The organism is Pseudomonas putida W15Oct28, assembly GCF_000708715.2.
In the GTDB taxonomy this organism is placed as follows: Bacteria; Pseudomonadota; Gammaproteobacteria; order Pseudomonadales; family Pseudomonadaceae; genus Aquipseudomonas; species Aquipseudomonas putida_R.
This window is the reverse complement of the sequence record NZ_JENB01000014.1, coordinates 1-114,543: the sequence shown is the minus strand read 5'-3', so window position 1 is coordinate 114,543 and position 114,543 is coordinate 1. Positions and strand designations below refer to the sequence as shown.

Here is a 114,543-nt window from a genome sequence, read left to right as displayed (position 1 = left end):
TCTCATGGCCAGCTTCGTCGCATTGCCCCTGGCCTTCGTCGACCGTGGGGGGCTGCCAAAGGAGCAACACTGGTGGGTGTACCTGACCGCGTTGTTCATCTCATTTTTTGCAATGGTCCCGTTCATCATCTATGGCGAGAAAAAGCGCAAGATGAAACGTGTGCTGGCCGGAGCGGTCAGTGTGTTGTTGCTGGTCGAGGTGTTCTTCTGGCAGTGGGCTGACGGTTTGCGCGGACTGGTGATCGGCACCGTGGTATTCTTTACCGCATTCAACCTGCTGGAGGCTTCGCTGCCTTCGCTGGTCAGCAAGGTGTCGCCTGCCGGTGGCAAGGGGACGGCAATGGGGGTTTATTCCACCAGCCAGTTCCTTGGCGCTGCTCTGGGAGGAATCCTTGGTGGCTGGTTGTTCCAGCACGGCGGGCTGAACATGGTGTTCCTCGGTTGCGCGGTACTGTGTGCCATCTGGCTGGTCGTCGCGTTGCGCATGAACGAGCCGCCCTATGTGACCAGCCTGCGCATGCCGCTGACGCCAGAGGCAGTCCGGGAAGCCGGCCTGACCGAGCGCCTGATGGCCGTGCCGGGTGTGACCGACGCGGTTGTGGTAGCTGAAGAAGCCGCCATCTATATCAAACTGGATACGAAAATTTTGGACCGTACGACCCTCGAGCGCCTGGTGAACCCGGCCTCTTCGGCGTGCGAAGCCTAGGAGAACGTTATGGCCCGTGGGGTTAACAAAGTCATTCTGGTCGGCACCTGTGGCCAGGATCCCGAAGTCCGCTACCTGCCCAACGGTAACGCCGTGACCAACCTGAGCCTGGCCACCAGCGAGCAGTGGACCGACAAGCAGTCGGGCCAGAAGGTCGAGCGTACCGAGTGGCACCGTGTGTCGCTGTTCGGCAAGGTTGCCGAAATTGCCGGCGAGTACCTGCGCAAGGGTTCGCAGGTGTACATCGAAGGCAAGCTGCAGACCCGCGAGTGGGAAAAAGACGGCATCAAGCGCTACACCACCGAGATCATCGTCGACATCAACGGCACCATGCAGCTGCTCGGCGGCCGTCCTCAGGGCCAGCAGCAAGGCGGTGACCCGTACAACCAGGCTGGCGGCAACTTCAACCAAGGTGGCGGCCAGCAGCAACAGTACAACCAGGCCCCGCCTCGTCAGCAGGCCCAGCGCCCGCAACAGGCCCCTCAGCGCCCAGCGCCGCAGCAGCCTGCGCCGCAGCCGGCCGCTGACTTTGACAGCTTCGATGACGATATTCCGTTCTGATCAGAGCGGGTAAGCGTCTAGCTGGACAAGAAACCCAGGGCAGTTGCCCTGGGTTTTTTTTGCGCGATTTCAGGCATCTCCATCCAGCGCCGCCTGGGCAAATTGCGCATCCAGTTCTGGCGTAGCGCCGCTGATACCAATACCGCCGATATGCTCACCGTTCGCATCCCTGATCGGCAGGCCACCACCCAGCAGCGTGAACCCGGGCAGGGATGCGTACGGGTTTGCCGGGAGCGAGGCACTTCGTTCTGCGAGAGAACTGGACGCTAGCGGGAAGCGGGCGGAGGTCGAGGCTTTGAGCTGCGCCACCTTGATGCTGCCGCTGCTGGTGCCGTCCATGCGGTGGAAGTGTTTCAGGTTGCCATGGTTGTCGACGATGCTGATGACGATGGCATGCCCCTGGGCGCGGGCTGCGCGCTCGGCGGCGGCGGCCATTGTGCGAGCGGCTTCGGCGGTGATAGGGGTGGGAGCGTCTGCTGCCAGTGAGTTTGCGGCGAAAAACACAGAGCACAAGAAAAGGCTGACACGGCCGGCGGTCGAATTCATGCGAGCTTTACCCCTGAGGACTGTTCGGCCGGGCAACCTAGCAAGAGGTTGTCGCTCATGGATGTAGTCCATTTCCGAAACTGATGTCGGATGAGGGTGGGGCGCTGCTGGCTCCGTCTCCGCCAACCCTGACCCAAGTCATCGCACCTTCCTGATTCTTGACTAGTCTTATCCATTGGCGGCCGTCAAAACCGTCACCGTGACTACCAAGAGGCGCCGGCCATGTTCCGTGCGTCCACCACCTGATCAGGAGTGCACGATGGACCTCAACCGTCGGCAATTCTTCAAGGTCGCCGCCGTCGGCCTTGGAGGCTCGAGCCTGGCGGCGTTGGGCATGGCCCCGACGCCGGCATTCGCCGAGCAGGTGCGTCACTTCAAGCTGGCGCATACCAAAGAAGCGCGTAACACCTGCCCGTACTGCTCGGTCGGCTGCGGCCTGATCCTGTACAGCCAGGGCGATGCGGGCAAAAACGTCAAACAGAACATCATCCACATCGAAGGTGACGCCGACCACCCGGTCAACCGCGGCACCCTCTGCCCCAAAGGTGCCGGCCTGCTGGACTTTATCCACAGCCCGAGCCGCCTGCAGTACCCCGAGGTACGCAAGCCGGGCAGCAAGGAGTGGGTGCGGGTCAGCTGGGACGAGGCGCTCGACCGCGTTGCCGGCCTGATGAAGCAGGACCGCGACGCCAACTTCATCGAGAAGAACGCCCAGGGGCAAACCGTCAACCGCTGGCTCACCACCGGTTTTCTTGCTGCCTCCGCCGCCTCCAGCGAGGCTGGCTACCTGACCCACAAGGTCGTCCGCGCAACAGGCATGCTGGGGTTCGATAACCAGGCACGTGTCTGACATGGCCCGACGGTGGCAAGTCTTGCCCCGACGTACGGCCGTGGCGCCATGACCAACCACTGGTCCGATATCGCCAACGCGAATCTGGTCCTGGTGATGGGTGGCAACGCAGCTGAAGCGCACCCGTGCGGCTTCAAGTGGGTGACCGAGGCCAAGGCGCACAACAAGGCGCGGCTGATCGTGGTCGACCCGCGGTTTACCCGTACCGCTTCGGTGGCGGATTACTACGCGCCGATCCGTACCGGTACCGACATCGCCTTCATGGGCGGGCTGATCAATTACCTGCTGAGCACCGACAAGATCCAGCACGAATACGTGCGCAACTACACCGACGTGTCGTTCATCGTCAAAGAGAGCTATGGCTTCGAGGACGGGCTGTTCAGCGGCTACGACGAGGCCAAGCGCGTGTATGCCGACAAATCCGGCTGGGGTTACGAGCTGGGTGAGGATGGTTTTGCCAAGGTCGACCCGACACTGCAGCACCCACGTTGCGTGTTCCAGCTGATGAAGCAGCATTACAGCCGCTATACCCCGGAACTGGCCAGCTTGATCTGTGGCATGCCGCAGGATGCCATGATGAAGGTCTGGGAAGAGGTCGCCACTTGCTCGGTACCGGGCAAGACCATGACGATTCTGTATGCACTGGGCTGGACCCAACACTCGATCGGCGCGCAGATCATCCGCAGCGCGGCCATGGTCCAGCTGCTGCTGGGCAACGTCGGCATGCCGGGTGGCGGGGTCAACGCCTTGCGCGGGCACTCAAACATCCAGGGCCTGACCGACCTCGGCCTGCTGTCCAACTCGCTGCCGGGTTACCTGACCCTGGCTGGCGATGCCGAGCAGGACTATGCCACCTACATCGACAAACGCGCTTCCAAGCCGCTGCGCCCAGGGCAGCTGTCGTACTGGCAGAACTACGGCAAGTTCCACGTCAGCCTGATGAAGGCCTGGTACGGCGCCAACGCCACGGCAGAAAACAACTGGGGTTATGACTGGCTGCCCAAGCTCGACGTACCGGCTTACGACGTGTTGCGCATGTTCGAGATGATGGGCCAGGGCAAGGTCAACGGCTACCTGTGCCAGGGCTTCAACCCGATTGCCGCGCTGCCGGACAAGAACCGCGTCACTGCGGCACTGGGCAAGCTCAAGTGGCTGGTGATCATGGACCCGCTGGCCACCGAGACTTCGGAGTTCTGGCGCAACGCCGGGCCGTTCAACGACGTCGACACGGCCAATATCCAGACCGAAGTGATCCGCCTGCCCACCACCTGCTTTGCCGAAGAAGACGGCTCGCTGGTCAACAGCAGCCGCTGGCTGCAGTGGCACTGGAAGGGCGCCGACGGCCCTGGCGAGACCCGGACCGACGTGCAGATCATGAGCGAGCTGTTCCTGCGCTTGCGCCAACGTTACCAGACCGAGGGCGGCGCCTACCCTGACGCGATGATGAACATCAGCTGGCCGTACAAGATTCCTGACGAGCCATCCCCGGAGGAGCTGGCCAAGGAAATGAACGGTTGGGCCGTCACCGACCTTACCGATGCTACCGGCGCCACGCTCAAGGCCGGCCAGCAGCTGTCTGGCTTCGGGCAGATGAAGGACGACGGCAGCACGGCATCCGGTTGCTGGATCTTTGCCGGCAGCTGGACCGAGCAGGGCAACCAGATGGCTCGCCGCGACAACAGCGACCCGTATGGCATGCACCAGGTGCAGAACTGGGCCTGGGCCTGGCCGGCCAACCGCCGCATCCTCTACAACCGTGCCTCCAGCGACCCGCAAGGCAAGCCGTGGGACCCGGAGAAAAAGCGCCTGGTGTGGTGGAACGGCAAGGCCTGGACCGGCACCGACGTGCCGGACTTCAAGGTCGACTCGCCGCCAGAAGCGGGGATGAACCCGTTCATCATGAACCCCGAAGGCGTGGCGCGCTTCTTCGCCATCGACAAGATGGCCGAAGGCCCGTTCCCCGAGCACTACGAGCCGTTCGAAACGCCGATCGGCATCAACCCGCTGCACCCGCAGAACAAGAAGGTGGTCAGCAACCCGGCCGGGCGCATCTTCGACTCGGTGTGGGACACCCTCGGCACGCACGACGAGTTCCCTTATGCGGCGACCACCTACCGGCTGACCGAGCACTTCCACTTCTGGAGCAAGCATTGCCGGCTCAACGCCATTGCCCAGCCCGAGCAGTTTGTCGAGATCGGCGAGGTGCTGGCCAATGAGAAAGGCATCAAGGCTGGCGACCGGGTGCGGGTGTCGAGCAAGCGCGGGCATATCGATGCGGTGGCGGTGGTGACCAAGCGGATTCGCCCGCTGCAGGTCAACAACCAGACCGTGCACCAGATCGGCATCCCGTTGCACTGGGGCTTCACCGGCGCAACCCGGCATGGCTACCTGACCAACACGCTGGTGCCATTCCTGGGTGACGGCAACACGCAGACGCCAGAGTCCAAGTCGTTCCTCGTCAAAGTGGAGAAACTCTGATGGCCAGCCAAGACATCATCGCCCGCTCGGCCACCACGACCGTACCGCCTTCGGTACGCCAGCAGCAGGAAGTCGCCAAGCTGATCGACACCACCAAGTGCATCGGCTGCAAGGCCTGCCAGGTGGCGTGCTCGGAGTGGAACGAACTGCGTGACGAGGTCGGCCACAACCACGGCACCTACGACAACCCCCAGGACCTCACGGCCGAGACCTGGACCCTGATGCGCTTCACCGAGCACGAGCGCGACGACGGCAACCTGGAGTGGCTGATCCGCAAGGATGGCTGCATGCACTGCGCCGACCCCGGTTGCCTGAAGGCCTGCCCGAGCCCGGGGGCGATCATCAAGCACGCCAACGGCATCGTCGACTTCAACCAGGACCACTGCATCGGTTGCGGCTACTGCATCACCGGCTGCCCGTTCAACATCCCGCGCATCTCGCAGAAGGACCACAAGGCGTACAAGTGCACGCTGTGTTCCGACCGCGTGACCGTGGGCCTGGAGCCGGCCTGCGTGAAAACCTGCCCCACCGGGGCAATCGTGTTCGGCAGCAAGGACGAGATGAAGGTGCATGCCGCCGAGCGCATCGTCGACCTGAAGTCGCGCGGCTACGACAAGGCCGGGTTGTACGACCCGGATGGCGTGGGTGGCACCCACGTGATGTACGTGCTGCACCATGCCGACACGCCGAGGCTGTACGCCGGCCTGCCGGACCAGCCGGTGATCAGCCCGCTGGTGGGGCTGTGGAAGGGCTTCACCAAACCGCTGGCGCTGCTGGCCATGGGCGCGGCGGTGCTGGCCGGCTTCTTCCACTACGTGCGGGTTGGCCCGCAGCGCGTAGAGGAGGACGAGCACCCGGCGCCGCCCGATGACAGCGTGCACCAGGTGGACCCGACGGTGCATGTCTACGATCCGAAGCAGCCCGGTGGGCAAGGGGAGCAGCGGCCATGAACGACAACAAACCCATCCTGCGCTACAACGCCAACGAGCGGACCAACCACTGGATCGTCGCCATCCTGTTCTTCATGGCCGGGCTTTCCGGGCTGGCGCTGTTTCACCCGGCGCTGTTCTGGATAAGCCACCTGTTTGGCGGCGGCCCGTGGACGCGCATCCTGCACCCGTTCATGGGCGTGGCGATGTTCGTGTTTTTCCTCGGCCTGGTGTTCCGCTTCTGGCGTGCCAACTTCATCACCGCCAACGACCGCCTGTGGTTGCGTCGCATTGATCGGGTGATGGTCAACCGCGAAGACGGCGTGCCGCCCGTCGGCAAGTACAACGCCGGGCAGAAGCTGCTGTTCTGGACGCTATTGCTGTGCATGCTGGTGTTGTTGCTCAGCGGCGTGGTGATCTGGCGGGCCTATTTCAGTCATTTCTTCGACATAGGCTCGATTCGCCTGGCATCGCTTGCCCACGCATTGGCGGGCTTCGTGCTGATCCTCAGCATCATCGTGCACATCTACGCCGGTATCTGGATCAAGGGCTCGATCGGCGCCATGCTGCATGGCTGGGTCAGCCGTGCCTGGGCGCGCAAGCACCATGCGTTGTGGTACCGCGAAGTGACCGGCGACAAGACGCCGGGCAATCACGGACGAAAAGAAGGATGAACGCTTGAGCACGATACTTGAACCCGGGCAGATCGAAGCGTCGGCGGTGATGCCGCCGTTTCTGCACCTGCCGCCCAAGGACCTGTTCGCCCTGCGTGCCGAGCGGTTGGAGCAGTTGGCCGAAGGCAACGCCCTTGGCGATTACTTGCGGTTTATCGCGTGGCTGTGCCGCTTCCAGCAGCAGCTTGTGGATAACCCGCCGGGTGGTTTGCCGGTGGCCGAAGAGCGTCAGCGCCTGTGTATAAGTCATGGTTTGCCGCCCCTTGCGGCCGATAGCCTGGTGCGCGAAGGGCCGTGGCTGGTCTGGATGCAGGCGTTGATCGATCATTTTGATGAAGAGGCAAGCGGCCCGCTTGCTGCGGCGTTGCATGCCCTGCGCGCAAGTGATGACAGCCAGCGAAAGGCGTGGGGTATCGCATTGCTTGCAGGGCAGTTCGACGCCGTGCCTGCGGCGTTGGTCCCGTTCCTCGGTGCCGCGCTGCAGGCTGCCTGGTTAAGCTGGCTGCTGGCGCTGCCGTCACCCGAACTCAAGCCTTCCGGCAGCCTGGCCCAGTGCCCGGCTTGCGGTTCGCCGGCGATGGCAGGGGTGGTGCGCAACCGTGGCAAGCACAACGGTTTGCGTTACCTGGCCTGTTCGTTGTGTGCCTGTGAATGGCATGTGGTGCGGGTAAAGTGCGTGTACTGCGAGTCGAGCAAGGACTTGCGCTACACCAGCCTTGAAGATGACCGTCATGCGCCGGGCAAGGCGCCGCTGCGTGCGGAGTGCTGCCCCGGGTGCAATACGTACCTGAAGCAGAATTATCTGGAAAACGACGCTACGGCCGAGCCGCTGGCCGACGACCTGGCCAGCCTGGCGCTGGATATGCGCCTGGACGAGGAGGGCTTCCATCGCCTGGCACCCAACCTGATGCTCGCGCCAGGGTAGTGGGTGAGTGTCTACACTGAAACACCGAGTCGCCCTTTTCGCGGGCACGCCCGCTCCCACAGGTGCAGCACCCCCTTCAAAGCCGGTGCAGTACCTGTGGGAGCGGGTATGCCCGCGAATAGGCCAGTACAGACAACGGACCAGTCCAAGGTAGTACCGCATGTCCAACAGCCTCGCCAGCGACACCCCACGCCTGCCTTCCATCGATACTCTCCTGCGCCACCCGGCCTGCCTCCCGCTGATCGACCGCCACGGCCGCGACACGGTCCTGGCCACCCTGCGCCAGCTGCTCGACGACCTGCGCACCCCCGCCCGCAACGGTGAACTCACCCCCGCCGAACTGGCCCCCGAAGTCCTCCTGGGCCGTACTGGCGAACGCCTGGCCGCTCAGCAGCGCAGCCAGGTACGCCGCGTGTTCAACCTCACCGGCACCGTGCTGCACACCAACCTCGGCCGCGCCCTGTTGCCCGAAGAAGCCATCGAGGCCATGCAGACCGCCGCCCGTTACCCGCTCAACCTGGAATTCGACCTGGCTACCGGTAAGCGCGGCGACCGTGACGATTTGATCGAAGGCCTGATCCGCGAGCTGACCGGCGCCGAAGCCGTCACCGTGGTCAACAACAATGCCGCCGCCGTGCTGCTGGCGCTCAACAGCCTGGGCGCGCGCAAGGAGGGCATCATCTCTCGCGGCGAGCTGATCGAGATCGGCGGCGCCTTCCGCATCCCCGACATCATGGCCCGTGCCGGTGTGAAGCTGCACGAGATCGGCACCACCAACCGCACCCACGCCCGCGACTACGAAGCTGCCATCGGCCCACGTACCGGCCTGTTGATGCGCGTGCATTGCAGCAATTACAGCATTCAGGGCTTCACCACCCAGGTGCCCACGGCCGAGCTGGCGCGCATCGCCCATCAACATGAGCTGCCACTGCTAGAAGACCTCGGCAGCGGCAGCCTGCTGGACCTTACCCGCTGGGGCTTGCCCGCCGAGCCGACGGTGCGCCAGGCGTTGGCCGACGGCGCCGATATCGTCACCTTCAGCGGCGACAAACTGCTGGGCGGGCCGCAAGCCGGGATCATCGTCGGCCGCAAGGACTTGATCGCCAGGATCAAGAAAAACCCGCTCAAGCGCGCGCTGCGGGTCGACAAGATCACCCTCGCTGCACTCGAAGCGGTGCTGGCGCTGTACCGCAACCCCGACCGCCTGGCCGAACGCCTGCCCAGCCTGCGCCTGCTGACCCGCAGGCAGGCCGAGATCCAGGCCCAGGCCGAGCGCCTTGCCCCTGGGCTAAAGGCCCACCTCGGTGAACAATGGTCGGTCAGCGTGGAGCCCGCGCTGGGCATGATCGGCAGTGGCAGCCAGCCGGTGGCGCGCCTGCCCAGTGCAGCCCTGTGCCTGCGCCCGCAGGTGTCGAAGAAGTTGCGCGGGCGCAGCCTGCATGTGCTGGAACGGGCACTGCGTGACCTGCCGGTGCCGGTGCTTGGCCGCATCGATGACGACGCCCTGTGGCTGGACCTGCGCCAGCTGGATGACGAAGCCCAGTGGCTGGCGCAGTTGCCCGCCCTGCAACTGGGGCCGGTGCAGTGATCGTCGGTACCGCCGGCCATATCGACCATGGCAAGACCGCACTGCTGCAGGCGCTGACCGGGCAGGCCGGCGACCAGCGCCAGGAGGAGCGTGCCCGCGGCATGACCATCGACTTGGGCTATCGCTACGCGGCGCTGGCCGAAGGTGCACCGCTGACTGGCTTCATCGACGTGCCGGGCCACGAGCGTTTTATCCACAACATGCTGGCCGGTGCCCACGGCATCGACCTGGTGTTGCTGGTGGTGGCCGCCGACGACGGGGTCATGCCGCAGACCCGCGAGCACCTGGCGATCATCGAGCTGCTGGGCATTCCTCAAGCGTTGGTGGCGATCAGCAAGTGTGACCGGGTCGAGCCGGCGCGCCTGGCCGAAGTGCGGGCGCAAGTCAGTGAACTGCTGGCGCCCGGGCCGTATGCCGGGGCGCAGCAGTTTCCGTTGTCGAGCATCAGCGGGGAAGGCATAGCCGCGCTGCGTCAGGCCTTGCTGGAGGCCGAAGCATCTGTGCGGCAACGCAGCGGTGGCGGCGGTTTTCGCCTGGCTGTCGACCGCGCTTTCGCGGTTACCGGTGCCGGCGTGGTGGTCACGGGCACGGCGCTGGCCGGGCGGGTCAGTGCCGGCGATACCTTGTTGCTGGGCAAGGCCGGCAAACCGGTGCGGGTGCGAGGCCTGCATGCGCAGAACCAGGCCGCGCTGGTGGCCGAGGCGGGCCAGCGGGTGGCACTGAATATCACGGCCGAACGCCTGACGTTGGAGCAGGTGCATCGGGGGGACTGGCTGGTACCCGAGTGGCTGCACGCGCCCAGCGTACGGGTAGATATCGAGTTGAACCTGCTGCCGGGCGAGCCCCGCACGTTTGAACATTTCAGCGCTGTGCACGTGCACCTCGGCACCCAGGATGTAACGGCCCGGGTGGCCTTGCTCGAAGGCGAGTCTTTGGCGGCGGGCCAGCGCATGTTCGCCCAGTTGCTGCTCAATGCGCCGTTGCAGGCCGTGCACGGCGATCGCCTGGTGCTGCGTGACCAGCGTGCCCAGTGCACCTTGGGGGGCGGCAAGGTACTTGACCCGTTCGCGCCAAGCCGCCAGCGCCGCAGCGATGAGCGCCTGCGCCAGTTGCAGGTGCTGCGGGATGCCGAGGACCTGGAGCAGGCCCTGCCGGCACTGCTCGCCAGCGCTCCCGGTGGCCTCGACCCCCAGCGGCTTGAGCGGCAGTTCAATCGACCGCGCGCGAGCTGGCAGTTGCCAGAAGGGGTATTGGTGGTGGCCACGCGGCAGGGCCAGTTGCTGTTCGCCAACGCCCAGTGGCAAGCGTTGAAGCAACTGGTGCTGGAGCACTTGGCGCGGTTTCATGAGCAAGAGCCTGACCAGTTGGGCCCGGACCGTGACCGCCTGCGCCGCTTTGCGGCCTTGGCGCTGGAGCGGCCGGCATTCGTCAGCCTGCTGGATGAACTGCTCGATGACGGCGCCATCGCCAGCAGCGGGCCTTGGCTGCATTTGCCCGATCACAAGGTGCAGTTGAGCGAAGCCGACAGTGCGTTGTGGGCGCGCTTGCAGCCGAAGTTGCTGGAGGGCCAATACGATCCGCCCTGGGTCAGGACGCTGGCAAGTGAGGAGAGCTGTGCCGAAGCCGAAGTGCGCCTGCTGCTGCGCAAGCTGGCCCGGCTTGGTGTGGTGCACCAGGTGGTGCGTGACCTGTTCTACCCAGCGGCGACGCTACAGCGCATGGCAGAGCTGTTGCTGGGGCAGGCCGGCGAAACGCCGATAGTGCAGGTGGCCGCGTTTCGCGATATGTTGGGCATCGGTCGCAAGCGCAGTGTGCAGATTCTGGAGTATTTCGACCGCATCGGCCTGACCCGGAGGGTGGCCGACCAGCGTCACATCCGCGCCGACAGCGCCCTGGCCCAGCAACAGGCCAGGCACTGAGTTCAAGGAAGGCAATCGCGCCCGGTGGCGCGGCCGGGCTTCAAACCCGGTTGGGGACGGCAGCCGTTCCCGGGCAGGTTCGACTCCCGCTGCCTTCCGCCATTCATGTGTACTGGGGCTGCCCCGCAGCCCATCGCGACACAGGGCTGCGCTGTACCTGTAGGAGCGGCCTTGTGTCGCGATGGGGCGCGAAGCGGCCCCCGTCAATCAGGCCCGCTCCCCACACAGATCCAGGGCAAACCACTGTTCTGCAGTATCCACATCCAGCCCAGCCCCCAGCAGCGCAACCATCTTGCCCAGCGCCGCCTCACGGGTCATGCCACCGCCACTGACCAGCCCGGCCCCACGCAGGCGGTTACCCGCCGCATAGGTATCGAACATCACCGAACCCTCAGGGCACTGGCTGATAGCTGCCAACATCACGCCACGCTGGCGTGCTGCGCTCAGCACATTCAGCAGCGCCTGGTCATCCGACGGCCCGGTACCGCTGCCGTAGCACTCCAGCAGCAAACCCTGCACACCACTGTCGATCAACGCCTGCAAGTGCCCGGCCTGCAGCCCCGGGAACACCGGCACTATCGCCAGGTTGACCGGCTGGCGCGGGTGCTTGTAGTCAAGCTCGGCGGGAATCGCCCCGGCCCGCTCGCCGTCGCGATGGCGCGGCAACGCAGCAAAGGCATCGAACGCTTCACTGCGCAGCTTCGACACCCGGCAGCCATGCAGCAGCTGGCCGTGGAAGTACAGCTGCACGCCATCCTCCAGCCCTTGTTCGAACTGGCGCAACGCGCCGCACAGGTTGGCCCAGGCATCGCTGTCTGCGGCACCTGCCGGCAGCATCGAGCCGGTCAGCAGCACCGGTACGGGCAGGCCCAGCAGCAAAAACGACAACGCCGCGGCGCTGTAAGCCATGCTGTCGGTGCCATGCAGCACCAGCACGCCATCATGGCCTGCCACATCCACTGCTTCGACGATGGCATCGCGCATCGCCAGCCAGTTGTGCTGCTGCATGTTGGCGCTGTCGAGCAGCGGGTTCAGTTCCTGCAGGGTCCATTGCAGCTGGGGGGCATCGGCCATGTGGGCGAAGTGTTCGCGCATCCGCGCTTCGAAGCCACCAGCCGGCGCCAGGCCTTCCGGGGTTTCGAGCATGCCGATGGTGCCACCGGTATAGAGAACGAGAAGATTCTTTACTGCACGCATGGAAAACATCCGTAGCGGTGAGCGGAGAAAGAAAAGCCGCCCGCGGAAGGGGCGGCTGGGCAGGGGAGGATATCAGCGCTGCGGCTGAGCTTGGCCGGCTGCTTTGTCAGCGGCTGTTTCCACCTGCGGATTGGCAGGCCAGGCATTGCGGTCCAGGTCCAGGTCGGCGAACTTGGTCGAGTCGAACACAGGCTGGCCGATACCGGCTTTGCGCTGGTCGTCGTAGTCGCGCATCACGCGCAGGCCTACCTTGAACAGCATGGCCAGGGCCACCAGGTTGACGAACGCCAGGCAGGTCATGGTGATGTCGGCGAAGGCGAACACGGTCGACAGGTCTTGCATCGAGCCCCACACCACCAGTGCCAGCACCAGGCCACGGAACACCATCAGCACCACGCGGTTGCGGGTGAGGAACTGCAGGCTGTTCTCGCCCAGGTAGTAGTTGTAGAGGATGCAGGTGAACACGAACAGCGACAGTGCCACGCTGACGAACACACGGCCCCAGTCACCGACCACGGCAGCCAGTGAGTTCTGGGTCAGGACAATGCCGTCACCTTCGAAGCCCGGGGTGTAGAAGCCCGACAGCAGGATCAGCAGCGCGGTGCAGGTGCAGATCACGAAGGTATCGAGGAACACACTGAAGGCCTGGACCACGCCCTGGGCGCCCGGGTGTTTCACGGCAGCCACGGCAGCGACGTTCGGCGCACTGCCCAGGCCCGCTTCGTTGGCGAACACACCACGCTTCACGCCCATGACGATGGCGCTGCCGAGCAGGCCGCCAAACGCCGGGTCGAGGCCGAAGGCGCTCTTGAAGATGGTTTCCAGCATGGCTGGCACGTGTTCGATCTGGGTGCCGATCACGTACAGGGTCACGCCGATGTAGGCCAGGGTCTTGACCGGTACCAGCAGGTCCGACACCGCAGCGATGCGCTTGATGCCGCCGATGAAGGTGATGGCCAGCAGCACGGCCAGAACGATACCGGTCTGGCTTGGCGCGAAGTTGAAGGCGTTCTGCAGCGAATGGGTCACGGTGTAAGACTGCAGGCCAATGAAGGCGAAGCCGTAGGTGACCAGCAGCAGGACCGAGAACACGATGGCCATGCCTTTACGCTTCAGGCCGTGCTGGATGTAGTAGGCCGGGCCGCCACGGTACAGGCCGTCGCCGTCGGCGCGCTTGTAGACCTGGGCCAGGGTGCATTCGAAGAAGCTGCTGGACATGCCCACCAGTGCGGTGACCCACATCCAGAACACGGCGCCCGGGCCACCCAGGGTCACGGCGATACCGACACCGGCAATGTTACCGGCGCCAACGCGGCCGGCCAGGCTCAGCATCAGGGCCTGGAAGGAGCTCAGCTGGCCTGCCTGGCCACGCAGCGATTCCTTGAACACGGTGAACATGTGGCCGAAATGGCGGAACTGAACGAAACGCGAACGGATCGTGAAGTAGCTACCCAGCCCTACGATCAGCACGATGAGGAGTTTCCCCGAAAGGAAATCGTTGAGTACTTCGAGCATTGGAAAATGACCTCGATTCTTATTCTTCGTGTGGAATGACCAGCGGACGGCAGGCGCACCGCTATTCGTTGGGGCGAATGGTTGGCCATGACAAGAGTCGTTACAATTTCGCGGGTTGCTCTGACTTGATGCGACTTGATGCTACAATGGCGTCATTCGCGTCACCTGGATTCCGCACATGAGCGATCATTTCGCCACCAACCTCAAACTGGCCTGCAGCCACTACCGCTCTATCTCGGAAGTTTGCCGGCAGCTCTCGATCAACCGCGCGCAGTTCAACAAGTACCTGAGCGGGCAGAGCCGTCCGACGGCGTTCAACCTCAAGCGCATTGGCGATTTCTTCGGGGTCGAGGATTACGAGCTGAACCTGCCGGCCGAGCAGTTCGCCCGGCTGATCGGCGCACGGGTGTCCACCCTGGCCGAGCAGCCCAGCGACCCGATCAGCGAACTGTTCCGCCCGCTGCACGACCATGCTGGTAACCTGTCGCGCTATTGCGGTTACTACTTCGAGTATTCCAACTGCATGTCGGTGCCGGGCACGATCCTGGTGTCGCTGGTGCACCTGTGGGAAGAGCGCGGCCGCTTCCTGTTCGAGCGCCAGGAGCGCCAGGAACGTTCCAGTGCCAACGACCAGCATGCCGAGGTACGTTGCCGCTACCTGGGCGCGGCGTTCCAGCTGCAGGACCGGGTGTTCCTCATCGACTACGAGTCGCTTACCTTCAATGAAATGAGCCAGACCATCCTCATCCCCAGCTTCAAAAGCCGCATCACCCGCCTGAACGGGCTCAAGGCCGGGGTTTCCAGCGGCGACCGACGCAACCCGGCCTGCACCCGGGTGGTGTGGGAATACTTGGGTGAGGAGATCAATCGCATCAATGCTTATCGGCAGGTGAAACTGTACCGGCCGGATGATCCGCGAATAGATGATGATGTGCGCGAGCGTTTGAGCGTGGGGCCGTTACGTAACAGTCTGTTCGAGATCGAGTAATGCTCAAACTGTCAGGCGTCTTCGAGGATGAAAGCCTCCACGGCGCTGGCAACCTGATCCGCAATCGCTGGCGTACTGCGTAAGTGGGCGGCGATGCCATGGTCGCAGTCGGTCAGAAACAGGCATTGCAAACGCGCTGCCGGAACTGATTGCATCAGGGCCTGGGTAACTTCTTCAGGAATCGGGCTGTAGCGCTCGGCGCCGGCCAGCCACAGGCTACCTGCACTGGTGCCCGGACCTTTGCCGAATCGTTGTGAGCTGAGCCCGTCATACTCGCCAATCACCATCAGCACTTTGCCTTGGAATTGCTTGAGGAAGGCGTAGCTGTCGCTGTCCAGAAAGCCGTAGGGTTTGCTGATGGCTGCGGTGAACGCCGGGCCAAACGGCGCCCGGTGGGCATCATCTGGATAAACTGCCGGGCAGATCAACACGATGTTGTCCACTTGCGGCAACCGTGCTGCAAGTTTCAGCGTGATTGCCGCGCCCAGGCTGTGGCCGATCAGTGTTCGGCATCGAGGTGCGATATGCGTATGAAAGCGCTGTGCCTCTTCGAGGTTGGTCGCCAGTGACGGTGCCACTGCACCTGGCTCGCTGGCAAGGCTGTGACCGGAAAGATTGCCAGTGAGCGACCCGATGCCAGCGGCTTGCAAGCGATAGAGCAGTGGGTTGAGCCGGGTAAAGTCCGAGCGCGCGCCACCCAGGACGAATGCCGGCGCTGCGCGCTCGGTATCAGGTACCAGCAACCGGGCCTGTTGCTGGTAGCTCCCAAACGCTTCGTTGATAAACAGTTCTATGCCCGGGGCGGGTTCGTCAAATTGCCATTTCAGACGCTGAGAAGATCCCTTTTGCAAGTGCATGCCGCCCTCTAGAAAAACTGATCGAGCCATTCGCCGAATGGATTGCCCGTGTCGAGCAGTAGTTTGAATGCCATGATGATGCAGACGCTGACCAGCAGCGGCTTTATGAGGCGAGAGCCGAAACGAACTGCGCAGCGCGCACCTAATTGTGCGCCCAGAAAGGCGGCAATCGCCATTGCCAGCGCCAGCGGCCAGATGATCGCTCCGCTGACTAAAAAGACTGACAACGCGCCCAGGTTGCAGGCTGCGTTCAAAAGCTTGCTGGTGCAGACGGCTTGTATCAGCTGTTGGCCTAGTAGAACTACGCAGGCCAGCATGAAGAATGAGCCGACGCCAGGGCCGAAGATACCATCATAAAACCCAATGATTGGCGCAACCGTTACGCAGAACAGGCTAGACGATAACTTCGCCTTGCGGGCTTGCTCATTCGGCTTTGGACTAAAGGCAAAGTAAATGGCTATCAGGATCAGCAAAGGTGGGACACATGCCTGCAAAAGGCTTTTGGGCACGTAGGTTATAGACAAGGCCCCTAGAGCCCCTCCGATAAACGACATGACCGCCATCGGGCTGCCTCGCCTCCAGTCGATCATGCCTTTTCGGGCGAAAGCGCATGTAGCTGAAACGGTAGCCGAAGCAGCTTGGAATTTATTGGTGGCAATAGCTGCCAAGGGCTCTATACCGGCGATAAAAAGCACTGGGAGCGTGATCAAGCCTCCGCCTCCGGCGATCGCATCGAAAAAGCCGGCCATGAGTGCGACCAGCGCGAGTATCAGAACAAGCGTCAAATCGAATTCGATCATCGTTTTTCTCAGTGATTAACCACGAACCAGAAGCGGGTCTTCAACGAGAACCAGCGGTTCCGCGAAGGGGGAGTATCCGAATTGACGGATGAGCAGGCGCCGGTTGTCCTGAACCCTGTCGCGACCGTGCAAGGCTCGGCTGTTGTTGATCAACAATGCGCTATCGGGCTGGAGGACGAACGAAACCACCATTGGGCTCGAACTGAAGTATTGAAACTTCTTTACCCGCATTGCCCTTGCCTTTAGCGAAACAGTCACTGCGCGTGAAGTCGAAAGACCTTGAAGTCAGCGCAAGTGTATCCAGGCTGCTCAAGCATTCGATGATTTCCCGGAGCGGGAAAACATGCGTAGGCTCATTGGCGGGATTCCAGCGCGCACTGAGGATTAGCGCGGAGGGGGCCGGGGAGTGACCGTTGCTGGAGATTGTTGAGCAGTTGTACGGGGCTTCAGTGTGCGGTCCCAAGTACAAGCCGGCATGTGAGCTGGTTTCCACTGCCAGGCAGGGTGCTTCGTTGGGGCGTGGGATACGGCCACCTCCCTTGAAGTTACCAACCAGGCGGACCTGTTTGCCTTCATTGTCGATATCAAAAGCGAAACTGCGATGACGCGCGAGTTCCAGCAGCAGTTGATTTCGTGAAGCGAGGTATAGGCAGCGGGGGCTTTGCGCCAGGTCGTAGATATCGGGTAGGTGTTCAGGTATCGGCTCGTCGGCACAAGGCATTTGCCTGAACATCAAGGTTGACACGTTGCCTTCGTTGAAGCGCTGCAGCAGCGAACGTTGTTTTTCACCCAAGCCTTTTTCGAGCTGATCGGCGAAGGCGCGAGCTTGAAATGCTGCCCCTTTGGCTTCCGGTCCGCCCAAGTCCGCAATGGTTTGACTTGCAAGGGCTATGGACCGACTTTGTTCCGGGCAAAAATCCAGGTAAGCGGCTTCGGGATGAGACATTGAACGTTCCTTGTACTTATTGTGAGGAAGCTCCCCGGCTGGCAAGCAAGAGAGTCAACTATTCAATGCAGTTACGTCTCTGCGGGGAAGTCAGCTCTTTCCTGGTGCGTCGTAGGATATTTCTCTGCGGGGCTATGTCGTGCAGTGAACCTTCAGATCCACGCCCCCCTGAGGCCTTGACGAGGCTCGATGTTGGACTTCCCGGGCAGGAAACCGCAAAATGGCCCCTTTCCTTCATCAACCTCTCCGGATCTGCTGACTCTATGCGTATGCGCCTAATGCTGTTGGGTGGTGGCAATGCCCTCGGGCAAGCGCTGATTCGTCTTGGGGCCGAGGAGGACATTGCTTTCCTGGCACCGCGCCCGCCCGAGAACGGCTGGACGCCGGCCAACCTCACTCAGTTGCTCGACGATCACCGCCCCGACGCTTTGGTCAACCTGGCCTATTACTTCGACTGGTTCCAGGCCGAGTCGGTCAGCGAGCAACGCCTGGCTCAACAGGAGCGGGCAGTGGAGCGGTTGGCAGAACTGTGCCAGCACCACCAGATCACCCTGGTGCAGCCATCCAGCTACCGGGTATTCGATGGTTCGCGGGCCACCGCCTACAGCGAAAAGGACGAGCCTGTGCCGCTGGGCCTGCGTGGCCAGGCCTTGTGGCGCATCGAACAGAGTGTGCGCGCAACCTGCCCGCAGCATGTGCTGCTGCGCTTCGGCTGGTTGCTCGACGAGAGCATCGATGGGTCGCTGGGCCGCTTCCTGACCCGTGCCGAGCAACCGCAAGAGCTGCTGCTGGCCGATGACCGGCGTGGCAACCCGACACCGGTCGACGATGCCGCCCGGGTGATCCTGTCGGTGCTCAAGCAACTCGATTGCAGTGCGCCGCTGTGGGGCACATACCATTACGCCGGCAACGAGGCGACCACGCCGCTGGCGCTGGGCCAGGCGATCCTTACCGAAGCAGGCCAGTACCGCCAGCTGGCCGTGCAAGCGCCGACGCCGCAGGCCCATGCCGCACGGCCGGATGCCAGCGAAGAGCCGCAGCATGCGGTACTGGCCTGCAAGAAAATCCTTCATACCTTCGGCATCAAGCCGCGCGCCTGGCGCGCCGGCCTGCCGCCTCTACTGGACCGGTTCTACCGCCATGGCTGACGCCCCCATCCTGATCACCGGCGGTGCCGGCTTCATTGGCTCCCACCTGTGCGATGCGTTGTTGGACAAAGGCTACGCCGTACGCATTCTCGACGACTTCTCCACCGGCCGGCGCAGCAACCTGCAGGTTGACCACCCACGGCTGGAACTGATCGAAGGCGATGTCGCCGACGCCGGGCTGGTTACCCAGGCTGCGGCAGGCTGCAGTGCCGTGGTGCACCTGGCGGCGGTGGCCTCGGTGCAGGCCTCGGTCGAAGACCCGGTGCGTACCCATCAAAGCAACTTCATTGGCACCCTCAACGTGTGCGAAGCCATGCGTGTGCATGGCCTGCGCCGGGTGCTGTTCGCCTCCAGTGCGGCCGTGTACGGCAATAATGGCGAGGGTGAGTCGATTGCCGAAGACACGCCCAAGGCGCCGCTGACGCCCTATGCCGTGGACAAGCTGGCCAGTGAGCAGTACCTGGACTTCTACCGTCGTCAGCATGGCCTGGAGCCGGTGGTGTTCCGCTTCTTCAATATCTTCGGGCCACGCCAGGACCCGTCCTCGCCGTATTCCGGGGTCATCAGCATCTTCTGCGAGCGGGCAGTGCAGGGCTTGCCGATCACCATTTTCGGCGATGGCGAGCAGACCCGCGACTTCCTTTACGTGGGCGACCTGGTGCAGGTGATGGTGCAGGCGCTGGAGCAGCCGCAGGTCGAGGAGGGGGCGGTGAATATCGGCTTGAACCAGGCCACTTCGTTGAACCAGTTGCTGGTGGCGCTGGAGAAGGTGGTGGGCAGCTTGCCGGCGATCAGCCATGTGGCGGCACGTTCGGGTGATATTCGCCATTCGCGGGCGGACAACCAGCGGTTGCTGGCGCGGTTCGAGTTTCCGCAGGCGACGCCGATGGTCGAGGGCCTGGCCAAGCTTCTCGGTAAAGGCTGAACCCCTGGGGGCGCGTTGCGCCCCTTTCGCGACGCAAGGCCGCTCCCACATAGGCCTTGCGCGGTCCTTGTAGGAGCGGCCTTGTGTCGCGATGGGCTGCGCAGCAGCCCTAAAAATCACCCATGCCGCACAACTCTGCGCAGGCAATCTTCGGCCCCGAGTACCCGCCCATCCACAGCCCGCACCTGCAATGTCTCAAGCGCCTGCCCCGTAGCACCCTCCACCAACTCCGAATGCGCCTCACCCGCTTCAAACAGATACCGCTCCCCCCACTGCCTCAAGCCAACCACCACCGGAAACACCGACCGCCCTTTCTCGGTCAGCACATATTCCTTGTAGGCACTGCCATCCGAAGCCGGCTGTGTCATCAGCAACCCGCTTTCCACCAACAGCTTGAGCCGTGAGGCGAGGATGTTCTTCGCCAGCCCCAGGTTCTTCTGAAATTCACTGAAGCGCCGCAGGCCGTCAAAGGCATCGCGCAGGATCATCAGCGCCCAGCGATCACCCAATACCTCCAAGGCTCGGGCCACGGGGCATTGCGCATTGTTTTCATCGAGCATGGTGTAGGCCTGTCCTGAATGTCTGGTTGCAGATTAAAACCACATTTGCCAAATAGCCAGAAGTGGTTTCAAATCGAAACCAACTTCACGAGGCCTAGAGATGACATCTGCGCTGACCCGCGGCATAACCCTGCTGCTTGCCATCACCAGCGCCATGGCGGTGGCGACGGTGTACTTCGCTCAACCTTTGCTTGAATCGATGGCCGCCGACCTGGGTGTGGCGCAGCAGCAGATTGGCTGGGTAGTCGGCGCGACCCAGGCAGGTTATGCCCTGGGGCTGCTGCTGATCGTGCCACTGGGGGACCTGATCGATCGCAAACGCCTGTTGCTGGTCCAGTTGCTGTTCTCGGCCCTGGCGCTGGTCGGTGTCGGCATGGCGCCCAACTGGGCGATGTTGCTGTTGGCCTTGGCCACCACCGGGTTGATGGCCGTCATGGTGCAGATAATGGTGGCGCATGCGGCCAGCCTGGCCTCGCCCGGTCAGCAAGGGCAGGCCGTGGGCACCGTCACCAGTGGCGTGGTGCTGGGGATTCTATTGGCGCGCCTGGTGGCCGGCGGGCTTGCTGACCTGGCCGGTTGGCGCAGTGTGTATCTGGTTGCCGCAGGGCTGCTTATGTTGCTAGCCCTTGTGCTGTGGCGCAGCCTGCCCGGCGGGCAGCCGCTAGCACACCGGCCTGGCTACCGGGCGCTGATCGTGTCCCAGTTCCGTTTGTTCCGGGAAGACAGGCTGTTGCGCCAGCGCGGCGTGTTTGGCGTCTTGATCTTCGCCGCATTCAGTGTGCTGTGGAGCACCATGGTCATGCCCCTCAGCGCTGCGCCATTGGCGTTGAGCCATACCGAGATTGGCCTGTTCGGCCTGGCAGGGGTTGCGGGGACTTTGGCAGCAGCGCGCGCCGGTCGCTTGGCCGACCTGGGGCTGGGAGAGCGCACCACCGGGCTGGCGCTGGCGCTGCTGACGCTGTCGTGGTTGCCCACGGCCTTTGTCGGGCAGTCGCTGATAGCCTTTGTGCTAGGTGTGCTGATGCTGGACTTTGCCGTGCAGGCGGTGCATGTCACCAACCAGACGCTGTTGCTGGCAGGGCGTGGCGCCATGGCCAGCCGCTTGATCGGTGCCTACATGTGCTGCTATTCGCTTGGCAGCGGGCTGGGGGCGGTGCTTGCGAGTTGGGTGCATGCCCATTGGGGCTGGGCTGCGGTGTGTGGGCTTGGCATGCTCATCAGCGCGGCAGCGCTGGGCTACTGGCTATGGCTGCAACGCGCGAGGGCGGCCGAAGCCGCCCTGCAGTGTTCAGGTCAGAACTTGTAGCCAAGGCCGACCATGTATACCCACGGGTCGACTTCGACGTCGACCTTGGTCTTGCTGTAGCCCAGCGCGGTCGGGCCGTTGACGCTGGCTTTGGTGTCGATGTCGACGTACCACACCGAGGCGTTGACCAGCAGGTTGTCGGTCAGCATGTAGTCCATGCCCAGTTGGCCGGCAATACCTACCGAATCCTGCAGCTTGAGGTTGCTGAAGCCTTGTTGCTTGCGTGCGCTGCTCAGGTCTTCGTCAAAGAACAGGGTGTAGTTGATACCCACGCCGGCATACGGCTGGAAGCGTGAATTCGGCTCCATCGGGTAGTACTGCAGCGACAGGGTCGGTGGCAGTTGCTTGATGTCTGCCAGTTTGCCGTCCAGCCCGCCGCCCAGGCCTTTTACGCCGACGGTGTGCTTGAACGGGGTGGCTGCCAGCAGCTCCAGGCCGATGTGGTCGGTGAGCATGTAGGCAAAGGTCAGGCCCAGCTGGGTGTCGCTGTCCAGGGTCGCCTTGGTGCCCGCCACCTTGTTGCCGTCGAACTTCAGGTCGCCGCTGCTTTCGTTCGGGGCGGTGGTGATGGCGCCTGCGCGCAGGATCATGTCCCCCGCCTGATAGGCGTGGGCGGCAGGGGCGGCGAGCGCAAGGGCCACAAGCGAGGCGCCGAGCAAGGACTTGTTCATGGAAGCTCCCAAAGGACGTTATTAATTGAGTAGTCCAATGGTACGGAGCTGTTTAAACAGAAAGTTTGACCCAGCTCAAAGAAGCGTCTTCACGAATTCGAAACAGTTCTCATCTCAGCTCATAAACGTATATTTTCTCGGCTTCCATCTGGTAGCCGGCGTCGGCCAGTTCGCTGCTGGAGGCTCTAACCTGCATCTTTCCCTCGATCCAGTAGGGCTGGTACAGGTCTTCGACGCGCACGCCCATCTCGCTGAAAATATGCACGATCTGGTTCGACGGCGGGGGCGGCACGTGGATGCACGCACCGTAGTAAGGGACCAGCAGGAATTCGGTGGTGCGGCCTTCTTCGCTCACCTCCAGCGGCACGATGTAGCCAGGCAGCTTGACCTGCTGGCCGTCGAGGCTTTTCACCACCGGGGCGTCGGGGGCTTGCTGGCGCGCGGCTGGGGCGGACTCGGCAGACAGGGCGTTGCTGAGCTGCGACATGTCGTGCAGCGGCGCCAGCTGCGGCGGAATGACCGGGGCGCCCTCAGGGATCAGGGCGGGCCAGTCCAGCTCCTTGGGTTCGGCGGCCCATAGAGGCATTGCTATCAGCAACAGCAGGGCCAGCAGCATGTGCATTGCCGGCCTCTTCATAGGTCCTCTAAAAAGCCTGAGGCTTGTGGATAACCCTGTGGGAGCGGGCGTGCCCGCGAAGCAGGCGGTGAGGTTTCTGATCATTACGGGGTCTCAGAGGTGGATCGACAAACCATCGGCCAGCGACTGCCGATAGGCCCGCCACGCCGGCACGCTGCCCATCAGCAACGCCGCCCCCAGGATGATAGCCAGCAAGGTCCATTCATGAGCACTGGGCAGTGCCAATGGCAGATACAAGCCATAGCTGGCCTGCACGTACCCCTGCGCCAGGGCAATCCCCGCATACAGCAAGCCAAGCCCGGCCACGATCCCGACCGCTGCCAGTGACAGCGCTTCCAGCACCAGCAGCCCCGCAATATGCCAGGGCCTGGCCCCGACCGAACGCAAGATCGCCATCTCCCGTCGGCGCTCGTTGAGGCTGGTAAGAATCGCCGTGAGCATGCCTATCAGGCCGGTCAGCACCACGAACAACGACACCACGAACAACGCTTGTTCCGCCGTGCCCATCAGGCTCCACAGCTCTTGCAGGGCTACCCCAGGCAAGATTGCCAGCAACGGCTCGCTGCGGTACTCGTTGATCTCCCGCTGCAGGCTGAACGTCGCGATCTTGTTGTTCAGGCCCAGCATGAACGCGGTGATGGCGGCAGGTTGCAGGTCCATCGTGCGTGCCTGGTCGGCGCTGATGCGCCCGGCCCCTCGGGCCGGTACGCCGTTGTGCCAGTCGATATGGATGGCCTCCATACCGCCCAGGCCGATATGCAGGGTGCGGTCGACCGGTGTGCCGGTGCGCTTGAGCACACCTACCACGGTGAACGGCTTGTCGTCATGCTTGACCAGGCTGATGGCTGCCACGCCGTGGGCCAGCACCAGCTTGTCACCCAGCTTGTAGTGCAACGCCTCGGCCACTTCAGCGCCGAGCACCACCTCGAACGGGTCGCTGGCAAACTCACGCCCCTGGCTCAGTTCCAGATGCTGGCGGCGGCCGTACTGGTAATGGCTGAAGTAATCCGTCGTGGTGCCCATCACCCTGTAGCCGCGGTGCGAGTCGCCCAGCGAGATAGGGATCGCCCACTTCACTCGCGGGTCCTGTGCATAGTGCTGGAAGCTGTCCCAGCGGATGTTGTTGGTCGCGTTGCCAATGCGGAACACCGAATACAGCAGCAGGTTCACCGAGCCGGAGCGGGCGCCGACGATGAGGTCGGTGCCGCTGATGGTGCTGGCGAAGCTGGCGCGTGCTTCGGTGCGAACGCGTTCCACCGCCAGCAGCAGGCACACTGACAGGGCGATGGCAAAGGCGGTGAGAAAGGCGGTGAAGCGGCGGTTGGCCAGGCTGGCCAGGGCAAGGCGGAGCAGGTACATCAGGCCTCCCGGGGCTTGGCGGCGCGGTTGAGGTCGGCCAGGGAAAGGTGACGGTCGAACAGTGGCGCCAGGCTCTGGTCGTGGCTGACGAACAGCAGACTGGCACCGGCTGCGCGGCATTCATCGAACAGCAGGCGGATGAACGCTTCGCGTGTGTCAGCATCCAGCGCCGAGGTCGGTTCGTCGGCAATCACCAGTTCTGGCTGGCCGATCAGGGCGCGTGCGGCGGCGACCCGCTGCTGCTGGCCGATCGACAGGCTGTCGGCGCGGCGGGCGAGCAGGGCGGGGTCGTCCAGGCCCAGGTGGGCCAGCAGTGTGCTGGCCGCCTGGTCAACGCTGCCATGGCGCTGCTCGGCGCGGGCCTTGCGGCTTTGCGAGAAGCGGCAGGGCAGCTCGACGTTTTCACGTACCGAGAGGAATGGCAGCAGGTTGAACTGCTGGAAGATGTAACCCGTGTGATCGACCCGAAATCGGTCGCGGGCGCCCTGGCCCAGCTTGCCGAGATTCTGCCCTAGCAACTGGATGCGGCCCTGGGCCGGTACGTTCACCCCGCCCAACAAGCCGAGCAAGGTGGTCTTGCCGCTGCCACTGGGGCCCTTCAGGAACAGAGCCTCACCAGCGCCCAGGCGAAATGCCGGGATATCCAGCAGCGGCGGCTGACCTGGCCAGGCGAACACCAGGTCATGCAGTTCGATCAACGGCTGGCTCATTCAGAAGGCGACCGCTGCCTTGGCCGGCGTGGTTTCCACGCCTTTCTGGCCGTTGGGGCCGATCAGTTGCACGTTGATTTTCTGGGTGGCCGGGAAGGCCTTGAACAGCGGAGCCAAGTCCACCTGTGCCAGTTTGTCGGGGTTGGCGCAGGTCAGTTGGTAATGGGCGCCGATGTCGCTGTGCTGGTGGCCATGCGCGTGCTCGTCACCCTCGTCGTCGGCTTTGGCGGCGTCACCAAACAGTGGGCTTTCCAGCTCCTGCTGTTCTTCCTTGCAGTTTGCTGCTGCAGAAAGGCCGAACAGCTTGAGGGGTTGTTCCAGTTGCTGGCGCACGGCAGCGACCTTGGCCTTGTCGGCATCGTTGCTGGCGGCATGCTCGAAGCCCACCAGGTTCATTGCCGGGCTGTCCAGTTCCAGCTCCAGGGTGTTGCCATCAAGCACGACGTTGAGCTTGGCCACGCCATGCTCGTGTGCGCCGAGCGTGCCGTGGGCGTGGTCATGATCATGGTCGTCATCGTGGGCATGGGCCACGGCCAGTGGCAGCAAGGCGAAGGGCAGGGCGAGCAGCAGGCGACGCATGGACGACTCCGGGGCGGGCTGGAAGATTGAGTAATGTTATAACAACTTTTCTGCTTGCCGCCAGCCCGCGTGGCGAAGGTTTCATGTTGCGGTAGCATGGCTGCATTGACCTGGGCTCAAGGAATGCATCATGAGAATTCGTGGACAGATTGGTGACTGGCCGGTGGACCTGACCATTGAGCTGGCGCCTGAAGAGTGGGCGCAACTGGGTAGGCAAATCGAGGTGCCGGCAGTGGCGCAGGATGCTGCGACGGCTACTGTTGCGGCGCCGCGCCAGGATGACGGGCAGTGGACAGCAGCGCGTGATGTGCTGCGCCTTGCCGGGCAGATGAGCGGGCCGGAGTTGCTGGACCGGCTGGAAGGGCTGGCGGGGAGCACTGCGGCGGGCAAAAGACTGCTGGTGCGCTTGCGGCACAGCAGTGAGGTGAAGGTGGAAAGTGGCGCGGATGCGCCGGTCTATCACTGGGTTGGTTAAATTGGTATTGCCTGTTCTGGCCTCTTCGCGGGCACGCCCGCTCCCACAGGTAGGCCACCAGGCTTGAATGCAGTGGATGTCCTGTGGGAGCGGGCGTGCCCGCGAACGAGGGCGAAGCCCTCGCAAATAACTTCAGGTCAGAACATGGCCGCCGACAGCTTGCGACGATAAACGCCAACCAGCGGGTGATCCCCCCCCAGCAACTCGAACACCTGCAGCATTGCCTTCTGCGGCAGCCCGTTCTCGTAGCCACGGTTACGCTGGAACAGTTTCAGCAGCCCATCCAGCGCCGCCTCGTACTGCTGGCGGGCCAGTTGCTGGATGCTCAGCTGGTAAGCCGCTTCGTCGTCTTGCGGGTTCTGCGCCAGGCGGGTTTTCAGGTCGGCCACTTCCGGCAGGCTGGCGGCCTGGCGCAGGAAGGTCAGCTGGGCCTTGGCGCCGGCCAGGGCAGCCTTGTGCTCATCGGTCTTGACCGCATCCAGCACCACCTGGGCCTCGCCCAGTTCACCGCGTTCGGCCAGGCAGCGGGCGTACAGGATCAGCGCTTCGGCATTGCTGTTGTCCTCACCCAACAGCGCCTGCAACAGCGCTTCGGCTTCGGCAAAGCGGCTTTCGGCAAACAGTGCCTTGGCCTGCTCCAGTGGCGAAGCGGTAGGCGCAGCAGGCATCTGCACGTGCGGTTCGAGCATGGCGCGAATCGCCGATTCCGGCTGAGCCCCGGCAAAACCGTCCACCGGTTGGCCGTCCTTGAACAGCACCACGGTCGGCAGGCTGCGGATGCCGAACTGGGCAACCACCTGTTGTTCCACGTCGCAGTTGATCTTGGCCAGCAGCAGCTCGCCCTGGTAACCCTCGGTGATCTTGGCCAGCAACGGCATCAGTGCCTTGCACGGCGCACACCACTCGGCCCAAAAGTCCACCAGCACCGGCTTGTGGAAAGAGTTCTCGATCACCAGTTGTTGGAAGGTGGCATCGGTAGCGTCGAAAATGTAAGGCGTGTCTTGGGTCATCGCGACTCTCGCAAACTCGTGAATAGCACCACTATAAGGCGTCGCGGCTGGCGTGGTACAGGCTGACCCTGCGGAATTCGTGTGGCTCGGCCAGGTCCGGCAGGGTCAGTGCTTCGAGCACGCCCAACTGCTGGTACAGCGGGTGGCTGAAGTCGCGTACCCGCGAGTCGGCCACCAGCGCCTGACGGCCGCGACCGAGGAAGGCATCCAGCAGCGGCAGGTTGGCGCGGTCGTACAGCACATCGGCAACCAGGATCAGGTCGAAGCGGTCATCCTCGGCAAAGAAGTCGCTGCTGTAACTGAGTTCGACCCCGTTCAGCGCGGCATTGGCGCGGCAGGCATCGAGGGCCAGCGGGTCGAGGTCGCAGGCCACCACTTCCAGTGCCCCGGCGCGCGCGGCGGCAATGCCGGCGATACCGGAGCCGGCGCCAAAGTCCAGCACGCGCTTGCCGGCCACCCATTCCGGGCGCTCGGCCAGGTAGCGGGCCATGGCCAGGCCACTGGCCCAGCAAAAGCTCCAGTAGGGCGGCTCTTCAAGAATGCGCCGGGTTTCGTCGCTGCTGAAGGCGCGGTCCATGTTCTGGTCGTCGATCAGCCATAGCTTCAGGTCACAGCCGGGCAGCTCGCTGACGATCAGGCGCGCTTCGCCGATCAGGCCGCTGAGGGCCTGTTGCAGGGCCAGTGGCGCCACTTACGGCGCCTTCTCGAAACGCAGCGGGCCGGTGGCCTGGGTCTGGGCCTGGCTGATACGTACCGGCGGCAGGTGCATGATCAGCTGGCCGGAACTGCTGGCGCGGCCACGCAGCTCGACCCGCGCGCCGGCCGGGAAGGCCTCGGGGTTGAAGCGAAGGTGGTAGGGCAGGGCTTGCCCGGTGCCGGTCAGGTTGCTGCTGGCCAGCAGGCGTTGCGGGCGGTCGCGTTCGTCGATGACCAGCAAGGCCAGTTCCACGTCGGCACCGGCCGGGATTTCCAGCAAGGTGCCGCTCAGCTCGCGCTGGTAGGCCGGCAACGGGCCCAGGACTTCGGCCGGTTTGGCCGAGCGGGTTGGCGTGGGCGCCGGGGGCGTATCGGTCTTCGGCCTGTCGCTGCCGCAAGCGGCGAGCAGGGCGGCGCAGCACAGCACGACGAGCGCTCGGTAGTGCATGGGGGAGTCCTTAACGGGCAGATTTCCCATGGATGTTAACCCCTTTGGCTTGTCTTGCCAGTGCAATGCGCTACCATGGCCCTCCCTTTTTTTGTTGCCTGCCACCATGCACTGTCCCTTTTGCGGTGCCAACGACACCAAGGTCATCGACTCTCGCCTCGTTGCCGAGGGCGAGCAGGTGCGCCGCCGCCGCGAATGCGTGGCCTGTGGCGAGCGCTTCACCACCTTCGAAACCGCCGAACTGGTGCTGCCCCGGCTGATCAAGCAGGACGGCACGCGCCAGCCTTTCGACGAAGACAAGCTGCGCGCCGGCATGCAACGGGCCCTGGAAAAGCGCCCGGTCAGCGTCGAGCGCCTGGAAGCGGCGCTGGCGCACATCAAGAGCCGCCTGCGTGCCACTGGCGAGCGTGAAGTCAAATCGCTGGTGGTGGGTGAAATGGTCATGGCCGAGCTGCGCAAGCTCGACGAGGTGGCCTATATCCGCTTTGCCTCGGTGTACCGGCGCTTCCAGGACCTGGACGAGTTCCGCGAAGAAATCGACCGCCTGGCCCGTGAGCCGGCTAAAGAGTGAACATGCCCAGCCAAGCCGCCATCCTTGACGCCCACTACATGGCCCGCGCGCTGGAGCTGGCGCGCAAAGGCCTGTACACCACCCACCCGAACCCGCGCGTAGGCTGCGTGATCGTACGCGATGGCGAAGTGGTCGGCGAAGGCTGGCACGTGCGCGCCGGCGAGCCGCATGCCGAGGTGCATGCCCTGCGCCAGGCCGGTGAGCGTGCCCGCGGCGCCTGTGCCTACGTTACCCTTGAACCGTGCAGCCACCATGGCCGCACGCCGCCGTGTGCCGAGGCGCTGGTCAAGGCCGGCGTGGCGCGGGTGGTGGTCGCCATGCAGGACCCTAACCCGCAAGTGGCGGGGCAAGGCCTGCGGCGCCTCGCCGAGGCCGGTATCGAGGTGGCCAGTGGCGTGCTCGAAGCCGAGGCCCGCGCCCTCAACCCGGGTTTTCTCAAGCGGATGGAAACTGGCCTGCCGTTCGTGCGCGCCAAGTTGGCCATGAGCCTGGACGGCCGCACCGCCATGGCCAGTGGCGAAAGCCAGTGGATTACCGGCCCGGCTGCCCGTTCGGCGGTACAGCGCCTGCGCGCCCGCTCCAGCGTGGTGCTGACCAGCGCTGCCAGCGTGCTGGCCGACAACGCACGGATGACCGTGCGGAGCGCCGAGCTGGGCCTGGATGCCGAAACCACCGCCTTGGTACTCAGCCGCACACCGCTGCGGGTCTTGGTCGATGGCCGCCTGCGCCTGCCACTGGATGCGCCGTTCTTCCAGGCCGGCCCGGCACTTGTGGTGACCGCTGTCGCAGATGACCCGCGCTATGCCGCTGCCGGCCACGAATTGTTGAGCCTGCCAGGTGACAATGGCCAGGTCGACCTGCCGGCGCTGCTGCAGGCCCTGGCGGCCCGAGGCGTCAACGAGATCCTGCTGGAGGCCGGTGCCGGCCTGGTGGGTGCCTTTGCCCGCCAAGGCCTGGTCGACGAGTATCAGCTGTTCGTCGCCGGCACCTTCCTCGGCTCCCAGGCCCGCCCGTTGCTGGACTGGCCACTGGACAAGATGAGCGAAGCGCCGCGCTTGAAAATTACCGAAATGCGCGCAGTGGGCGATGACTGGCGGGTCACGGCCATCCCCCTGCCGGCGCCCGGCGTATAATGCCGGGCTTGCCCCGTGCAAACCGTTTTTGAGGAAGACCCCATGTTCACCGGCATCATCGAATCCATCGGCACCATCCGCAGCCTCACCCCCAAGGGTGGGGATGTGCGCGTCTACGTCGAAACCGGCAAGCTCGACCTGGGTGACGTCAAGCTCGGCGACAGCATTGCCGTCAACGGTGTATGCCTGACCGCCGTCGAACTGCCGGGCGATGGCTTCTGGGCCGACGTCAGCGTCGAAACCCTCAAACGCACCGCGTTCATCGACTTCAAGAGCGGCAGCAAGGTCAACCTGGAGAAAGCCCTGACCCCCACCACCCGCCTGGGTGGGCACCTGGTCAGCGGCCATGTCGACGGCGTCGGCGAAATCATCTCGCGCAGCGATAACGCCCGCGCCATCCAGTTCCGTGTGCGTGCACCCAAGGAGCTGGCCAAGTACATCGCCCACAAGGGTTCGATCACCGTCGACGGCACCAGCCTGACGGTCAATGAGGTCAATGGCGCCGAGTTCGAGCTGACCATTGTCCCGCACACCCTGTCCGAAACCATCATGGCCGACTACCGCGCAGGGCGTCGGGTAAACCTTGAGGTCGACCTGCTGGCCCGTTACCTGGAGCGCTTGCTGCTGGGTGACAAGGCTGCCGAACCGAGCAAGGGCAGTGGCATTACCGAAAGCTTCCTGGCCGCCAACGGCTTCTTGAAATCCTGATTGAGAAGGGGGTGCCGCGTGGCGCTCAACAGCATCGAAGAACTGGTCGAAGACATCCGCCAGGGCAAAATGGTCATCCTCATGGATGACGAAGACCGCGAGAACGAAGGCGACATCATCATGGCAGCCGAATGCTGCCTGCCCGAGCACATCAACTTCATGGCCAAGCACGCCCGTGGCCTGATCTGCATGCCGATGACCCGCGAGCGTTGCGAAACGCTGAAGCTGCCGCTGATGGCACCGCGCAATGGCTCGGGCTTCGGCACCAAGTTCACCGTGTCGATCGAAGCCGCCGAAGGCGTCACCACCGGTATCTCCGCCGCCGACCGTGCACGCACCGTGCAGGCCGCTGCGGCCAAGGATGCCAAGGCCGAAGACATCGTCAGCCCTGGGCATATCTTCCCGCTGATGGCCCAGCCTGGCGGTACCCTGGCCCGCGCCGGCCACACCGAGGCTGCCTGCGACCTGGCGCGCATGGCCGGTTTCGAGCCAAGTGGCGTGATCTGCGAAGTGATGAACGACGACGGCACCATGTCGCGCCGCGCCGAGCTGGAAGTGTTCGCCGCCGAGCATGGCCTGAAGATCGGCACCATTGCCGACCTGATCCACTACCGCATGATCCACGAGCGCACCGTGCAGCGTGTGTCCGAGCAGCCGGTGGAAAGCGAGCTGGGCGAGTTCAACCTGGTCACCTACCGCGACGCAGTGGAAGGCGACGTGCACCTGGCCCTGACCCTGGGCAAGATCTGCGCCGAAGAGCCGACCCTGGTGCGTGTGCACAACATGGACCCGCTGCGCGACCTGCTGCTGGTCAAGCAACCAGGCCGCTGGAGCCTGCGTGCTGCCATGGCCGCCGTGGCCGAGGCCGGCAGCGGCGTGGTTTTGCTGCTGGGCCACCCGCTGGACGGCGACGTGCTGCTGGCGCACATCCGCGAAAGCGCGGGCGATGCGCCGACCAAGGCTCCGACCACCTACAGCACCGTGGGTGCCGGTTCGCAGATCCTGCGCGACCTTGGTGTGCGCAAGATGCGCCTGATGAGTTCGCCGATGAAGTTCAACGCGATATCCGGATTCGATCTGGAAGTTGTAGAATACGTGCCCTCCGAGTGACTTGAGGCGGCATTGACGCCCTCTGCTCGAGTCCAGACCCCAGTCGAGGCCGCTTGTATGCGGCCTCGCTATTGAAGATGAGAATATCGGAATGACCCTGAAGACCATCGAAGGTACCTTCATCGCCCCCAAAGGTCGCTATGCTTTGGTGGTTGGCCGCTTCAACAGCTTCGTCGTTGAAAGCCTGGTAAGCGGTGCCGTTGATGCCCTGGTACGCCACGGTGTCAGCGAAAGCGACATCACCATCATCCGTGCCCCGGGCGCTTTTGAAATCCCGCTGGTAGCACAGAAGGTCGCCCAGCAAGGCGCCTACGACGCGATCATCGCCTTGGGCGCCGTGATCCGTGGTGGTACCCCGCACTTCGAATACGTGGCGGGCGAATGCACCAAGGGCCTGGCCCAGGTGTCCATGGAGTTCGGTGTTCCGGTGGCCTTCGGCGTACTGACCGTCGACTCCATCGAACAAGCCATTGAGCGTTCCGGCACCAAAGCCGGCAACAAAGGTGCTGAAGCTGCCCTGTCCGCTCTGGAAATGGTCAGCCTGCTGGCGCAGTTGGAGGCCAAGTGATTAGCGACGAAAGCGATCGTTTCAACCCGCGCGATCCAAAACCTGCGGATGCCGGCAAGCCCTCGAAAAGCGCCAAGCGCCGCGAAGCCCGCAAGCTCGCGACCCAGGCACTGTACCAGTGGCACATGGCGCAGCATTCGCTGAACGAGATCGAAGCGCAGTTCCGGGTGGATAACGATTTCACCGATGTCGACGGTGCCTATTTCCGTGAAATCCTGCATGGGGTTCCGGCAATCAAGGGCGAAATCGACAAGGCGCTGGTGCCTTGCATGACTATGACGCTGGAAGAGCTCGACCCGGTCGAGCTGGCCGTGCTGCGCCTGTCCACCTGGGAGTTCATCAAGCGCGTCGACGTACCGTACCGCGTGGTGATCAACGAAGGTGTCGAGCTGGCCAAGGTCTTCGGTGCCACCGACGGCCACAAGTTCGTCAACGGCGTGCTGGACAAGCTGGCACCGTCGCTGCGTGAAGCCGAAGTCAAGGCGAACAAGCGCTGATTCTGGCGCTGTAGAGCCATGGGTGAGTTCGAGCTGATCAACCATTACTTCGCCGCCGCGCCTTGTGCGCAGGGCGGCGAGGGCGTGGCCCTGGGTATCGGCGACGACTGCGCCCTGCTAGCCCTTCCCCCCGGTGAGCAACTGGCGGTGTCGACCGACACCCTGGTCGCTGGGGTGCACTTTCCCGCTGTCTGCGATCCGCTGCTGCTTGGCCAGCGTTCGTTGGCCGTGGCCGCCAGTGACCTGGCCGCCATGGGCGCGACCGCGATCGGCTTCACCCTCGCCTTGACCCTGCCTGACGTTGGCCCTGACTGGCTGGCGGCCTATGCCGACGGCCTCAGCCGCATGGCCCACCGTTGCCGCATGAGCCTGATCGGGGGTGATACTACCCGCGGTCCGCTGAGCATCACCGTCACCGTTTTTGGCCGCGTTCCGGCGGGCCAGGCGTTGCGCCGTAGCGGTGCACGGCCAGGCGACCTGCTGTGCGTCGGCGGCGTGCTGGGCAAGGCGGCCGGCGCGCTACCACTGGTGCTGGGTGAACGCGAGGCGCCTGCCGAGCAGGCCGAGCCGCTGCTGGCCCATTACTGGTCGCCAATGCCGCAGCTCACCCTCGGCACGCTGCTGCGTGGCCGGGCCACGGCGGCGCTGGACATCTCCGACGGCCTGCTGGCTGATTGCGGGCACATCGCCAAGGCGTCCGGCGTTGCGCTGGAGGTGAACCTGGCCCAGGTGCCAGTGTCTCCTGCTGTAGAGGCGTTCCTCGGTCGCGAAGCGGCAGTGCAGGCAGCCCTCACCGGTGGTGACGATTACGTGCTGGCGTTCACGCTGCCGCCTGAGGCGCTGGCGCACCTGGCTGACTTCGGCGTTGTCGAGGTGCATACCATTGGCCGTGTGCTCGAAGGGCAGGGTGTCACCTTGCGCGACGCGCAGGGCCAGGACATCACCCCCGTTCAGCGGGGCTATCAACACTTTAGGGAGACACCGTGACCGACCACCCCAATCAGGTGCCTGCGGAGTTTGTTCCGCCTTCGGTCTGGCGCAACCCGTGGCACTTCATCGCGTTTGGCTTCGGTTCTGGCACCTTGCCCAAGGCCCCGGGTACCTGGGGCTCGCTGGTGGCCATACCGTTCATCCCGTTGTGGCAGATGCTGCCAGACTGGGGCTACTGGCTGTTGCTGGGCGTGAGCATGCTGTTTGGCTTCTGGTTGTGCGGCAAAGTCGCCAATGACTTGCGCGTCCACGACCATGAAGGCATTGTCTGGGATGAGATCGTCGGCATGTGGATCACCCTCTGGCTGGTGCCGGAAGGCTGGCAGTGGTTGCTGGCAGGGTTCCTGATGTTCCGCTTCTTCGACATTCTCAAGCCATGGCCGATCCGCTGGATCGACCGCCATGTGCACGGGGGCGTCGGCATCATGCTCGACGATATCCTGGCCGGCGTGTTTGCCTGGCTGGGCATGCAGGTTCTGGTGTGGGCGGTTGCCTGAACAGGGAGCGCGTGAATGGCCATAAGGACTGTGCTGCTGGCAATGCTGCTGAGCGTTGCCCCGTGGGTGGCGGCTGCTGAGGGCGTGCCGAAGCAGATACACCTGGTCAGCGAAGAGTGGCTCGACTACACCAACGCTGACGGTACCGGGGTGGCCTGGGATGTGCTACGCAAGGTGTTCGAACCGGCAGGGGTCAAGGTGGTGACCCAGAGCGCGCCCTACAGCCGTGCAGTCGGGCTGGTCAAGCGTGGCGAAGCCGATGCCTGGGTGGGCTCGTACAAGCAAGAGAACGACGACAACCTGTACCCGCGCTGGCACTTCGACATGGACCACATCTACGCCCTGGGGCTGGCCAGCAAACCTGCGCCTACGCCGCAGAATGTGGGCACGTATCGCCTGGCCTGGGTGCGTGGCTACGATTACGGCAGCTACCTGCCAGATGTGCATGAATTCCGTGAAATCCAGCGCCGCGAAGGCATTCTGCCGATGCTCGAGCATGACCGGGTGGATTTCTACATCGATGCACAGACCGAAGTCGATTATGTCCTGAGCCAGGCATCCCAGCCCGAGCGCTTCAGCCGTACCCATGTGGCCGAACTGCCGCTGTACCTGGCCTTCGCCCGCAACGACCAGGCCAAGGCACTGTGTGACCTGTTCGACAAGCGTATGGACGCGCTGGTGCGCAGTGGCGAGCTGAAGCCGATCTTCGAGCGCTGGAAGCAGCCGTACCCGTTCACTGCAGATAGCAGACCGCATTGAACCAACCCGCTTCATGATTTGGCGCGGACCCTGTGGGAGCGGGCATGCCCGCGAAAAATCCACCGCGGTGAATGGCACCGGCTACGCCGGTGTTCGCGGGCACGCCCGCTCCCACAAGGATTCGGGCAAGGTCCAGGATCGAGCGAGGGTCGCTGCTAAGCATCGAACTTTTCGATCTTAACCCACCGTATTCAGCCCGCCCACAGCCTGCAACCGGCTGATACAATCGCCCCACGAGAAATTTCCAACTTATTCCAGGAGCACAACGTGCCCGTCGTCTTTGTTGCCGCCTCTAAACTCCCGACGCCATTCGCGACCTTCACCATGCATGGCTTCCTCGAAGAAGCCACTGGCCGCGAGCACGTAGTGCTCAGCCTGGGTGACATCGCGGACGGCCAGCCGGTGCTGGGGCGCCTGCACTCCGAGTGCCTGACCGGCGATGCCTTGTTCAGCCAGCGCTGCGACTGCGGTTCGCAGCTGGAAGCCGCGCTGCAGGCCATCGCCCGTGAAGGCCGTGGGGTGCTGCTGTACCTGCGCCAGGAAGGCCGTGGCATCGGCCTGCTGAACAAGATCCGCGCCTACGAGCTGCAGGATGGTGGCGCCGATACCGTCGAAGCCAATGAACGCCTGGGCTTTGCCGCCGACCAGCGCGACTACGCCATCTGCTTGCCGATGCTGGAGCATCTGGGTGTGAAAGCCCTGCGCCTGATGACCAACAACCCGCGCAAGGTCAAAGCCCTGACCGACATGAACATCGTGGTTGCCGAACGTGTGCCGCTGCACACCGGCCACAACCCGCACAACCGCTACTACCTGGCGACCAAAGCCGGCAAACTCGGCCACATGCTGGGCAATGAACACCAGGGCGAGGTGCCCCAGGCGTGACCCGCGCCGAGGTCAAGCGGCGCCTGGCACTGGCCTGGTGGCAGTACCTGGCGATGGGCCTGGTGCCGCTGCCGGTCATGGCATGGGCCTTTGGTGGTGGTGACGCGCTGATCCCGGTGCTAGCCATGCCACTGTTCATCGCCGGCGCGGCGACCATGTTCCTCAGCTTGCCACGCTTCGGCGCCTACAAGCGGGCACTGATTGCCACCTCCAAGGTGCTCGGCACGGGCGAAGAGCCCGCTGCCTGGATCGAACTGGCGCGGGTGCGGCGCATGGCCATGCTGTATGCCTGCTTCCCGGCCTGGGTCGCCGCACTGTCGGTGCTGGTGGGCCTGGAGGCGGTGCCACAGATCCTGCTGGCGCTGTCTACCGTGGTGGTGCTGTACCTCTATCGCATTCCACGCCAGCTCGGCTGATGCGCCTGCTGCCAGGCCTGCTGGCGCTGTTCACCTGCACCGCGCTGGCCGCTGAACCCCTGCGGGTGGTCAGCCTGGCGCCTTCGATGACTGAAATCATGCTCGAACTGCAGGCCGACGACCTGCTGGTGGGCGTGCTCGACGGTGACGAGCGGCCGGCAGCGCTGCGCGACCTGCCCTCGGTCGGGCGCCAGGGGCAACTGAACATGGAGCGCCTGCTCAGCCTGCGCCCCGACCTGTTGCTGCTCTGGCCGGGCAGCGTGCCGCCTGCCCAGCGCGACCAGCTCAAGCGCCTGGGCATCGCCACCTTCAGTGCAGAACCCCATGATATCGACCAGTTGATCGGGCAGATCGAAGCCATTGCCGAGCGCATCGGCCGTGCCAGGCAAGGCCATCAGTACGCCCAGGCCCTGCGGGAACGGCTGCGGCAGCTGCGCCAGCAGTATCGGCGTGATGAGCCATTGCAGGTGTTCTACCAGGTGTGGGACCAGCCGTTGTACACCCTGGGTGGCCGGCAGGTGGTGAGCGATGCCCTGGCTGTGTGCGGGGCGCGCAATGTGTTCGCCGACCTCAGCCAACCGGCGCCGCAGGTGAATGTAGAGTCTGTGCTGCTGCGCAATCCACAGGTCATCCTGGCTGGCAATCCAGCGCAACTGGCGAGCTGGAAGGCCTGGCCGCAACTGCGTGCGGTTGCCGATGGCCGCTTGCTGGTGGTGCCCGACAAAGGCCTTGAGCGGCCCAGCGGGCAGATGATCGAAGCCACCGCCCGCCTGTGCGCGTTGCTCGCGGCTAAAGCGCCGGCGTCCAGGTAACGCTGAACAACAGCGTGCGGCCTTCTTCGCGGTAGGGGTGGTAGGCGCTCTCGTAGCTGTACAGGGCGCGGCTGTAAGTGTGGTCCAGCAGGTTATCCAGCTTCGCTTCCAGTTTCAGTTCGTCAGTGGCTGCCCAGCTACCGCGCAAACCGAGCAGGCCATAGCCGCCGACGCGGTTGCGGTTGGCCTCATCGTCATAGCTGCCGCTGACCGCTTGCCAGCCTGCGCCCACGGTGAAGCGCCCGAGTTCACGGTCCAGGTCCAGGCTCAGCGTGCGGCGTGCACGGCGGGCGAGGGTGTGGCCGCTGTCACGGTCGCGAGGGTCGATCAGTGCCAGGCCCAGCTGGCTGTGCCAGGCGCCCCATTGTTGCGCCAAGGCCATTTCGAAACCGTTGATACGGGCCGAGGCGACGTTGCGGGGTATCGAGTCCTGGCCGAACACGATCGCATCACGCAGGTCGGTGCGGTACAGCGAGGTTTCCAGGCGGGTGTCCGCCGTCAGCTGGCTGCGCCATTGCAGCTCGTAGCTTCTGGAGTGCTCGGGGTCCAGGTCCGGGTTGCTGAACTGGGGGTAATACAGGTCGTTGAAGGTTGGCGCCCGAAAGCCTTCGCTGTAGGACAGCAGCACATCATTCTGCGCGTTCAACGGTACGGTCAGGCTGCCGCTCCAGGTGGTCTGGCCGCCGAACTGCTGGTTACGGTCATGGCGCACGCCCACTTCGGTGGAAAACTGCTCGCCCCGGTAGCGGTGCTGAACGAAGACGGCGCGGTTCCAGCGGCTGTCCTCGGTGAAGTCGGTGCTGGCGTGCACGCGGTCTTCGTACCAGTCGCCACCCACCAGCAGGCTGTTCCGCTCGCCCAGGGCCAGGTCGTTCTGCCAGGTGACCTGATCACGGTAGGTATTGAACACGAAGCGCTCGGCGCTTAGCTTGTCGCGCTTGTCGTCGCGGTTCTCGCTGTGGGCCAGTTCCAGCCGTGAATGCCAGGCGTCGGTGGGCTGGGCATCGAAGTAGCTGCCCAGGCTGCTGACGCTGAAATCGGTGTAGGGCTTTTGGCCGAAGCTTTCGAAGGTGACCGGGTCGAAGCCGCCGAACGGGTTGTCGTATTCGCTGCGGCCACGGCTGTCGAGCAGGTTCAGCCCGGCCTCGAAGCGCTCACCGAAGGTATGGCTCAGGCTCAGGTTGAGCGACTTGTTGCGGTAGGCGTCGTGGTCACCATCGCTGGCGAACGACGGCCCGGTCGAGTCGATGCCGGCAGTTTCATCCAGGCTGGCGCCGAGGTTGAAGCGGGTTGCGCCATCCCCGCCTGAAAGCCCCAGGCTGCGTTGGAACGTCTGGTTGCTGCCGGCGGCCATGCGCAGGCGCGGTTGCAAGCCGGTGCCGCTGCTGCGCCGGGTGAAGATCTGGATCACCCCGCCAATGGCATCGCTGCCGTACACCGCCGAACGCGAGCCGCGCAGCACTTCCACCCGCTCGATCTGGTCAACGTCGAGAAACTGCAGGCCGCTGTCGCCGGAGGTGGCGTTGGCAATGCGCACACCATCCACCAGCACCAGGCTTTGTGCGGCCTTGGTGCCACGGATGAAGATGCCAGGCAGGCTGCCACGGCCACCGGTAGGCGCCACTTGCACGCCGGGCACGCGGCTGAGCAGGTCGGTGACGCTGGTGGGTTGCAGGCGGTCGATGTCGGTGCGGGTGAAGACGGTGTTGGCGGCGCTGGTGGCGGTGCGCGATTCGACCTGGCGGCTGGCGCTGATCAGCACGTCGGGGAGCTTGAGGGCGTCGTCGCGCTCAGTGGCCAGCAGCGGGAGGGGGAGGCAGAGCAGGGTGGCAAAGGTTGGGGCGTTCATGGGCAGTACCATTTTGCGAGGGCTGCGCCCTCGATCGCGACACAAGGCCGCTCCTACAAGAAGGGCGAGGCTTGGGGCGATTGGGTTGTGCGGCCTGTCAGGGCCTCATCGCCGGCAAGCCAGCTCCCACAGGTATCGCATAAGCCCGGGGAGCTGTGCGGTCGATGTAGGAGCGGCCTTGTGTCGCGATGGGCCGCAAAGCGGCCCCGGGGATTACAAGCCGAGCCTGACCATGCGAGCTTTCACCGAAGCCTCGATCCCGGCCGCATCCAGCCCGCACTCAGCCAGCATCTGCGCAGGTTTGGCATGCTCGACATAGATGTCGGGCAAACCCAGGTGCAACAGCGGCTTGAGCACTGCCTGGCTGGCAAGGAACTCACCCACCGCAGCACCCGCGCCACCCATGATGGCGTTTTCTTCGATGGTCACCAGCAGCTCATGGCTACCCGCCAGTTCCAGCACCAAGGCCTCGTCCAGTGGCTTGACGAACCGCATGTCGACCACCGTGGCGTTGATCTGCTCGGCCACCTGCATGGCCTCGGCCAACTGCACGCCAAACACCAGCAGGGCGACTTTCTCACCCTGGCGGCGAACCACGCCCTTGCCGATTTCCAGTGGCTCCAGGTCGCCGCTGATCGGCGCATTCGGGCCGGTGCCACGCGGGTAGCGCACGGCTGCCGGGCCGTTGTACAGGTGGCCGGTGTTGAGCATCTTGCGCAGCTCGTTCTCGTCGCTCGGGGTCATCACCAGCATGCCCGGGATGCAGCGAAGGTACGAAAGGTCGTAGCTGCCCGCATGGGTCGGGCCGTCTTCGCCAACCAGGCCGGCGCGGTCGATGGCGAACAGCACGTCGAGGTTCTGCACGGCCACGTCGTGGATCAGCTGGTCGTAGGCACGCTGCAGGAACGTGGAGTAGATCGCCACCACCGGCTTGCTGCCCTCGCAGGCCATGCCGGCCGCCAGGGTGACGGCGTGCTGCTCGGCGATTGCCACGTCGAAGTAGCGTTCCGGGTAGCGCTCGCTGAAGTCCACCAGGTCGGAGCCTTCCTTCATCGCCGGGGTAATGCCCACCAGGCGGTTGTCGGCGGCGGCCATGTCGCACAGCCATTGGCCGAACACGGCAGAGTATTTCGGGCCGCTGACTTTCTTCGGCGCGGCAGGTTTGTCGGCCGGCTCCAGCTTGGTGATGGCGTGGTAGCCGATCGGGTCGACCTCGGCCGGGGCGAAGCCCTTGCCCTTTTTGGTCACCACGTGCAGGAACTGAGGGCCCTTCAGGTCACGCATGTTGCGCAGGGTGGCGATCATGGTCGGCAGGTCGTGGCCGTCGATGGGGCCGATGTAGTTCCAGCCCAGCTCTTCGAACAGCGTGCCCGGCACCAGCATGCCCTTGGCGTATTCCTCGGTGCGGCGGGCGATTTCCCAGGCGCCTGGCAGGCGCGACAGCACCTTCTTGCTGCCCTCGCGCATGCTCGCGTAGGTGCGGCTGGAAAGGATCTTGGCCAGGTAGTTGGACAGGCCGCCGACATTGCGCGAAATCGACATGTCGTTGTCGTTGAGGATCACCAGCATGTCGGCGTTGACTTCCTGGGCGTGGTTCAACGCCTCGAAGGCCATGCCGGCAGTCAGCGCGCCGTCCCCGATCACCGCGATCGACTTGCGTGCGCTGTTCTGCAGACGGGCGGCAATGGCCATGCCCAGTGCAGCGCTGATCGAGGTGCTGGAGTGGCCGACGCCGAAGGTGTCGTACTCGCTCTCGCTGCGGCGCGGGAAGGCGGCGATGCCGTCCTTCTGGCGCAGGCTGAGCATGCGGTTACGGCGCCCGGTGAGGATCTTGTGCGGGTAGGCCTGGTGGCCCACGTCCCACACCAGTCGGTCGTCCGGGGTGTCGAACACGTAGTGCAGGGCGATGGTCAGCTCGATCACGCCCAGACCGGCGCCAAAATGCCCACCGGTCTGACCCACGGTGTAGAGCAGTTCCTGGCGCAGTTCGTCGGCCAGGGTCTCCAGGTCGGCTTCGGCCAGCCGGCGCAGGCCGGCAGGCGTGTCAGCGCGGTCGAGCAACGGCGTGACCGGGCGTTCGCGGGGGATCTCTTGAAACGTCGTGGGCATCAGGCGAGTCGTTATAGGTGTGTGAAGACGCGGCAGTTTACCCCATTGTGGGAAAAGTGCCCATTCGACCACTGTTTGCGACACCCCATTGTAGGCGCGGGCTTGCCCGCGAATGCGGTGCTGAATGCGGTGCTGAATGTACCGACGCATTCGCGGGTAAACCCGCTCCTACAAAGGGAGTGGTATCAGTGCTTAATTACGGCGTTCGACGATGTAGCGCGCCAAGGCCCGCAGCGGTTCGGCCGTTTCACCGAAGCCTTGCAGTGCGATCAGCGCCTGGTCGCGCAGTTCGATTGCATAGGCCTTGGCCGCTTCCAGGCCCAGCAGGGCCGGGTAGGTCGGTTTGTCACGAGCTATGTCAGCACCCTGGCGTTTGCCCAAGGTGGCGGTGTCGCTTTCCACGTCGAGGATATCGTCCTGTACCTGGAATGCCAGGCCGATGGCCTGTGCATAAACCTGCAGGGCATCCAGCTGCGCCTGTTCGGCGCGGGCGCTGGCCAGGGCGCCGAGGTGTACGCTGGCTTCAATCAGTGCGCCGGTCTTGTGCCGGTGCATGAACTCCAGCGCCTGCTGGTCCAGCTTCAGGCCCACCGAGCCGAGGTCGATGGCCTGGCCGCCGACCATGCCTGCCGGGCCGGCAGCCTTGGCCAGGGCCTGGACCATGGCCAGGCGAATGCTGTCGGCCTGCGGGCTCAGGCCTGGGTCGAGCAGGGCGCTGAACGCCAGGCTCTGCAAACCGTCGCCAGCCAGGATGGCGCAGGCTTCGTCAAATGCTTTGTGGGTAGTGGGTTGGCCGCGACGCAGGTCGTCGTCGTCCATGGCTGGCAGGTCGTCATGCACCAGCGAGTAGGCGTGGATCAGTTCGACCGCGCAGGCCGCGCCGTTGGCCTGTTCGGCCGGGGCGCCCAAGGCTTCGCAGGCCGCGTAGGCCAGCAACGGGCGTACGCGCTTGCCGCCGTTCATCACGCTGTAGTGCATGGCGGCGTAAAGGCGTTCCAGCTCTTTGGACGGGGCGACGAACAGCGGTTCGAGGGCGGCGTCGACCCGAGCCTGGCAACTGGCCTGGTAGGTGCCGATCATGCTTCCGGCTCCGCGTCGAAGGGCTGTGCAGCCAGTTCGCCGTCGCGTTCCAGCAGGATTTGCACTTTCTGCTCGGCCTGGGCCAAGGCACCCTGGCAATCACGGGTCAGGGCGATGCCTTGCTCGAAGGCGGCCAGCGACTCTTCCAGCGACAACTCGCCGTTCTCCAGGCGCTCGACCAGAGCTTGCAGGTCTGCGAGGGATTGCTCGAAATCGAGGGAGGCTTTTTTGCGGGCCATGGCGACTGTCTCGGTGGCATTCAGAACGGCGCGACACTAGCAGAGCGGGGCGGGGGGAGCAAACTTCCGGGGCAATGTGTCTGGATTTGTCGGCCTCTTCGCGGGCTTGCCCGCTCCCACAGGTATTGCACCGGCTCTGAACCCGGCGCAGACCCTGTGGGAGCGGGCAAGCCCGCGAAGAGCCCCAAGGTGCTCTATCAGGCTGGCTCGGCTTCGAGCTCCAGCATCGCCTCGCGGTACCGCGCCAGCTCTTCGATGGTCAGCACCGGCAAGTTGTACTGGCGCGCATACACCGCCACCTGCTCGCCGCGGGCCATGCTGCCGTCGGGGTTCATCAGCTCGCACAGCACCGCCGCCGGGCGCAGGCCGGCCAGGCGTGCCAGGTCCACCGAGCCTTCGGTGTGCCCACGGCGGGTCAGCACCCCGCCATTGCGGGCGCGCAGTGGGAACACATGCCCCGGGCTGACGATATGGCGCTGTTCGGCGCTGGAGCGCAGTGCCGCGCCAATGGTGGTGATGCGGTCCTGGGCAGAAACCCCGGTGGTGATGCCTTCTGCGGCCTCGATGGTGACGGTGAAACCGGTGCCGTGGCGGGCCTGGTTGTTCTGCACCATTGGCGCCAGTTGCAGTGCGTCGACGGTGGCTTCGTCCAGGCACAGGCAGACGATGCCGCTACAGTCGCGAATCATCATGGCCATGGTCTGCAGCGTAATGTTTTCGGCAGCGGCAATGATGTCCGCTTCGTCCTCGCGGTCGTCATCGTCAAGCAGCAGCACAGGGCGCCCGGCCTTGAAGGCGGCGATGGCGGCGGATACAGCGGGGAATTGCGGGTGGTTACGGGTGGACATGAAACGCTCCTCGTGAATGATCGATGAACGTCTCGGGGCGAACAAAATGCGCGCGCAGGGGCGCCCGGATGGCCCCTGCCTGACGCCTTCTTTCATCCGGACTATGACCGTCGGCTCTGGAGTTGCACCAGATCTGCTGACCCCCGGCATGACCGGGGCGCTCGCGGGCTCATCTTTCGATTTACCGCCGGTGGGGACTTGCACCCCGCCCTGAAGACCGCTAAAGCATACAGCACCTTGCCACCCCGCTGGCAACCCACGGCTCTACGACCTTTGGCGGTATCATGCCGTCATGCATTCGAGGAACAAGCCCATGGATATTCTCCAGGTCGCCGGTGGCAAGCCGATCAAGCTGTGGACCGATGGCGTGCCGGTCGAAGACGAGGCCCGCCAACAACTGCTGAACACGGCCAGGATGCCGTTCATCTTCAAGCACCTGGCGGTGATGCCCGACGTGCACCTGGGCAAGGGCTCGACCATCGGCAGCGTGATCCCCACGGTCGGCGCGATCATTCCCGCAGCGGTTGGCGTGGACATCGGCTGCGGCATGATCGCCGCGCGCACCTCGCTGCACGCCCGTGACCTGCCAGACAACCTGCATGGCTTGCGCAGTGCCATCGAGCAGGCGGTGCCCCATGGCAAGACCTTCGGCAAGCGTGACCAGGGCGCCTGGACCGATGTGCCGGCCAAGGCGGACAAGGCCTGGGGCCAGCTGGCCGGGCGCTTCAAGGCCATTACCGACAAGTACCCGCGGCTGGAGAAGACCAATAATCGGCACCATCTGGGCACCCTGGGCGGCGGTAACCACTTCATCGAGGTGTGCCTGGATGAGGCCGACCGCGTCTGGTTCATGCTGCACAGCGGCTCGCGCGGTGTGGGCAATGCCATCGGCAACCTGTTCATCGAGCTGGCCCAGGCCGACATGCGTCAGCACCTGGCCAACCTGCCGGACAAGGACCTGGCCTATTTCGAAGAAGGCAGCCGCCATTTCGCCGACTACGTCGAAGCGGTGGAGTGGGCGCAGGACTACGCCCGGCAGAACCGCGAGCTGATGATGCTGGCCGTGGTCGGTGCTGCCCGCAAGGCGCTGGGCAAAGCGTTCGAGGCCCGCCTGGAAGCGGTGAACTGCCACCACAACTATGTACAGCGTGAGCAGCATTTTGGCCGCGAAGTGCTGGTCACGCGCAAAGGGGCGGTGTCGGCACAGCAGGGCGAACTGGGCATCATCCCGGGGTCGATGGGGGCCAAGAGCTTCATCGTGCGTGGGCTGGGCAACGAGGAGTCGTTCTGTTCGTGCAGCCATGGTGCCGGCCGCGTGATGAGCCGCACCAAGGCCAAAAGCCGCTTTACCGTCGAGGACCAACGGCGCGCCACGGCACATGTGGAGTGCCGCAAGGACAAGGAAGTGATCGACGAGATCCCGATGGCGTACAAAGACATCGACGCGGTAATGCGTGCCCAGCAGGCGCTTGTCGAAGTGGTTCATACCCTGCACCAGGTCGTGTGTGTGAAGGGGTAGCGAGCAGCGCCTTAACTAACTACCACACTGTGCGCCGGGGCAATTCCTAGAGTGTCGGCCAGCCCATTTGGGGCAGACACCTGAGGATTGCAGAATGGCTACGCTTTACCCGTTCACCGAAAGCGACGTGGAGGATGCCTTCGCCCAGCTCGACAATGCGCTGTTCGACAAAGCGCGCGAAGCTGATGGGCCTGAAAGTGACCCAACCCCGAAAATGCTCATCGTTGCCGGTGCGCAAGGGTCGGGCAAGACCTACCTGCTGGAGAAGCAGTTGCTGCCCAGCGAGCGCTATCAGAACCATGTGCGGCTTTACCTGCCAGAGTTCCGCAAACTGCACCCGCACTACGCCGAGATGAGCGAGCACGGTGTGTTGCATGTTTACGAGCACACCGAAACGTTCATCAGGGCATTGAGCGGCAAGGTTTTCCAGTACGCCTTCGCCAACCGCTACAACATCATCATGGAATCGGCACTGGACGACGAAGCATTCGCCGGCTTCCCGCCTGCGGCTGTAGAGGCTGGTTACCGCTTTGAGATTCACATGATCGCCTGCAAAGTGGAGTTCAGCCATTGGGCGACGCTGGATCGTGGCGTCAAGAGCGTTGGCAAGGGCGAAATAGAGCGGTTCGTGGCGTTATCGCAGATCCAGGCCTCGCAGGCGAACGCCAAAAAGATCCTGAACGCTTTCGAACACGCCTGCACACAGGCCCCTGGGTCGCAGATTACGCTTTATGAGCGAGGCTTCGAGACGGACCAGCAGAGCAAAGTGCTGTGCCACAGCACGTGTGACGCCCATGGCGTGTTGACCCCGCAGGCAGACTACGATGGCCAGCCCTTTTTCCGGGCGCCTTACCACGACACACCGGTTGAAATCCGGCGCAGCCCTGAAGGCAGCGGCTCTGGCGCCTACCTTCAATTCTTCCAGGTCGTGCATGCCGGCATGCTCGATGGGCCGGTGCGCCAGCAGATGGTCATGGCCTGTTGCAAGACCCTTGGCCGTAGCACGGACCTGGTACCCCGCATTTCCAGGGATGCCTTCCGCGACCTGAGCCAGTACCTGCTCAAGTACACCTACCCCTGATGACAAGAGGGCGCAGCAGGCCGGAGCCGAACAGGGCGTTATCTGGCCAGCTGCTCGATCACCGTCTTCAACGATGCCCCCAGCATTTGCCCATGGTCCAGCCCCTCGAACCGTTCGAAACGCACCTGTAGGCCTTTTACCTTGGCCAGGTCCGCTGCCAGTTCGCGCGCAGGTCGCTCGACATCGCCCTTTACCTGCGCCCTGGGGTTGGCAGGTTCCTCGCTGCCGCGCATCAGTACCAGCCGCGCCGGGGTGTTGCCCAGGCGTTGTTCAAGCCCCTGCGCCTCATGCACGATTGCCCCGTCATGCCACCACAGCGAAGGGCTGGCCGCCGCGTAGTCACTGAACGCCCCGGGCCGGGTGAATAGCGCATGCAGCACGGCCAGCCCGCCGTAGGAATGGCCCCACAGCGTCTGTCGCTGCAGGTCGATAGGGGCCAGCCCGGCCACCATCGGCCGCATGCGCTCGGTCAGCAGGTCCAGAAATGCATCCACGCCGCCAGTGGGCAGGCCGGTCAGCGGGTCACGCTGCTCGGCCTGCCCAGGCAACGCGGGGGTGTAGTCATAAGTCCGCCCAGCCCGCTCGATACGCTGCTCGGTCTGGTACCCCACGGCCACCAGCAAAGGCGCCTGGCCGGCGGCAAGCTTGGCCAGTTGCTGGCTGTTCAGCGCGCCAAGCGCAGCATTGCCGTCGAGCATCCACAGCACCGGGTATCCCGATGCGGGCGCCGGGCGGTTCGGCGTGCCGACCCACAATCGGTAATGACGCTGGCCATCGGCCGAGTCCAGGTCGAGCTGGCTGAAGCGGTAAGCCAGGTCCTGACGCTGCAGCAGCGAGGTGTCCATCTTCTGGTTGCGCTCGGGCTGCGCCAGGGCAACGGGGGCTGCAAGGGCCAGTGCCAAAGCCAGCGTCAGGGTCATCTTGCTCATCAGGCGTCTCGTCAGGGCTTTGCGAGGAGCGCAAGGCTGGAACGCCCAGATGATAATCAGTCCTGATTGAGCGTAAAGCGCATTAACTTTCTAAACAGTCCCTGGCAATCGGCAAGGTCATGTGAAGGCACAGGCCAGGGTGGCCATTGCTGGCCCATAAGCGGCCGCCTTGCAGCTCGATGGCGCGGCGGGCGATGGCCAGGCCCAGGCCAAAGCCGGCGCCGCTGTCGGCCAGGCGCTGGTAAGGCTTGAAGATGCGTTCAAGGTCGGCGTCAGGTACGCCGGGGCCTTGGTCACTGAGGCGCAGGTGCCAGCAGCCGCCTTCACGCCAGCCATCCAGGCTGACCCGGCCCTCGGCCGGCGAGTGGCGAATGGCATTGCGTATGAGGTTTTCCAGGGCCTGGGCCAGACTGTCCAGATGGGCCTGCACCAGGCAATCGGTGCCGAGCGAACACGGCAGGCGTGCCCGGTCCCATCCGCTTTCGAAGCAAACGTCCTGGCACAACGCTTCCCACACGGAAATCATCAATACCGGCTCGGTCGGCAAGCTGGGCTGTTCGGTGTCCATCCAGGCCAGGTCCAGCGTGTCTTCCAGCAGCTTCTGCATGTCGGCGACTTCGCGGTCCAGGCGCTCGCGCAGCTGCGGCGGCGGCAAGTCGCTGTCATGGGCGATGCGCAGCCGCGCCAAGGGCGTGCGCAACTCGTGGGACAGCGTGCGCAACAGCAGGCGCTGCTGCTCCAGGCTCTGGCGCAGGCGCCCGGCCATGTGCTCGAAGGCCTGTGCCAGTTCACCCAGCTCGTCACGGCGTGCCAGCAGGGGCAGGGCGGGGCTGTCCAGGTCATCGGCACGCAGGGCGTCGGCGCGGTCGCGCAGGCGGTTCAGCGGCACTACCAAGTGCCGGTACAACGCCAGGCCCAGCAGCAGGGCGAGCAGTGCGGGGGCAACGCCGTGGGTGATCACATGGGTCCACGGCGTCAGGCCGGTGGGCAGCAGGCGTTCGGGCAGTTGCAGCACCAGGCGGCCGTGCTCGGGGTGTTGCGGGAATTCGATGCTGACGTAGGGCAGCTCATCCTGCAGGCGCCGGCTCATCGGCCAGTCCAGTTTGCGCATGAAGGTCAGGTGGCTGGCCTCCTCGGCGCTCAGCGGCGTGGTGCCGAGGCTTTGCAGGTGCGGGCCGATCACCGCCACCCAGATGTCCTCGGCCTGTTCCAGTTGCCGGCGCCAGGCCTCGGCGCCGATCGCGCCGCCCTGGGTCCAGGCGTCTTCAGCTTGTTGCGCATAGCGCGCCAGGTAGTCCTGGTCGGCCGGGGACAGAAAATAGGTGCTGCGTTCCACCGACAGGCCCCAGGTCCAGATCAGCCAGATCAGCAGCAGGCAGAAGCTGACCTGCAGTACGGCCAGTTTCCACAGCAACGGGTGGCGACGCATCAGGGCTGTTCCGTGTCGACCAGGATGTAACCCTGCCCGCGCACGGCCTGGATCTGCAGGTGCTGGGCACTGATATCGGCCAGTTTGCGGCGCAGGTTGCACACATGCACGTCCAGGCCCCGGTCCAGGCGGGTATAGGCCCGGTGCAGCACGGTCTGGTACAGGAAGGGTTTGCTCAAGGCTTCGCCGGGGTGCGTCCGCAGCGTTACCAGCAAGCGGAATTCGGAAGCGGTGAGGCCGGCGGCGTTGCCGTTGTGGATAACGTCCTGGCGGTCGTGGTCCAGCATCACCTCGCCAACGTCGACACGCAGCGCCGTGCCACGATCAAATGCCACGCGCCGCAGCAAGGCATCGACCCGTGCGTCCAGCTCCGCCAGGCTGAAGGGCTTGGGCAGGTAGTCATCCGCACCACGGGTAAAGCCACTGATGCGGTCCTGCTCGGCGCCCAGCGCCGACATCAGCATGACCGGCACCGCCTGCTGCCGGCGCAGCTCGTCGAGCAGGCTGAGGCCATCGATACCCGGCAGCATGATGTCCAGCAACACCAGTTCGAACGGTGTTTGCCCAATGGCGTCCAGGGCCTGGGTGCCAGTGGCGCAGGCGTTTACCCGGAAACCGCGTTTGAGGAAATGGCGTTCCAGGTCCTGACGCAGGCTTGCGTCGTCTTCGGCGAGGAGAAGTGAGGTGGGCACGGCGAGCCTTGAATGAGAACCTGTATCAGTTGCGGATCATCCCATTGCCAGCAAGGGAGGGCAACGCCTGGGTGTGTTAAGAAGGTTAATCCTGCTGCGCCCCTGTTTTCCCTCCGGTATCGTTCGCAAAAAGCAACTTGTTTCGTTTGCGAATTACTATCATTTGGGCGAAGGGTGTGTCATGAACGGTTTCAAACGTGTGGGGAGCTCGCGACGGGCTAGGGGCTGGCTGGTGCTGGGGTTGCTGGCGCCGTTTTCGTTGTCGGCACTGGCTGAAACGGTGGCCACCCAGGCGGCAGCCGAGGGTAGCTCGCTCGACTTGCCGGCACTGACCATCGAAGGCAACCGCCTGTACGACATGCTGCCCTCGGAAGCCACCGGTGGTTACAGCGTCGATGCCGCGACCGTGGGCACCAAGACCCCAGCAGCGCTGAAGGACATCCCCCAGTCGATCACCGTGTACACCCAGGACTACGTCAAAGACCGCCAGTTTGTACACCTGGATGACCTGGCCAAGTACACCGCCGGCCTGCGCACCTTGACCAACGACAGCGGCCGGTCGTCTATCTACGCCCGGGGCTACGAGTACAGCGAGTTCAACATTGACGGCCTGCCGGCGCCGATGGCCAGCATCTTCGGCACCGTACCGTCGCTGGCGGCGTTCGACCGTGTCGAAATCATGCGCGGCCCGGCCGGGCTGTTCAGCAGCACCAGTGAACTGGGTGGCATCGTCAACATGGTGCGCAAGCGCCCGACCGCGGAGTTTCAGGGCCACGTCGAAGGCAGCTATGGCACCTGGGACACCAACCACGAAGAAATCGACCTGAGCGGGCCGCTGGATGACGCCGGCCGCGTGCGCGGGCGTTTCGTCGCGTCGCGTGACGACACCAATGGCGAAGTGGATTACAACGCCAACACCAGCAACAGCTACTACGGTGCGCTTGATGTCGACCTGGACGACGCCACCACGCTGTCGTTCGGCCTGATGCACGAAGTGAAGAACATCACGCCGCACAATGGCTACCCGGCAACCCTGTCTGGCGACGTGCCCGATTTCAGCCACTCCCGTTTCCTGGGGGCTGACTGGAACTACTTCGATGGCAAGACCACCGACCTGGTCGCCGAGCTGACCCACCGCTTCGACAACGGCGGCTATGGCCGTATCGCGGCGCGCGGCTCGCACCGCGACACCAACTACCTGTACGCCTTCACCGCAACCAATGCCACCACTGGTGCCAACTCCGAGCGCGCCAGCGCCCGTGACTTCACCCAGGACACCTACTCGCTGGACGCCAGCTACAGCCAGCCGTTCGAAACCCTCGGCCAGGTCAGCGAATTTGTGGTCGGCACCGACTACAAGAACTACGACACCGAGTACCTCAACGGCACCACCAACCTGGGTGCCATCAACGTCAACACCTACTCGCCCAAGCAGTTTGCCAAACCGTCGCCCAACTACAGCACCGAGACCGGCATGCAGGAAGAGGAATACGGCCTGTATTCCAAGGTCACCTTCCGCCCGATCGAGCGCCTGGCGCTGATCGCCGGTGGCCGCTTCAGCTGGTACCGCGGTGATTTCTACACCACCACCCTGAGCAGCGGTGCCAGCACCAACGACAGCAAGCGCGTGGACGGCCACTTCACGCCGTATGGCGGCCTGGTCTACGACCTGACCGAGAACCATGCGCTGTACGCCAGCTACTCGCAGGTGTTCAAGCCGCAGTCCGACACCGACAGCAACGGCCGGGTGTTGAAGCCGCGTGAAGGCGAGCAGTACGAGTTCGGTCTCAAGAGCAGCTACTTTGGCGGCGACCTGAATACCCGCTTCTCGGTATTCCGCCTGACCGACAAGAACCGCGCCACCACCGAGTACGACGAGGATGGTGTAGACACCAACTTCTCGGTTGCCTCCGGCAAGACCCGCGTCAAAGGCGCCGAAGTGGAAGTGAGCGGCAAGCTGACGCCAAACTGGGAACTGCTGGCCGGCTACACCTGGATGGAAACTGAAACCCTCAAGGGTGACGCCGAAACCACCTTCTTCATCATGCCGCGCAACCAGGCTTCGCTGTGGAGCAAGTACACCATCAGCCAAGGCCCGCTGACCGGCCTGGCCATTGGCGGCGGTGTATCGGCGATGAGCAACTTCTATTCCGAGAACGGTGGCGTGCGTATCGATGCACCGGGCTATGCCACGGTCGATGCCATGCTGTCGTACCCGGTTACCTCGAAGCTGACGGCCACCCTCAACGTCAACAACCTGTTTGACCGGGACTACCTGTCGCGGGTGGGATCGACGTCTACGTTCAACTTCTACGGGCCGTCGCGCAGCATGATGGTCGGGGCGCGGTACGACTTCTAATCAGGCGGATTGTTGTCCTTCGGCCCTACGCGTTCCCTGTAGGAGCGGCCTTGCGTCGCGATGGGCCGCGAAGCGGCCCCGGCAATTTCAGCTTCACCGCAGATAGTGCCGGGGCCGCTTCGCGCCCCATCGCGACACAAGGCCGCTCCTACAAGGGGGCCGGCACCGGTGCTGAATCATGAGAAATTGTTGCAACCCCGCGTGTGCAATCTGTGAAGGCGCACTAGAGTGAACCCCGAACGGAGCGCTTGCTGCGTACGCAGGAGGTCTGCAAGGACGCTACAACGTTGTTGAGATGGACGGCTGGTATTGAGGAGTAGGCCCCATGTAGACAATTCAATCGTTAGTGTCCTGGCATCCCTGTGAGGGGAATATGATTGAAGACCCATACATACTCTTCACCCGAATTCCTGTTGTCGTAGACGAGCAAGGTAGTTTGTTTACAGACCCCTTATGGGTCAAAGATATAGAGCTTCATTTGGGCTACATAGAAAACTTCGGGATATGCTGCCCGGTTGAGAGAGGCGGTAATATCGACGGGCTGCAAAGCATCAGTCATCTGGATGTAAAATGGCTTTATGGGTTGCGCAAAGACCATGGGCTTACGTCAGTACTAAAAAACTTCTTTCCGAATTTCATAACCGTCATCAACGCCTGCAAGCATGCCAGGATCGTTCATTCTGACGGGGCCGGTTGGGCATTCCCTTTGTCCTTCTATCTGCTGCCGCTAAAGCCATTCTTCCGCTTTCAATGGGTGATTGTCATAGAGTCTTCATTCTGGATGTTGGCTCAGGGACAGGCGCGAACCCTCAGAGCAATCATCGAACACCACGTGCACACCCTTTTATTGAGGTGGTGCCTGAAGTGGGCGAATGCCAGGATATTTACCCAGTCCTTCTACAAGGAATATTTTCTTGGGGGCGATAACAGTCGCACGTTGATCAACCCTGCCAGCTGGCTCGACAAGAAATTCATGGCGTCCCCTGAGGCAGTCAGAAAAAGATTCGAAGGCAGGCACAGCCGTACCCTCAACGTGCTTTACCCCTCCCGCCTTGTTCTGGACAAAGGTGTGCTGGTAGTCCTTGAAGCCATTGAGCAGCTGAAAACCGACGACGTTGATATCACCGTCACCCTCATGGGTGAAGGTGATTTGAAAGAGCACTGCCGACGCTTTGCTGCTGAAAAGCGTGGCGGCGTCGAGGTGAGGTTCCAGAACGCAGTTGATTACGGCAAAGATTTTTTCAGGATCATTGCCCAGCATGACTGGCTGTTGGTGCCGACACTGAAGCAGGAACAACCCCGAATCATTTTTGACGCATTCAGCCAGGGCGTTCCCGTCATCGGTTCTGACACATCCGGGGTGCTGGACATTACCAGCAAGCACACCGCGCTCACGTTTGAAACCGGGAACCCGTCCAGCCTGGCAGACCGCATTCGGCATGCCGCCCGGCATCCCGCGCTGGCGCTGGAAATGGGGCTGGCGGGGTTGGATTATGCGACGGGGAAAACACACTTGCAGATGCATCAGGTGCGCGAGCAATTCCTGAAGAGCAGTTTGACGCCCTCTGCCAACCTGCGCGCCCGAAAGGACTGACGACGGGCTACCCGATTACCGGCTGATAACCAGGCGCCCACCACCTTGGCGAATCTGCAGCCCATAGGTCTGGGCCAGCATGGCCAACGCCAGCGGGAGATCATCGACCGGGAAGGTGCCAGACACCCGCAGTTCGCTCAACGCGGGGTCGCACTCCAGGGGGCGGTCGGTGTAGCGCATCAAGGCCTGCGCCCACTGTTGCAATGGCATGTCATCGGCCACCAGCAAGCCGCGTTGCCAAGCCAGGCTGGTTTCACGCACCTCCCCGACAAGGCCCAGACGCTCCCGGCTGAATCGCACCTGCTGCCCGGCGCGGATGATGTTCTCGCCTGCCGCCACGCTGGCGCTTTCGGGGCGTACCTGCACGGCGCCTTCGTACACCTCGAGCAAGGTGTCATCGGCCAGCTGGCGCACGCTGAAGCGCGTGCCCAGCGCAAGCAACTGCCCCTGCACGGTCTGCACCCTCAGCGGCCGTGGGTCGGCAGCGGTCACGATGTACACCTCGCCACGGCGCAGATGCAGCAGCCGTTGCGCGCTATCGAAAAGCAGCTGCAGGGCACTGTCGGTATTGAGGATGATCTGCGTGCCGTCGGCCAGCCGCGCGTGTGTGCGCTCGCCCACCGCCGTCTGGTAATCACTGGCAAAACGCCCGGCCTGCGAGCGCCAGCCCCACCAGCCAAGCGGTGCGGCACCCATCAGCAGCACCAGCCCGCGCAGTACCGCGCGCCTGCCCAGCGGGCGTTGCAGGGTCTGCCTGGCCAGCGTTGGCGGCAGGCTGCCCAGGCGTGAAAGCAGGCGCTGCGCCCTTTTCCATGCACGTTCGTGCTCATCACTGGCAAGCCGCCAGCGTTCCAGTTCGAGCTGCTGGGCAGCCAGCAGAGGCCCTTCCTGCATCAGCATCAGCCACGAGGCTGCCTGGGCAAGCACATGCTGCGCGATGGCATCGTCGGGCGTTGCAGTACCGTCAGTCATCGGGCATCTGCGTCAGGCAGGCCAGGTAGGCCTCGTGGATGTACTTCTTCACCGTCGGCAGCGCTATGTTCAAGGCCACGGCGATGTCCTTCTGCTTAATGCCGTCCAGTGTCGCCATCAGGAATGCCTGCCTCGCACGCGGTCGCAGCTTGTCCAGCACTGCGTCGATCTCATGCAGGGTCTCGAGGATCGCACATTGCAGCTCAGGGGAAGGATGCTCGGGCTCTGGTAGCAATAGCAGCGCTTCGAGCCACGCCTGCTCCAGTGACTGCCGGCGCCGCCAGCTCACCAGCACGCAGTTCGCGATGCGCGTCAGGTAGGCGCGGGGCTGACGAATCGGCTCGACCCGCGCGCCTTCGCGGCTGGCCAGCACACGCAGGAACGTATCCTGGGCCAGATCGTCGGCCCCCCCGCGCCCCCAGGACCTCAGCCGGTAAGCAAGCCAGTTACGCAGCCAGGCGTGATTCTCGATGTACAGCGTTTCGATACTGCACGGCTCGGTACTGTTCGGCGGGGAGAAGGGTGCATTCATCGTCGATTGAATTGATACATTGGCTGTCGCAAATGCAAACCATTATCACTAGAATCGCTCAAGTCACAAGGCCAGTTCGGTAAATTCGGACGCTTCCGGTTCATTCATATCCTTTTTTCGATCTCGTGCGACAGAGGAGGTAACAGCCCGCTGCCACTGGTGGGCGCGAACCCCACGAGCGAGAAAAGCATGCTCCCAGTACGTTGTCCTTCACCTGCTCCGCGCCCTCGGCCTTGCCTGTCGCCCATCACCTTTGCCCTGCGTTGCGCGATGACCAGTTGCTGCGCTGCGGGCCTGCTGCACACCAGCGCGGTGTTGGCCCAGGACGCCCACAAGGCTGCGCTCACAGCTACCCGCCTGGACGACGCCACGCTGCGTGACTACAACATTGCAAAAGGGCCGTTGGGGGCAGCCCTCGGCAGCTTCAGCAGCCAGGCCGGGCTGCTGCTGTCGTACGAGCCTGAGCTGATCCGCGGGCGAACGGCGCCCGCCTTGAAAGGGCGGTTTACGGTCAGCGAGGGCATGCAGCGGTTGCTCGCCAATACCGGTTTGCAGCTGGTGCCAAGTGCTACCGGGAGCTACGTGTTGATGGCGCAGGGCACTGCTGCCCGTGCTGCAGCAGAGTTGTCGCCGACGATGGTCGAGGCCGCCGCACAGGGCCCAGAGGTGGAAACCTACAGAGCGCCACGTTCGTCAGTGCACCTGACCAGCGAGCAGATCGACCGCTTCGGCCGGGTGTCTGCGGGCGACCTGCTCAACGGTGTCCCTGGCGTGCAGGTTGGCGACACCCGCAATGGCGGCGCCCTGGACGTCAACATCCGCGGCATCCAGGGCCAGAGCCGGGTGGCGGTCAAGGTGGATGGTTCTGAGCAGGCCCTGGATGTCTATCGAGGTTATGGCGGTACACAGCAGCGCAGCTATATCGATCCCGACCTGATCAGCAGCCTGACCGTGAACAAAGGGCCGTCGACCAAGTCCGGGGCGATAGGCGGTACGGTGGAGATGCAGACGATCGGTGTGCAGGACATTCTGGTGGGCGGCAACCAGGTCGGCGTACGCCTCAAGGGCGATTTCTGGGACAACGGCGTAGCCCCTGCTCACCGCAGCGCCACCTCCAGGGATGAAAGCCTGTCGGCGCCGCCACGCGACAGCCGGGGCAGCCTGTTCGGCTCCGAGGCGGAGTCTGGCAGCGCTGCCTTTGCCTTCACCACAGAGCGGCTGGACGTGGTGGCGGCGTATGCACACCGCAATCAGGGCAACTACTTTTCCGGCAAGAAAGGCCAGGACCGCTACCGCATTCATGACGAAGACGGCCGCGAGCAGCCGAGTGTGGCAATGACCTACAACGCCGGCGAAGAAGTGCTCAACTCGTCATCGAAAACCGACTCGTACCTGCTGAAGGCGACCTGGCGGATAGCCGACGACCATACGCTGGACCTGGGCTATCGCCGCTACGACGGTCGCACTGCCGAGATCATGCCTTCCGACATCTACCGTTTCGGCACCGCGGGTATCTACCAGTACCCTTTGGGCGAAGTGAAGATCGACACCTACACGGCGCGCTACCACTACCTGCCTGCCGGCAACCCCTGGGTCGACCTGACCAGCAACCTGTGGATGACAGACGCCAAAACCAGCACCTTGAGTTCGGCCTGGACAGCGCCTGCTTCGCAGTTGTTTCGTTCTGACCGCAGCTGGACCCGCCAGGACAACCGCCGTATTGGTGGCGACCTGAACAACGTCTCCCGGTTCGAGACGGCCCATGGCGACTTCAAGCTCGATCTGGGCGGCGCCTTCCAGCTCGAAGACCTGCAACCGCAGAAAAGTGTGCTTATCACCCAGCATGACATCGATGCCAACCGCACCCTGCGCGATGCCTCCAGGCAGGAGTTCAGCTTCAACGGCAAGCTCGAGTACCAGCCAATCGAGCAACTGACCCTGTGGGGCGGTGGCCGTTACAGTCACTTCCGCACCAAGGACAACACCGTGCTGGCCACCGCCCGGCGTCAGGACCGCGAGGTACGATACCTCTCGGCGAGTGGCCCGAAAGGCTGGGGCAGCATGACCTGGTTCCCGGACCAGAACGGCCAGTACACCGATGCCACCGACCCCAGGCTGAACAACGGCATCGTCTTCGGCAACAGCAACGAGCCGTTCAATGGCGTGCGTTTCAACGACTTTGGCGCGACCAGCGTGGACGTCGGCACCGAAGGCATCAGCAGCGTGGTCACAGGCTACGACCATAGCCCGCAGGGCAGCAGCAGTGGCGGCGGCTTCTCGCCGGCATTCGGCATCAACGTCGAGCTGATGCCCGACACGTTCTTCTATGTCACCTACACCCAAGGCCTGCGCCTGCCGTCTTTGTTCGAGACCAGCCAGGGTACCCAGCAAGTCGCCCCCGGTAAAAGCCTGAAGCCCGAACGCTCGCAAAGCTGGGAGATCGGCGTCAGTGCGCTGCACGACAACCTGTTTACCGAGCACGATTCGGCCGCGCTCAAGCTTGCCTACTTCGACAACGTGATCAAGAACTACATCACCCGTTACTACGACCCAAGCCCGGGGCTTTGGGGCCTGATGACCTTCAGCAACACCGACAGCTTCAGCACCCGCGGCTTTGAGCTGCAATCGCACTACGATGCCGGCCGTGTGTTCGCCGACCTTTCGGCCACCTACTACCTCAAGACCGAGACCTGCGACGCGGCCTTCGCCGGCAAACTCCGCGCCACGGCCAACCCGTACCAGAAGACCGGGAACACACCCAACTGTACGCCGGGCAGTTTCATGGGCTCTTACACCAACACCCAGAACCCGCCACGGTTTTCAGCCAACCTGACCAGCGGCGTGCGCTTCTTCGACGAGGCATTGACCGTGGGTGGACGGGTGACCTACACCTCCGGGCCGACCAATACCCTCGACAAGCCCTGGCAGTCCGGTGCCACCACGCCGCAGGTCGAATACCGCTCGGTTGCGCTGTTCGATCTGTTCCTCAAGTACAAGCTGCTCGAGAACACCGAGGTGAATGCCTCGCTGCAGAACCTGACCGATCGCTACTATCTGGACCCGCTGGCGCAAAGCTTCATGCCGGCACCGGGGCGCACGCTGCGGGTGGGGGTGGTGACGCGGTTCTGAAGGCTGGAGGGGGCGTTGGCACAGAGGGTTTCGCCAGCGCCCTGAAATTTCTGCGGGCATTAAAAAGCCGGCTTGTGGCCGGCTTCTCGGGGACGCTTCCGACTAATTTATGGTAAGTCGCAATCGCCTTAACTGTGTGGCCATCAAGGGCCTGAAAGAGATGGCAGATGCCCGTGTGGGATATCGCCGAGCCCTCTGGACCGCGGCTCGCGCCGGTCGGGGCTTAATGTGCGGCGTAGCATACAAGGGCACGCGCAGGATGCCCAGCAAAAAATGGCACAGGTTGTTTCAGCCGGGCCGCTGCTGGCGGAAATGCGACCAGTGGAATACCCAACCGATAATCTCCAGGCCCTGAGCCTGGCGCTGGGCGCAGGTGTAGCGTTCGACGGCGTAATTGCGCCGGTCATGGCTGTGCAGGTACAGCGTGCCCTGCGGGCCGAGGCTGAGGTTGTTTACCCTGAGCACGCCATTGTGCAGCAGGGCATAGGTTTCGCCCTCTATGACTCGCGTCATGCCCAGGTCCACGGCCAGGGTGGCCTCCAGCGGAATAAGCGGAACCATGTTGCTGGCGGGCATGGCCAGGCAAATGGCGTGATGGGCGTGCACACCCAACCTTTTCAGCGCTTTTGCCGGCAGGCGCAGGTGTTTGCTGGCCACCGGCGCGAGCAGGCCGTTTCGCAGTTCGTAAAAAGGCACCCTCAGCTCCCGGGCACGGTGTGCCGACAGTGGGCTGGGTGGGTTGGCCGGTGCCTGGCGTGGCGGGTGGTTGCGCTGGATCGGGTTTGGGTGTTTGGGGCCTTCGCCCGTGCGCAGCCAGCGCCGATGCACACAGAACAGGTCGGCCAGTTCGTCCAGGCGGGCCAGCGGCACGCCGCGGTTGAACCAGTTGTTGACGTGCTGCGGTGTGACGCTGCGCTGAGCGGCGAAATCAGAAGGGGACAGGCCACATTCGTGGAGAAGGGCTTTAAGGCGGTCGCCGGAAGTGTTCATGGTGGCGAGTGTAGCGACGGGGTACCCGCAAGGAAATGAACCGTTTGTTGACGGAATTTGTACGAAAAGTGCCTGCTTGTAGGGCGTTGGTGTAGGACTGCGTAGGACTTTTTACCGATGAAGGTGCTGTCGCCCCTTGGGGCATAAAAAAACCCGCCGGAGCGGGTTTTTTTTACAACCGGTATCAGCCTTTGTAGGCAGCAACCGATTTGGTGATCGCAGCACGGGCGGCGTCAGCGCCATCCCAGCCTTCGATCTTGACCCACTTGCCCTTCTCGAGATCTTTGTAGTTGGCAAAGAAGTGCTCGATCTGCTGGATCAGCAGGGCTGGCAGGTCGGTGTATTCCTTCACGTCGACGTACAGCTGCGACAGCTTGTCGTGAGGAACAGCGATGACCTTGGCGTCGCCGCCGCCGTCGTCGGTCATGTTCAGGATGCCGACCGGACGGGCGCGGATAACCGAGCCTGGCGCTACCGGGTAAGGGGTAACCACCAGCACGTCCAGCGGATCACCGTCGTCAGCCAGGGTGTTCGGGATGAAGCCGTAGTTGGCTGGGTAGAACATCGGGGTGGCCATGAAACGGTCGACGAACAGGGTGTCGCTGTCCTTGTCGATTTCGTATTTGATCGGCGCGTGGTTGGCCGGGATTTCGATGGCGACGTAGATGTCGTTCGGCAGGTCTTTGCCCGCCGGAATCTTGCTGTAGCTCATTGGGCAGTGCCCCCGTGTTTGACCAAAAAAGTGGCGGCGATTATAGGCACATTCTGCCGGTGCATGCCACGCCTGGCCTGATGTGCGGCCCCGTCAGGCGTGGCTTTCGCGGTACTCGGGGTGTTCGGCCTGCAGCCGCAGCAGCCGCGCCAGCGGGTCTTGCCGGTAGAACTGCGACAACTGGTGGTAGACCCGTGGATAAGCCTGATGCAGCAGGTCGGGGGCACTAAAGAAGTATTCGCTGGTGACGGCAAAGAACTCCGCCGGGTTTTCTGCAGCATACGGGTCGATGGCGGTTTCGGCGTCGGGGTTGTTGTCCAGCTGGCGGTTGAGGTCGTCGTAGGCCTGCTGCATGGCCGTTGCCCACTCGTCCACCGGCATGCCGCTGTGCAGCGGCGGCAGGCCGTTGGCATCGCCATTGAGCATGTCGAGCTTGTGCGCCAGCTCATGGATGACCAGGTTGTAGGCCTCCCAGCCACCACCGGCCAGCACGCCGTTCCAGGCCAGGATGATCGGCCCCTGTTGCCAGGCCTCGCCGCTGTGCTCGCCGTCCCACACGTGCTCCACGCCACTGGCATCGCGGTGGCGCTGGGGGCTCTTGAAGTCGTCGGGGTACAGGATGATTTCGTGAAAGCCCTGGTACCAGTTCAGCTCACCCAGGTGCAGCAGCGGCAACTGCGCCTGGGCGGCCAGCAACAGGCGCTGCTCGTCGTCGGGTTCGACCCCTGGCAGGCAGGTGAGGTGCTTGTCGAGCAGGAACAGGATGCAGGCTTCGCGCAGCCAGTGGTCTTCATCGTCGCTGATGCCGTCCAGCATGGGCAGGCGCTCGCGCACGGCCTGCCACTGCTTTGGCTCGATGGGGTAGCGCGCCAGCGCGCGCTTGCGCCGCCAGGCGCTGAACGACCACATGCCTGCTGTTCTCTAGAGGTTCAGTGAGCCTTGGCCGCACGGCCCAGGCGGCCGCGCAACAGGCCGAGGATCATCGGCACCAGCGACAGGATGATGATGCCCACCACCATCAGCGACAGGTGCTGCTTGATGAATGGCACGTTGCCGAAGAAGTAGCCCAGGGTGACCAGGCCGCCGACCCACAGGATTGAACCGGCAACGCTGAAGCCCAGGAAGCGTGGGTAATGCATGTGGGCGATGCCGGCGACGAACGGTGCGAAAGTGCGCAGGATGGGCAGGAAGCGCGCCAGGGTCACGGTCTTGCCGCCATGGCGTTCATAGAACTCGTGGGTGCGCTGCAGGTAGTCGCGGCGGAATATTTTCGAGTTGGGGTTGTTGAACAACCGCTCGCCGGCTGTTCGGCCGATCACGTAGTTGGTGCTGTCGCCCAAAATTGCGGCAGCCATCAACAGGCCAGCCAGCAGCACCGGGTCCATACCGCCACCCGCCGCTACGGCGCCGGCGATGAACAGCAGCGAGTCGCCCGGCAGGAAGGGCATTACCACCAGCCCGGTTTCGCAGAAGATCACGGTGAACAGGATGGCGTAGATCCAGGGACCGTAATTGGTGACCAGCAGATCGAGGTAGGCATCGAGATGCAGGATAAGGTCCAACGGGTTGAAATCCATGTACAGCACCTGTGTTCTTGGGCGTAGGCTGGGTTACCTGGGGATGGGTAAATTTTCACACATGACAGGTGGGGCATTATACGGCGAAGTGAGGATCATGCCCGGGGAGTTTGTAGCGGGGGGTTACGATAGGGGTATTCCTGTGCGGGCCTTTTCGCGGGTAAACCCGCTCCCACAGGTACTGCACAGCCTTCAAAAGCGGTGATGTTCCTGTGGGAGCGGGCATGCCCGCGAAGAGGCCGGTACAGGTCAATCCTGGCTGATGGGCAGGATGTAGCTCTTGAACTCGGTGTCTTCACGAAACCCGATGGATTCGTAGGTCTTGTGCGCAACTTCATTGTCGGCGCTGGTCGACACGCGCATGCGCACGGCGTTGGTCTCCTTGGCCATTTTCTTCGCTTCACGCATCAGGTGGTCGGCCACCAGCATGCGCCGCGAGTCTTCGGCCACGTAGATGTCGTTGAGAATCCACACCCGCTTCAGCGACAGCGACGAGAAGCTTGGGTAAAGCTGGCAAAAGCCCATCAGCTTGCCGTCGTCATCATCGGGAAGTGCCAGGTAGATCACCGATTCATCCCGCTTCAGGCGCTTTTCCAGGAAGCTGCGCGAGCTGTCGGGGTAGGGGAGTTGACCGTAGAACTCACGGTATTTGACGAACAATGGCGTGAGCAGGTCGAGGTGTTCCAGGGTTGCCTTGATGATGCGCATGTGCGGCCCTCAGAGTCCATTTAGGGAAACAGCGGAATGCCAGCGGCTTTCAAGGGCATGCTGCCCCAATGCGCGTCACAAGTGCAATCCGCCTTCCGTGACATGTTGTTTACCCTTTGCCGAGCAGGAAGTTGCCTTTCTGGTTGCCAGGGTGCTCACTTTCCAGGCTATGGACCTCGGCTTCGTCCTTAAGATTCACCCCGGAAAGCTGGCGCCGGCAGGCTTCGCGCATCAAGTACAGCAGGCGGTGCGCCGCCATGCCATAGCTCAACCCCTCCAGGCGGATGTTGGAGATGCAGTTGCGGTAGGCATCGGTCAGGCCGACCTTCGGCCCGTAGGTGAAATACAGGCCAAGGCTGTCGGGCGAACTCAGCCCCGGGCGCTCGCCGATCAGCATCACCGTCATCCGTGCGCCCAGCAGTTCACCGACCTCGTCGGCCACCGCCACGCGGCCCTGCTGCACCAGCACCACCGGGGCGCTGGTCCAGCCGTCGGCGGCGGCCTGTTCCTCGAAACGGGTCAGGAACGGCAAGGTGTGGCGGTGCACGGCCAGCGCCGACAGGCCATCGGCGACCACAATGGCCAGGTCGACCCCGCCGGGGTTGGCCTGGGCATGCTGGCGCAGGGTGGCAATCGAATCTTCGTTCAGGCGCCGGCCCAGGTCCGGGCGTTGCAGGTACTGATGGCGGTCACTGGCAGCGCTGTGCAGCACCAGGCTTTCGCGCCCGCGGTCACCCAGTTGGGTCGCCAGGCCGGCATGGTCGAAGGCCAGGTGCACGGCATCGCGGGCCTGGGCATGGGCGAACTGGAAGTCCAGCTGCGCCCCGGTTGGCAGGCTGGTGCCGGCGCGGCCCAGGGCGATGCGCGCCGGGGTCAGGTTGCGCAGGGCCAGCCAAGGGTTGTCGGGGGTAGGCGTGCGATGGTCCATGGTCATCCCTATGCAAGCTGTGCCAAGGCCTGGCGGAAGGCCGGTGGCAGGTTGTCACCAAAGCGCACCCGGCCATCGGCCTGGGTGAAGATGCCGGTGCGGGCCAGCCATGCCTCGAATTCCGGCCCGGGCTTCAGGCCCAGGGTCTGGCGCGCGTACAGCGCGTCGTGGAACGAGGTGGTCTGGTAGTTGAGCATGATGTCGTCGGAGCCGGGGATGCCCATGATGAAGTTGATCCCGGCCACCCCCAGCAGGGTCAGCAGGGTGTCCATGTCGTCCTGGTCGGCTTCGGCGTGGTTGGTGTAGCAGATGTCGCAGCCCATCGGCACGCCCAGCAGCTTGCCGCAGAAGTGGTCTTCAAGGCCGGCGCGGATGATCTGTTTGCCGTTGTACAGGTACTCCGGGCCGATGAAACCGACCACGGTGTTGACCAGAAACGGCTTGAAGTGGCGGGCCACGGCATAGGCGCGGGTTTCGCAGGTTTGCTGGTCAACGCCATGGTGGGCGTTGGCCGACAGTGCGCTGCCCTGGCCGGTTTCGAAATACATCAGGTTTTGCCCGAGGGTGCCGCGTTTCAGCGACAGGCCCGCTTCGTAACCCTCCTGCAACACGTTCAGGTTGATGCCGAAGCCGGCGTTGGCCGCCTCGGTGCCGGCGATGGACTGGAACACCAGGTCCAGCGGCACGCCGCGGTTGATGGCCTCGATCGAGGTGGTGACATGGGTCAGCACGCAGGCCTGGGTGGGGATGTCGTAGCGCTGGATGATGGCGTCGAGCATTTCCAGCAAGGTACAGATCGAGGCGATGCTGTCGGTGGCGGGGTTGATGCCGATCATCGCGTCGCCGTTGCCGTACAGCAGGCCGTCAAGAATGCTGGCGGCGATACCGGCCGGCTCGTCGGTCGGGTGGTTGGGCTGTAACCGGGTAGACAAACGCCCGCGCAGGCCCATGGTGCCGCGGAACCGGGTGACCACGCGAATCTTCTGCGCCACCAGCACCAGGTCCTGCACGCGCATGATCTTCGACACCGCTGCCGCCATTTCCGGCGTCAGCCCTGGCGCCAGGGCGCGCAGGGTGTCTTCATTGGCTTCTTCGCTCAGCAGCCAGTCGCGCAGCCCGCCTACGGTCAGGTGGCTGACCGGGGCAAAGGCCTGGGCGTCGTGGGTGTCGATGATCAGCCGGGTGACTTCATCGGCTTCGTAAGGGATCAGTGCTTCATTGAGGAAGTGGGTCAGCGGGATATTGGCCAGCGCCATTTGTGCGGCGACACGTTCGCCGTCATTGCTGGCCGCGACGCCTGCCAGAAAGTCCCCCGAGCGTGCCGGGCTGGCCTTGGCCATCACGTCCTTGAGGCTGTCGAAGCGGTAGACCAGGTGGCCTACCGTGTGTACGAAACTTGCCATACAGAATCTCCAGAGCCGCGGGTTGCCCCGCGGCGGGTGGCGGCAATCAGTGCAGGGCCTCTTCGGCCTGCTGGATGGCGGCGAATTCCTCTTCCGGCGTGCCCGCGACCAGGTGGTGGCGGCTGTAGAAAGCAAAGTAGGCAATCAATACCGCATAGATCACTGCCGCGCCAATCACCACCCGTGGGTCGACCAGGAAGCCGGCAACCACGGCGATGCACGCCAGCACCAGCGCCACGCCCGAAGTGAAGATGCCACCAGGGGTGCGGTACGGGCGCTCCATCTTCGGCCGGCGGATGCGCAGGGTGATGTGCGCAGCCATCATCAGCACATAGGACAGCGTAGCGCCGAACACCGCCACCAGGATCAGCAAGTCGCCCTGGCCGGTCAGCGAAAGGGCAAAGCCGATGATGCCGGGAATGATCAGGGCCAGTACCGGGGCCTTGCTCTTGTTGGTCTCCGACAGCTTGCGCGGCAGGTAGCCGGCACGGGACAGGGCGAAGATCTGCCGGGAATAGGCGTAGATGATCGAGAAGAAGCTGGCGATCAGCCCGGCCAGGCCGACCAGGTTGACGAAGCCGCCCATCCAGGTGCTGCCGCCGTAGGCTTTGGACAGTGCTTCGACCAGTGGGTTACCGGAAGCCTTCAGCGCTTCGGAGCCGGCACCGCCGGGGCCGACCACCAGGATCAGCAGGGCGAAGGCCAGCAGCACCAGCATGGCGCCGATCAGGCCGCGTGGCAGGTCACGCTTGGGGTTCTTGGTTTCTTCGGCGGCCAGCGGCACGCCTTCGACGGCCAGGAAGAACCAGATGGCGTAAGGGATGGCCGCCCACACGCCGACATAGCCGAACGGCAGGAAGCTGCTGGCGCCTACTGCGTCCGTTTTGGCGATGTCGAACAGGTTGGCTGCATCAAAATGGGGCACCATGCTCACCAGGAACACCGCCAGGGCGATGGCCGCGACGGCGGTGATGATGAACATCAGTTTCAACGCTTCACCCACGCCGAAGATGTGGATGCCGATAAACACGATATAGAACGCCAGGTAGATCACCCAGCCACCGATGCCGAACAGCGACTCGCAATAGGCGCCGATGAACACGGCGATGGCCGCGGGCGCAATGGCGTATTCGATGAGGATTGCCGTGCCGGTCAAAAAGCCGCCCCACGGGCCGAAGGCACTGCGGGCAAAACCGTAGCCGCCGCCTGCGGTAGGGATCATCGACGACAGTTCGGCCAGCGAGAAGCACATGCACAGGTACATGGTGGCCATCAGCAAGGTGGCGAGGAACATGCCGCCCCAGCCGCCCTGGGCCAGGCCGAAGTTCCAGCCGGCATAGTCGCCGGAGATGACATAGGCCACGCCCAGGCCGACCAGCAGTACCCAGCCGGCGGCGCCTTTTTTCAGTTCACGTTGCTGGAAGTAGTCCGACCCGACCTTTTCGAAGTCGACGGAAGAGCCTGCCGGCGCGCCGGCGGAATGATCGCTTGGCATAGATTCACCTGTTGTTTTTCTTGGTGGCCGGAAGGGTTCCGGGCCGATGGTGATGGGTACTGCAGGAAGCGAGCCAGAGCGGCTGGTGCACGGTTGCCGCCCTGTTTTTGTGTAAGCAGGTCCGGCCTCTTCGCGGGCTTGCCCGCTCCCACAGGGTGCGCGGTCCCTGTAGGAGCGGCCTTGTGTCGCGATGGGCTGCAAAGCAGCCCCCGAGGCCATCCCAGGTTTTAGAAGAAGCCCAACGGATTGATGTCGTAGCTCACCAGCAGGTTCTTGGTCTGCTGATAGTGGTCGAGCATCATCTTGTGGGTTTCACGGCCGACACCGGACTTCTTGTACCCGCCAAACGCCGCATGCGCCGGGTACAGGTGGTAGCAGTTGGTCCACACACGGCCAGCCTTGATTCCGCGGCCCATGCGGTAGGCACGGTTGATGTCGCGGGTCCACACGCCGGCACCCAGGCCGAACTCGGTGTCGTTGGCAATCGCCAGTGCTTCGGCTTCGTCCTTGAAGGTGGTGACGCTGACCACCGGGCCGAAGATTTCTTCCTGGAACACGCGCATCTTGTTGTTGCCCTTGAGCAGGGTCGGCTGGATGTAGTAACCGGTGGCCAGCGAGCCTTCCAGCTTCTCGACCTTGCCGCCGGTCAGCAGCTCGGCGCCTTCTTCCTGGGCGATCTGCAGGTACGAGAGAATCTTCTCGAACTGCTGCTGCGAAGCCTGGGCGCCGACCATGGTGTCGGTGTCCAGCGGGTCGCCGCGCTTGATCTGCAGCACCTTCTTCATCACCACTTCCATGAACTGCGGGTAGATCGACTCCTGTACCAGCGCACGCGATGGGCAGGTGCACACCTCGCCCTGGTTGAAGAACGCCAGCACCATGCCCTCGGCAGCCTTGTCGATGAAGCTCGGCTCGGCCTGCATGATGTCTTCGAAGTACACGTTCGGCGACTTGCCGCCCAGCTCGACAGTGGACGGGATGATGTTTTCGGCTGCGCATTTCATGATGTGCGAGCCCACCGGAGTTGAACCGGTAAAGGCGATCTTGGCGATACGCTTGCTGGTAGCCAGGGCTTCACCGGCTTCGCGGCCAAAGCCTTGCACCACGTTGAGCACGCCAGGTGGCAGCAGGTCGCCGATCACTTCCAGCAGCACGGTGATACCCAGTGGCGTCTGCTCGGCAGGCTTGAGCACCACGCAGTTACCGGCGGCCAGCGCAGGCGCCAGCTTCCAGGCGGCCATCAGGATCGGGAAGTTCCACGGAATGATCTGCCCCACAACGCCCAGCGGCTCGTGGATGTGATAGGCCACGGTGCCTTCGTTGATTTCGGCAGCGCCGCCTTCCTGGGCGCGGATGCAGCCGGCGAAGTAGCGGAAGTGGTCGACGGCCAGCGGGATGTCGGCGTTGAGGGTTTCGCGGACGGGCTTGCCGTTGTCCCAGGTTTCGGTGATGGCCAGTATTTCAAGGTTCTGCTCAATGCGGTCGGCAATCTTCAGCAGCACGTTGGAGCGGTCCTGCACCGAAGTGCGGCCCCAGGCGTCGGCAGCGGCGTGGGCGGCGTCGAGCGCCTTATCGATGTCTTCGGCAGTGGAGCGGGGGAATTCGGCGATCAGTTTGCCATTCACCGGGGACGTATTCTCGAAGTACTGCCCCTTGACCGGAGCTACGAACTCGCCACCGATGTAGTTGCCGTAGCGGCTCTTGAAGGAAACCTTCGCGCCCTCGGTACCGGGATGTGCGTAACGCATGGTGTGTCTCCTGGCTGTTATGTTTGTTGAGGAGTTGAGAAGCGTAGAGCAAAGGTCGGGCCAGCGTTGCGCACGCCAGGCAAATCAATGACTTGGGTCAGTTTCCTGGGCACGGTGAACGGCCGCTGTGCCAGCGTCGGTACACGCGGGGGTGACACTTTGTGCCATTTGCGACACGTCACCGCCGGCTGCATTGCAAAGCCTTCCCGGGTGGAGGATGCTGGTGTGACTCTCTATCTGCAGAGAACTACAACAATGCAGAGCAATCACTTCAGTCGCCATGCCCAGCAAGTCCATACCGTTGCCCATGGTGGCGCCGGGGAGGGCGGCAGTGACCCGTCCATCGCCCGCTCCTGGCTGCGCTGCCTGGAGGACTACCACCTCGACCCTGCTGTGATCGCGGCCCCGGTGGTGCTTGAGCACGGGCGCCTGCTGGAAAGCCGCGAGCGCCTGTGCCAGGTGCTGCAAATTGCCGACCCTGAAATGAACAGCCTGCACCAGCAGCTTTCCGGGGCCGGCCACGCGGTACTGCTGACCGACGCCCGCGGGGTGATCCTCAATTGCGTCAGCGCGCCCACCGAGCGGCGCAGCTTTGAGCGTGCCGGGCTGTGGCTGGGCGCCGACTGGAGCGAAGCGCGCGAAGGCACCAACGGCATCGGCACCTGCCTGGTCGAGCGCCAGGCCCTGACCATCCACCAGAACGAGCACTTCCGTGGCCGCCATACCGGGCTGACCTGCTCGGCAAGCCCGGTGTTCGACCCCCATGGCGAATTGCTGGCGGTGCTTGATGTGTCGTCGGCCCGGCCCGATGTTTCCCGCCAGAGCCAGTTCCACACCATGGCGTTGGTCAACCTTTCGGCGAAGATGATCGAAAGCTGCTATTTCCTGCGCCATTTCGAGCAGCAGTGGCTGCTGCGTTTCCACCTGCAGGCCGAGTCGGTCGGCCTGTTCAGCGAAGGGCTGCTGGCCTTCGACGGTGACGGGCGCATCTGCGCGGCCAACCAGAGCGCGCTGAACCTGCTGGGTACCGTGCGCGGTGGCGTGCTTGGCAAACCCATGCAGCGCTTCTTCGCTTGCAGCCACGACGAATTGTTCAACCGCGCCATGCCTACTGGCAGTACGGTATGGCCGTTACACACCCTGGACGGCCGCCAGGTCTTCGCCAGCCTGCGTGGCCAGGCACGTACGCCGGTGTGGTCAGTGCCCACGGCCTACCGGCAGCCCGTGCGCGAAGCGGAGCCGGCCATCTGCCTGCTCGACCCGGCGTTGCAAAACGACTTTCGCCGTTGCGTGCGGGTGTTCGAGCGTGATGTGCCGTTGCTGCTGCGCGGCGAAACCGGCTGTGGCAAGGAGGCCTTCGCCCAGGCCGTGCACCAGGCCAGCGAGCGGCGCGGCAAGCCGTTTGTCGCCATCAACTGCGCCTCGATCCCGGAGAGCCTGATCGAAAGCGAGTTGTTCGGTTACCGCGGTGGCAGCTTTACCGGCGCGCGCAAGGAGGGCATGCGCGGCAAGCTGCTGCAGGCTGACGGCGGGACCTTGCTGCTGGACGAGATCGGCGACATGCCGCTGGCCCTGCAAACCCGCCTGCTGCGGGTGCTGGAAGAGCGCCAGGTGGTGCCCATAGGTGGTGAACCGCAGGCGGTTGACGTGCGCATTGTCAGCGCTACCCACCGCGACCTGCTGGAGCGGGTGGCGCAGGGCAGTTTCCGCGAGGACCTGTACTACCGCCTGAATGGCCTGGAGGTAGCGTTGCCGGCGGTGCGCGATCGCAGTGACAAGGCGCAGTTGCTGGACTTCCTGCTGCGTCAGGAGGCGCAGGGGCAACGGGTCGAAATCGAACCCCGGGCGCGGCAGGCACTGCTCGACTTCGCCTGGCCGGGGAACGTGCGGCAGATGCGCAATGTGCTGCGTACCCTGGTGGCGCTTTGCGAAGAAGCCCGCATTTCATTCTCTGATCTCCCCACGATTATCCGTAGCAACGCAAATCCTGTGGGAGCGGGCACGCCCGCGAAGACGTCCGATCAAACGACGCAAGGCGAGGGCGTTGCCCTCGTTCGCGGGCTCGCCCGCTCCCACAGGTTTAGCGTTGGCCCAGGAATTGATGGTGAACCCTTGGGTACCGAGTTTTTGCAGGACGCGGAACGGCAAGCGCTCATGGAGATGCTGGAGGCAAAACACTGGCACCTGACCCGCGTCGCCGAGCACCTGGGCATCAGCCGCAATACCTTGTATCGAAAACTGCGCAAACACGGCATCACCAGGGCTGACTGAGCGAAACAGCGGGTGCGATTTGTCGCGCCCTGGGCTACCCTGCCTCGATGTTTTGCGAGGTCGACCATGCATATTCACATTCTCGGTATTTGCGGCACTTTCATGGGTTCGCTGGCGGTTTTGGCCAAGGAACTTGGCCATCGCGTCACCGGCTCGGACGCCAACGTCTATCCCCCGATGAGCACCCAGCTCGAAGCCCAGGGCATCGAATTGACCCAAGGCTATGACCCGGCCCAGCTGGACCCGGCGCCAGACCTGGTGGTCATCGGCAATGCCATGTCCCGTGGCAACCCGGCGGTGGAGTACGTGCTGAACAAGGGCCTGCCCTATGTTTCCGGCCCGCAATGGCTGGCTGACCACGTGCTGCAAGGCCGCTGGGTACTGGCCGTTGCCGGCACCCATGGCAAGACCACCACCAGCAGCATGCTGGCCTGGGTGCTGGAACATGCCGGCATGAGCCCGGGCTTCCTGATTGGCGGTGTGCCGCAGAACTTCTCGGTGTCGGCGCGCCTGGGCGATACGCCGTTCTTCGTGGTCGAAGCCGACGAGTACGACAGCGCCTTCTTCGACAAACGCTCGAAGTTCGTCCACTACCACCCGCGTACCGCGATCCTCAACAACCTTGAGTTCGATCACGCGGACATCTTCCCGGACCTGGCCTCGATCGAGCGGCAGTTCCACCACCTGGTGCGCACCATTCCGGGCGAAGGCCTGGTCATTCACCCCACTACCGAGCCAGCGCTGGAGCGGGTGATCGGCATGGGCTGCTGGACCCCGGTGCAGACGACCGGCGAAGGTGGCCAGTGGCAGGCGCGCCTGCTCAGCCCGGACGGCTCGCGTTTCGAAGTGCTGTTCGAGGGCGAAGCCCAAGGCGTGGTGGACTGGGCAATGACTGGCCAGCACAACGTCGCCAACGCCCTGGCTACCTTGGCAGCGGCCCGCCATGTTGGCGTGGTGCCGGCCATGGGTATCGAAGGCCTCAGCGCCTTCAAGAGCGTCAAGCGGCGCATGGAGAAGGTTGCCGAAGTGCAGGGCGTGACCATCTACGATGACTTCGCCCACCACCCGACCGCCATCGCCACCACCCTCGACGGCCTGCGCAAGCGCGTTGGCGAGGCGCCGGTGATTGCCGTGATCGAGCCACGCTCCAACTCGATGAAGCTGGGCGCCCACCGTGACGGCTTGCCGGAAAGCGTCAACGACGCCGACCAGGTGATCTGGTACGCCCCGGCCAACCTCGGCTGGGACTTGGCTGCCACTGCGGCGAAGTGCAAGGTACCGAGCGTGGTGGCCGACAGCCTCGACGCGATCATCGAACGGGTCAAAGGCCAGGCACGGCCGGGCACCCACGTGGTGATCATGAGCAACGGCGGCTTTGGTGGCCTGCACGGCAAGCTGGCCGAGGCCCTGAAGTGAGCGGGCCGGAACGCATCACCCTGGCCATGACGGGCGCCTCGGGCGCCCAGTATGGCCTGCGCCTGCTCGATTGCCTGGTGCGCGAGGACCGCGAGGTGCATTTCCTGATCTCCAAGGCCGCGCAGCTGGTGATGGCCACCGAGACCGACGTGGTGCTGCCGGCCAAGCCCCAGGCGATGCAGGCATTCCTCACCGAATACACCGGCGCCGCCGATGGGCAGATCCGTGTGTACGGCAAGGAAGACTGGATGTCGCCGGTAGCCTCCGGCTCAGGCGCCCCGGCGGCGATGGTGGTGGTGCCCTGTTCCACCGGCACCCTGTCGGCGATCGCCACGGGTGCCTGCAACAACCTGATCGAACGCGCTGCCGACGTTACCCTCAAGGAGCGTCGCCAGCTGATCCTGGTGCCGCGCGAAGCGCCGTTTTCCACCATCCACCTGGAAAACATGCTCAAGCTGTCGCAAATGGGCGCGGTGATCCTGCCGGCGGCGCCGGGCTTCTATCACCAGCCGCAGACCATCGACGACCTGGTCGACTTTGTCGTGGCGCGCATTCTCAACCTGCTTGCCATTCCCCAGGACATGTTGCCGCGTTGGGGCGAGCACCACTTCGGGGTGGATGATTGAAGCGAGCGCTGTTGGGTGTGGCGGTGTTGGTGATGCTGGGTGGCTGCGCCACGGTGCGCACGCTGGATGCAGCAAAACCAGGCGCGCCGGTGGTGTATGCCGGGACCCGGCTGGATTTGTACGTGATCAATGGCGGGTGCTGCCCGCGGGACCATTACGGCGCTGACGCACCGGCGTATCCAGGCCTGGACCTGCCCGGCAGCATGCTGCTCGATACCCTGTTGCTGCCGTTGTCATTGCTGACAGCAGCCGGTGTGGGCTTCCAAGCTACTGGCGGCCTCTAGCCAGCGCCGCGCACCCTTGTAGGAGCGGCCTTGTGTCGCGATAGGGCCGCGAAGCGGCCCCAGCAGTTGTTGCGCTAACGCTAAAATCTGGGGGCCGCTTTGCGGCCCTTTCGCGACACAAGGCCGCTCCTACAACGGTGCAGTGCAGCTTTCAGGGGGTCTTGCCCAACTTGCGAAGCTCATCGGACTCCACAATCCGCACCCCGTCCTCTTCCTCCAGCGCCAGCCGCCACAAGGCCCGGGCCAAAGTACAAGCCTCGATACCCCGGTACTTGCCAGGTATCAACCTGGAAAACGGCGAAACCAGCTGTTCCGCCAGCCGTGGCTCGATCCGCTCGCCCAGCAGCAACGACGGCCGCACAATCGTCAGCTGCGGCCAGTCCTGGGCCTTGAGCGCTTCTTCCATCTCGCCCTTGACCCGGTTGTAGAAAATCGAGGATTTCGGGTCGGCGCCTAGCGCACTGACCACCAGCAGATGCCGCGCGCCCATCTCCCGGGCACGCTTGCTGAACGCCACGACCATGTCCAGGTCCACTGCGCGGAAGGCCGATTCGGAGCCGGCCTGCTTCAGCGTGGTACCCAGGCAGCAGTAGGCGATATCGACCCGCCCGGCCAGCTGTGGAAGGAATACCGCCGGGTCGCCCACCGGGTTTTCCAGGTGCGGGTGCTCGGCCAGCGGCCGGCGGGTAGGCGCCAGTACGCGGGTGATGGTGGGTTCGTTGAGCAGGCGGTCCAGCAGGTGTTCACCGGTCAGGCCGGTGGCACCGGCAAGCAGGACATGCTGAGGCGTCAAATACATGATGTCTCTCCCTTGTTACACACAAGCTTAGTGGCTGCCAGGCGTTTTTGCCTGTACCCCCACGTTGGCCTGTGCGGCGTTACGCAATGCTTCTTCGGCCTGTTGCCGGCGCAGGCGCTGCCAGTGTTCAAGTACGGCTGGCGGTGCCCACAGCTGTGGCTCCGAGGCCTCGAAGCCTTCCCTTTGTTCTCTTTCGGCAACGCTGGCGCGTGCCAGTTCAAACGCCTGTTTCAGGTCGTCGGTCTGGTTCAGTGCTTCAGCGAACAACGCATCGCCAAAATAGGTGAAGTCGGCTTCTTCCGAGCACCCGAAGGACACGCGGTCGGCCCGGGCGGCGGTCATGATCAGCGTGCGATCGTCCTTGAGCGGCGCGATGTAGCCACCTGAATAGCAAGCCGAGATGACGATTACCTTGTCGCGGTCCTTGAGCGGCGCCAGGGCAGTGGCCAGCTCGTCGGCAGAAAGGTCGGCCAGCTGCAGGCGCGGCTGGTCGAGCACCAACTGGTGGTCCTGGCTGCCATGGCTGGTGAAGTAGATGAACACCAGGTCCTCCGGGCCGCTGCGCTCGGCCAGGGTAGTGGCGGCGCGGGTGAGGTTCTCGCGGGTGGCCATGGGCCGGGTGGCCATGTGGTCGCGGTGGTTGACCAGGGTCACCTGGCCGCGGGCGCCAAAGCGCACCTTGAGCATGTTGCTGACGTAGTCGGCTTCGCGCAGGAACACGCTTTGCTGGCCATCGCCGGCCACCACCAGGCTGTACAGCTGGATGGGCGGCGCCGAGCGCGGTACCCGGGCCAGCGCCTCTTCCAGCAGCCGGCCCTGGTTGAGCAGGGCCAGGTCCAGTGGGTCGGGCAGCAGCTTGCCTTTCTGGTCGCGTACGCGCACCCCGTTGGCCCAGGTGCCGCCTTCGATCTGGCCACTGGGCAGGGTCAGCTGCCCATGGCCATGGTAGGCATCGTTCAGGAAGCCGCCGACGTACGTGCTTCCGTCGGCCAGTTGCAGGCTGCCCTGGCCCGACAGGCGCCAGTCGACGAACTCGCCCTTGTAGTGGCTGCCGTCGCTGCCCAGCAGTTCGCCTTCACCCATCAGCGAGCCGTCCTTGAATTCACCGATCCAGACATCGCCATCGGCATTTTCGTAGCGGCCGCGGCCTTCCAGGCGGTTGTCCTTGAATTCACCGATGTACTGCTCGCCGTCGACGCTGTCGTACGTGCCGCTGCCTTGCAGCTGACCGTTGACGAAGCGGCCACTGAACTGGTTGCCGCTGGCATCGCTGCGTACTCCGGCGCCGTTGGGCTTGCCCTTGGCGAACAGGCCTTGGTAGCGGCTGCCGTCGGCCAGTTCCAGCTCGCCCGCGCCTTCGTACAGGTCATCCTTGAACTGGCCGCGGTAGGTCTGGTCGGCTTGCTTGAGCGTGCCTTCGCCATCGCGGCGGCCGTGCTTGAAGGTGCCGCCATAGTGGCTGCCCGGGGTGGTCAGGTCGCCCAGGCCCTGAAACAGCCCCTCGGCGAACTGGCCACGGTACACCTCGCCGTTCTGGCCATGCCATTCGCCCTGGCCATGCCACTGGCCGTCCTTGAAACCGCCGGCGTACCAGCTGCCGTTGGGGTAGTCGATACGGCCCTCGCCCTGCAGCAGGCCATCGACCACCTGCCCCCGGTAACGCCCCCCATCGGGCAGGCGTGCGTCTGGCGGGAGCAGCGATTCGCCATCGCCACAGGCGGCGAGCAGCAGGACCAGGGTAATGGGGAGCAGTGGACGCATGGCGAGGACCGGGCAATAGGTCTGCCGAGTATGACGCAGAATGGGATCCTGAGACAGCGAGCACAGATGCTGGCGCATTGCCCTGTAGGAGCGGCCTTGTGTCGCGAAAGGGCTGCACAGCAGCCCCAGGATTTCTGCCATCCCGCAAAAATGCTGGGGCTGCTGCGCAGCCCTTTCGCGACACAAGGCCGCTCCTACAGGATCTGCGCAGGCTGTACAGCGGGAGTCAGCGCACGCCCGGCGAAACGATGATCTTCACGTTCTCCTCTTTGTTGTTCACCAGTTCCTCGAAGCCCAGCTCGACAATCTGCTCCAGCCCGATCCGCCCGGTCACCAGCGGGCGGATGTCCAGCCGGCCGTCAGCGATAAAGGCAATCACATCGGCAAACTCGCCGTTGTACGCCAACGCTCCCAGCACCTGCTTCTCGGTGGACACCAGCTCGAAGAAGTTGAACTCGCTGGGCTCTTCGAAAATGCCCACCAGCACACATTTGCCCGCCTTGCGGATGGTGTCGATGGCCAGCTTGGCCGTGTGCTTGTTGCCGATGCACTCAAAGCTCACATCCGCCCCCAGCCCGGCGGTCAGTGCGCGGATTTCCGCCAGGGCGTCGCACTGGCTGGGGTCGAGCACCACGCTGGCACCCACCTCTTTGGCTTTGGCTTTGCGTGCCGTGGACATCTCCAGGGCGATGACCTTCGCCGCCCCGGCGGCTTTGGCGCACATGATGGTGCACAGGCCGATGGTGCCGGCGCCTACCACCACCACAGTTTGCCCAAGCAGGCTGCCGGCCTTTTTCACTGCGTGCATGCCCACCGCCAGCGGTTCGATCAGTGCCCCTGCCTCTGCCGGGAAGCCTTGTGGCAGGCGGTACAACAAATTGGCAGGCACGTTGACCAGCTCGGCGAAGGCGCCGTTGTTCATCAGGCCGGTGAAGGCCAGGCGTTCGCAGATGTTGTACAGGCCGTGGGTGCAGTAATAGCAGGTGCCGCAATGCTGGCAGGCGTCCGCCGCCACGGGGTCGCCCACCGCGAAGCCTTCCACGCCTTCACCGAGCTTGGCGATCTGCCCGCAGAATTCGTGGCCGAGGATGCACTGGCCCTGGATGCCGGTCAGCGGGTGAGGGGCCTCCACCGGGATGAATACCGGGCCGGCGACGTATTCGTGCAGGTCGGAGCCGCAGATGCCGCACCAGTCCACCTTGATCTGTACCCAGCCCGGCGCAGGGTCGGCTGGCAAAGGTACCTGTTCGACGCGAATATCGTTGCGGCCATGCCAGACGGCGGCGCGCATATGGTTGTGGCTCAGGTCATTCATTGTTGTTCTCCAGGCTCACGTAAAGGGCTTAGTGCTTGCGCAGGAACGCGAGCAGTTGCTGGTTGACCTGTTCGGCCGCCTCCATCTGCACCATGTGCCCAGCCTCCGGCAGCACCAGTACTTCTGCCTCCAGGCCCTCGGCTTGGCTGGCCGGGATGATCGCGTCCTTGCCGCCCCACACCACCAGTGCCGGATGCTGCCCCAGCACCCCGCGCAGGTCGTGGCGCTGGCGGTCGCCGTCAGCGAGGGCCGATGCCAGCTGGCGCAAGGCGTCATCAACACCTTCCAGGCGCTTGAACTTGAGCATGTCCTCCAGCATTTGCCGGGTGACCAGCGCCGGGTCGGCAAACAGTTGCACCATCTGCGGTTTGAGGGCGTTGCGGTTGGCAGCGGCGACGAAGCCTTGCAGGTACTGCCCGTTGATCGACTCGCCCAGGCCGGCACTGGCCACCAGGCTCAGGCTGGCCACCCGCTGCGGCGCCAGGCGTGCCACGTTGAGGCTGACCGCGCCGCCCATGGAATGGCCCGCCAGGTGGGCCTTGGCGATGTCCAGGTGGTCGAGCAGGGCCAGCACGGTTTCGCTCAGTTCATCCAGGTCGCCCCGTTGCAGGGCCTTGGCCGACTCGCCGTGCCCCGGCAGGTCCAGGGCGATCACGCGGCGTTCGGCGGCCAGCGCCGGGTGGTTGAACAGCCAGTTGTTGAGGTCGCCGCCAAAACCGTGCACCAGCACCAGCGGCGTGCCGCCTTCTCCCAGCTCGAACCAGCGCAGCAGGCGGCCACCCACTTCTGCCTTCTGAGGGGCCGGCCCCTGCGCCTGATCGGCACCCCCTTCGGCGACGAACTCGGCCTGGAAGCGCTGCACCAGCGCATCGATTTCCGCTTCTTCGGCTTCGCCTTCCACCACCACGGCCAGCAACGCGCCGACCGGCAGGGTTTCATCCGGCCTCGCCACCTGGCGGCGCAGCACGCCACTGAACGGGGCTTCGACGCTGCTGCTGATCTTGTCGGTCTCGACGTCCAGCACCTCGTCGCCCTTGTTGATTTCGTCACCTTCCTGCTTGAGCCAGGTGTCCACCCGGCCTTCGGTCATCGACAGGCCCCACTTGGGCATGGTCAGGGTATGGATCTGGCTCATGCGGCACTCCTTGCGGCTTCGATCACCTTGCGCACGGCCGCTTCGATCTTCGCCGCGTCAGGGATGTACAGGTCTTCCAGGGCATCGGAGAACGGCACCGGGGTGTGCGGTGCGGTGACCATTTCGATAGGGCCCTTGAGTGCCCCGAAAGCCTTTTGCGCCACCAGCGCGCTGATGTCGGTGGCCATCGAGCAGCGCGGGTTGGCTTCGTCGATCACCACCAGGCGGCCGGTTTTTTCCACACTTTCAAGAATGCTGTCTTCGTCCAGCGGGCTGGTGGTGCGCAGGTCCAGCACTTCGCAATCGATGCCCTGGCGGGCCAGGTTGTTGGCAGCCTCAAGTGCCACGTGGACCATGCGGCCATAAGTGACCAGGGTCACGTCGTCACCATCGCGCAGGAAGTTGGCCTCGCCGAACGGCACGGTGTACACCTCTTCCGGCACCTCGCCCTGCATGCTGTACAGCAGCTTGTGCTCACAGAAGATCACCGGGTCGTTGTCACGGATCGCCTGTATCAGCAGGCCCTTGGCATCGTACGGCGAGGATGGGCACACCACCTTCAGGCCGGGGATGTGCGTCCACAGCGAGGTGAGCATCTGCGAGTGCTGGGCGGCCGCACGCAGGCCGGCGCCGTACATGGTGCGCATCACCAGCGGGGTGACCGCCTTGCCGCCGAACATGTAGCGGAACTTGGCGGCCTGGTTGAGGATCTGGTCCAGGCAGCAGCCGGCAAAGTCCACGAACATCAGTTCGCACACCGGGCGCAGGCCTTGGGTGGCGGCACCGACGGCAGCGCCGACGTAGCCGATTTCCGACAGCGGTGCGTCCAGCACGCGGCCCGGGAACTGGTGATACAGGCCCTTGGTCACGCCCAGTACGCCACCCCAGGCGTCCTCCTCGCCGGGTGCACCGGCACCGCCGGCAACGTCTTCGCCAATGATGAACACCGTGTTGTCGCGGCGCATTTCCTGGGCCAGGGCTTCGTTGATGGCCTGCTGGTAGCTGATCTTTCTTGCCATGGTGGTTCTCCTGTTGTTCTTGTAATCCGCGGCTCAGGGGTAGCTGACGTAGACGTCGGTGAGCAGGTCGGCGGGCTGTGGCTTGGGATCGGACTTGGCGCGGCGTACGGCGTCTTCGATCACGTCCTCGATGCGGGCGTCGATGGCGTCCAGTTGCTCGGCAGTGAGCAGGCCGGCGCGGGTGGTCTTGTTGCGGAACTGCATCAGGCAGTCGCGGGATTCGCGCAGGTTCTTCACTTCATCGGGGGCGCGGTAGGTTTGCGCATCGCCTTCGAAGTGGCCGTAGTAGCGGCTGAGCTTGACCTCGATCAGCGACGGCCCTTGGCCGGTACGGGCACGCTCGATGGCGGCCCCGGCGGCCTCGTACACGGCAAAGAAGTCGAAGCCGTCGATGGTGACGCCAGGCATGCCGAAGCCGGCAGCGCGGTCGGCAATGTGGTCGCAGGCGACGGACCAGTTGGAGGCGGTGGCCTCGGCGTAACCGTTGTTCTCGGCCACGAAGATGCACGGCAGGTTCATGATCGACGCCATGTTCATGGCTTCGAACACGGCGCCTTCGTTGGAGGCGCCATCGCCGAAGAAGGCCACCGACACGTCATCACGGCCCTTGAGCTTGGCCGCCAACGCCGCCCCGGCCACCAGCGGCGCACCGGCGCCGACGATGCCGTTGGCACCGAGCATGCCTTTTTCCAGGTCGGCAATGTGCATCGAGCCGCCCTTGCCGCCGCACACCCCGGTTTTCTTGCCATAGATCTCGGCCATCATGCCGTACACATCCACGCCCTTGGCGATGCAATGACCATGGCCGCGGTGGGTCGAGGCGATGCAGTCGCTGTCGCGCAGGTGGGCCATGACCCCGGCGGCGGAGGCTTCTTCGCCGGCATACAGGTGAACGAAGCCGGGGATCTCGCCAGTGGCGAATTCCACGTGCAGGCGTTCTTCGAAGGCGCGGATGGTGCGCATCACTTCATAGGCATGCAGCAGTTGTTCGGTACTGAGTTGATTGGACATCTTGTTGTTCTCCAGGGTTGTCTCAACGCGGGTTTGCAGGGTGCAGCCGGTGGCCGCGCGGCACGGCCAGCAGGTGATGGCGGGCGGCATGCGCCAGTACGGCCTCGACGTCCACGCTCAGCGGGCCTTGGTGGTCGAGGGTGATGGTGGGCGTGTCGTGCTCGGCGAATTCGATTTCGCGCTCGCCGTCCAGGGCCAGGGTGCCGCTGGCCAGGCTCAGGCGGTGGGCGACGCCGGGCGTCAGCGGGCCGCTGGCGGTGATGCCACAGCCTTGCAACAGGCCGGGCGCCAGCGGTGCGAGCAGCGCCTGTTCGGCAGCGGGGTTCAGGCGTACCCAGGCGCCGTGTGGGTCCTGGCGCGACACCGGGCACCACAGCCCGCACAGGGCTGACAGGCCAATGGCATGGGGCTCGGCGAAGCAGGCAAAGACTTCGCTTACGTCTTCGCTGCGGCTGAGCGCACGGGCACCGATGAAGCGCTGGGGCGATACCGCCACTTCCACCAGGGCCCATTCGGCAAGCTGTTGCTCGGGTACTTTCACCAGCAAGCGCTTGTTGCGGCGCAGGCCGATGCTGGCAGGTACCCGGCCGCTGGCGAGCAGGCCGCCGGCCAGGCCCGCACTGGTGGCTTCGCGCAATTCGGGGAAGGCATTGTTGGTGCCGGTGGACAGCGTCAGCAGTGGTACGTCACCGGCCTCGGCAGCGACTGCCTTGTGGGTGCCGTCGCCACCGAGCACGGCGATCATCGCCACGCCACGCTCGACCATGCGCCGGGTAGCCAGGCGGGTATCGGCAACGGTCTGGGTCAGCGGCAGGTCGAGTATTTCGATGGCGGGCCAGTGCTGGTCACGGGCGCCGGGGCCCTGGCTGGCCTTGAGCACGGCGGCGGCTATGCCGGTCATGTCGCTGGGCAGCAGCACCTGGCCGATGCCAGTGGCACCGAAGGCCGCCAGCAGGCGCTGGATCGCCGAGGCCTTGTCGGTGCTCGAATAGAGCCCGGCATTGGCGGTCAGGCGGCGCAGGTCGCGGCCGGAGGCAGGGTTGGCAATGATCCCGACGGTGGGGGCGGGTAGCGGCATGGCGCACCTCGTATTTTTGTTTGCAAGGGGAGGAGCAAGTGCGGTGCCAGCTTTTCATGGCGAGGCTCAAGTGGCCGCGCCAGAGCGGTTTGGCTGTGCTCTGGCATGTGCCCTTGGCGGCTCTGGCGAGACGCCGGGTGCCAGCGCGGGGCCAGGGTTGGCGAGACGCTGAGACGCAGCGTCTCAGGCCGGCCAGTAATCACACAGTGCTTGTCGGGGCATGCGTGGAAGCGCTTAATGGCCGGACAACGATAAAAACAGCAACGAGAACCGGAGGGCCTGAATGCTTGCCGCGAACTCCCGAGCCCATGTCGACTGCGTCAGCCGGGTGCTGAAGAATGCCGACCGCCTGCCCCAGGCACCGGTGCCACCGCTGATCCTCGATTCATGGCGCCGTTCCATGGAGCTGTACCGTCTCGACCCCGGGTCCCAGCAGGGGCCGCGCATCCTGTCCCAAAGCCTGCTCAACGAATGCCGCGAACGCGCCGAGCTGTTCCTGCGCATCGCCAGCGATGCCGTGGCACGCCTGCACGAACGGGTGCGCGGCGCCGACTACTGCGTGCTGCTGACCGACGCCCAGGGGCGCACCATCGATTACCGGGTCGAGTCCGCCATCCGCAATGACTGCCGCAAGGCCGGGCTGTACCTGGGTACCTGCTGGTCGGAGGGCGAGGAGGGCACCTGCGGTGTGGCGGCGGTGCTGACCAGCAAGGCCCCGGTCACGGTGCACAAGCGCGACCACTTCCGCGCAGCCTTCATCGGCCTGACCTGCACCGCGGCGCCGGTGTTCGACCCGCAGGGCGAGTTGCTGGGGGTGGTGGATGTCTCGGCGTTGCAGTCACCGGACGACCGCCGCAGCCAGCACCTGATCCGCCAGTTGGTCGAGCAGACTGCCCGTGAAATCGAAAACGCCTTCTTCATGCACAGTGCCCAGGGCCACTGGGTGATGCGCGCCCATGGCACACCGGGTTATGTGGAAAGCCAGCCTGACTACCTGCTGGCCTGGGATGCTGATGGCCGCTTGCAGGCCATCAACAGCCTCGCGCGGCAACGGCTGGTGCAGCACCTCGGGCGCTTGCCCGAGCACATTGGCGAACTGTTCGACATGGGCCAGCTGCGGCGCGTCAACACGTCGTCCGCCCAGCGCCTGCCGGGCCTGGGTGGGCTGTATGGCCGGGTCAGCGCCCCGCAGCAACGCCTGCGTGCGCAGCCCGTGCAGCAGGCGCAGGACGCCCGCATCGAGCAGCATTTGCGCCTGGCCACCCGGGTCAAGGACTGCAACCTGGCGGTGCTGGTACAGGGCGAAACCGGGGCCGGCAAAGAAGTGTTCGCCCGCCAGCTGCACCAGCAGAGCCAGCGCCGCAGCGGCCCATTCGTCACGCTGAACTGCGCCGCCATCCCGGAAAACCTGATCGAGAGCGAACTGTTTGGGTATGTGGCAGGGGCCTTCACCGGGGCTTCCAGCAAAGGCATGCAGGGCCTGTTGCAGCAGGCCGATGGCGGCACCCTGTTCCTTGACGAAATCGGCGACATGCCGCTGAACCTGCAAACCCGCCTGCTGCGCGTGCTGGCCGAAGGCGAAGTGGCGCCGCTGGGTGCGGCACGACGCGAGCGGGTGGATATTCAGGTGATCTGCGCCACCCACCGCGACCTGGCAACGATGGTGAAGGATGGGCGTTTCCGTGAGGACCTGTATTTCCGCCTGGCCAATGCCCGGTTCGAGCTGCCGCCGCTGCGTGAGCGCGAGGACCGGCTGGGGCTGATTCACCAGCTGTTGGCCGAGGAGGCGCAAGCGTGTGCGGTCGAGGTGGTGTTGGCGGATGCTGCGTTGCAGTCGCTGCTGCTTTACCGCTGGCCGGGGAACCTGCGCCAACTGCGGCAGGTGTTGCGTTATGCCTGTGCGGTGAGTGAAGGCGGGCAGGTGCAGTTGCAGGACTTGCCGCAAGAGGTGCGCGGTGATGCGGTTGTTTCTGCTGAAAGCGGTGTGTCTTGCCCGGCCCGGCAGTTATTGCTGGATGCGCTGATCCGCCATCGCTGGAAACCGGCCGATGCGGCGCGGGCGTTGGGGATATCGCGGGCGACGCTGTATCGACGCGTGCATGAACACCGCATCGAGATGCCGAGGATGAAGGGGTAGGGCCATTGGGGCTGCTTTGCAGCCCTTTCGCGACGCAAGGCCGCTCCCACAGGTACAGCGCTGCCCTCGAAGTCTTGCGCAACCTTGTGGGAGCGGCCTTGTGTCGCGAAAGGGCCGCAAAGCGGCCCCAAGTTCAGGCAGGCAATAAAAAACCCCGGCACTGGGCCGGGGTTCTGGTACATCACACTACTCGATCAGTCCTGGTTGGCCAGTTTGTGCTCGAGGTAGTGAATGTTGACGCCGCCTTTGCAGAAACCTTCATCACGCACCAGGTCGCGGTGCAGCGGGATGTTGGTCTTGATGCCGTCGACGACGATCTCGTCCAGGGCATTGCGCATGCGCGCCATGGCTTCGTCGCGGTCCTTGCCGTAGGTGATCAGCTTGCCGATCAGCGAGTCGTAGTTCGGCGGAACCGAATAACCGCTGTACAGGTGCGAATCGACGCGAACGCCATTGCCACCCGGGGCGTGGAAGTGCTTGACCTTGCCTGGGCTCGGGATGAACTTGCGCGGGTCTTCGGCGTTGATCCGGCATTCCAGCGAGTGGCCACGGATCACCACGTCTTCCTGGCGGAACGACAGCTTGTTGCCAGCGGCGATGCTCAGCATCTCCTTGACGATGTCGATACCGGTAACCATCTCCGACACCGGGTGCTCAACCTGCACACGGGTGTTCATCTCGATGAAGTAGAAACGGCCGTTTTCGTACAGGAACTCGAAAGTACCCGCACCGCGGTAGCCAATTTCGACGCACGCATCGACGCAACGCTTGAACACTTCCTGACGGGCCTTCTCGTCGATGCCCGGGGCTGGTGCTTCTTCCAGTACCTTCTGGTGACGGCGCTGCAGCGAGCAGTCACGGTCGCCCAGGTGGATGGCGTTGCCCTGGCCGTCGGACAGTACCTGCACTTCCACGTGACGTGGGTTGGTCAGGAACTTCTCCAGGTAGACCATCGGGTTGCCGAAGGCAGCACCGGCTTCGGTACGGGTGAGCTTGGCCGAGGAAATCAGGTCCTCTTCCTTGTGCACCACACGCATGCCGCGACCACCACCGCCACCGGCGGCCTTGATGATCACCGGGTATCCGACGTCACGTGCAATCGCCAGGGCGACTTCTTCGTCTTCCGGCAGCGGGCCGTCAGAGCCCGGGACGGTCGGTACGCCCGACTTGATCATCGCGTGCTTGGCCGAAACCTTGTCGCCCATCAGGCGAATGGTATCGGCTTTCGGGCCGATGAAGGCAAAGCCGGACTTTTCCACCTGCTCGGCGAAGTCAGCGTTTTCTGCCAGGAACCCGTAACCCGGGTGAATGGCGGTAGCGCCTGTCACTTCGGCCGCAGCGATGATCGCCGGGATGTGCAGGTAGGAATCTTTGGACGAAGCAGGACCAATGCAGACCGACTCGTCTGCCAGGCCCAGGTGCATCAGTTCGCGGTCGGCCGTGGAGTGCACGGCGACGGTCTTGATGCCCAGCTCTTTGCAGGCACGCAGGATCCGCAGGGCAATTTCCCCGCGGTTGGCGATCAGGACTTTTTCCAGCTTCCCAGACATCGTTGGCTCTCCGCGAATCAAACGACGGTGAACAGCGGCTGGTCGAACTCAACCGGCTGGCCGTCTTCTACCAGAATGGCGTCGATGACACCGCCAACATCGGCTTCGATGTGGTTCATCATCTTCATGGCTTCGACGATGCACAGGGTGTCGCCTTTCTTCACGGACTGGCCAACTTCAGCGAAGTTCGGCGAGGTCGGCGAAGGCTTGCGGTAGAAAGTACCGACCATTGGCGAACGGATCACGGTGCCTTTCAGAGCTGGGGCAGCAGCTTCGGCAGCCGGGGCAGCAGCGGCAACCGGTGCAGCAACAGGTGCGGCAGCCATCGGCGCAGGTGCGTAGAACTGTTGGGCAGCTGGGGTCTTGCTGTGACGGCTGATACGGACCGACTCTTCGCCTTCCTTGATCTCCAGTTCGTCGATGCCAGACTCTTCCAGCAGCTCGATCAGTTTCTTGACTTTACGGATATCCATTAATCATCAACTCCCAAAGGTTCGGTCAGGGGGCGAAATACAAAAAAACGTATCGATACGTTTCTATCGAACCCCGGCCCACTTAGGCCAGGGTTTTCATCATTTGGGCTGTGCGTTGGCAGCCAGTTGTTCCAGCGCGGACTCCAGGGCCAGGCGATAACCGCTGGCGCCCAGGCCGCAGATCACCCCTACGGCAACATCGGAAAAGTAGGAGTGGTGACGGAACGGTTCGCGTTTGTGCACGTTGGACAGGTGCACTTCGATGAATGGGATGCTCACCGCAAGCAATGCGTCACGTAATGCGACGCTTGTGTGGGTGAAAGCAGCCGGATTGATCAGGATGAAGTCCACACCCTCGTTGCGTGCCGCGTGAATGCGGTCGATCAGTTCGTATTCGGCGTTGCTCTGAAGGTACTGCAGATGGTGGCCCGCGGCGCGGGCACGTTGCTCCAGGTCCTGGTTGATCTGGGCCAGGGTCACGGCGCCGTAATGGCCTGGCTCGCGAGTACCGAGCAGGTTGAGGTTTGGGCCGTGGAGCACCAGTAGCGTTGCCATCTGCGGATTCCTTGGATTTGTAGGGCAATTCGACACAGCGCGGCGAGTGTGCCGTAAAGCGACGGCAAGTGTCCAGTTCCCGGCAATAGCCAGCACGATGTCCGAGATTCGCGCGAAGTATGTGACCAGATAATTAAATCTGGTCACCTATTACAGGATTTTTCCTGGCACGCGGGAAGTTATAGACCGACTTTGCCGCGAACGCGTGTCAGAATTTGCGCAAAATCACCGGCGTTTATCTCGCCAATCACCCGATCAGCGGTAATTTCGCCGCCGTTCGCGGCAAAGAACAGCAGGGCGGGTGGGCCGAACAGCTGGTACCGGTCGAGCAGCTTGCGTTGCTCGGCATTGCTCTCGGTGATGTCGAAACGCAGCAGCTTGAAGCCGGCCAGCTGCGTTTGCACCTGCGGCGCGTTGAGCACTTCATGCTCGATCACCTTGCAACTGATGCACCAGTCGGCGTACCAGTCCAGCAGCACTGGCTGGCCGGCCGCCTTGGCCTGGGCCAGTGCGGCGTCCAGTGCGGTGGGGGTGGTGATGGTCTGCCAGGCATCCGCCTGTGCCGCCTGGCTGCCGCCGGTGGCCGCCAGTGTTGCAACGGGCAGCGGGCGAAGCGGGTCGCCTTGGCCGCTCAGGGCGCCGTACCAGCAGGCCAGGGCGTACACCAGCAAGGCCAGGCCGAGCAGTTGGGCCAGGCGCTGGCGTGCGGTCTTGACCACGAACTCCAGGGCGCCGAGGAACAGGGCAACGCCAGCGGCGAGGAAACCCACCAGCAGCAAGGTCACCGGGCCCGGCAGCACGCGGCTGAGCAAGCCGATGGCCAGACCCAGCAGCAGTACGCCGATGGCGTTTTTCACCGTGTTCATCCACGGGCCGCTTTTCGGCAGCCAGGCCGCGCCACCGGTGGCCACCAGCAGCAACGGCGCGCCCATGCCCAGGCCCAGGGCAAACAGCTTGAGTGCGCCGCCCAGGGCATCGCCGCTGGCGCTGATATACAGCAGCGCGCCGGCCAGAGGTGCCGATACACACGGCGAAACCAGCAGGCTGGACAGCACGCCCAGCACGGCAGCGCCCAGCAATGACCCGCCTTTGGTACGGTTGGCGACCTTGTCCAGGCGGTTGCTCAGAGCCTGCGGCAGCTTCAGTTCGAACAGGCCGAACATGGCCAGGGCGAACAGCACGAAAAACAGCGCGAACGGCACCAGTACCCAGGCCGATTGCAGGCGTGCCTGCAGGTTCAGGCCAGCGCCGAACAGGCCCATCAGCGCGCCGAGTGCCGCGAAACTGGCCGCCATCGGCAGCACATAGGCCAACGACAGCGACAGCCCGCGCAGGCCACCCACCTGGCCGCGCAGCACTACGCCAGACAGGATCGGCAGCATCGGCAGTACGCACGGGGTAAAGGTCAGGCCGACCCCCGCGAGGAAGAACAACAGCAGCGATTTCCAGTTCCAGCCGTGTTCGGCGGTTGCGGGGGCGGGGGCGCCGCCTTCGCCGTCGATACTCAGGCGTGCGGTTTCCGGTGGGTAGCATAGGCCTTTGTCGGCACAGCCCTGGTAGCCCACCAGCAGGGTGAAGGCGCGCGGGTCGGTGCGCGGCAGTTCGATGTCGAGCACGCCGTGGTAAACCTCGACGTCGCCAAAGAATTCATCGTGCTTGGCCTCGCCCTTGGGGATGTTCGGCGTGCCCAGGGCAATGTCGGCCGGCTCGGTGCGGAACTGGAAGCGGTGGCGGTAGAGGTAGTAGCCCTCGGTGGCGACGAAGCGCAGCTTGAGGGTTTGCGCATCGGCCTGGACCAGGCTGAGCTTGAAAGCTTCGTGTACCGGCAGGAAGTCGGCGTTGTTGGCCAGCGAAGCGGCGCCGAGGGTGGCGCTGGGGCGGTTGTCGAGCAGGCCCGTGGCGAAGGCAGGGCTGGCCAGCAGCAGGAACAGCAGGAAAAACAGGCGGCGCATGGCGGACTCGCGAGGTGGAACGTGCCGGGCATGATAGCGGAGTTGGTACGGGTTGGGGCCATGCAGGCGGCGGGGGCGACACATGGCCGCTGGATCATGTGTCGCCTGTGCCGGCCCTTTCGCGATCACTGTGGGAGCGGGCAAGCCCGCGAAGCAGGCGGCGCGATGGATGGCACCGGCTGCGCCGGTGTTCGCGGGCATGCCCGCTCCCACAGGTATCACGCATCCTTCCTTAAACCCTGAACGCCCGCACCGCCCGGTTCAGCTCACCACCCAGCCCCAGCAACTGCTCGCCTTGCTCGCGCCCCTCACCAATGCGCTGCAAATTGTCTTCACCCAGCTCATGAATCCGCTCGCTGTGGTCACGAATCTCACTCACCGCGCCACTCTGCTGCGCCGTGACATCGGCAATGCGCACCGCTGTGTCGGAAATGGTGCGGATGGCACAGACAATCTCGTCCAGCGCGCCATCCGCCGCCTGGGCCTGGTTGGCCGTGGCCTCGGCATGCTCAAGCTGCGCACGCATCCCCGCCACCGAACTTTTCGCTGCTTGCTGCAAGCGGTCGATCAGTGCCTGAATCTCGCCGGTAGCCCCCGTGGTGCGCTGCGCCAGCGAACGCACTTCATCGGCCACCACGGCAAAGCCACGGCCCATTTCACCGGCACGGGCGGCTTCGATCGCGGCATTCAGCGCCAGCAGGTTGGTCTGCTCGGCAATCGAGCGGATCACCGTCAGCACCCCGCCGATGGTCGCCGACTCTTCGGCCAGTTGCTCGATCATGCGGGCGTTGCCTTGCACTTCATCGACCAGCTCGCGCAAGCCCGACAGGCTCTGGCCAATCACCGCCTGGCCCTGTTCCACTGCACGCCCGGCATCGCGGCTGGCATCGGCAGCGGCGCTGGCATCGCCCGCCACTTGCTGGATGGTCGCTTCCAGCTCGCCCAGGGCATCGCGGATCTGCCCGGTATCGCCGGCCTGACGCTCGGCGCCGTCGTGCAGGGCGGCGCTCATGCCGGCCAGGGCGTGGCTGCTGCCAGCCACCTGCTCGGCGTTGTGGCGGATGGTGCCCACCAGCTCCACCAGGTACTGGCGCAGGCGGTTGAGCGACTCCTGAATGTCATGCAGTTCGCGGTTGGTCTTGCCCAGAGAGATGGCCTGGGCAAAGTCGCCCTCGGCCCAACGCGACAAGGCTGGGGCCAGGCCGGTGAGGGTGCGGGTGAGCCGCCGCTGCAAGATGTCTATCAGCAGGGCGATCAGCAAGATCAAGCCAATCATCAGGCCCTGGATGATGCGCACCTCGGCGGCGATCTTCGCATGCTCGCCCCGTACTTCGGGTTCCAGCGCGGCGATGGCTTGCTGCACCGCCTCCAGGCGCTGATGGGTGCTGGCGGCGAGGGCGACGCGGCGTTCGATCTGTTCGCGGGTGCGTTGCAATTCGGCCGGGTAGCGGGTGAGCAGGCTTTGCAGTTCACGCTTCAGGCCCACCGCAATGTCTTCCTGCTGGGCGCTGGCCTGGGTTTCCAGGCCCATCATGGCGGCGAAGTCATCGGCACTGGATTCGGCTGCGCGGGTCACGCCCAGCAACGGCAAGCTGTCGATGGCTTGCGCCTGGGTGCGGATCAGTTGCAGTTCACGCTCCACTTCGTCGGCCAGTTCCGGGCGGCCGCTGCTGACCAGTTTGTCCCTTGCCAGCGACAGGCGGCCGAGGTGCACGGTGGCGTCGAGCAACGGCAACAGGTAGCGGTTGGCATCGGCGCTGCCGCTGTCGCGGGCGTAGCCGGCCAGTTGTTCGAAGTTGGCACCCAGTTCCCGCTCGGCCTGCAGCAGCAGGGCTTGCGGATCGCCGGCCAGCTTACCGGCGGCCAGCAGCTCGTTGGCAGTGAAGGCCTGCAGGTTGTCGAGGCTGGGGCGCAGTTTGCCGGCCAGTTCAGTGGGCCACTCGCTCAGGGTGGCCTGTAGCTGCTGGTTGGCCTCCATGGCGGCGGCATGGCGCAGGGCATCGCCGCTGCCCAGGTAGGCCTGGATATTACCTGCTGCCTGGTTCTGGAACTGCTGGGACAGGCCCAGGTAGCGCTCCATCATCTGGTAGGGGCGCTCCAGGGCACGCTGCGACCACCACAGGGTGGCGCCCAGGGCGAGACACACCGTTACCAGCAACAGGGTGTTGAAATTGGTCAGCCACTTCAGGCGCATAGCCGCGAACTTCCTGCGCAGGGGAGAGGTAGGCGCCTGAAGTTATTGCGATTTTGTGACGGGGTGATGACGACAGGGGCTTGGCGCCAGAAAAAAAGTGGCACAGTGCCTCTATTGGTGTGAGCTGCACTGGCCTCTTCGCGGGCTTGCCCGCTCCCACAGGTTTACCTTCAGACTCGAGGTATGTGAAATTCCTGTGCTCCCACAGGTTTACCTCCAGACTGGAGGTATGTGAAATTCCTGTGGGAGCGGGCGAGCCCGCGAAGAGGCCCGCCCAGCCAGTGCAAGCCTCAGGGCTCTACGCGCACCACGCAGTTACGCCCCGCATGCTTGGCCCGGTACAGTGCCTCGTCCGCCGCACTGGCCATGGTCAGTGCATCCAGCACCTCATCCAGCTGCACCACCCCGGCACTGAACGTGCACTGCAAATCCCGCGGCTGCGCCGGGTAAAGAATCTCTGCAAAGCGCCGGCGAATCTCGTCCAGCACCTTGTGCGCCGCCTCCAGCGCGGTATTGGGCATGACGATGGCGAACTCTTCACCCCCATACCGGCCAATGAAGTCGGTCTTGCGCAAGCGTTGCTTGAGGAACAGCGCAAGGCTCTTGATCACCCGGTCGCCCATGGGGTGGCCGTGGCGGTCGTTGATTTTCTTGAAGTGGTCAATGTCGAGCATGGCAAAGCTCAACGGCTGCTGCTCGCGGCGGGCGCGGAAGCTGCAGTCCTCCAGCAGTTGCAGGATGTGGGTGTGGTTGTACAACCCGGTCAGGCTGTCGCGCACCATGCGCGCCTTCAGGTGCCGGGCGCGGGCGGCGCGGTTGCGCACGGTGGTGATCAGGTGGCGTGAGCGAAACGGCTTGGTCAAGAAGTCATCGCCGCCTTCGCTCATGGCATCCAGCTGCTTGTCCAGGTCGTCCTCGGCAGACAGGTAGATGATCGGCACGCTCACATAGCGGTCGCTGTGGCGGATCACCTTGGCCAGTTCCGGGCCGGTGCAGGCAGGCATGTACAGGTCGAGGATGATCAGGTCGGGCTGGAAGTCGGCAAGCTCGGCCATGGTGCGGATCGGGTCGGTCAGGCTGCGGGTGACCATGCCGGCGCTGGTCAGCACGCGCTCGGTGTGCAGCGCCTGGGTACGTGAGTCGTCGATGATCAGCACCCGAAGCGGGTCGTGCGGGCTGGCGTTGGTCAGCAGTTCGACCTTTTCCAGCAGGCTGGAAGCCTCCAGGCTGCCGGTGAGGAAGTCCTGGCCACCGGCGCGCACGGCGGCAAGGCGGGTCGGGGTGTCGGCTTCGTGGTGGCTGAAGAACAGCAGCGGAATAGTTTGCGTCAGCCCCTGCTGCACCTGGGCGGCCAGCAGCAGGCCTTGGCCGGCACCGGTGAAGTCGACATCCATGATGATGGCCGAAGGCGGGTATTCGCTGATCGAGGCGAGAAACGCCGCAGCGCTGGGCAGCGCTTGCACCACCAGGCCAAAGAACTCCAGTTGCTGGGCCAGGCGCTGGGCACGCTCATGGTCCTGCAGCAGGATGTACACCGGCCTGCGCAGGGGCAGCAGCAGCGGGTCGAGCGGGTCGTCCTTGCGCAGGCCGCTACGCGTCACCTGTTGGGCGGGGCACTGCGGGCTCGGCTCGACTGCTTGGCTCATGTCCTGGCTACTTATAGGTTGGGATGTGCAGGGGCAATGATGGCTCTATGCTAGCAGCTCTTTGCAAATACGTGACTGCCCTGCATCAACAAAGCGGCCAGAACGAATATTCAGTTACTGACTGATTGGTCGCTTATGCGTACGGTGGTGTCTGCTTTATAGTGCTGCCACGCGGGCTTGCCGTGGCACCCTGGCGCAGGCCTGTGGTCAAAGCCCCTAACCGTCGTGACTGATTAAGGACAAAGCCATGCTGGACTGGAAAAACCGCGAGGCCAAAGCCGAGCCCCGTGAGCGTGTCGATGGACGCGGCGCTGCCGCCCGTAGCTACCTTGGCGGCCTTTGGAGCCGTGCCCTGGGGACCCTGATCGGGTTGTACCTGCTGGTGTGTATCGGCCTTGGCTGGTACTGGAGCCAGGAGCCGGAGCTGTTCCCGGTGCAGCAGAGCGCCCAGGCTGCGGCCGAGCGCGGCGGCCAGCAGATGGTGGTGGGCTACACCACCATCGAAACCCTCAAGACCGTGGCCGGCACTTTGCTGAACAAGCCGGGCGGCTACATTTCCAACGACCGCTTCCCGCCAGGGCTGTGGATGGACAACATGCCGAGCTGGGAATACGGCGTGCTGGTCCAGGTGCGCGATTTGTCCCGCGCCTTGCGCAAGGACTTCGCCCGCTCGCAGTCGCAGTCCACCGAAGACGCCGACCTGGCCAAGGCCGAGCCGCGCTTCAACTTCGACAACAAGAGCTGGATCCTGCCATCGAGCGAGTCGGAGTTCGAAGAGGGCATCAAGTCGCTGGCCCGCTACCAGACGCGTCTGGCGGCTGGTGACAAGGGCGCGATCTTCTACACCCGTGCCGACAACCTCAACAACTGGCTGGGTGACGTAGCCACCCGCCTGGGGTCGCTGTCGCAGCGCCTGTCGGCCAGCGTTGGCCGGGTCAAGCTCAACACCACGCTGAAGACCGAGTCGGTGGTTGCCGGCCAGGCGCCGCAGGTGGATGAAGAACTGGTGGAAACCCCATGGCTGCAGATCGACAACGTGTTCTACGAAGCCCGTGGCCAGGCCTGGGCGCTGTCGCACCTGCTGCGCGCCATCGAGGTGGACTTTGCCGACGTGCTGGCGAAGAAGAACGCCACGGTCAGCGTGCGCCAGATCATCCGTGAGCTGGAAGCCTCGCAAGAGCCGCTGTGGAGCCCGATGGTGCTTAACGGCAGTGGCTTCGGCATGTGGGCCAACCACTCGCTGGTCATGGCCAACTACATTTCCCGGGCCAACGCCGCGGTCATCGACCTGCGTCAGCTGCTGTCGCAGGGTTGAGAATGGCCATCAGCCCAAACGAGGCCGCCCACCGGGCGGCTTCCGACCGCGAACTGGTCAGTTGGGTAGACGAAGCCGACCAGGTGCTGGGCGCATTGCCCCGCGCCGAGTTGCGCGAGCGTGGCCTGATCGGCCGTTGCACGTTCATCCTGCTGTTCAACAGTGCCGGTGAGTTGTGCGTGCACCGGCGGACCCTGAGCAAGGCGCTGTACCCGGGTTACTGGGATGTAGCCGCAGGTGGCATGGTGACGGCCGGGGAGGGTTATGCCGACTCGGCTGCGCGTGAGCTGGCCGAGGAGCTGGGGATCGAAGGGGCCGAGTTACGCTTTCACGAACGGTTCTACTTCGACCAACCCGACAACCGGTTGTGGTGTGCGGTGTATTCGGCGGTGTCGGATGCGCCGTTGCGCTTGCAGCCGGAAGAGGTGATCGAGGCGCGGTTCATTGGCCTGGAGCAGGCTGAGCAAGAGAGCCTGATCAAGCCGTATTGCCCAGACTCTTTGGCGGCGTTGCAGCGCTACAAGCTTAGCTTGAAATAAAGCAGGGGCCGCTTTGCGGCCCGATCGCGACACAAGGCCGCTCCTACAAGAGGTCGCGTCCCCCGGCCTTGCGCGGTCTCCTGTAGGAGCGGCCTTGTGTCGCGATCGGGCTGCAAAGCAGCCCCAGTACGCGAATAGTCGCAAAACATTCGTAAAATGCCGCAATCCTGTACTTAGCAACAGCCGGATTTATCGTTACACTGCGCGCCCTTTTCGGGCTGTTCGCAGGATCTTGCGGCAGTAGCGCCGCCCCTGCCAGAGTGGGGCTTCGCGGTCGGCCTCTACCCCAAGGCACGACCAGTTTTTGTCCTCAGCACAGAGGAACAAAAGTGTCCAAGAAAGCTTCTTCCTTTTCCGCCCTTGGCGGTCTCGTGTTCTCCACCGACGCCGGTCGGCACTGCCCCGACTGTAGCCAGCCGGTGGATGCCTGCATCTGCAAGCAGCAAACCATCCCCGAAGGCGACGGCATTGCCCGTGTGCGCCGCGAGAGTAAAGGCCGTGGCGGCAAGACCGTGACGACCGTCACCGGTGTGCCGCTGCCGCCCGACCAGCTCAAAGAGCTGGCGACCACGCTCAAGCGCCGCTGCGGTACCGGCGGCGCCCTGAAGGACGGGGTTATCGAGATCCAGGGCGACCATGTCGAGCTGTTGATCGGCGAGCTGACCAAACAGGGTTTCAAGGCGAAAAAGTCCGGCGGCTGAGGCCATCGCGCGATTTTTTGCCCAGCGCTTTCTAAACTCGTTCCTGTGGTCAGGGTCTATGCCTGAGCACGGATGAATCGTCATTTTCAGCTTTTACACTCGCTCCGCTGCCTGCGGGGCAGTGTCTTCGACTTATCTATAGGGGACTTGAATGTCCGTACGACGCACACGCAAAGACGATGGTAGCCAATGGACCGTGGCCGATAGCCGCAGTGTTTATGGCATCCGCCATTGGGGCGCTGGTTATTTCGCCATCAATGAAGCCGGGCGCGTCGAAGTGCGCCCCAACGGCCCCGACAGCGCGCCGATCGACCTGTACGAACAGGTTGACGAACTACGCCAGAGCGGGCTGTCGCTGCCCTTGCTGGTGCGCTTCCCCGACATTCTGCAGGACCGCGTACGCCAGCTGACCGGCGCGTTCGATGCCAACATCGCGCGCCTGGAGTACCAGAGCCAGTACACCGCGCTGTACCCGATCAAGGTCAACCAGCAGGAAGCGGTGGTGGAAAACATCATCGCCACGCAAAACGTTTCCATCGGCCTGGAAGCCGGTTCCAAGCCCGAGCTGCTGGCAGTGCTGGCGCTGGCGCCGAAGGGCGGTACCATCGTCTGCAACGGCTACAAGGACCGTGAGTTCATCCGCCTGGCGCTGATGGGCCAGAAGCTTGGCCACAACGTGTTCATCGTCATCGAGAAAGAGTCGGAAGTGGCCCTGGTGATCGACGAGGCTGCCGAGCTCAAGGTGAAACCGCAGGTCGGCCTGCGCGTGCGCCTGTCGTCGCTGGCTTCCAGCAAATGGGCCGATACCGGTGGCGAGAAGTCCAAGTTCGGGTTGTCTGCTGCCCAGCTGATCTCGGTGGTGCAGCGCTTCCGCGATGCTGGCCTGGACCAGGGCATCCGCCTGCTGCACTTCCACATGGGCTCGCAGATCGCCAACCTGGCGGACTACCAGCACGGCTTCAAGGAAGCCATCCGTTACTACGGCGAACTGCGTGCGCTGGGCCTGCCGGTCGACCACATCGACGTTGGCGGTGGCCTGGGCGTCGACTACGACGGCACCCACTCGCGCAATGCCAGCTCGATCAACTACGACATGGACGACTACGCCGGCGTGGTGGTGGGCATGCTCAAGGAGTTCTGCGACGCGCAGGGCCTGCCGCACCCGCACATCTTCTCCGAGAGTGGCCGCTCGCTGACCGCGCACCACGCCATGCTGGTGATCCAGGTCACCGACGTCGAGAAGCACAACGACGACGTGCCGACCATCGAGAACAAGGAAGCCCTGCCCGAGACCGTGCAGTGGCTGGCCGACCTGCTCGGCCCGACCGACATCGAGATGGTGACCGAGACCTACTGGCGCGCCACCCACTACATGGGTGATGTGGCCGCGCAGTATGCCGACGGCAAGATCAGCCTGAGCGAAAAGGCCTTGGCCGAGCAGTGCTACTTTGCCGTGTGCCGCCGCCTGCACAACTCGCTGAAAGCCCGCCAGCGCTCGCACCGCCAGGTGCTCGACGAGCTGAACGACAAGCTGGCCGACAAGTACATCTGCAACTTCTCGGTGTTCCAGAGCCTGCCGGATACCTGGGCCATTGGCCAGGTGCTGCCGATCATCCCGCTGCACCGCCTGGACGAAGAGCCGCTGCGCCGCGCCGTCCTGCAAGACTTGACCTGCGACTCCGACGGCAAGATCAACCAGTACGTCGACGAGCAGAGCATCGAGACCAGCATGCCGGTGCATGGGCTGAAGGACGGGGAAGACTACCTGCTGGGCGTGTTCCTGGTCGGTGCCTACCAGGAAATCCTGGGTGACATGCACAACCTGTTCGGTGACACCGACTCGGTGAACATCTACCAGAACGCCGACGGCAGCGTGTACCACGCCGGTATCGAGACCCACGACACCATCGAAGACATGCTGCGCTACGTGCACCTGTCGCCGGAGGAGTTGATGACCCACTACCGCGACAAGGTGGCCAGCGCCAAGATCACCGCGCGTGAGCGTACCCAGTTCCTGGATGCCTTGCGCCTTGGGCTGACCCGGTCGTCGTACCTGTCGTCGTAATCGCCAGGGCCGCTTTGCGGCCCATCGCGACACAAGGCCGCTCCTACAGGGACCGCGATACGATTTCGCGGGAAATCGCGACATCACATGAGGTCGCGACCTCTTGTAGGAGCGGCCTTGTGTCGCGATCTGAGGGCGCAGCCCTCACCGCGTCATACCCCGTAATGATCCGCCTACGGTGGCCTTCATCGCCACACCTATCCTTCGAACGCAATGTTCAAAGGAAGTCGACATGGATCGTCACGGCAATCACCGCTTGCGCCAAGGGCGCTTCTCGGAGCCTGGCAGGCTCTATCTGCTAACCACCATCACGCGCGATCGCCTTCCGTTGTTCAGGAATCTCTTGTTTGCGCGAACGGTAATCCAGCAGTTGCGCCTGAGTGAGCATGAAGGGGGCTGCCGTTCTCTGGCTTGGGTCTTGATGCCGGATCATCTGCATTGGCTGATCGAACTGGGGCCGACCAGCTTGGGCAAACTCATGTGCGGCTTCAAGTCGCGAAGCAGCTGCGCGCTCTACCGCAAAGGCATTGATCGCCAGCACATCTGGCAACCTGGCTTTTATGACCGGGCATTGCGCAAGGAAGAAGATGTAAAGGCTGCTGCCCGCTACATCATCGCCAACCCGATTCGGGCTGGCCTAGTTCGGCGCGTGGGTGAGTATTCACATTGGGATTGTGTATGGCTGTGAGTCAGCTGGTGAGGGCTTCGCCCTCATTTCGCGACACAAGGCCGCTCCTACAGGGGGTCGCGATACCCCGCCGTTACGCGATCCCTGTAGGAGCGGCCTTGCGTCGCGATGGGCCGCAAAGCGGCCCCCGGCGTCACTGAATCCAAAGCCCTTTTTCCTGCAACCGCCACCCCACCCACCCCAACGTCACCGCGCGCAACCCCATGAACCCGAGAAACGCCAACCACAACCCGTGGTTGCCGAACCCGCTCATGGCAATGGCCACCGGCAGTGCAATCAGCACCGACACCAACATCGCATTGCGCATCTCCCGCGCCCGCGTCGCACCGATGAACAACCCATCCAGCAAGTAACTCCACACCGCAATCAACGGCAGCACCGCCAGGTAGGGCAAATACGGATAGGCCGCCGCCCGCACACTGTCGATGTCGGTCTGCAAGTCGATGAACAAGTGCCCACCCAGCAGGAACAACCCGGCAAACCCCAGGCTGGTGATCAGCGACCAGCCACAGGCCACCACCAGTGAGCGGCGCAGCGTGTCGCGATCACGGGCGCCAATGGCGTGGCCGCACAGCGCCTCCACCGCATGCGCCAGCCCGTCGAGGGCGTAGGCGGTCAGCAGCAGGCCGTTGAGCAGCAGGGCGTTGGCCGCCACGGTGGACTCGCCCAGGCGTGCGCCTTGCACGACAATCAACAGGAACACCAGTTGCAGCGCCAGGCTGCGCAGAAAAATATCGCGGTTGACCGCCAACAGCGGTCGCCAGCCCTGCCAGCGTTTCAGCGCCGTCCATACGACATGCCCCGGGTAAGCCCGCAGGGCCGGGCGGGTCAGGGCCAAGCCCAGCAGGGCGGCACTCCACTCGGCGATCACCGATGCCCGCGCCGAACCCAGTACCCCCCAATCCAGCCCCAGGACGAACCACAGGTTCAGGACGATGTTCAGCAGGTTGGTCGTCAGCAGGATGGCCAACGGTGCCCGGGCGTTCTGGGTGCCCAGAAACCAGCCAACCAGCGCATAGCTGGCCAGTGCTGCGGGCAGGCCCAGCAGGCGGGTGTGGAAGAAGTCTTCGGTGGATTGCTGCAAGGCTGCGCTGGGTTGCATCGCATGCAGTGCAAGCTGGCTGAAGGGCAGGGCCAGCAGGCCGATCAGCACGGCAAAGCCGATCGCCAGCAGCAGCCCTTGCACCAGCACCTGGCGCAACGCCGCGCCGTCGCCACGGCCGGCGGCCTGGGCGGCGAAGCCGGTGGAACCCATGCGCAGAAAGCCCATCAGGCCGACCATGAAGGTGAACAACGTGGCGCCCACGGCTACGGCGCCCAGCTGGTGGGCGTGGGGGAGGTGGCCGATGACCGTGCTGTCGACCAGCGCCACCAGCGGCACGGAGATGTTGGACAGGATCATCGGCGCGGCCAGCGCCCAGACCTTGTGGTGGGTGGGGCGGTGGCGCCAGTCGGCAGAGAGTCGGGGCATTTGCATTCCATGAGGCTTGGGGCCGCTATGCGCCCCTTCGCGGGCTTGCCCGCTCCCACAGGAAAGTGTTGCTCTTGCGGCCGGCGCCAAACCTGTGGGAGCGGGCAAGCCCGCGAAGGGGCGCAAAGCGGCCCCCTTTGACAAATGCCACAGTGTAACGGCCAGGCAACCATTTCGCGCGACCATGGTCTCACTTGCCGCGCAACGCCCGGGTGCTGCACCTGACGTTGAGCTATAGTTGCTGCCCTCACGTACACGCTGCCTAAGAGTTCCTACTCCATGTTCAACAAAGGATTGTTGCTGGCCTGCGCGCTGGCTTTGCTCAGTGCCTGTGACTCTTCGACGCCGGACAAACCGGCGCCGGTCGAGAAACCCGTCGCTACAGCGCCCGTCGAAACCCAGGCGCCCAAGCGCGAAGACCCGGCTGTGCTCGCCAAGCGCTACGAGGGCCGCGAGCTTACGGTGCTGGATGCTTCGGAAGTGCAGCTCGATGGCGCAGCAACGCTGTCGATCAGCTTCTCCGCACCGCTGGATGCCAAGCAGGACTTCGCCACCAAGGTGCACCTCGTCGACACCGTCAAGGGTAAGCTCGACGGCGCCTGGGAACTCTCCGACAACCAGATGGAGCTGCGCCTGCGCCACCTGGAACCGCAGCGCAAGCTGGTGCTGACCGTCGACAAGGGCCTGCTCGCGGTCAACGGCAAGCAACTGGACAGCGAGTCGGTCACCCAGCTGGAAACCCGCGACATGCAGCCGACCATCGGCTTTGCCAGCCGCGGTTCGCTGTTGCCCACGCGCCTGGCCGAAGGCCTGCCGGTGATTGCCCTGAACGTCGACAAGGTCGATGTCGAGTTCTTCCGCGTCAAGCCGGAAATGCTCTCGACCTTTCTGGCCAGCTGGGGGCGCAACAGCAGCCTGTACTACTACCAGTCCAAGGAAACCCTGGACATGGCCGAGCTGGTCTACAGCGGCCGCTTCGACCTCAACCCCGCCCGCAACACCCGCGAAACCGTGCTGCTGCCCATCGCCGGCATCAAGCCGCTGCAGGACCCGGGCGTGTACCTGGCGGTGATGCGTGCCTCGGGCACCTACGACTACTCGCAGCCAGCGACCCTGTTCACCCTCAGCGACATCGGCGTGTCGGCCCACCGCTACCGCGACCGCATCGACGTGTTCGCCCAGGCGCTGGAAGGCGGCAAGGCGCTGAACGGCGTCAACCTCGAAATCCATGACGAGAAGGGCAAGTTGCTGGCCCAGGCCAGCACCGATGGCAAGGGCCACGCCCAACTGCCGATCACGCCCAAGGCCGATACCCTGATCGCCACCCAAGGTGTGCACACCACCCTGCTGCGGCTGAATACCGCTGCCCTGGACCTGGCCGAATTCGACATCACCGGCCCCCAGGCCAACCCGTTGCAGTTTTTCATCTTCGGCCCGCGTGACCTGTATCGCCCAGGCGAAACCGTGCTGCTCAACGGCCTGCTGCGCGACCAGGACGGCAAGCCCGTCAAAGCCCAGCCAGTGAACGTGGAAGTGCGTCGCCCGGATGAACAGGTGAGCCGCAAGTTCGTCTGGGAAGCCGACAGCAATGGCTTGTACCAATACCAGTTGCAGCTGGCCACCGAGGCCCCGACTGGCCGCTGGCAACTGCTGCTCGACCTGGGTGGCGGGCGCAAGCAGGTGTATGAATTCCTGGTCGAAGACTTCCTGCCCGAGCGCCTGGCGCTGGAGCTGAAGGGCAGCAGCACGCCGCTGTCGCCGGAGGAGGATGCGCGCATCGAGGTCAATGGCCGTTACCTGTATGGCGCCCCGGCTGCCGGTAATCGCCTGAGTGGCCAGGCCTATGTGCGTCCCCTTCGCGAGGCAGTACCTGCGCTGCCCGGCTACCAGTTTGGCTCGGTCACCGAAACCGAGCTGAACCAGGACCTGGAGCTGGACGAAGTTACCCTCGACCAGGCCGGCAAGGCGGTGGTCGACATCGAAAGCCGCTGGGCCGAAGCCCGCTCGCCGCTGCAACTGACCGTGCAGGCCAGCTTGCAGGAGTCCGGCGGCCGGCCGATCACCCGGCGCCTGGAGCAGCCGATCTGGCCAGCCGAGCGCCTGCCGGGGCTGCGTGGCCTGTTCGATGGCGAGGAAACCGATAGCGACGGGCCGGTGGAATTCGAGTTCCTGGTGGCCGACCGCGATGGCAACAAACTGGCGGCCAACGACCTCAAGGTGCGGTTGATCCGCGAGCGCCGCGACTACTACTGGAACTACTCGCAGAGCGACGGCTGGAGCTACGCCTACAACGAGAAATTCCTGACCCAGAACGAAGAGACAGTCAGCGTCAAGGCGGGCTCCACCGCCAAGCTGAGCTTCCAGGTTGAATGGGGCCCTTACCGCGTCGAGGTGGAAGACCCGCAGACCGGCCTGGTGTCCAGCGAGCGCTTCTGGGCCGGCTACCGCACCCAGGACAACGCCGAAGGTGGTGCCGTGCGCCCCGACCAAGTCAAGCTGGCGCTGGACAAACCGTCCTACGCCGACGGCGCCACGGCCAAGGTCACCGTTACCCCGCCTGCCGCTGGCAGCGGCTACCTGATGATCGAGTCCAGCGATGGCCCGCTGTGGTGGCAGGAAATCGAAGTGCCCGCCGAGGGCAAGACCTTCGATGTGCAACTGGACAAAGCCTGGGCACGCCACGACCTGTACATCAGCGCGCTGGTGATCCGCCCGGGTGAGCGCAAGGCAAACGCCACGCCCAAACGTTCAGTCGGTGTGCTGCACCTGCCGCTGGACCGCGCCGAGCGCAAGTTGGCGGTGAGCCTGCAAGCGCCGGAGAAAATGCGCCCGAAACAGCCGCTGACCGTGAAGGTCAAGGCCGCCAATGCCGATGGCAGTGTGCCCAAGCAGGTGCATGTGCTGTTGTCGGCGGTGGATGTGGGCATCCTCAACATCACCGACTTCAAAACCCCGGATCCGTTTGCCAGCCTGTTCGGGCGCAAGGCCTATGGCGCCGACCAACTGGACATCTACGGCCAGCTGATCGAAGCCGGGCAGGGCCGCCTGGCCAGCCTGGCGTTCGGTGGTGATGCGGCGATGGCCAAGGGCGGCAAGCGCCCTAACACCACGGTCACCATCGTCGCCCAGCAGAGCCTGCCGGTGACCCTGGACGACAAGGGTGAGGGCCTGGCCACGGTCGACATCCCCGACTTCAACGGCGAACTGCGGCTGATGGCCCAGGCCTGGACCGAAGAACACTTCGGCATGGCCGAGGGCAAGACCGTGGTTGCCGCGCCGCTCATCGCCGAGCTTTCGGCACCGCGCTTCCTGGCCGGTGGCGACCGCACCAGCCTGGCGCTGGACCTGGCCAACCTGTCGGGCCGCGCCCAGCAACTGAACGTTGAAATCACCACCGAAGGGCAACTGAGCCTGGCCACCAATGCCGTGCAGACCGTTGCCCTGGCCGAGGGGCAGCGTTCGACGCTGATGATTCCTGTGCAGGCCCAGGGGGGGCTGGGGCAGGGCAAGGTGCATGTGCGTGTCACTGGCCTGCAGCTGCCGAACGAGCCGGCCACCGCGTTTGAACGTGAGTGGACGCTGGGCGTGCGCCCCGCCTACCCGGCAATGCTCAAGCACTACCGCGTGGCCTTGAAGGATCAGCCATGGACCCTGCCCGAAGCAGACCTGGCCGCCTTCGAACCCGCTGGCCTGGAAGCCAGCCTGGCCTTGTCGAGCCGCCCACCGTTGAACCTGGCCGAGCAGATCCGTGCGCTGAAGGCTTACCCTTACGGTTGCCTGGAGCAGACCACCAGCGGCTTGTATCCGTCGCTGTATGCCGATGCCGACAGCCTCAAGCGCCTGGGCATCAAGGGCGAGCCGGCGGATGTGCGCAAGCGCAAGATCGAGATGGGTATCGAGCACCTGCTGGGCATGCAGCGCTACAACGGCAGCTTCGGGCTGTGGAGTTCGGACAGCGAAGAAGAGTACTGGCTGACCGCCTACGTCACCGACTTCCTCTTGCGTGCCCGTGACCAAGGTTATGGCGTGCCGGCCGAAGCGCTGAAGAAGGCCAGCGAGCGCCTGCTGCGTTACTTGCAGGAGCGCAACCTGATCGAAGTGGACTACAGCGAAAACGCCGACCACACCCGCTTTGCCGTGCAGGCCTACGCGGCGCTGGTGCTGTCGCGCAGCCAGCAGGCGCCGTTGGGTGCCCTGCGTGGCCTGTTCGACCGCCGTGCCGATGCCCGCTCTGGCTTGCCGTTGGTACAGCTGGCGGTGGCACTGGACAAGATGGGCGACAAACCGCGTGCCGAGCAAGCCTTGCAGGCGGGCCTGGGCATCAGCCGTGGCAAAGGCTGGATGGCCGATTACGGCAGCGCCCTGCGCGACCAGGCGCTGATCCTGGCGCTGCTGCAGGAGAGCAACCTGGCCAGCAGCCAGGTCGACCAGCGCCTGTTCGCCTTGTCGGATGAACTGGCGGCCAACCGCTGGCTGTCGACCCAGGAGCGCAATGCACTGTTCCTGGCTGGCCGTGGCCTGCTGGGCAAGCCGGAAGGCAAGTGGCAGGCACGCCTGGACAGCGCTGGCGAGGTGCGTGAGTTCAACAATGCCGAGGCCGGCATGAAGCTGGAAGGCCCGTTGCTGGCCTCGCCACTGAGCGTGCAGAACGAAGGCAGCGAGACGCTGTACCAGCAGCTGACCTTGTCCGGTTACCCACGCCAGGCGCCTGCCGCCGGCGGTAACGGTATGCAGATTCGCCGCGAGTACCTGGGCATGAACGGCCAGCCGCTGGACCTGCACAACCTGCGCAGTGGCGACCTGGTGTTGGTGCACCTGGCGCTGAAGGCCGACGACCGCGTGCCGGATGCGCTGGTGGTGGACCTGCTGCCGGCAGGCCTGGAGCTGGAAAACCAGAACCTGGCGCAAAGCGCTGCCAGCCTGGACAACGCCAGCAGCGCGGTGAAGGAATGGCGCGAGTCGATGCAGAACGCCAGCGTGGTGCACCAGGAGTACCGTGATGACCGCTATGTGGCCGCGCTCAAGCTCGACAGCTACGGCACCACGCACTTGCTGTACCTGGCACGGGCAGTGACCCCGGGTACCTACCGCGTACCGCCGCCGCAGGTTGAGTCGATGTACCGGCCGAACCTGCAGGCTATTGGTGATGGGCAAGGTGAAATGACCGTAAAAGCCCGCTAAGGCGACGCGGTCTGTTGTAGGAGCGGCCTTGTGTCGCGATCGGGCCGCAAAGCGGCCCCAAAACCTGAGCGCGCGGAGCAACTGTTATACCGCGTCGCCAGGTTTTGCGGCCGCTGCGCGCCCGATCGCGACGCAAGGCCGCTCCTACAGGAATGGCGCAGTTTCTAGTGAATCACCCAGCTCATCACCCACAACCCCAGCACCAGCCAGATGATCCCGAGGATGATCGAGGCGCGCATGAACGCGCGGATTGCCGAGTACAGCAGCATCAGGCCGATGATCAGGGCCAGGATGCTGATCAGCGAGGTGTCCGTGCCCAGGGTGCGCGCCAGGCCGTCGATGAAATTGCCACCGGCATTGGCCAGCAGGTTGAACAGCCCGCTCAATGCGTCGACGATGAAGCGGATCAACGACCCAAGGGCCTGGCCCAGCCACTCGAAAAAACCTTCTACATGCATAGTTGCTTCCTGATGAACGAATCGGCGATGTTGCCGTTCCCAAGCCTTTGGCCATCACCTGGCCAGGTCGGTTCCCGATGCCAAGCTTAGCGCGTGCGGGCAGGCTGTTGCGCGCCACGCTGATTGGCCTGCTGGTACTGTGCGGCCTGTTGTGGCTGGCTGATCGGCTGTGGCCGCTACCGCTGCCGGGCGACGACCTGGCGCGGGTAGTGCTGGCCGAAGACGGCACGCCGTTGTGGCGCTTTGCCGATGCCGAGGGTGTCTGGCGCTACCCGGTCAGCCCGGACCAGGTTTCGCCGTTGTACCTGCAGGCCTTGCTGACCTACGAAGACCGCTGGTTCTACCGCCACCCCGGGGTCAACCCGTTGGCCCTGGCGCGTGCGGCCTGGCTGAACCTGCGGGGTGGGCGCGTGGTGTCGGGCGGCAGCACGCTGTCGATGCAGGTGGCACGGCTGCTAGACCCGCATGACCGCACCCTGGCCGGCAAACTGCGCCAGCTGTGGCGTACGGCGCAGCTGGAGTGGCACTTGTCCAAACGTGAAATCCTGCAGATCTACCTGGACCGCGCGCCCTTCGGCGGCACCCTGCAGGGCGTGGCTGCCGCCAGTTGGGCGTACCTGGGCAAGTCGCCGATGCACCTGACCCCAGCCGAAGCAGCGCTGCTGGCGGTGCTGCCCCAGGCACCCAGCCGGCTGCGCCCGGACCGCCACCCCGAGCGTGCCCAGCGCGCCCGCGACAAGGTGCTGCAGCGCCTGGCCGAATACCAGGTTTGGCCTGCGCAGCAAATTCGTGAGGCCGCCGAAGAGCCGCTGCTGTTGGCGCCACGCCAGGAGCCAGCGCTGGCGCCCTTGCTCGCCCGGCGCCTGAACAGCGCCGACAGCCCGCCGCTGATCCGCACCACGCTCGATGCGGCGTTGCAGCGGCGCCTTGAAGACTTGCTGCTGGGCTGGCGCGCGCGGCTGCCGGAGCGCACCTCTGCCGCCATTTTGGTGGTCGAGGCGCAGACCATGGCGGTGCGTGCCTACCTTGGCTCGATCGAGCTGGCCGATGAGCGCCGCTTCGGGCATGTCGACATGGTGCGCTCGCTACGTTCGCCCGGCTCTACCCTCAAGCCGTTCCTCTACGGCATGGCGCTGGACGATGGCCTGATCCATTCCGAATCGTTGTTGCAGGATGTGCCGCGCCGCTATGGCGACTACCGCCCCGGCAACTTCTCCATGGGCTTCAGCGGGCCGGTGTCGGCCAGCTCGGCGTTGGCCCTGTCACTCAACCTGCCGGCAGTGCAGTTGCTGGAGGCCTACGGCCCGAAACGCTTTGCCGCGCAACTGCGCATGGCGGGCATGCCACTGGCATTGCCGCCCTTGGCCGAGCCCAACCTGTCGTTGATCCTGGGCGGTGCGGGCAGCCGCCTGGAGGACCTGGTGGGTGGCTACGCGGCGCTGGCGCGGGGTGGCAACAGTGCGCGGGTGCGCTTGCAGCCACAGGACCCGCTGGTGGAAGGCCGGCTGCTGTCACCGGGGGCGGCGTGGATCATCCGGCGCATCCTCAGTGGCCAGGCGCGCCCCGACCGCGACCCGCATGCCGAGCTGGTACAGCGCCCGCAACTGGCCTGGAAGACCGGCACCAGCTATGGCTTTCGCGACGCCTGGTCGATTGGCGTGGGCCCGCGCTACCTGATCGGCGTGTGGATCGGCCGCCCCGACGGCACGCCGGTACCCGGCCAGTTCGGCCTGGCCTCGGCGGCGCCGTTGATGCTGCAGGTGCACGACCTGCTGAGCAACCGCGACAGCCAGCGTGGCATCAGCGTGCCGGTGGAGCGGGTGCCGGCGAATGTCGGTGTGGCGGCAATCTGTTGGCCGCTGGGCCAGCCGATGAGCAAACAGGACCCCAACTGCCGGCGCCAGCGTTTTGCCTGGACCCTGGACGGCACCACGCCGCCGACGCTGCAAGCCGCCGACCAGCCGCTGGGCCTGGGCCTGCGCGAAAGCGTGTGGGTCAACGACCAGGCGCTGCGGGTGGATGGCAGCTGCCCGGGCGCCAAGGCCCGCGACATCGCCTTGTGGCCGGCCCCGCTGGAGCCTTGGCTGCCACGCGTGGAGCGGCGCGCGGCGCGGCTGCCGGCCATCAACCCGGCCTGCCCACCACAGGTGCCGGCCAGCGCGCCGCCGCTGTCGATCGTCGGCGTGCGCCCGGGTGACAACCTGCGCCGCCCGGCGACCAGCAGCGAGCCGTTGCAGCTGTATGTGTCGGCCCTGGGCGGTGGCGGGCGGCGCTGGTGGTTCCTCAATGGCCAGCCGTTGGGCGAAACCCAGGGGCAGGACAGCCTGCTGGTGCGCTTGCCGCAGGCCGGGCAGGCCGAGCTCAGTGCGCTGGATGAAAGCGGCGAGACGGCGCGGGTAGCGTTCCAGGTCAGCGAATAGGCGTTCGACGGCAGCCGGGCCAGCACCTACGCTTGCAAGTGACGGGTGTGACCGGCTGGTGCCCCGCAACCCAAGGGAACATGGAGCGCCCTATGCGTCCTCTGGCCGTGCCCCTGTTGTTGCTGCCCTGGGCGTTTGCGGCCCAGGGCGGGTCGTTGCCGGGTTTTCTCGAAAGCCATGAGTACGAACGGCGCCTGCCCGACACCAACCTGCCGGTAGACACCTATCGGCCCGCCAGCCCCAATCTGCGAATGCCCCGGCCAAACGCCGAAAGCCAGGCCTGGGCGCCTGCGGATACGCGCATGGTGCTGCACAAGGTGCGTTTCGAAGGCGGTACGGTGTTCCCCTTGAGCGACTTGCGCGAGCACTACCAACCGCTGATCGGGCACAGCATCACACTGGGCGACCTGCAGGAGTACACCGAGCGCCTGACCGAGCGCTACCGGCAGGAGGGTTACCTGCTGTCCTACGCCTACCTGCCACCTCAGGATGTGGCCGAAGGCCGGGTCAATGTGGTGCTGGTCGAAGGTTACATTCGGGATTACCGCGTGGACGGCGACATCGGCCCGGCTGGTGCTTATCTGCAGCAGCTGCTGACACAGCTTGAAGCCGAGCGCCCGCTGACACGAGAAACGCTGGAGCGCTACCTGGGGCTCGCCGAACGCCTGCCGGGTGTGTCGATAGAGGCTGAGCTGGCCATGGCGCAAACCGCTGACGGGGCCGCCCGCTTGATCGTGCATGCGCGGCGAAAGCCGTTCAGCGCCGCTGTTACCGTGGCCGATTCCAGTCGTGACGCTGCGCAGGCGCTGCTGACGGCAACCAGCAATGCCCAGACCCGCTTTGCCGAACAGTTCAAGGCGAGCCTGCTGCTGCCCCCGGGGGATGACCAGGTGCATTACCAGCGGCTGGACTACAGCCAGTACCTGGACGCTGCCGGCAGCCAGTTGCTGCTGTCGGCTTCGCGCTACCGCAGTGATCCGGGCACGCGTATTCGTCTGGACGATGGCCGTGACATGACCCGCGAGCGCGACAGTGAACGCTATGCAGTGGGCCTGCGCCAGCCAGTAGTTGTGAGGCCGAACGAATGGATGGCCGTGCAGGGGCACTTGTATGCGGTCAGCGAGCACGTCGAAGACCAACTGGACGGGCAGCCTTCGGTTCGGGACTACGACACTTCGGTGCGCGCCCTGTCCTTCGAGGGTGATTGGCGCAAAGTGGAAGGTGGTCGCCTGCGTATTGTCAGTGCCGGGGTCTATCAGGGGCTTGATTACCTGGGGGCGCGCAGCGATGCCGACTACGACATGGACTTTCTGCGGCTCAGGTTGTCGGGGCTGCAAAGTGACTCGCTGTCGGCGCGTTGGCAGGGCGTGGTGTCGGGCGCGTTGTATTGGAGTGATGACCAACTGCCCGACAGCGAACGGGCGGGCTTTGGTGGGCAGCACTTTGGCCGTGGCTACCCGCGTGATCAGGCGGACGGGGACAAGGGTTGGGGTGTGGGTTACGAGGTGAACTACAGCCTGCGCGGCAACGGGCTGGCGCTGGTTCAGCCCTATGCGGCAGTGGATGTGGCGCAGGCCTGGCATAACCGGGGGCCGGTGGACGATGCCCATCTGGCTTCGGCGGCATTGGGTGTACGGCTGGGGGATGGGCGTTTCTTCAATGTTGCGCTGGAGGTGGCGAAGCCTTTGGCGGATGTGGCCTTGGATAGTCTCGACCGTGGTCCCCGGCTGACCCTGAGTCTGGGTTTGCAATTGTAGGGGGGCGCTTCGCGCCCCTTTCGCGACGCAAGGCCGCTCCCACAGGTCCACCGTTATCCTGACGGTTGCGCGGTGCCTGTGGGAGCGGCCTTGTGTCGCGATGGGCTGCAAAGCAGCCCCCGGCAATCTCGAAGCCAATCACTCAATGGGTAGTAAACCTCAGATGCACCGGCGACGAGCTGGGTGTCAGCGCCAATGCCAGCTGGGTACGGTTGTGCATGTGGGTCAGTCGCAACACCTGCGACACATACAGCTTCACGGTATTTTCGGTAATGCCCAGTTCACAGGCGATCTGGTAGTTGGTCTTGCCCTTGCTCACCAGCCGCGCGACTTCCAGTTGGCGTGGCGACAGCTTCTCGAAGGCGGCCGGCAGCTCGTTTTCGCTCTCTTCCACATCGGTGGCACGCCGGTGGGTACCTTGGCCACGGGCTTTTTCCAGGTCCTGGTACAGCTCGTCCACCGAGTCGGCCAGGTCCTGCAAGCGCTGGTTCAACCCGCCCAGGGCGCGGAAGTTGCGCTGGCGCTCTTGCAGGGCTTCTTCCTGGCGGCGCACGCCCTCCAGCAGTTCATCGAGGTTCATGGGCTTCTGGTAATAATCGGCAAACCCTTCGCGCAGGGCGCGGATCACGTCCTGTTTGTCCGCACGCCCGGTCAGCATGATGGCTTCAAACATACGTTGCCCGGTGACTTCCTTGAGGGCGCGGACCAGTTCGATGCCATCACGCTCAGGCATGTGCAGGTCGCAGATGATCAGACCGATGGCCTCGTCGGCCAGGTAGCGCTGGATGGCGTCGTCGGTGGAATGGGCTGGCAGGCAGTGGTAGCCCTGGGTTTCGAGAAACTCACACAACTGTTCGACGATGACTGGTTGGTCATCGACCACCAATACCTTTACTTCACTGAATGGTCTGGTCACGATCAACTCCCTGTTCGAATGCGGCCCTGCTCCCGTGCCAGACACGCTGGCAGCTTAAAAATAGTCGCACTTTCCGGTTATGTACAAGTTATGTACAAGACATGGGACCACAGGAGTGATTATTGGATCCATACCGCCGTTAGAAGAAAACCTGCTAACACGTAGGGTACGAATGCCTGTTTGTCGCCCATTTCTTCGGTCAGGGCCTGCAAACGCTTCTTCACCTTGGGGTTGAGCAGGGTCCACAGGCGCCGACGGGTGAGCAGCCAGACCAGCACGCTGACACCGGCGCCGATGAAGGTGCCGAGCACGTATTGCGGGCTGGTGGCCAGGGCCAGGGCGCCCATCAGCTTGACGTCGTCGGCACCGAAGCGGCCGAGCATGTAGCCGGGCAATGTAAGCAGCATGACGATGGCCAGCGCCCAGCCGGCATCACTGGCATCGGCGCCGATCCAGCTGTGGCCGGTGGCGAACAGCCAGAACAGGGCGCCGGCGGCCACGCCCAGGGTCAGCAGATCGGATATCTGGCGTTGACGCACATCCTGTTCGGAGCACAAGGCAAGCCACAGCAGGAGAACAATGCTTTGCATTGGCAGGTCGCCTTTCCCAAATGTTGAACACATCTACCCGGTCAGTCAGGTTTCCTTAAGTGAAGATAGACAAGAACCTGCGGACGAGTGAGCGGGAAGGGGAAAAAGGCGTGGCTGGAATGGATTTTGTCGTAGCTGTCACAGACCTGGCAGGGGGTGCAGCCCTGTTCAGAATCGCGATCTCTGTGGGAGCGGGTTCATCGAAGCGTCGAACCGCCGCGAACACCGGCGAAGCCGGTGCCATGCACGGTGTCGCTTTCTTCGCGGGTGAACCCGCTCCCACAGAGTCCGCGGCGCCTAGAGTGGCCGCGTTTGAAGCTTACTTCTTGCTACCCGGCGGGTAGTTGGCCAGCACCTTGGTCACGGTACTGTGGATAGCGCTGTTGCGTTCCTCAGGGCTTGGCGGGTAGTTGTTCATGATCTGCTCGGCACTGCCGCGCCACACCAGCTTGCCGTCACGCCCGTCGAACATGTCGATCTGGATGGTGGCGACCTTGTAGTCGACACTGCGGGTTTCGTTGTACATCGGGCCACCCCAGTAGCCGCCCCAGTAGCCACCCCAACCACCGCCGTAGTTGGTGGTGATCTGTTGCTGGCGCTGCTCGACAATCAGGTACGTGCGCACGCCCAGGTCAGGCCGCGCGCCAGCCTGGACGGGGCGCAGGCCGCGTTGGTCGAGCTGGTCAGCCACCGCTTGGCGGATGCGCTGTTCGGTGAGGTCGCTCTTGATGCGCGGGTCATCCGGACGATATTGCAGGCCCGGCTCCTGCCACGCCCAGCTGCGGTAGGCGGCAAAATCGCGGCTGGCATCGAAATCCTGCTGGACGTTATTGCTGGAGCAGGCGGCGAGCAATAACGCGAATGACAGTAGAACGAGACGGCGCAACATGGTGGTTCTCCGTTAAACGTTAACTGGGAGGATAGCCGCTGAGCGCCTTGTGCACAGAATCGCGCAGGGCGCTTTCGCGTTCACGCGGCGAGTCCTTGTCGCTGCCGCTCTCGGCGCTGGCGCTCCACACCGGCTGGCCGCTGCGGGCGTCGTACAAGTCGATGCGCACCACCATCACTTCCACCTCGTAGGTGCGCACGATGGGCACGCTGGCATAGCCCCCGTAGCCATGGCGGTAGCCGCCATAACCCACACCACCGTAGGGGGAGGGGCCGTAGTAGGGGTCGTAGGTGTCGTAGTCACGCACCTGGCGCAAGCGTTTCTCCAGGCGCATGTCGGCGCTGACCAGCAAGTCGCCGGAAGCCCCGCGGGCAGGGCGCAGGCCATGCTGGTCGAGTACGCCACTGACGGCATCGGCCAGTTGCGCCGGGTCGGCATTGGCCGAGCCGCTTGGCAGCTGGCCGTTGCGCCAGCTCCAGCTGCGGTAATGCCCGTAATCCCTGGCGGGTGCCGGGTAGGCACTGGCGTCGAAGGTGGTGGCTGCCTGGGCGGGGGCCGGGGGCAGCGGGCGGCTGCTGGCCACATACGGGTTGCTGCCCTGGCAGGCAGCCAAGGCAAGCGGCAGCAGGGCCAGACACAACAGACGGTACGGCATGTATTCCTCCCGGCGGGCGGGTCAACGGGGGCGGCAGACCCAGTGCAGGTAGCGGCCAAGCCCGGCGAAGCCGGGGTGACGGCGGTAGGCCAGTTCCATTTCCAGCAGGTCGAGCAGCTCGGCCTTGCCCTGGAACTCTTTGGGCATGTAGTCGTGGAACACCCGCACACCGCTCTCGGTTTCAACCTGCCACATAGGATCAAGTTGCGCCTTGAGCTCGCGTGGATCAAGCGGTTTCTGTGGGGTCAGGCTCTGCTTCTCACCTTCCAGCCGGTTGCTGCGCAACTTGCGGAAATGGCCCTTCAGCAGGTTGCGATAGACCAGCGCGTCGCGGTTGTAGAAGGCCAGTGACAGCCACCCGGAAGGGGCCGTGAGCTGGTGCAGCACGGGCAGGATGCTTTCGGGTTCTGCCAGCCATTCGAGCACGGCATGGCACAGCACCAGGTCGTAGGGTTCGGTCAGCTGGCCGAGCAGGTCTTGCCAGGGGGCCTGGATGAATGTGGCCGTCTGGCCGGCCTCGGCAAAGCGCGCCCGGGCGCCGTCGAGCATGGGGGCGGCAGGCTCGGCCAGGGTCAGGTGATGGCCGCGCTGGGCCAGCCACAAGGCCATGTGGCCGAGCCCGGCACCGATGTCGAGGATGCGCAGCGGGCGATCGGGCAGTGCCTCGGCCAGGTCGGCCTGCAGCACGGCCAAGCGGATCGCGCCCTTGGCGCCGCCGTAGATCTTCTCGGCAAAGCGGGTGGCCAGCTCATCGAAGTGACGGTCGTTCATCGGGCGAAGCGCCTCTCGCTGTCGGCCAGCTTGGCCCGCACCACCTGGTCCATGTCCAGGCCCAGCTCGCTGCACAGCAGCAACAGGTAGAGCACCACATCACCGACTTCCTGGCCGGCGTGGGCCAGTTTGTCGGCAGGCAGCTGGCGCGATTGGTCTTCGCTCAGCCACTGGAAGATTTCCACCAGCTCGGCCATTTCGACGCTGGCGGCCATGGCCAGGTTCTTCGGGCTGTGGAAGCCGCGCCAGTCATTGTTGTCGCGGATCTGGTGCAGGCGTTGGGTGATTTCTTGCAGGTTCATCGGGGGTCTCCTAATGCTGCATAGCTTCGGCCCAGGCCCGATGCAAAGCAAGGGGCCGCTTTGCGGCCCATCGCGACGCAAGGCCGCTCCCACAGAGCCCGCGCTGGCATCAAGGCTGACGCAGTCGCTGTGGGAGCGGCCTTGTGTCGCGAAAAGGCTGCGCAGCAGCCTCACGATTCAAAGGTGAGCCCAGCGCCCGACCATATGCAGCACATCCCCATGCCCATCCAGCCGCAACGCCCCAACAGGCCCCGCCTCACTGGCACTGAGTACTACCTCCGACGGCAATCGCACCGGTTTGCGGAAATCCACTTCAAAGGCATAGCCGCTGTGCGGCAGGTGCCCGCGCAGTGCCGCAAGGGCCATGGCCTTGCTCCACATGCCATGGGCAATGGCCGTGGGGAAGCCGAACAGCCGCGCACTGGCGGCACTGAGGTGGATAGGGTTGTAGTCCCCGCAAACCTTGGCATAACGCCGGCCGATATCACTGTCGGCGTACCAGCGGGTAGCCTCGGGTACTGGCTCCGGTTCACCGTCGGCAGGCTCGCCTGCGTCACCCTCCAGCTTCAGCCCGCGCACCAGCATGCGGCTGGTTTCGCGCCAGAGCAGGCCAATGCCGTCTTCTGCCTCGGTCACCAGGTCGAAGGTGCCGCCCTTGGCATGCGGCCGCAGGTTGTGCGCATACACCGCAAAGCGCAGCCCTTCGATACCGCCAAGCGGGCGCAGCACTTCGATGCGGTTGTGCAGGTGCACCAGGCCCAGCAGCGGGAAAGGGAAGCCTGGAGCGGTCATCAGCTGCAACTGCAGCGTGAACGCCATGACGTGTGGGTAAGTGCCCGGCAGGCGGCCATCGTCGGTGAAGTGGCAAAGCCGTCGATAGGCCGCCAGGTTGGCCGGTTGGACCGGGATGAAGCAGCGCAGGCCATCGTCCGGCAAGCGGTCACCGCTGATCGTGCGCTTGCTGGCTGCACGCAGGTACAGGCTGGCGCGGGCAGCCGGGCTTTGCAGGTCTTGCCAATGTCGGCTCATGTTCAGGCTCCCATCAAGGCCTGGCCACACACACGCAGCACCTGGCCGTTGACTGCCCCGGAACCAGGCTGGCTGAGCCAGGCGATGGCCTCGGCGACGTCCTGCGGCCGCCCGCCCTGGCCCAGCGAGCTCAAGCGCCGCCCAGCCTCGCGCAGGCCCATGGGCATGGCCGCGGTCATGTGGGTTTCGATAAAACCGGGGGCGACAGCGTTGATGCTGCCGCCGCGCTCGGCAAGCCGCGGTGCCCAGGCCTGTGCCAGGCCGATCAGCCCGGCCTTGCTCGCGGCATAGTTGGCCTGCCCGCGGTTGCCGGCAATGCCACTGACCGAGGCCAGCAGGGTGATGCGCGCGTCTTCGCCCAGTGCGCCGTTGTCGTACAGCGCCTGGGTCAGTACTTGCGGGGCCTTGAGATTGACCGCCATGACCGCGTCCCAGTATTCCGGGGTCATGTTGGCCAAGGTCTTGTCGCGGGTGATGCCGGCGTTGTGCACCACGATGTCGATGCCGTCGGGCAGGGCCGCGAGCAGTTGCGTGGCCGCGTCACTGGCGCAGATATCCAGTGGCAGCGCCTTGCCACCGACCCGTGCAGCGAGGGCGTCGAGGTCCTGGCTGGCCTGCGGCACATCGAGCAGCAGCACATCGGCGCCATCGCGCGCCAGGGTTTCGGCAATGGCGGCGCCGATGCCGCGGGCCGCACCCGTCACCAGGGCGCGGCGGCCAGCCAGCGGGCGGGTCCAGTCGCCTACCTGGCTGGTGCAAGCTTCCAGGCGCAGCACCTGGCCAGAAATGAAGGCACTTTTGGGCGAGAGGAAGAAGCGCAAGGCGCCTTCCAGCTGGTCTTCGGCACCGGGCGCGACATACAGCAGCTGGGCGGTCGCGCCATTGAGCAGCTCTTTGGCCAGCGAGCGGCTGAAGCCTTCGAGGGCCCGTTGGGCAACGCTGGCCAACGGGTTGTCGAGGCTTTCCGGAGGGCGCCCCAGCACCACCACATGGGCGCATGGGGCCAGGCTGCGCAGCAGTGGCTGGAAAAATTCGCGCAACTGCTTCAGCGCATCGCTGTCGGACAGATGACTGGCATCGAACACCACGGCTTTGATTTTCGGCCCCAGGCCCGCCACCCAGGCTTCGGCCTGCAGGTTCTCGGCGTTGAAGCTGTAAAGCGCGTCGGTCAGGCGCGGGGCGATGGCTTCGACCTGGCCTGCCAGCGGCCCGCCACCCAGTACCAGGGCCCCTTCCACCGGGCGCAGGCGGCCGGCCTGCCAGCGCTCCAGCGGCGCCGGGCGCGGCAGGCCAAGGGCATCCACGAGGCGGCGGCCGAGGTTGGAGTTGGCAAAACCGAGGTAGCGATCGCTCATGAGTGGGTCTCCGCAAAAAGGCAAGCTTGAAAGTGTGGACCAACTTTGTGGCAAGGTCGTTCGAATGCGGTAAAAACACCTAGGCTGTACCGATCAAATTGTTTCAGGAGGAACAAGCACATGCGTTCACTTCGCCGGGTCGCGATCCTGGGCGGCAACCGAATCCCCTTTGCCCGCTCCAACGGCGCGTACGCCACGGCCAGCAACCAGGCGATGCTCACGGTCGCCCTCGAAGGCCTGATCGAACGTTATCGCCTGCATGGGTTGCGGCTCGGGGAGGTGGTGGCTGGCGCGGTGCTCAAGCATTCACGTGACATGAACCTCACCCGCGAATGTGTGCTGGGTTCGCGCCTGTCGCCGCAGACCCCGGCCTACGACATCCAGCAAGCCTGCGGCACCGGGCTTGAGGCGGCGCTGCTGGTGGCCAACAAGATTGCCTTGGGGCAGATCGACTGCGGTATTGCCGGCGGCGTGGATACCACCTCCGATGCACCGATTGCCGTCAACGAAGGCTTGCGCCACATCCTGCTGCAGGCCAACCGTGGCAAAAGCCTGGGCGAGCGGCTGAAGCCGTTCCTCAAGCTGCAGCCTCACCACCTGAAACCCGAGTTACCCCGCAATGGCGAACCGCGCACGGGGTTGTCGATGGGCGAGCATTGCGAGCGCATGGCCCAGGCCTGGCGCATTGGCCGAGCAGAGCAGGACGAGCTGGCGATGCTCAGCCACCAGAAGCTTGCCGCCGCGTATGCCGAAGGTTGGCAGGATGACTTGCTGACGCCGTTTCTGTCGCTGTCGCGGGATAACAACCTGCGCTCCGACCTGACGCTTGAACAATTGGCCAGGCTCAAGCCCGCCTTCGACCGCAGTGGCCAGGGCACGCTGACAGCGGGTAATTCCACACCACTCACCGACGGGGCCTCGGTGGTGTTGCTGGGCACTGAGGAATGGGCTGCGCAGCAGGGGCTTCAGGTGCTGGCCTACCTGGTCGATGGCGAAACCGCTGCGGTGGATTTCGTCACTGGTCGCGAAGGGCTGTTGATGGCGCCGGTGTATGCCGTGCCACGCTTGCTGGCGCGCAATGGCCTGACCCTGCAGGACTTTGACTACTACGAGATCCACGAAGCCTTTGCCGCCCAGGTGCTGTGCACACTGAAGGCCTGGGAGGATGCCGACTATTGCCGCGAGCGCTTGGGGCTGGATGCGCCGCTTGGGGCAATTGACCGCAGCAAGCTCAACGTCAAGGGCAGCTCGTTGGCGGCCGGGCACCCGTTTGCGGCGACCGGGGGGCGGATACTGGCCAACCTGGCGAAGCTGCTGGCGACGGCGGGGAAGGGGCGTGGGCTGATTT

Annotated in this window: 100 protein-coding genes, 1 tRNA gene, 1 pseudogene and 1 riboswitch (1 of these 103 only partly in view); of the genes and pseudogenes, 45 read left to right on the top strand and 57 right to left on the bottom strand. The window is 64.2% G+C overall.

From position 1 onward, the window contains the following. Positions 1-706 carry the 3' portion of an MFS transporter gene (locus AK81_RS12275; protein WP_043199410.1) on the top strand. Its footprint begins 689 nt before the window's first position, so the window shows 706 of its 1,395 coding nt (coding positions 690-1,395); its start codon lies beyond the left edge, outside the window; the stop codon is at positions 704-706. Positions 707-715: 9 nt separating this feature from the next. Then, the gene (locus tag AK81_RS12270; protein WP_043199409.1) at positions 716-1,267 is read left to right on the top strand and encodes a single-stranded DNA-binding protein; all 552 of its coding nucleotides are present in this window, start codon (positions 716-718) and stop codon (positions 1,265-1,267) included. A gap of 69 nt (positions 1,268-1,336) precedes the next feature. On the opposite strand, the gene AK81_RS12265 is transcribed toward AK81_RS12270, so the two are convergent. After that, positions 1,337-1,813 (bottom strand): GlcG/HbpS family heme-binding protein, encoded by a 477-nt coding sequence (locus AK81_RS12265; protein WP_081042054.1) that lies wholly within the window; start codon positions 1,811-1,813, stop codon positions 1,337-1,339. Positions 1,814-2,072: 259 nt separating this feature from the next. Between AK81_RS12265 and fdnG the strand changes: the two genes are divergently transcribed. From fdnG to AK81_RS12225, 7 genes are all read left to right on the top strand, one after another. Next, entirely contained in the window at positions 2,073-5,141 is a 3,069-nt protein-coding gene (gene fdnG / locus AK81_RS12255) for a formate dehydrogenase-N subunit alpha (protein ID WP_154100772.1), read from the top strand. Continuing rightward, complete coding sequence (gene fdxH, locus AK81_RS12250) at positions 5,141-6,091, top strand: formate dehydrogenase subunit beta (RefSeq protein ID WP_043199404.1); 951 nt, start codon at positions 5,141-5,143, stop codon at positions 6,089-6,091. Before fdnG ends, fdxH begins: the two co-directional genes overlap by 1 nt. Beyond that, a complete protein-coding gene (locus tag AK81_RS12245; RefSeq protein WP_043199403.1) occupies positions 6,088-6,744 on the top strand; it encodes a formate dehydrogenase subunit gamma in 657 nt (218 codons plus the stop codon). Before fdxH ends, AK81_RS12245 begins: the two co-directional genes overlap by 4 nt. A 4-nt stretch (positions 6,745-6,748) precedes the next feature. Beyond that, positions 6,749-7,669: a formate dehydrogenase accessory protein FdhE gene (gene fdhE / locus AK81_RS12240; RefSeq protein ID WP_043199399.1), complete on the top strand. Its 921-nt coding sequence runs from the start codon at positions 6,749-6,751 to the stop codon at positions 7,667-7,669. A 160-nt stretch (positions 7,670-7,829) separates the two neighbouring features. Continuing rightward, complete coding sequence (gene selA, locus AK81_RS12235; protein ID WP_043199397.1) at positions 7,830-9,257, top strand: L-seryl-tRNA(Sec) selenium transferase; 1,428 nt, start codon at positions 7,830-7,832, stop codon at positions 9,255-9,257. Continuing rightward, positions 9,254-11,176, top strand: a complete 1,923-nt coding sequence (gene selB / locus AK81_RS12230) for a selenocysteine-specific translation elongation factor (RefSeq protein ID WP_043199437.1) — start codon at positions 9,254-9,256, stop codon at positions 11,174-11,176. Before selA ends, selB begins: the two co-directional genes overlap by 4 nt. 6 nt (positions 11,177-11,182) lie before the next feature. Continuing rightward, a tRNA-Sec gene (locus AK81_RS12225) sits at positions 11,183-11,278 on the top strand. 105 nt (positions 11,279-11,383) lie between these two features. Here AK81_RS12225 and AK81_RS12220 read toward each other — a convergent pair. Further along, positions 11,384-12,373, bottom strand: a complete 990-nt coding sequence (locus AK81_RS12220) for an asparaginase (RefSeq protein WP_043199395.1) — start codon at positions 12,371-12,373, stop codon at positions 11,384-11,386. Between the two features lie 72 nt (positions 12,374-12,445). After that, positions 12,446-13,888 (bottom strand): alanine/glycine:cation symporter family protein, encoded by a 1,443-nt coding sequence (locus AK81_RS12215; RefSeq protein WP_043199393.1) that lies wholly within the window; start codon positions 13,886-13,888, stop codon positions 12,446-12,448. 178 nt (positions 13,889-14,066) lie between these two features. Here AK81_RS12215 and AK81_RS12210 point away from each other — a divergent pair, with 178 nt between their 5' ends. Continuing rightward, positions 14,067-14,876, top strand: a complete 810-nt coding sequence (locus AK81_RS12210; RefSeq protein ID WP_043199392.1) for a helix-turn-helix domain-containing protein — start codon at positions 14,067-14,069, stop codon at positions 14,874-14,876. An 11-nt stretch (positions 14,877-14,887) separates the two neighbouring features. Here AK81_RS12210 and AK81_RS12205 read toward each other — a convergent pair whose 3' ends face one another. From AK81_RS12205 to AK81_RS12195, 3 genes and pseudogenes are all read right to left on the bottom strand, one after another. Next, on the bottom strand, positions 14,888-15,733 hold the full coding sequence (locus tag AK81_RS12205) for an alpha/beta hydrolase (protein WP_043199389.1): 846 nt from the start codon (positions 15,731-15,733) through the stop codon (positions 14,888-14,890). 8 nt (positions 15,734-15,741) lie between these two features. Beyond that, positions 15,742-16,533, bottom strand: coding sequence for a TSUP family transporter (locus AK81_RS12200; protein WP_043199387.1), 792 nt, complete (start codon positions 16,531-16,533; stop codon positions 15,742-15,744). A gap of 15 nt (positions 16,534-16,548) precedes the next feature. Beyond that, a pseudogene (locus AK81_RS12195) lies at positions 16,549-17,479 on the bottom strand (hypothetical protein). A 263-nt stretch (positions 17,480-17,742) separates the two neighbouring features. On the opposite strand from AK81_RS12195, the gene AK81_RS12190 reads away from it, so the two are divergent. Both AK81_RS12190 and AK81_RS12185 read left to right on the top strand, forming a co-directional pair. After that, positions 17,743-18,627 (top strand): sugar nucleotide-binding protein, encoded by an 885-nt coding sequence (locus AK81_RS12190; RefSeq protein ID WP_026034500.1) that lies wholly within the window; start codon positions 17,743-17,745, stop codon positions 18,625-18,627. Further along, positions 18,620-19,552 carry an NAD-dependent epimerase/dehydratase family protein gene (locus AK81_RS12185; RefSeq protein ID WP_043199385.1) on the top strand — a complete coding sequence of 311 codons (933 nt, stop codon included), beginning with the start codon at positions 18,620-18,622 and terminating at the stop codon, positions 19,550-19,552. The genes AK81_RS12190 and AK81_RS12185 overlap by 8 nt, the downstream gene beginning before the upstream one ends. A 116-nt stretch (positions 19,553-19,668) precedes the next feature. On the opposite strand, the gene AK81_RS12180 is transcribed toward AK81_RS12185, so the two are convergent. After that, positions 19,669-20,112 carry a winged helix-turn-helix transcriptional regulator gene (locus tag AK81_RS12180; protein WP_043199382.1) on the bottom strand — a complete coding sequence of 148 codons (444 nt, stop codon included), beginning with the start codon at positions 20,110-20,112 and terminating at the stop codon, positions 19,669-19,671. Positions 20,113-20,212: 100 nt separating this feature from the next. Between AK81_RS12180 and AK81_RS12175 the strand changes: the two genes are divergently transcribed. Then, complete coding sequence (locus AK81_RS12175; protein WP_043199381.1) at positions 20,213-21,418, top strand: MFS transporter; 1,206 nt, start codon at positions 20,213-20,215, stop codon at positions 21,416-21,418. Here AK81_RS12175 and AK81_RS12170 read toward each other — a convergent pair. The 5 genes from AK81_RS12170 to AK81_RS12150 all read right to left on the bottom strand — a co-directional run bounded on the left by AK81_RS12170 (position 21,406) and on the right by AK81_RS12150 (position 25,374). Further along, positions 21,406-22,089 (bottom strand): OmpW/AlkL family protein, encoded by a 684-nt coding sequence (locus AK81_RS12170; protein ID WP_043199380.1) that lies wholly within the window; start codon positions 22,087-22,089, stop codon positions 21,406-21,408. The genes AK81_RS12175 and AK81_RS12170 overlap by 13 nt on opposite strands. 109 nt (positions 22,090-22,198) lie before the next feature. After that, complete coding sequence (locus AK81_RS12165) at positions 22,199-22,711, bottom strand: DUF3299 domain-containing protein (protein WP_043199378.1); 513 nt, start codon at positions 22,709-22,711, stop codon at positions 22,199-22,201. A gap of 108 nt (positions 22,712-22,819) precedes the next feature. Next, a complete protein-coding gene (locus AK81_RS12160; protein ID WP_043199377.1) occupies positions 22,820-24,085 on the bottom strand; it encodes an ABC transporter permease in 1,266 nt (421 codons plus the stop codon). Continuing rightward, positions 24,085-24,795, bottom strand: a complete 711-nt coding sequence (locus AK81_RS12155) for an ABC transporter ATP-binding protein (protein WP_043199376.1) — start codon at positions 24,793-24,795, stop codon at positions 24,085-24,087. Before AK81_RS12155 ends, AK81_RS12160 begins: the two co-directional genes overlap by 1 nt. Then, complete coding sequence (locus AK81_RS12150; RefSeq protein WP_043199374.1) at positions 24,796-25,374, bottom strand: DUF2796 domain-containing protein; 579 nt, start codon at positions 25,372-25,374, stop codon at positions 24,796-24,798. It abuts the gene before it with no gap. Positions 25,375-25,504: 130 nt separating this feature from the next. Here AK81_RS12150 and AK81_RS12145 point away from each other — a divergent pair, with 130 nt between their 5' ends. Beyond that, positions 25,505-25,849, top strand: a complete 345-nt coding sequence (locus tag AK81_RS12145) for a hypothetical protein (protein ID WP_043199373.1) — start codon at positions 25,505-25,507, stop codon at positions 25,847-25,849. A 137-nt stretch (positions 25,850-25,986) separates the two neighbouring features. Here the strand turns inward: AK81_RS12145 and trxA are convergent, their stop codons facing one another. From trxA to AK81_RS12130, 3 genes are read right to left on the bottom strand one after another with little or no spacing between them, the layout of a single operon-like run. After that, positions 25,987-26,859, bottom strand: coding sequence for a thioredoxin (gene trxA / locus AK81_RS12140; RefSeq protein WP_043199370.1), 873 nt, complete (start codon positions 26,857-26,859; stop codon positions 25,987-25,989). Between the two features lie 31 nt (positions 26,860-26,890). Further along, positions 26,891-27,550, bottom strand: coding sequence for a class I SAM-dependent methyltransferase (locus tag AK81_RS12135; RefSeq protein WP_019472337.1), 660 nt, complete (start codon positions 27,548-27,550; stop codon positions 26,891-26,893). Further along, the gene (locus AK81_RS12130) at positions 27,551-28,003 is read right to left on the bottom strand and encodes a YbaY family lipoprotein (RefSeq protein ID WP_016484694.1); all 453 of its coding nucleotides are present in this window, start codon (positions 28,001-28,003) and stop codon (positions 27,551-27,553) included. A 106-nt stretch (positions 28,004-28,109) separates the two neighbouring features. Here AK81_RS12130 and nrdR point away from each other — a divergent pair, with 106 nt between their 5' ends. From nrdR to AK81_RS12070, 12 genes are all read left to right on the top strand, one after another. Then, entirely contained in the window at positions 28,110-28,574 is a 465-nt protein-coding gene (nrdR, locus tag AK81_RS12125; protein WP_009685710.1) for a transcriptional regulator NrdR, read from the top strand. A 2-nt stretch (positions 28,575-28,576) separates the two neighbouring features. Continuing rightward, positions 28,577-29,707, top strand: a complete 1,131-nt coding sequence (gene ribD / locus AK81_RS12120; RefSeq protein WP_043199367.1) for a bifunctional diaminohydroxyphosphoribosylaminopyrimidine deaminase/5-amino-6-(5-phosphoribosylamino)uracil reductase RibD — start codon at positions 28,577-28,579, stop codon at positions 29,705-29,707. Between the two features lie 42 nt (positions 29,708-29,749). Beyond that, entirely contained in the window at positions 29,750-30,415 is a 666-nt protein-coding gene (locus AK81_RS12115) for a riboflavin synthase (protein ID WP_043199366.1), read from the top strand. Between the two features lie 18 nt (positions 30,416-30,433). Next, positions 30,434-31,525, top strand: coding sequence for a bifunctional 3,4-dihydroxy-2-butanone-4-phosphate synthase/GTP cyclohydrolase II (gene ribBA / locus AK81_RS12110; RefSeq protein WP_019472340.1), 1,092 nt, complete (start codon positions 30,434-30,436; stop codon positions 31,523-31,525). Between the two features lie 91 nt (positions 31,526-31,616). After that, a complete protein-coding gene (gene ribH / locus AK81_RS12105) occupies positions 31,617-32,093 on the top strand; it encodes a 6,7-dimethyl-8-ribityllumazine synthase (RefSeq protein ID WP_003255395.1) in 477 nt (158 codons plus the stop codon). Then, entirely contained in the window at positions 32,090-32,590 is a 501-nt protein-coding gene (gene nusB, locus AK81_RS12100) for a transcription antitermination factor NusB (protein ID WP_016497782.1), read from the top strand. The genes ribH and nusB overlap by 4 nt, the downstream gene beginning before the upstream one ends. An 18-nt stretch (positions 32,591-32,608) precedes the next feature. Next, a complete protein-coding gene (gene thiL, locus AK81_RS12095) occupies positions 32,609-33,577 on the top strand; it encodes a thiamine-phosphate kinase (protein ID WP_043199363.1) in 969 nt (322 codons plus the stop codon). Further along, positions 33,574-34,077, top strand: a complete 504-nt coding sequence (locus AK81_RS12090) for a phosphatidylglycerophosphatase A family protein (protein ID WP_003255391.1) — start codon at positions 33,574-33,576, stop codon at positions 34,075-34,077. The genes thiL and AK81_RS12090 overlap by 4 nt, the downstream gene beginning before the upstream one ends. A gap of 15 nt (positions 34,078-34,092) precedes the next feature. Further along, positions 34,093-34,836: a substrate-binding periplasmic protein gene (locus AK81_RS12085; RefSeq protein WP_043199362.1), complete on the top strand. Its 744-nt coding sequence runs from the start codon at positions 34,093-34,095 to the stop codon at positions 34,834-34,836. 267 nt (positions 34,837-35,103) lie between these two features. Then, positions 35,104-35,721, top strand: coding sequence for a GTP cyclohydrolase II (ribA, locus tag AK81_RS12080; protein ID WP_043199361.1), 618 nt, complete (start codon positions 35,104-35,106; stop codon positions 35,719-35,721). Continuing rightward, positions 35,718-36,137, top strand: coding sequence for a hypothetical protein (locus AK81_RS12075; RefSeq protein WP_016497785.1), 420 nt, complete (start codon positions 35,718-35,720; stop codon positions 36,135-36,137). The genes ribA and AK81_RS12075 overlap by 4 nt, the downstream gene beginning before the upstream one ends. Further along, entirely contained in the window at positions 36,137-36,949 is an 813-nt protein-coding gene (locus AK81_RS12070; protein WP_043199360.1) for a cobalamin-binding protein, read from the top strand. The genes AK81_RS12075 and AK81_RS12070 overlap by 1 nt, the downstream gene beginning before the upstream one ends. On the opposite strand, the gene AK81_RS12065 is transcribed toward AK81_RS12070, so the two are convergent. From AK81_RS12065 to ribB, 5 genes are all read right to left on the bottom strand, one after another. Beyond that, positions 36,927-38,798, bottom strand: a complete 1,872-nt coding sequence (locus AK81_RS12065; protein ID WP_043199358.1) for a TonB-dependent receptor domain-containing protein — start codon at positions 38,796-38,798, stop codon at positions 36,927-36,929. The two genes, AK81_RS12070 and AK81_RS12065, sit on opposite strands and share 23 nt — an antisense overlap. Positions 38,799-39,011: 213 nt before the next feature. After that, positions 39,012-40,907 (bottom strand): 1-deoxy-D-xylulose-5-phosphate synthase, encoded by a 1,896-nt coding sequence (dxs, locus tag AK81_RS12060; protein ID WP_043199356.1) that lies wholly within the window; start codon positions 40,905-40,907, stop codon positions 39,012-39,014. 192 nt (positions 40,908-41,099) lie between these two features. Continuing rightward, positions 41,100-41,987, bottom strand: a complete 888-nt coding sequence (gene ispA, locus AK81_RS12055) for a (2E,6E)-farnesyl diphosphate synthase (RefSeq protein ID WP_043199354.1) — start codon at positions 41,985-41,987, stop codon at positions 41,100-41,102. After that, positions 41,984-42,226, bottom strand: a complete 243-nt coding sequence (locus AK81_RS12050) for an exodeoxyribonuclease VII small subunit (RefSeq protein WP_003255380.1) — start codon at positions 42,224-42,226, stop codon at positions 41,984-41,986. Before AK81_RS12050 ends, ispA begins: the two co-directional genes overlap by 4 nt. A gap of 197 nt (positions 42,227-42,423) precedes the next feature. Further along, a complete protein-coding gene (gene ribB, locus AK81_RS12045) occupies positions 42,424-43,074 on the bottom strand; it encodes a 3,4-dihydroxy-2-butanone-4-phosphate synthase (RefSeq protein ID WP_043199353.1) in 651 nt (216 codons plus the stop codon). An 80-nt stretch (positions 43,075-43,154) separates the two neighbouring features. Further along, positions 43,155-43,296: riboswitch (FMN riboswitch) on the bottom strand. 70 nt (positions 43,297-43,366) lie between these two features. On the opposite strand from ribB, the gene AK81_RS12040 reads away from it, so the two are divergent. Both AK81_RS12040 and AK81_RS12035 read left to right on the top strand, forming a co-directional pair. Beyond that, positions 43,367-44,593: an RtcB family protein gene (locus AK81_RS12040; protein WP_430298106.1), complete on the top strand. Its 1,227-nt coding sequence runs from the start codon at positions 43,367-43,369 to the stop codon at positions 44,591-44,593. A gap of 94 nt (positions 44,594-44,687) precedes the next feature. After that, positions 44,688-45,674, top strand: coding sequence for a zeta toxin family protein (locus AK81_RS12035; RefSeq protein ID WP_043199350.1), 987 nt, complete (start codon positions 44,688-44,690; stop codon positions 45,672-45,674). A 38-nt stretch (positions 45,675-45,712) separates the two neighbouring features. Here the strand turns inward: AK81_RS12035 and AK81_RS12030 are convergent, their stop codons facing one another. From AK81_RS12030 to AK81_RS12020, 3 genes are all read right to left on the bottom strand, one after another. After that, a complete protein-coding gene (locus AK81_RS12030) occupies positions 45,713-46,603 on the bottom strand; it encodes an alpha/beta hydrolase (RefSeq protein WP_043199349.1) in 891 nt (296 codons plus the stop codon). Positions 46,604-46,685: 82 nt separating this feature from the next. Then, positions 46,686-48,032: a HAMP domain-containing sensor histidine kinase gene (locus tag AK81_RS12025; protein ID WP_043199348.1), complete on the bottom strand. Its 1,347-nt coding sequence runs from the start codon at positions 48,030-48,032 to the stop codon at positions 46,686-46,688. Continuing rightward, the gene (locus AK81_RS12020; protein WP_043199347.1) at positions 48,032-48,724 is read right to left on the bottom strand and encodes a response regulator transcription factor; all 693 of its coding nucleotides are present in this window, start codon (positions 48,722-48,724) and stop codon (positions 48,032-48,034) included. Before AK81_RS12020 ends, AK81_RS12025 begins: the two co-directional genes overlap by 1 nt. 181 nt (positions 48,725-48,905) lie before the next feature. Here AK81_RS12020 and AK81_RS12015 point away from each other — a divergent pair, with 181 nt between their 5' ends. Continuing rightward, positions 48,906-51,083 carry a TonB-dependent siderophore receptor gene (locus AK81_RS12015; RefSeq protein ID WP_043199345.1) on the top strand — a complete coding sequence of 726 codons (2,178 nt, stop codon included), beginning with the start codon at positions 48,906-48,908 and terminating at the stop codon, positions 51,081-51,083. Between the two features lie 373 nt (positions 51,084-51,456). Then, positions 51,457-52,677, top strand: coding sequence for a glycosyltransferase family 4 protein (locus tag AK81_RS12010; protein WP_043199343.1), 1,221 nt, complete (start codon positions 51,457-51,459; stop codon positions 52,675-52,677). Positions 52,678-52,692: 15 nt separating this feature from the next. Here the strand turns inward: AK81_RS12010 and AK81_RS12005 are convergent, their stop codons facing one another. Further along, positions 52,693-53,649, bottom strand: a complete 957-nt coding sequence (locus AK81_RS12005) for a FecR domain-containing protein (RefSeq protein WP_043199336.1) — start codon at positions 53,647-53,649, stop codon at positions 52,693-52,695. Beyond that, the gene (locus AK81_RS12000; protein WP_043199334.1) at positions 53,642-54,181 is read right to left on the bottom strand and encodes a sigma-70 family RNA polymerase sigma factor; all 540 of its coding nucleotides are present in this window, start codon (positions 54,179-54,181) and stop codon (positions 53,642-53,644) included. Before AK81_RS12000 ends, AK81_RS12005 begins: the two co-directional genes overlap by 8 nt. Before the next feature lie 189 nt (positions 54,182-54,370). On the opposite strand from AK81_RS12000, the gene AK81_RS11995 reads away from it, so the two are divergent. Beyond that, entirely contained in the window at positions 54,371-57,310 is a 2,940-nt protein-coding gene (locus AK81_RS11995; RefSeq protein WP_343226794.1) for a TonB-dependent receptor, read from the top strand. 288 nt (positions 57,311-57,598) lie between these two features. Here the strand turns inward: AK81_RS11995 and AK81_RS11990 are convergent, their stop codons facing one another. The 9 genes from AK81_RS11990 to exaC all read right to left on the bottom strand — a co-directional run bounded on the left by AK81_RS11990 (position 57,599) and on the right by exaC (position 66,871). After that, complete coding sequence (locus tag AK81_RS11990; protein WP_043199330.1) at positions 57,599-58,300, bottom strand: LexA family transcriptional regulator; 702 nt, start codon at positions 58,298-58,300, stop codon at positions 57,599-57,601. 184 nt (positions 58,301-58,484) lie between these two features. Further along, on the bottom strand, positions 58,485-59,012 hold the full coding sequence (ppa, locus tag AK81_RS11985; RefSeq protein ID WP_016497835.1) for an inorganic diphosphatase: 528 nt from the start codon (positions 59,010-59,012) through the stop codon (positions 58,485-58,487). 93 nt (positions 59,013-59,105) lie between these two features. Then, complete coding sequence (locus tag AK81_RS11980) at positions 59,106-59,921, bottom strand: zinc-dependent peptidase (RefSeq protein ID WP_043199329.1); 816 nt, start codon at positions 59,919-59,921, stop codon at positions 59,106-59,108. Between the two features lie 20 nt (positions 59,922-59,941). Continuing rightward, positions 59,942-60,589, bottom strand: coding sequence for a DedA family protein (locus tag AK81_RS11975; protein ID WP_041167541.1), 648 nt, complete (start codon positions 60,587-60,589; stop codon positions 59,942-59,944). A 249-nt stretch (positions 60,590-60,838) separates the two neighbouring features. Then, positions 60,839-61,297, bottom strand: coding sequence for a GNAT family N-acetyltransferase (locus tag AK81_RS11970; protein ID WP_043199326.1), 459 nt, complete (start codon positions 61,295-61,297; stop codon positions 60,839-60,841). Positions 61,298-61,406: 109 nt separating this feature from the next. Further along, the gene (eutC, locus tag AK81_RS11965; protein WP_043199435.1) at positions 61,407-62,225 is read right to left on the bottom strand and encodes an ethanolamine ammonia-lyase subunit EutC; all 819 of its coding nucleotides are present in this window, start codon (positions 62,223-62,225) and stop codon (positions 61,407-61,409) included. An 8-nt stretch (positions 62,226-62,233) separates the two neighbouring features. Beyond that, complete coding sequence (locus tag AK81_RS11960; protein ID WP_043199324.1) at positions 62,234-63,628, bottom strand: ethanolamine ammonia-lyase subunit EutB; 1,395 nt, start codon at positions 63,626-63,628, stop codon at positions 62,234-62,236. A 46-nt stretch (positions 63,629-63,674) separates the two neighbouring features. Further along, the gene (gene eat / locus AK81_RS11955) at positions 63,675-65,123 is read right to left on the bottom strand and encodes an ethanolamine permease (protein WP_043199322.1); all 1,449 of its coding nucleotides are present in this window, start codon (positions 65,121-65,123) and stop codon (positions 63,675-63,677) included. Between the two features lie 227 nt (positions 65,124-65,350). Then, entirely contained in the window at positions 65,351-66,871 is a 1,521-nt protein-coding gene (exaC, locus tag AK81_RS11950; protein WP_043199320.1) for an acetaldehyde dehydrogenase ExaC, read from the bottom strand. A 255-nt stretch (positions 66,872-67,126) separates the two neighbouring features. Between exaC and AK81_RS11945 the strand changes: the two genes are divergently transcribed. The 4 genes from AK81_RS11945 (at position 67,127) to AK81_RS11930 (ending at position 71,468) form a co-directional block, all read left to right on the top strand. After that, the gene (locus AK81_RS11945; RefSeq protein ID WP_043199318.1) at positions 67,127-69,142 is read left to right on the top strand and encodes a sigma-54-dependent Fis family transcriptional regulator; all 2,016 of its coding nucleotides are present in this window, start codon (positions 67,127-67,129) and stop codon (positions 69,140-69,142) included. 66 nt (positions 69,143-69,208) lie between these two features. Continuing rightward, a complete protein-coding gene (gene mpl, locus AK81_RS11940; RefSeq protein ID WP_043199317.1) occupies positions 69,209-70,558 on the top strand; it encodes a UDP-N-acetylmuramate:L-alanyl-gamma-D-glutamyl-meso-diaminopimelate ligase in 1,350 nt (449 codons plus the stop codon). Then, on the top strand, positions 70,555-71,184 hold the full coding sequence (gene ubiX, locus AK81_RS11935) for a flavin prenyltransferase UbiX (protein ID WP_019472370.1): 630 nt from the start codon (positions 70,555-70,557) through the stop codon (positions 71,182-71,184). Before mpl ends, ubiX begins: the two co-directional genes overlap by 4 nt. Continuing rightward, positions 71,181-71,468, top strand: a complete 288-nt coding sequence (locus AK81_RS11930; protein ID WP_043199316.1) for a YceK/YidQ family lipoprotein — start codon at positions 71,181-71,183, stop codon at positions 71,466-71,468. The genes ubiX and AK81_RS11930 overlap by 4 nt, the downstream gene beginning before the upstream one ends. A 151-nt stretch (positions 71,469-71,619) precedes the next feature. Here AK81_RS11930 and AK81_RS11925 read toward each other — a convergent pair whose 3' ends face one another. The 7 genes from AK81_RS11925 to AK81_RS11895 all read right to left on the bottom strand — a co-directional run bounded on the left by AK81_RS11925 (position 71,620) and on the right by AK81_RS11895 (position 79,586). Then, entirely contained in the window at positions 71,620-72,267 is a 648-nt protein-coding gene (locus AK81_RS11925; RefSeq protein ID WP_043199313.1) for an oxidoreductase, read from the bottom strand. 27 nt (positions 72,268-72,294) lie between these two features. Further along, entirely contained in the window at positions 72,295-74,028 is a 1,734-nt protein-coding gene (locus tag AK81_RS11920) for a C13 family peptidase (RefSeq protein WP_043199311.1), read from the bottom strand. 226 nt (positions 74,029-74,254) lie between these two features. Continuing rightward, positions 74,255-75,319, bottom strand: coding sequence for a 2,3-butanediol dehydrogenase (locus AK81_RS11915; protein ID WP_241496074.1), 1,065 nt, complete (start codon positions 75,317-75,319; stop codon positions 74,255-74,257). 52 nt (positions 75,320-75,371) lie between these two features. Continuing rightward, a complete protein-coding gene (locus AK81_RS11910; protein WP_043199306.1) occupies positions 75,372-76,478 on the bottom strand; it encodes an acetoin dehydrogenase dihydrolipoyllysine-residue acetyltransferase subunit in 1,107 nt (368 codons plus the stop codon). Further along, positions 76,475-77,497: an alpha-ketoacid dehydrogenase subunit beta gene (locus tag AK81_RS11905; protein WP_043199305.1), complete on the bottom strand. Its 1,023-nt coding sequence runs from the start codon at positions 77,495-77,497 to the stop codon at positions 76,475-76,477. Before AK81_RS11905 ends, AK81_RS11910 begins: the two co-directional genes overlap by 4 nt. A gap of 33 nt (positions 77,498-77,530) precedes the next feature. Beyond that, positions 77,531-78,508 (bottom strand): thiamine pyrophosphate-dependent dehydrogenase E1 component subunit alpha, encoded by a 978-nt coding sequence (locus AK81_RS11900; RefSeq protein WP_043199434.1) that lies wholly within the window; start codon positions 78,506-78,508, stop codon positions 77,531-77,533. Between the two features lie 22 nt (positions 78,509-78,530). After that, entirely contained in the window at positions 78,531-79,586 is a 1,056-nt protein-coding gene (locus AK81_RS11895; RefSeq protein ID WP_043199303.1) for an ATP-NAD kinase family protein, read from the bottom strand. Between the two features lie 283 nt (positions 79,587-79,869). Here AK81_RS11895 and AK81_RS11890 point away from each other — a divergent pair, with 283 nt between their 5' ends. Further along, complete coding sequence (locus tag AK81_RS11890) at positions 79,870-81,723, top strand: sigma-54-dependent Fis family transcriptional regulator (RefSeq protein ID WP_043199302.1); 1,854 nt, start codon at positions 79,870-79,872, stop codon at positions 81,721-81,723. Positions 81,724-81,917: 194 nt separating this feature from the next. On the opposite strand, the gene accC is transcribed toward AK81_RS11890, so the two are convergent. From accC to AK81_RS11860, 6 genes are all read right to left on the bottom strand, one after another. Continuing rightward, positions 81,918-83,273: an acetyl-CoA carboxylase biotin carboxylase subunit gene (accC, locus tag AK81_RS11885; RefSeq protein WP_043199300.1), complete on the bottom strand. Its 1,356-nt coding sequence runs from the start codon at positions 83,271-83,273 to the stop codon at positions 81,918-81,920. Positions 83,274-83,290: 17 nt separating this feature from the next. Continuing rightward, the gene (gene accB, locus AK81_RS11880; RefSeq protein WP_043199297.1) at positions 83,291-83,746 is read right to left on the bottom strand and encodes an acetyl-CoA carboxylase biotin carboxyl carrier protein; all 456 of its coding nucleotides are present in this window, start codon (positions 83,744-83,746) and stop codon (positions 83,291-83,293) included. Positions 83,747-83,845: 99 nt separating this feature from the next. Then, positions 83,846-84,301, bottom strand: coding sequence for a type II 3-dehydroquinate dehydratase (aroQ, locus tag AK81_RS11875; RefSeq protein WP_003255330.1), 456 nt, complete (start codon positions 84,299-84,301; stop codon positions 83,846-83,848). 179 nt (positions 84,302-84,480) lie between these two features. Further along, positions 84,481-86,253: a protein-disulfide reductase DsbD gene (locus tag AK81_RS11870; protein WP_043199295.1), complete on the bottom strand. Its 1,773-nt coding sequence runs from the start codon at positions 86,251-86,253 to the stop codon at positions 84,481-84,483. Between the two features lie 232 nt (positions 86,254-86,485). After that, on the bottom strand, positions 86,486-88,231 hold the full coding sequence (locus AK81_RS11865; RefSeq protein WP_430298128.1) for a methyl-accepting chemotaxis protein: 1,746 nt from the start codon (positions 88,229-88,231) through the stop codon (positions 86,486-86,488). 506 nt (positions 88,232-88,737) lie between these two features. Beyond that, positions 88,738-90,093: a diguanylate cyclase gene (locus AK81_RS11860; RefSeq protein ID WP_043199293.1), complete on the bottom strand. Its 1,356-nt coding sequence runs from the start codon at positions 90,091-90,093 to the stop codon at positions 88,738-88,740. Between the two features lie 247 nt (positions 90,094-90,340). Here AK81_RS11860 and AK81_RS11855 point away from each other — a divergent pair, with 247 nt between their 5' ends. From AK81_RS11855 to AK81_RS11835, 5 genes are all read left to right on the top strand, one after another. After that, positions 90,341-91,408, top strand: coding sequence for a DUF2333 family protein (locus tag AK81_RS11855; RefSeq protein ID WP_043199292.1), 1,068 nt, complete (start codon positions 90,341-90,343; stop codon positions 91,406-91,408). A gap of 2 nt (positions 91,409-91,410) precedes the next feature. Next, complete coding sequence (locus tag AK81_RS11850) at positions 91,411-91,947, top strand: NUDIX hydrolase (protein WP_043199291.1); 537 nt, start codon at positions 91,411-91,413, stop codon at positions 91,945-91,947. A gap of 329 nt (positions 91,948-92,276) precedes the next feature. Then, positions 92,277-92,648, top strand: a complete 372-nt coding sequence (locus AK81_RS11845; RefSeq protein ID WP_043199290.1) for a translation initiation factor Sui1 — start codon at positions 92,277-92,279, stop codon at positions 92,646-92,648. Between the two features lie 151 nt (positions 92,649-92,799). Beyond that, positions 92,800-94,713, top strand: a complete 1,914-nt coding sequence (gene speA, locus AK81_RS11840) for an arginine decarboxylase (protein ID WP_043199288.1) — start codon at positions 92,800-92,802, stop codon at positions 94,711-94,713. Between the two features lie 232 nt (positions 94,714-94,945). Continuing rightward, complete coding sequence (locus AK81_RS11835; protein WP_043199286.1) at positions 94,946-95,401, top strand: REP-associated tyrosine transposase; 456 nt, start codon at positions 94,946-94,948, stop codon at positions 95,399-95,401. Positions 95,402-95,534: 133 nt separating this feature from the next. Here AK81_RS11835 and AK81_RS11830 read toward each other — a convergent pair whose 3' ends face one another. After that, positions 95,535-96,872, bottom strand: coding sequence for an MATE family efflux transporter (locus AK81_RS11830; protein ID WP_043199283.1), 1,338 nt, complete (start codon positions 96,870-96,872; stop codon positions 95,535-95,537). 279 nt (positions 96,873-97,151) lie between these two features. Between AK81_RS11830 and AK81_RS11825 the strand changes: the two genes are divergently transcribed. Beyond that, positions 97,152-102,053: an alpha-2-macroglobulin family protein gene (locus tag AK81_RS11825; protein ID WP_043199282.1), complete on the top strand. Its 4,902-nt coding sequence runs from the start codon at positions 97,152-97,154 to the stop codon at positions 102,051-102,053. 164 nt (positions 102,054-102,217) lie between these two features. On the opposite strand, the gene AK81_RS11820 is transcribed toward AK81_RS11825, so the two are convergent. Further along, positions 102,218-102,511 (bottom strand): hypothetical protein, encoded by a 294-nt coding sequence (locus AK81_RS11820; protein WP_043199280.1) that lies wholly within the window; start codon positions 102,509-102,511, stop codon positions 102,218-102,220. A 77-nt stretch (positions 102,512-102,588) separates the two neighbouring features. On the opposite strand from AK81_RS11820, the gene pbpC reads away from it, so the two are divergent. Next, positions 102,589-104,931 (top strand): peptidoglycan glycosyltransferase PbpC, encoded by a 2,343-nt coding sequence (gene pbpC, locus AK81_RS11815; RefSeq protein WP_043199278.1) that lies wholly within the window; start codon positions 102,589-102,591, stop codon positions 104,929-104,931. 92 nt (positions 104,932-105,023) lie between these two features. Next, positions 105,024-106,688, top strand: a complete 1,665-nt coding sequence (locus AK81_RS11810) for a ShlB/FhaC/HecB family hemolysin secretion/activation protein (protein WP_043199276.1) — start codon at positions 105,024-105,026, stop codon at positions 106,686-106,688. A gap of 142 nt (positions 106,689-106,830) precedes the next feature. Here AK81_RS11810 and AK81_RS11805 read toward each other — a convergent pair whose 3' ends face one another. From AK81_RS11805 to AK81_RS11770, 8 genes are all read right to left on the bottom strand, one after another. Next, the gene (locus AK81_RS11805; protein WP_043199274.1) at positions 106,831-107,604 is read right to left on the bottom strand and encodes a response regulator transcription factor; all 774 of its coding nucleotides are present in this window, start codon (positions 107,602-107,604) and stop codon (positions 106,831-106,833) included. Between the two features lie 119 nt (positions 107,605-107,723). Next, complete coding sequence (locus tag AK81_RS11800) at positions 107,724-108,194, bottom strand: A24 family peptidase (RefSeq protein ID WP_043199272.1); 471 nt, start codon at positions 108,192-108,194, stop codon at positions 107,724-107,726. 319 nt (positions 108,195-108,513) lie between these two features. Next, positions 108,514-109,083, bottom strand: coding sequence for a DUF4136 domain-containing protein (locus AK81_RS11795; protein ID WP_043199269.1), 570 nt, complete (start codon positions 109,081-109,083; stop codon positions 108,514-108,516). 19 nt (positions 109,084-109,102) lie between these two features. Beyond that, the gene (locus AK81_RS11790) at positions 109,103-109,738 is read right to left on the bottom strand and encodes a DUF4136 domain-containing protein (RefSeq protein WP_043199267.1); all 636 of its coding nucleotides are present in this window, start codon (positions 109,736-109,738) and stop codon (positions 109,103-109,105) included. 21 nt (positions 109,739-109,759) lie between these two features. Continuing rightward, positions 109,760-110,509 carry a methyltransferase domain-containing protein gene (locus AK81_RS11785; RefSeq protein WP_043199266.1) on the bottom strand — a complete coding sequence of 250 codons (750 nt, stop codon included), beginning with the start codon at positions 110,507-110,509 and terminating at the stop codon, positions 109,760-109,762. Continuing rightward, a complete protein-coding gene (locus AK81_RS11780) occupies positions 110,506-110,811 on the bottom strand; it encodes a MazG-like family protein (RefSeq protein ID WP_016497875.1) in 306 nt (101 codons plus the stop codon). The genes AK81_RS11785 and AK81_RS11780 overlap by 4 nt, the downstream gene beginning before the upstream one ends. Before the next feature lie 177 nt (positions 110,812-110,988). After that, entirely contained in the window at positions 110,989-111,840 is an 852-nt protein-coding gene (locus AK81_RS11775) for a MaoC family dehydratase (RefSeq protein WP_043199264.1), read from the bottom strand. 2 nt (positions 111,841-111,842) lie between these two features. Further along, positions 111,843-113,195: a 3-oxoacyl-ACP reductase gene (locus AK81_RS11770; RefSeq protein WP_043199263.1), complete on the bottom strand. Its 1,353-nt coding sequence runs from the start codon at positions 113,193-113,195 to the stop codon at positions 111,843-111,845. Between the two features lie 120 nt (positions 113,196-113,315). On the opposite strand from AK81_RS11770, the gene AK81_RS11765 reads away from it, so the two are divergent. After that, on the top strand, positions 113,316-114,543 hold a 1,228-nt coding region (locus AK81_RS11765; RefSeq protein WP_043199262.1), incomplete at its 3' end, for an acetyl-CoA C-acetyltransferase.

Excerpts from the sequence above, each read along its gene's own strand:
- AK81_RS12270 (WP_043199409.1), top strand. The coding sequence starts at position 716 with ATGGCCCGTGGGGTTAACAAAGTCATTCTGGTCGGCACCTGTGGCCAG.
- AK81_RS12265 (WP_081042054.1), bottom strand. The coding sequence starts at position 1,813 with ATGAATTCGACCGCCGGCCGTGTCAGCCTTTTCTTGTGCTCTGTGTTT.
- fdxH (WP_043199404.1), top strand. The coding sequence starts at position 5,141 with ATGGCCAGCCAAGACATCATCGCCCGCTCGGCCACCACGACCGTACCG.
- AK81_RS12245 (WP_043199403.1), top strand. The coding sequence starts at position 6,088 with ATGAACGACAACAAACCCATCCTGCGCTACAACGCCAACGAGCGGACC.
- selA (WP_043199397.1), top strand. The coding sequence starts at position 7,830 with ATGTCCAACAGCCTCGCCAGCGACACCCCACGCCTGCCTTCCATCGAT.
- AK81_RS12220 (WP_043199395.1), bottom strand. The coding sequence starts at position 12,373 with ATGCGTGCAGTAAAGAATCTTCTCGTTCTCTATACCGGTGGCACCATC.
- AK81_RS12215 (WP_043199393.1), bottom strand. The coding sequence starts at position 13,888 with ATGCTCGAAGTACTCAACGATTTCCTTTCGGGGAAACTCCTCATCGTG.
- AK81_RS12210 (WP_043199392.1), top strand. The coding sequence starts at position 14,067 with ATGAGCGATCATTTCGCCACCAACCTCAAACTGGCCTGCAGCCACTAC.
- AK81_RS12205 (WP_043199389.1), bottom strand. The coding sequence starts at position 15,733 with ATGCACTTGCAAAAGGGATCTTCTCAGCGTCTGAAATGGCAATTTGAC.
- AK81_RS12200 (WP_043199387.1), bottom strand. The coding sequence starts at position 16,533 with ATGATCGAATTCGATTTGACGCTTGTTCTGATACTCGCGCTGGTCGCA.
- AK81_RS12190 (WP_026034500.1), top strand. The coding sequence starts at position 17,743 with ATGCGTATGCGCCTAATGCTGTTGGGTGGTGGCAATGCCCTCGGGCAA.
- AK81_RS12185 (WP_043199385.1), top strand. The coding sequence starts at position 18,620 with ATGGCTGACGCCCCCATCCTGATCACCGGCGGTGCCGGCTTCATTGGC.
- AK81_RS12180 (WP_043199382.1), bottom strand. The coding sequence starts at position 20,112 with ATGCTCGATGAAAACAATGCGCAATGCCCCGTGGCCCGAGCCTTGGAG.
- AK81_RS12175 (WP_043199381.1), top strand. The coding sequence starts at position 20,213 with ATGACATCTGCGCTGACCCGCGGCATAACCCTGCTGCTTGCCATCACC.
- AK81_RS12170 (WP_043199380.1), bottom strand. The coding sequence starts at position 22,089 with ATGAACAAGTCCTTGCTCGGCGCCTCGCTTGTGGCCCTTGCGCTCGCC.
- AK81_RS12165 (WP_043199378.1), bottom strand. The coding sequence starts at position 22,711 with ATGCACATGCTGCTGGCCCTGCTGTTGCTGATAGCAATGCCTCTATGG.
- AK81_RS12160 (WP_043199377.1), bottom strand. The coding sequence starts at position 24,085 with ATGTACCTGCTCCGCCTTGCCCTGGCCAGCCTGGCCAACCGCCGCTTC.
- AK81_RS12155 (WP_043199376.1), bottom strand. The coding sequence starts at position 24,795 with ATGAGCCAGCCGTTGATCGAACTGCATGACCTGGTGTTCGCCTGGCCA.
- AK81_RS12150 (WP_043199374.1), bottom strand. The coding sequence starts at position 25,374 with ATGCGTCGCCTGCTGCTCGCCCTGCCCTTCGCCTTGCTGCCACTGGCC.
- AK81_RS12145 (WP_043199373.1), top strand. The coding sequence starts at position 25,505 with ATGAGAATTCGTGGACAGATTGGTGACTGGCCGGTGGACCTGACCATT.
- trxA (WP_043199370.1), bottom strand. The coding sequence starts at position 26,859 with ATGACCCAAGACACGCCTTACATTTTCGACGCTACCGATGCCACCTTC.
- AK81_RS12130 (WP_016484694.1), bottom strand. The coding sequence starts at position 28,003 with ATGCACTACCGAGCGCTCGTCGTGCTGTGCTGCGCCGCCCTGCTCGCC.
- nrdR (WP_009685710.1), top strand. The coding sequence starts at position 28,110 with ATGCACTGTCCCTTTTGCGGTGCCAACGACACCAAGGTCATCGACTCT.
- ribD (WP_043199367.1), top strand. The coding sequence starts at position 28,577 with ATGCCCAGCCAAGCCGCCATCCTTGACGCCCACTACATGGCCCGCGCG.
- AK81_RS12115 (WP_043199366.1), top strand. The coding sequence starts at position 29,750 with ATGTTCACCGGCATCATCGAATCCATCGGCACCATCCGCAGCCTCACC.
- ribH (WP_003255395.1), top strand. The coding sequence starts at position 31,617 with ATGACCCTGAAGACCATCGAAGGTACCTTCATCGCCCCCAAAGGTCGC.
- thiL (WP_043199363.1), top strand. The coding sequence starts at position 32,609 with ATGGGTGAGTTCGAGCTGATCAACCATTACTTCGCCGCCGCGCCTTGT.
- AK81_RS12085 (WP_043199362.1), top strand. The coding sequence starts at position 34,093 with ATGGCCATAAGGACTGTGCTGCTGGCAATGCTGCTGAGCGTTGCCCCG.
- AK81_RS12070 (WP_043199360.1), top strand. The coding sequence starts at position 36,137 with ATGCGCCTGCTGCCAGGCCTGCTGGCGCTGTTCACCTGCACCGCGCTG.
- AK81_RS12065 (WP_043199358.1), bottom strand. The coding sequence starts at position 38,798 with ATGAACGCCCCAACCTTTGCCACCCTGCTCTGCCTCCCCCTCCCGCTG.
- dxs (WP_043199356.1), bottom strand. The coding sequence starts at position 40,907 with ATGCCCACGACGTTTCAAGAGATCCCCCGCGAACGCCCGGTCACGCCG.
- ispA (WP_043199354.1), bottom strand. The coding sequence starts at position 41,987 with ATGATCGGCACCTACCAGGCCAGTTGCCAGGCTCGGGTCGACGCCGCC.
- AK81_RS12050 (WP_003255380.1), bottom strand. The coding sequence starts at position 42,226 with ATGGCCCGCAAAAAAGCCTCCCTCGATTTCGAGCAATCCCTCGCAGAC.
- ribB (WP_043199353.1), bottom strand. The coding sequence starts at position 43,074 with ATGTCCACCCGTAACCACCCGCAATTCCCCGCTGTATCCGCCGCCATC.
- AK81_RS12040 (WP_430298106.1), top strand. The coding sequence starts at position 43,367 with ATGCATTCGAGGAACAAGCCCATGGATATTCTCCAGGTCGCCGGTGGC.
- AK81_RS12035 (WP_043199350.1), top strand. The coding sequence starts at position 44,688 with ATGGCTACGCTTTACCCGTTCACCGAAAGCGACGTGGAGGATGCCTTC.
- AK81_RS12030 (WP_043199349.1), bottom strand. The coding sequence starts at position 46,603 with ATGAGCAAGATGACCCTGACGCTGGCTTTGGCACTGGCCCTTGCAGCC.
- AK81_RS12025 (WP_043199348.1), bottom strand. The coding sequence starts at position 48,032 with ATGCGTCGCCACCCGTTGCTGTGGAAACTGGCCGTACTGCAGGTCAGC.
- AK81_RS12015 (WP_043199345.1), top strand. The coding sequence starts at position 48,906 with ATGAACGGTTTCAAACGTGTGGGGAGCTCGCGACGGGCTAGGGGCTGG.
- AK81_RS12010 (WP_043199343.1), top strand. The coding sequence starts at position 51,457 with ATGATTGAAGACCCATACATACTCTTCACCCGAATTCCTGTTGTCGTA.
- AK81_RS12005 (WP_043199336.1), bottom strand. The coding sequence starts at position 53,649 with ATGACTGACGGTACTGCAACGCCCGACGATGCCATCGCGCAGCATGTG.
- AK81_RS12000 (WP_043199334.1), bottom strand. The coding sequence starts at position 54,181 with ATGAATGCACCCTTCTCCCCGCCGAACAGTACCGAGCCGTGCAGTATC.
- AK81_RS11995 (WP_343226794.1), top strand. The coding sequence starts at position 54,371 with ATGCTCCCAGTACGTTGTCCTTCACCTGCTCCGCGCCCTCGGCCTTGC.
- AK81_RS11990 (WP_043199330.1), bottom strand. The coding sequence starts at position 58,300 with ATGAACACTTCCGGCGACCGCCTTAAAGCCCTTCTCCACGAATGTGGC.
- ppa (WP_016497835.1), bottom strand. The coding sequence starts at position 59,012 with ATGAGCTACAGCAAGATTCCGGCGGGCAAAGACCTGCCGAACGACATC.
- AK81_RS11980 (WP_043199329.1), bottom strand. The coding sequence starts at position 59,921 with ATGTGGTCGTTCAGCGCCTGGCGGCGCAAGCGCGCGCTGGCGCGCTAC.
- AK81_RS11975 (WP_041167541.1), bottom strand. The coding sequence starts at position 60,589 with ATGGATTTCAACCCGTTGGACCTTATCCTGCATCTCGATGCCTACCTC.
- AK81_RS11970 (WP_043199326.1), bottom strand. The coding sequence starts at position 61,297 with ATGCGCATCATCAAGGCAACCCTGGAACACCTCGACCTGCTCACGCCA.
- eutC (WP_043199435.1), bottom strand. The coding sequence starts at position 62,225 with ATGGACCATCGCACGCCTACCCCCGACAACCCTTGGCTGGCCCTGCGC.
- AK81_RS11960 (WP_043199324.1), bottom strand. The coding sequence starts at position 63,628 with ATGGCAAGTTTCGTACACACGGTAGGCCACCTGGTCTACCGCTTCGAC.
- eat (WP_043199322.1), bottom strand. The coding sequence starts at position 65,123 with ATGCCAAGCGATCATTCCGCCGGCGCGCCGGCAGGCTCTTCCGTCGAC.
- exaC (WP_043199320.1), bottom strand. The coding sequence starts at position 66,871 with ATGCGTTACGCACATCCCGGTACCGAGGGCGCGAAGGTTTCCTTCAAG.
- AK81_RS11945 (WP_043199318.1), top strand. The coding sequence starts at position 67,127 with ATGCAGAGCAATCACTTCAGTCGCCATGCCCAGCAAGTCCATACCGTT.
- mpl (WP_043199317.1), top strand. The coding sequence starts at position 69,209 with ATGCATATTCACATTCTCGGTATTTGCGGCACTTTCATGGGTTCGCTG.
- AK81_RS11925 (WP_043199313.1), bottom strand. The coding sequence starts at position 72,267 with ATGTATTTGACGCCTCAGCATGTCCTGCTTGCCGGTGCCACCGGCCTG.
- AK81_RS11920 (WP_043199311.1), bottom strand. The coding sequence starts at position 74,028 with ATGCGTCCACTGCTCCCCATTACCCTGGTCCTGCTGCTCGCCGCCTGT.
- AK81_RS11915 (WP_241496074.1), bottom strand. The coding sequence starts at position 75,319 with ATGCGCGCCGCCGTCTGGCATGGCCGCAACGATATTCGCGTCGAACAG.
- AK81_RS11910 (WP_043199306.1), bottom strand. The coding sequence starts at position 76,478 with ATGAGCCAGATCCATACCCTGACCATGCCCAAGTGGGGCCTGTCGATG.
- AK81_RS11905 (WP_043199305.1), bottom strand. The coding sequence starts at position 77,497 with ATGGCAAGAAAGATCAGCTACCAGCAGGCCATCAACGAAGCCCTGGCC.
- AK81_RS11900 (WP_043199434.1), bottom strand. The coding sequence starts at position 78,508 with ATGTCCAATCAACTCAGTACCGAACAACTGCTGCATGCCTATGAAGTG.
- AK81_RS11895 (WP_043199303.1), bottom strand. The coding sequence starts at position 79,586 with ATGCCGCTACCCGCCCCCACCGTCGGGATCATTGCCAACCCTGCCTCC.
- AK81_RS11890 (WP_043199302.1), top strand. The coding sequence starts at position 79,870 with ATGCTTGCCGCGAACTCCCGAGCCCATGTCGACTGCGTCAGCCGGGTG.
- accC (WP_043199300.1), bottom strand. The coding sequence starts at position 83,273 with ATGTCTGGGAAGCTGGAAAAAGTCCTGATCGCCAACCGCGGGGAAATT.
- accB (WP_043199297.1), bottom strand. The coding sequence starts at position 83,746 with ATGGATATCCGTAAAGTCAAGAAACTGATCGAGCTGCTGGAAGAGTCT.
- aroQ (WP_003255330.1), bottom strand. The coding sequence starts at position 84,301 with ATGGCAACGCTACTGGTGCTCCACGGCCCAAACCTCAACCTGCTCGGT.
- AK81_RS11870 (WP_043199295.1), bottom strand. The coding sequence starts at position 86,253 with ATGCGCCGCCTGTTTTTCCTGCTGTTCCTGCTGCTGGCCAGCCCTGCC.
- AK81_RS11865 (WP_430298128.1), bottom strand. The coding sequence starts at position 88,231 with ATGGAGGCCAACCAGCAGCTACAGGCCACCCTGAGCGAGTGGCCCACT.
- AK81_RS11860 (WP_043199293.1), bottom strand. The coding sequence starts at position 90,093 with ATGAGCCAAGCAGTCGAGCCGAGCCCGCAGTGCCCCGCCCAACAGGTG.
- AK81_RS11855 (WP_043199292.1), top strand. The coding sequence starts at position 90,341 with ATGCTGGACTGGAAAAACCGCGAGGCCAAAGCCGAGCCCCGTGAGCGT.
- AK81_RS11850 (WP_043199291.1), top strand. The coding sequence starts at position 91,411 with ATGGCCATCAGCCCAAACGAGGCCGCCCACCGGGCGGCTTCCGACCGC.
- speA (WP_043199288.1), top strand. The coding sequence starts at position 92,800 with ATGTCCGTACGACGCACACGCAAAGACGATGGTAGCCAATGGACCGTG.
- AK81_RS11835 (WP_043199286.1), top strand. The coding sequence starts at position 94,946 with ATGGATCGTCACGGCAATCACCGCTTGCGCCAAGGGCGCTTCTCGGAG.
- AK81_RS11830 (WP_043199283.1), bottom strand. The coding sequence starts at position 96,872 with ATGCCCCGACTCTCTGCCGACTGGCGCCACCGCCCCACCCACCACAAG.
- AK81_RS11825 (WP_043199282.1), top strand. The coding sequence starts at position 97,152 with ATGTTCAACAAAGGATTGTTGCTGGCCTGCGCGCTGGCTTTGCTCAGT.
- AK81_RS11820 (WP_043199280.1), bottom strand. The coding sequence starts at position 102,511 with ATGCATGTAGAAGGTTTTTTCGAGTGGCTGGGCCAGGCCCTTGGGTCG.
- pbpC (WP_043199278.1), top strand. The coding sequence starts at position 102,589 with ATGCCAAGCTTAGCGCGTGCGGGCAGGCTGTTGCGCGCCACGCTGATT.
- AK81_RS11810 (WP_043199276.1), top strand. The coding sequence starts at position 105,024 with ATGCGTCCTCTGGCCGTGCCCCTGTTGTTGCTGCCCTGGGCGTTTGCG.
- AK81_RS11800 (WP_043199272.1), bottom strand. The coding sequence starts at position 108,194 with ATGCAAAGCATTGTTCTCCTGCTGTGGCTTGCCTTGTGCTCCGAACAG.
- AK81_RS11795 (WP_043199269.1), bottom strand. The coding sequence starts at position 109,083 with ATGTTGCGCCGTCTCGTTCTACTGTCATTCGCGTTATTGCTCGCCGCC.
- AK81_RS11790 (WP_043199267.1), bottom strand. The coding sequence starts at position 109,738 with ATGCCGTACCGTCTGTTGTGTCTGGCCCTGCTGCCGCTTGCCTTGGCT.
- AK81_RS11785 (WP_043199266.1), bottom strand. The coding sequence starts at position 110,509 with ATGAACGACCGTCACTTCGATGAGCTGGCCACCCGCTTTGCCGAGAAG.
- AK81_RS11780 (WP_016497875.1), bottom strand. The coding sequence starts at position 110,811 with ATGAACCTGCAAGAAATCACCCAACGCCTGCACCAGATCCGCGACAAC.
- AK81_RS11775 (WP_043199264.1), bottom strand. The coding sequence starts at position 111,840 with ATGAGCCGACATTGGCAAGACCTGCAAAGCCCGGCTGCCCGCGCCAGC.
- AK81_RS11770 (WP_043199263.1), bottom strand. The coding sequence starts at position 113,195 with ATGAGCGATCGCTACCTCGGTTTTGCCAACTCCAACCTCGGCCGCCGC.